Below are 115,343 nucleotides of genomic sequence, written 5' to 3' on the forward strand. Positions count from 1 at the left end.
ACCCAGAATATCGCTACCAGCAGCATGGTGATGAGCCCGAATTTGTACCACCTCGAGTCATACCACTCCGACATGTCGTAGTCCCGGCCGCTTGCTTTGGCGTGACCCGACGTTCCTAGTGTTGTTGCCATGTTGTTTCCTCCTGTTGCCTTGTTTCGTTGATCAAGTGCTGCGCGCTCTACCGGCTTATCCTGCCCCTTCCGTTCCTGAACTTACCTCTGTTCCTGAACTACTCTACGCCGGTGGAAGCTTCGATAATTTGTTGCTGTCCTTCAATCTGGTGTTGCTCGATACTTCAGGTGTTGCTTATGCTGCGGATGTTGCTCGATACGGCCCAACTTGTTTCATCTGTTTCTCTATGTCTGCGTTTCTGAATACGGTGTTACTAATACGTTACATACCCATAACCCCATAAAGACTATCCCCGAAGATGCCCTAAGTCAAGCAGTTTGTCGGGACTACAATAGAGCATCTTGTATAGCAATTTCCATGCCAAAAATGTTGGGGTTTTTCATAAAACTTTCGGTATGTAGCATCCCTCAGCCCGCCGTCGCTTGGAAAAAAGCGGTAAACAGTGATATGGTTCCATTTTTCCTGGCGGGTCCTAATGGAAGATATCCGGTTAGTGGCAAAATAAACCCAGATAATTCTGGAAGCGTATTATCACTGTTATCACATTTTCTTGTCGATTTTTTCGTCGATTTAATTACTCCCATCCTTGATACCCCAGATCGATTAAGTTGACCGGTGGCTAATAGTCTACCCATTTTTCCAGCCTATTGTGGGCGCTTTGCTCCATCTCCGACCGGACCGCTGCATTTCGGCTCTCTTGTCGCTGCCGTTGGCAGCTATCTTGAGGCAAAATCGCGCCAAGGCAAGTGGATGGTCAGGATCGAAAACCTGGATCCGACGCGCGAAATTGCCGGCGTATCGGGGAAAATCCTGAATACCCTGCAAGCGCTGGGAATGGAATGGGATGGTGAGATTGTCTATCAAAAGCAGCGGTACAAAACATATCAGGCAGCGCTCGCTGTACTTGAAAGACAACATTTGATTTATCCCTGCGTCTGTAGCCGCAAGGAAATTGCGGATTCCACGATCACGGGAATAGATGGCCCCATTTATCCTGGCACCTGCCGTGGACGCTCTCTTCATGACAAATGCCCAGGGGCACGGCGAATACGAACGGATGACAGACTGATCCAGTTCAAGGATTCGTTGCAAGGGCTGGTTCTACATCGATTGCACAGTGATATTGGGGATTTCGTGCTGCGCCGTGCCGATGGGGTTTTTGCTTATCAGTTGGCGGTGGTCATTGACGATGCCGAGCAAGGGGTCAGCCATGTGGTGCGTGGGAAAGATTTGCTGAATTCCACTTCTCGCCAGATATACCTGCAACAACTGCTGGGTTATCCGACTCCCTCCTATCTGCATCTTCCGGTAGTGGTTAACGCTCAAGGTGAGAAACTCAGTAAACAGACCTGCGCTACGCCTCTTGATGTTTCCGATCCGATGCCGCAATTAATGATGGCGCTACGTTTCCTGGGTCAAGCGCCGCCGGCAGAATTGATCGGAAGCGATATCAGTTCATTTTGGAAGTGGGCAACAGAAAACTGGAAGCCTGGGAGGATTCCTGAAAATAAGGAAACTTCCAGCAGAAATTGAATTCAGCCAAGATGACCCCTCAACAAGACATTCGTGCTACGCTGCTGCCCTGATTACGATAGAGGCTGAGTAATTGGGCGGCAACCTCATAACTCGTTAAAATGTTATACGAAATGAATGTAACTCTGCCGGGATCCCGGAGGGGGTACTGATGAATGAAATAACAGAACTGATTTGCATTGCAAAGGAGAGGTAGTGCCTTTTCTACCATTTTACATACCCAGGCATAAGCAACTCAAAATTGTAATAGTGGGTGGCGGTTATGCGGGAATTGCAGCGCTGGTAACTCTTCTGCGCCATATGCCCGAGGCCCGCATCACGATCATCGATCCCAGGCTTCATCACCTCAAGATTACGCATATACATGAAACGTTCCGGTATCCACTGGACGACTTCCTCGTATCGTTTTCCGATCTGGAAAATCGCTTTGGCTGCCGGCACGTTTGCACCCAGCTGATCCTGAACGACTGTGTTCTCCAGCAGTGCCAGAAAGATGGATTTATCGTCGTCAACGATGAAATACTGGCATTTGATTATCTTCTGGTGGCCTCAGGTTCACCCCTTGCGCAGTTGAGTAAATCAGATGATATTTTCGACCTGAATGATTTCATGATCACCGCCGGCTCCGACTTGCTGAACCGTCAACGCGATATACATGGGTCCGGCGAGAAAATCATTTCGGTAATAGGCGGAGGCGCCACAGGTATTCAATTTCTTTTCGAAATCGCCCATTTTCTTCGGCGCCGAAAATTCGAATGGAAGTTACGCTTGATTCACGGGGAGGATCGCGTACTTAACCAGTTTGGAGTAGGTTTTTCAGAATATACCCAGGCGCGCATGTCTGAACTGGATATTGATTTTTATCCTAATACGCGTTACCGCGGCCAGGCAGCAAATGAGATTTTGCTGGAAGAAAGCGATACAGGTCGCCAATTCAAGCTCCCATCCATCATTTCCCTCCTGTTTCTCGGCAAAAAACTTGACATACCACTTTTCGCCAATGCATTCGGGCAGGTTGTGATCGAGCAGAAACCGCTGGAGAATATTTTTACCGCCGGCGATTGTTCCATATATAACTCCGCCGGTTCCAATAGCATGACGGCGCAATCCGGTGTTCGCAAAGGAATGCTGGCGGCAAGAAATATTTTACGTCACTCAGGCTCATTGAAATTGCTGGAGCCATACTTTCATCGCAACTTAGGTTACGTCATCAGTCTCGGACCATCGGATGCCGTCGGCTGGCTGGCACTCGAAGGTAACGTGGTGGGCGGGATGCCGGCGTTGATGATCAAGGAGATGGTAGAGGCTCAATATGATTTATTGCTGACCGGAACCGATACGTATCTGGTTTAAGCTTAGGTGCCTAGTTTAACAATATCGTTTAACAATACCATATCCTTAAAAAAGGATAGTTGAGCCGGTAAAGTATTCGGTATCAACGATTCGCCAGGATAGACGATATAACCATACCCTGCTGAAACCATTTGCCGATCACATATTCATAGAACTCCTGATTTCGCTTGTTGCCGAAAACAGTCGCCAGCGCTTTCCCTTTTTCTGTCAGGAGAACGTAGCCAAGATCGAGCTGATTGTTCGCTTCCCCCACAAACTGGATCTTCGTAGCCTGGCCAAAATAAAACAGGCGGGTATGCTTACCGAACCATCTCTTCACATATCCAGCGGCCTCAAAGGATATCAGGTCGATCGACTCCAGATGTTTTAATACGCGCAAATTGATGCCCTGTTTTGTATAGACCGCATGCTCCGGATCATAAATTAAAGGCAGCGGCTCCCCTTGAATCCATACAAACTGGCAAAGAGACGTAAAAAGGGCGGTATCGTCTCCATTAAGATCAGGAGTATGGGTGTCTATCTCTTTTTTTGAAGACATTGCCGACGCAGTATCAATAAAGTTTTTTCTTTCTTGAAGGCTTGGCTGCGCCTGGGACATTTGGTAAAAACACCGAGATGAGGTAATGCGTTAAAATTGATGATTGCGACGGGAAAGCTCCTCATCAATTTTTCCCAGAAAACTTATATTTTTTTTCCGCTGTTTATCACCCTTATACCAGGTAAAACAAGCTAGAGTGCCAAGCAAGACCAGGAGAAGGTTGGTCGCGGTCGGGCCGCCGAAAAACATATCCATAAGCCCGGTCAGCAATGCAAACGCACCCGCTATACCATTCCAGTTCAAGAACTTGTTTCCCCACGTCGGGGCTTCACGTTGGAGACGCCACGCAAGAAGTTTCTCACGTATCGAAACAAGTTCCTCCACGGTCCAAGTCGTTAAATCCATCGGAATAGCCCCAGTTGAAATAAAAGATACATAACCGATCGAATGTCCATGCTAGCGATAGCTCAGACCAGTCTATGTTAGAAGCATACAAGAATTCTCCGGGCCAGACAATGGTTTATGCTTGGGCGGGGATAAAGCAGTTTTTGTGTCACGATGCTAAACCGCATCGGTTTATCAAAACCAATCAGGCATAAAGAAGCCGGGATAACCCGGCTTCTTTTTTTCCTATAGCCAGCGCTTACGTATCGGCTTTTCCAGTTGCAGTCGCGGTTAATTGCTCTGGTCGATCCAGCAATTCCACCAATGCCATCGGTGCATTGTCACCCTTGCGAAAACCGAATTTAAGAATACGCAAGTAACCGCCATTACGTGTTTGATACCGGGGACCCAGTTCACCAAATAACTTCCCGACCATGTCACGATCGCGCAAGCGATTGAAGGCCAGACGTCGATTCGCCAACGATGGTTTCTTGCCCAGCGTTATCATCGGCTCGATTACCCGACGCAACTCCTTGGCCTTAGGCAGCGTGGTTTTAATAACCTCATGCCGCAACAATGAATTGGTCATGTTACGTAGCATCGCCAACCGGTGGCTGCTCGTTCGATTTAGCTTTCGTAGCCCATTATGGTGCCGCATGACTTGTTTCCTTTTTTCCCTTATCAAGATTGGAAGGCGGCCAACTTTCCAGTTTCATGCCCAGCGTCAACCCGCGGGAAGCCAATACCTCCTTTATTTCATTGAGAGATTTTCTTCCCAAATTGGGGGTCTTCAGCAATTCCGTCTCTGTGCGCTGAATCAGGTCGCCTATATAATATATATTCTCCGCTTTCAGGCAATTGGCCGAGCGCACGGTAAGCTCCAGATCATCCACCGGTCGAAGTAATACCGGATCGATCTGGGGTAATTTTGGCTGCTCCACCGGTAGCGGCGTACCCTTCAGGTCGGCAAATATGGAGAGTTGTTCAACCAGTACTTTCGCCGCATAACGGATCGCCTCCTCCGGATCGACAACGCCGTTGGTTTCAATATCCATAACCAACTTGTCGAGGTCGGTGCGCTGCTCAACCCGAGCACTCTCCACCGCATAACTTACGCGCCGCACCGGACTGAAAGAAGCATCCAGCAAAATACTGCCGAGAGCACGCCCTTCACTTGTCAATTGCCGCACGGTTCCAGGTACATAACCGCGCCCAAGTTCAACCTTGATTTGCATATCCAGCTTCCCACCGGCAGTCAGATGCGCCACCACGTGATCCGGATTAATGATTTCTACATCATGTCCTGTCTCGATATCACCGGCAGTGACCGTACCTTCACCTTTCTTTTTAAGGATCAGAATAGCCTCGGTTCGGCTGTGTAGCTTTAGGACGATACCCTTGAGATTGAGCAAAATATCGACCACATCCTCTTGCACACCGTCCAGCGCGGAATACTCATGCACTACACCGCTAATCTGGACCTCGGTTGGCGCGAATCCCGGCATGGACGATAGCAAAATTCGACGTAATGCATTTCCCAACGTGTGTCCGTACCCACGTTCAAACGGTTCCATGATAATCTTGGCATGCAGCGGGGAAATATTCTGCACGTCAATAATGCGGGGCGTAAGAAAAGTGTTACTTGGCATAGCCTGATCCTTTTGCCGAAACCTGGGCGGTAATTACTTGGAATACAACTCAATGACTAGAGATTCATTGATGCTAGAAGGTAAATCAGAACGCTCCGGTTTAACTTTGAACGTTCCTTTCATCGCCTTGACATCCATCTCTATCCACTCTGGAAAATTACGGTGCTCCGCTGCTTCCACTGCAGCCTTGATGCGCAGATGGCCTTTAGCCTTCTCTGCAACTTCTATCACATCACCGGGCTTAACCTGGTAGGAAGGAATATTGGTCCGGCGTCCATTTACCAGGATGCCGTTATGACGCACAATCTGGCGCGCCTCTGACCGCGATGCACCAAATCCCATGCGGTATGAAACTGTATCCAAGCGACATTCCAGCAACTGCAGCAAATTCTCACCGGTAATACCGCGCTGCCTTTCCGCCAGCTCATAATTGTTATGAAACTGGCGTTCCAATATGCCATATATCCTGCGCAACTTCTGTTTCTCGCGCAACTGGACCCCATAATCAGACAATCGCGTACTTTTCTGACCGTGTTGACCGGGCGCATAGTTTCTGCGCTCGATTGCACATTTGTCGGTGAAACACTTCTCACCTTTCAGGAATAACTTCTCCCCTTCCCGGCGACATTGGCGACATTTAGGATCAAGATTTCTAGCCACAGACCACTCCTTAAATACGGCGTTTCTTCGGTGGACGGCAACCGTTATGCGGAACTGGCGTCACATCCGAAATACTGGTAATTTTAAAACCGGCTGCGTTCAAAGCCCGCACAGCGGATTCACGTCCTGGACCAGGACCTTTGATACGCACTTCCAAATTCTTTACTCCACATTCCTGAGCAACCTTACTTGCCTGTTCGGCCGCTACCTGAGCAGCGAATGGAGTACTTTTACGCGATCCCTTGAATCCGGCACCCCCGGAAGTTGCCCATGACAAAGCATTGCCCTGGCGGTCCGTGATAGTCACGATAGTGTTATTAAACGATGCATGAACGTGGGCAATACCCTCCGCTACATTTTTCTTGACCTTCTTGCGAACCCGTGTGGCTGCTTTTACCATATCGAATTATTCCTGTATGCTACCGTTCAGTTGGCTGAAATTTATCTTGCTGCCTTTGCGTTGGAAGCCCGAACTGCCTTGCGTGGCCCTTTACGCGTCCTTGCGTTCGTACGAGTACGCTGACCCCGTACCGGCAAACCACGACGGTGACGCAATCCACGATAACAGCCCAAATCCATCAAACGCTTGATATTCATTGAAATTTCACGCCGCAGGTCGCCTTCGACCGCAAATTTAGCGACGTTATCTCTCAGCTTATCCATTTGAGCATCGGTTACATCTTTGATCTTGGTGGAAGCACCGATGCCAACCGCAGCACAAATCTCCCGCGCTCTGGTGCGACCTATGCCGTAGATTGAAGTTAACGCAATTTCGGCATGCTGATGATTCGGGATATTTACTCCAGCGATACGGGCCATACAGGTTTCCCACAAAAATTTTGAATTATAACATCGAAAGTGATGCTTATTCGATTAACCTTGGCGTTGCTTATGCCTTGGATCTGAACAAATTACCCGAACTATCCGATTGCGTTTGATGATCTTGCAATTACGGCAGATTTTTTTTACAGAGGCTAATACTTTCATGATGCTCCTTCCCGGCTATTTGGCGCGAAATGTGATTCGCGCTCTGCTTAAATCGTAAGGCGTCAAATCCACCGTTACCTTATCCCCGGGTAAAATCCGAATGTAATGCATTCGCATTTTTCCGGAAATATGCCCCAGCACGATGTGCCCATTTTCCAGCTTGACACGGAAGGTCGCATTTGGCAACGTTTCCAGTATCTCGCCCTGCATTTGTATTGTTTCTTCTTTGGCCATCCTATCCTTAGATGTAACTATCTCGCCGGCAATCCGCCGCCGCCCTTGAAGTTGGTTTTCTTCAGCAGGCTTTCATACTGATGAGACATTATGTACGCCTGAACCTGCGCCATGAAGTCCATGGTTACCACCACGATAATGAGGAGAGACGTCCCTCCAAAGTAAAATGGCACGTTCCATTTCAAGATTAGGAATTCCGGCAGCAAACAGACGAGTGTTACGTAAATCGCTCCGGCCAGGGTAAGCCTCAGCATAATGCGCTCGATATACTTGGCAGTTTGCTCACCCGGACGAATTCCAGGGATGAAAGCCCCGCTTTTTTTCAGATTCTCGGCCGTTTCTCTCGGATTAAATACAAGCGCGGTATAAAAGAAACAGAAAAATATGATCATCGCTGCATACATGATCACGTAGATTGGCTGACCTGGCGATAGCGCGCCGCTCATATCCTTTAACCAGCTCATTGATTCGCCCGTCGCGAACCACCCTGCCAACGTAGCCGGAAATAAAATAATACTGGAAGCAAAGATCGGAGGAATGACACCCGACATATTCAGCTTCAGCGGCAAATGAGAACTTTGGCCGCCATACACCTTTCGTCCAACTTGGCGTTTCGCATAATTCACCAGTATCTTCCGCTGACCGCGCTCGACGAAAACCACGAAGGCTGTCACCGCCGTTGCCGCCACGAAGATCCCCAATGCCACCAGAAAATGCATCGCACCCGTTCTGACCAGTTCCAGCGTACCCCCGATTGCGCTGGGGAGCCCCGCTGCGATGCCGGCGAAAATAATGAGCGATATACCATTGCCGATGCCGCGTTCAGTAATCTGCTCGCCTAGCCACATCAGAAATATCGTGCCGGTAACCAACGTTATCACCGTTGTCAACAGGAACATCGGTCCGGGCTCAATCACCAATCCAGGCTGGGCTTGCAACGCGATCGATATGCCATACCCCTGCAGCAACGCCAATCCCAATGTACCGTATCGAGTGTATTGGGTAATTTTTCTGCGACCCGATTCACCTTCCTTCTTCAGCGCTTCGAGATAGGGAAACGCAACCGTGCCCAATTGCATGATGATCGAAGCCGAAATATATGGCATGATCCCAAGGGCAAAGATCGAAAAACGGGAAAGTGCGCCACCCGAAAACATGTTGAACATACCAAGGATACCCCCCTGCTGCGACTCGAATAAGTCTTTCAGCACCACGGGGTCGATACCTGGTACCGGAACATGCGCCCCGATACGATAGACAACCAATGCGAGCAACAGAAACCACAGTCGACGTTTCAAGTCGCCGAGCTTCCCGGAGAGTCCCCGCAGGGATTCGCTAGCGGCCAATCTGTCTCCTCTCGAGTTTATTCAACGCTGCCGCCAACGGCTTCAATGGCAGCTTTGGCGCCTTTTGTGACTGCAATGCCCTGCAACTTAAATGCGCGCTCTACCTTCCCGGAAAGTATTACCTTGGCGCTCAAGGCAGATCCGGGAATAACCCCTGCCTGCTTCAGGACCAGAATATCGATTTCATTTCCGGGTAACCTATCCAAGGCCGACAGTCGCACCTCAGCGGTATCACCCCGGGTAAGTGATACAAAACCGCGCTTGGGCAGGCGACGTTGAAGGGGCATCTGACCGCCTTCGAAACCCACCTTATGAAAGCCACCCGAGCGGGATTTTTGTCCTTTGTGACCTCGTCCGGCGGTTTTACCGAGACCGGAACCAATGCCACGCCCCAAACGCCGCCTTGCATGCTTGGCGCCACCGGCGGGCTTTATGGAATTCAGCTGCATCTACGCCTCACTCTTTACAAGGTAATAAATATTATTGATCATACCTCGCACGGCTGGAGTATCCTCCAGCTCAGCGCTGCTGTTTATTCCGCGTAACCCCAGTCCACGCGCAGTCGCACGATGCGATCGTTTCGTACCGATCAGGCTCCTGACTAAAGTTACTTTAATCTTTTTTTTATCAGTGGTCATTTCGCCAGGCCCATGATTTCTTCTACGCTCTTGCCCCTTTTGGCCGCGATTTCCGCCGGCGTATTCATCGCCTGCAATCCATGCAAGGTTGCTCGCACCACGTTATAAGGATTGGTAGAACCGATACATTTGGCGAGGATATTGTGAACACCCATCACTTCAAATATGGCACGCATCGGGCCTCCAGCAATAATACCGGTCCCTTCGGACGCCGGTTGCATATAGACCGTGGCGGCGCCATGCCTGCCGATGACCGGGTGGTGTAACGTACCATTCTTCAGGCTTACCTTGATCATCTTCCGGCGCGCTTCATCCATCGCCTTCTGTACGGCAACCGGCACTTCCCGGGATTTACCTTTACCCATGCCGACACCGCCATCGCCGTTTCCGACCACCGTCAGTGCGGCAAACCCGAGGATGCGACCTCCCTTGACCACCTTGGTGACGCGATTGATCGCCACCATCTTTTCCTTCAGGCCATCACCTCGATCATCACCCTGAGGTACTTTTCCTTGCATTCGTCCTTGCATTTTAGCCATTATCTTTCCTCAGTTAGAATTTGAGGCCATGTTCACGAGCAGCTTCGGCCAATGCCTTTACGCGCCCATGATATTTGAACCCCGACCGGTCGAATGAAACCGTCTCGATACCTAAACCCCTGGCTTTTTCCGCAACCCGCTTCCCCACTGCCGCCGCCGCATCAACGGTGCCACCGTTGGGCAACTCCTTGCGAACCTCCGGTTCCAAGGTGGATGCGCTGGTCAAGACCCTCCCGCCAGAGCCATCTATCAGCTGTGCATAGATATGACAATTGCTGCGATGCACCGCCAAACGCACCATCTTCAGCTCGGCGATCTTGGCGCGCGTCCGACGAGCACGGCGCAAACGGGATTTTGTTGGATTCGGCATATCTACCCCAATTATTTTTTCTTGGTTTCTTTCATGACGATGACTTCGTCGGAATAACGAACACCCTTGCCCTTATAAGGCTCCGGCTTACGGTAGGCACGTACATCAGCTGCCACCTGACCGACCTGCTGCTTGTCCATTCCCTTGATAATGACCTCTGTTTGAGTGGGCGTCTCAACTTTAATGCCCTCGGGCATCTTGTGAGCCACCGGATGCGAAAATCCCAAGGTCAGGTTAAGAACATCATTTGCCGCCTGTGCCCGATACCCCACCCCCACCAGCATCAATTTCTTCTGGAAACCGCTGGTTACCCCCTTGACCATATTGGCAAGCAGCGCGCGCGTCGTGCCAGACATTGCGTTAGCATGCTTCGATTCGTTCGTTGCTTTAACCAATAAACTATCGCCGTCACGCTCGACGGAGATGTCTGAAACCAGGTCGCGCGTCAACGCGCCCAGCGGCCCCTTTATCGATACTTCAGAGGCCGAAAGGATTACCTCAACACCTGCGGGAATCAGCACAGGATTTTTACCCACTCGAGACATTTTTTATATCCTTAAGCCACTATGCACAATACTTCACCGCCAACACCGTTGGCGCGCGCCTTTCGCTCCGTCATTACACCTTTTGAAGTGGAAACGATCGCCACACCCAGGCCGTTCATCACATTAGGAAGCTTGTCGCTGGCCTTGTAAATCCTCAAACCGGGACGGCTAACGCGTTCTATTTTCTCAATTACAGGACGTCCGGCGTAATATTTTAAACTGATATCCAACTGTGGTTTTCCGTCCGCCGGGTGAACCGCGAAATCCTCAACGTAACCTTCATCCTTCAACACCTGCGCAATCGCAGCTTTGAGCTTGGACGCGGGCATTACGACGGATGTTTTTTCGGAAAGCTGCGCGTTACGAATGCGCGTCAGCATATCGGCGATAGGGTCACTCATGCTCATCTAGGGATACCTCTAGAAATCCAGATTCCGTAACCGGAAAATATACAAATCTCTGAAATTATTAAATCGATCATATTGGGCTTGCCCTGTCTATATGGACCAAAGTCCCGTTTGCTTCGCCAGAATTCAAACATGCCTAAAACATCAGGCCGCTCGATCTACCAACTGGCCTTGATGATGCCGGGAATTTCACCACTCATGGCGATATCGCGGAGCTTGCTGCGGCCGAGACCGAACTTGCTGTATACACCACGTGGGCGGCCAGTCAGGGAACAGCGATTACGCAACCGCACCGGACTTGAGTTGCGCGGCAACATCTGAAGCTTGATCCTGGCAGAGTGACGATCCTCATCGCTCGAATTGGCATCGTTAATTATGGCCGACAATTCAGCACGCCGTGGCGCATATTTCTTTACGACTTCACGTCGTTTCAAGTCGCGGTTAATCACAGCTATTTTGGCCATACGATTCTCAGTTTTTAAATGGAAATTTAAATGCTGCCAGCAACGCCTTTGCCTCTGCATCCGTTTTCGCGGTGGTGGTGATGGTTATATTCATACCCCTTAGCGCGTCGATTTTGTCATATTCAATTTCGGGGAAAATGATTTGCTCTTTTACACCCATGTTGTAATTTCCCCGTCCATCGAATGCTCTGCCGGAAACCCCGCGAAAATCACGAATACGCGGTATGGCCACGCTAACCAACCGATCCAGGAACTCGTACATGCGAACACGACGCAATGTAACCATGCAACCAACCGGATATCCATCACGAACCTTAAACGTGGCGATGGATTTCTTTGCCTTCGTCACCACCGGTTTCTGCCCGGCGATTTTTTGCATATCGCTTACTGCGCTATCCATGACTTTTTTGTCAGCGACCGCCTCGCCCACACCCATATTGAGCGTGATTTTCTCGATGCGAGGCACTTCCATCACGGATTTGTAGCCAAATTGCTGCATCAATTGCTGAACCACGGTACTGCGGTAATACTCTTGTAGACGAGCCATAATCTTCCCTTAACCTATTCAGGCATCAAGCAGTTCACCGCTCGACTTGAAATAACGAACTTTACCCTTGCCTTCCTGAATTCTGAAACCAACACGGTCGGCTTTGCGAGTGAAGGGATTATAAATCGCTACATTCGAAACCTGAATTGGATTCTCAATCTCGACGATTCCACCCGTTGCCCCCTTATTCGGGTTGGGTCGCTGATGCTTCTTGACCTTATTGACGCCCTCGACCACCACCAAGTCGGCATTTACTGCGCGAAGCACCGTGCCACGCTTGCCCTTGTCCTTGCCGGTGATGACGACGACATCATCACCTTTCTTTATCTTTCGCATATTCGATCCTTACCGTGCTTACAAAACTTCTGGCGCAAGCGAAACAATTTTCATGAAGCGTGCGTTACGCAATTCCCGCGTTACCGGCCCAAAAATGCGCGTACCGATTGGCTCCAGCTTGGCGTTCAACAGCACGGCTGCGTTATTGTCAAATTTGATCAACGAACCGTCAGCACGACGCACTCCCTTCGAAGTACGAACCACCACCGCATTGTACACTTCGCCTTTCTTGACACGCCCACGTGGCGCAACATCCTTGATGCTGACTTTTATGATATCGCCAATACCAGCGTACCGTCGCCTGGATCCACCCAGCACTTTGATGCACATGATTGAACGAGCACCAGTATTATCCGCGACCTGCAGAATCGATTGCATTTGGATCATTTTTTACTCACTCTTTCCAACTTTTCCCGCCCCGGGATCGGGGCGTGGACAGTATTGGAACCCGTCCGGGTTATGAAATCACCAATCGGTGACTGCAAAAATTAAAGATCTGAAAAACGAAGAGGCCGAATTATAAGCTAATCTTGTCAGGAAAACAAGGAAAAACAAACATTCGCCTATCGGACCCGCCAATAAATTAACTGACTTGGCTGTCCTTCTCCATCAACTTAACTACGCGCCAGGCTTTTGTCTTAGAGAGAGGCCGGCATTCTTCGATGACTACCATATCACCCGGGTGAAACTCATTACTCTCGTCATGAACGTGGTATTTTTTTGAACGAACCATGATCTTTCCATAGAGCGGATGCTTGACCTTACGTTCGACCAAGACAGTAATGGTCTTATCCATCTTATCGCTCAATACTTTTCCACTGAGGGTGCGATTTAAATTAGCTTCACTCATGACTGCTTTGCCTTCTGGCTAAGTATGGTTTTCGCGCGCGCGATATCCCGGCGCACGTTACGTAATTGGTTGGTATTACTCAGTTGCTGTGTCGTATGCTGCATCCGCAGGCCAAACTGGGCCCGCAGAAGCTCTAACAACTCTTGCTGCAACTCTGCCGGATTCCGGGACCTGAGGTCTTTAGTTTTCGTTTTCATAATTAACCGCCTACCTGTCTTACAACAAATGTAGTCAGAATCGGCAACTTGGATGCGGCCAGACGAAATGCTTGTCGCGCCAGCGCTTCATCAACCCCGTCCATTTCATACAGCATTTTACCGGGTTGGATTTCCGCCACGAAGTACTCCGGATTTCCCTTGCCGTTACCCATCCGAACCTCAGCTGGCTTATGGGAAATCGGTTTATCAGGGAATATGCGGATCCAGATGCGCCCGCCGCGCTTGATGTGACGGCTCATCGCGCGCCGCGCAGCCTCGATCTGTCGCGCGGTTAACCGACCACGGCCAACTGCTTTGAGGCCATATTCCCCAAAACTGACTTTCGCACCGCGGGTTGCAACCCCGGTATTACGTCCTTTTTGCTGTTTGCGGTACTTCGTTCTAGCTGGCTGCTGCATCTTTTGCTCCTGGCTTTATAGTTGCAGACTTGGAGGAAGCTCCCTCAACCGTGTTTTCAGGTTTTCTGGCAATTTTCCTCTCGCTGGTTCTTGCGTCGGTCCTGGGTTCAGCCCTGCCGGCCGGTTTTCTCGCTGGACGTCTGGCTTCAGGTTCTCCCGCGGGAGTCGGTACCTGCGTTGCTGGTCCAATTGCGCCGGATTGGTCGTTACGTCCGATCACTTCGCCCTTGAATACCCAAACCTTGATTCCGATTACGCCGTATGTGGTCTTGGCCTCCGAAACACCGTAATCCAGATCAGCACGCAGGGTATGAAGCGGAACACGGCCTTCACGATACCATTCGGTGCGAGCAATTTCGATGCCGTTCAATCGACCGGCACTCATGATTTTGATGCCTTGAGCACCTAAACGCATGGCGTTCTGCATCGCACGTTTCATGGCACGACGAAACATGATTCGTTTCTCTAACTGCTGCGCAATATTGTCTGCAATCAGTTGCGCATCAATTTCCGGCTTCCGGATTTCTTCGATGTTTACGTGGACCGGAACACCCATGAGTTTTTGCAGCACACCGCGCAGAACTTCTATATCTTCGCCTTTCTTGCCGATTACGACGCCGGGGCGGGAACTGTAAATGGTGATGCGCGCATTCTTGGATGGCCGCTCGATGATTACGCGACCGACTGATGCATGCGCCAATTTCTTTTTAAGATATTCCCGAACCTTGATATCCTCGTTCAGCATCCCCGGGAAATTTTTTGTATTGGCATACCACTTCGACGACCAGTTTTTAAGTACGGAAAGGCGGAAACCCGTCGGATTTATTTTTTGTCCCATAATGTCCTGGTACGTCCTTATTTTTTGTTGCCGGCTTTGTCGCCAACAGTAAGAAGAATATGACAAGTTGGCTTGACGATGCGGTTGCCACGGCCTTTGGCGCGAGCACTGGTACGCATCATCGACGGTCCACGATCTACATATATCGTCGATACCTTTAATTCGTCTATATCCGCTCCATCGTTATGCTCAGCATTGGCGATAGCCGACTCAAGCAGTTTACGAATAATGACGGCGCCTTTTTTCGGACTGAAGGCAAGCAGATTAAGTGCTCGGTCCACCGGTAATCCACGAATCTGGTCCGCTACCAACCGGCCCTTCTGTTCGGATAACCTGACCCCACGCAATACGGCAGTTGTTTGCATAATTGATTATCCCTATCTCTTCGATCCAGCCGCGACTTTCCGGTCGCCTGAATGCCCCTTGAAAGTGCGGGTGTGAGAGAATTCTCCAAGCTTGTGTCCCACCATATTCTCGGTAACGTATACCGGGATATGCTGTTTACCATTATGTACGGCAATCGTTAAACCAATGAAATCCGGCAGAACGGTTGAACGACGCGACCAGGTCTTGATCGGGCGCTTGTCATTTGTTGCGCGCGCAGTCTCCACCTTGGCTATCAGATGCAAGTCAACAAATGGACCTTTTTTTACGGAACGTCCCATGATTCATTACCCTTTATTTGAATAACGGCGCCGCACAATCATACCATCGGTACGCTTATTGGCGCGAGTACGGAAACCTTTGGCAGGCGTTCCCCATGGGCTGACCGGATGGCGCCCCGCAGCGGTTTTACCTTCACCTCCACCATGGGGATGGTCTACAGGATTCATCACCACCCCGCGCACCGTTGGCCGGATGCCGCGCCAGCGCTGTGCACCTGCTTTACCGATCGATCGCAAATTGTGCTCCTCGTTACCGACCTCGCCGATGGTGGCGCGGCAGTTTACGTGCACCCTTCGGATTTCGCCGGAACGCAGGCGAAGCTGGGCGTAATCCCCCTCACGTGCCAGAAGCTGCACCGACGTACCCGCAGAGCGGGCCAGTTGCGCGCCTTTCCCCGGCATCATTTCCACGCAGTGAATTGTGCTGCCCACCGGAATATTGCGCAGTGGCAGCGCGTTACCGTTCTTGATCGGCGCATCCACCCCGCTCATCAATTGCATACCGGCAGCAATGCCGCTCGGTGCGACGATATAACGTCGCTCTCCATCGACATAGCAAAGCAATGCGAGATTTGCGCTGCGATTCGGGTCGTATTCCAGCCGCTCCACCTTGGCGGCGATACCATCCTTGTTACGGCGGAAATCCACGATACGATAATGCTGCTTGTGGCCGCCTCCCATGTGGCGGGTGGTAATGCGACCTTTATTGTTGCGCCCCGCAGTGTGATTCTGCTTCTCCAGGAGCCTGGCATAAGGTTCGCCTTTATGCAAACCCGGATTAACGACTTTGACAACCGCGCGACGGCCGGGAGAGGTTGGTTTGACTTTAACCAGTGCCATTACTTGACCTCCCCTTGAGCAATTTCAGAAAAATTTATTTCCTGACCAGTCTTGATGTTTACATAAGCTTTCTTCCAGTTGCGGCGGCGCCCCATGAAACGGCCAAAGCGCTTTTCCTTGCCTTTGACGTTTGCGACCTGCACGCTCTCCACCTCGATATTCTGGCCCTTCCACATCAGCTCCACCGCTGCTTTGATTTCGGGCTTCGTCGCATCCTGCGTCACGCGAAAAATCACCTGGTTATGCTTTTCCGCAATATAGGTGGCCTTTTCAGACACTTGCGGTGACAAAATGACATGCATCAGGCGTTCCGGATTGAATGTTTGCGTACTCATGCGAGCATTTCCTCCATTTTGGCTAATGCGCCGCGAGTTATCAGCACGTTGGCAAAACGCAAAAGGCTGACCGGGTCGACGTGACCCGCTTCCACCACCTTGACGAGTGGCAGATTCCGTGATGACAAATAGAGATTCTCATCCACGCTATCGGTAACGATCATGACCTCATTCAATTTCATATCTTTCAGTTTTCCGGCCAGGATTTTGGTTTTTGGCGTATCCAGGACGAAATTTTCCACCACTGACAATCGATTTTCACGAACGAGCTGGGATAGGATCGCTCCCATACCTGCCCGATACATTTTACGATTGACCTTGTGGCTGAAATTCTCTTCGGGGCTGTTGGGAAAGATTTTTCCTCCACCACGCCACAATGGGCTCGACGCCATACCGGCGCGTGCACGCCCTGTACCTTTTTGCCGCCAGGGTTTGCGGGTGGATTTGGCGACATCCGAACGCCCCTTTTGGGCGCGGTTGGCGCTACGCGCGTTGGCAAGATAAGCCGTCACCACCTGATGTACCAGGGCCTCGTTGTACTCCCGACCGAAAAGCGAATCAGGAACCGAAACACTGGCAGCCGACTGGCCATCATCGCCAATGAGCTTAAGTTCCATTATGCACCTCCCTTCTTGCCGGACTTCGTACCACTTTTTGCCGCCGCTTTTGCATCAAGCTTTGCAGCAGGCTTTATAACGATCCTGCTGATCTTTACGCTTGGATGCACCACCACGTCGCCGCCTCTCGATCCGGGTATCGCACCCTTGATGAGCAACAGGCCTCGCTCGGTATCGACCCGCAGCACTTCAAGATTCTGGGTGGTGCGTTTTACGCTACCTAGATGCCCGGACATGCGTTTTCCGGGAAAGACACGACCAGGGTCCTGCGCCATTCCGATGGAACCTGGAACGTTATGGGATCTGGAGTTGCCATGGCTGGCGCGATTCGAAGAAAAGCCGTGACGCTTGATTACACCAGCATAACCCTTTCCGATGGTGATACCGGTCACATCCACTTTTTGCCCAACCCGGAAAATCTCCGAACCTACGACTGCACCGGGCTTGAGACTATCAGTTACCTCCTGCCCCACGCGGAATTCCTTGAGCACATGACCAGCTTCCACTGCAGCCTTGGCGAAATGCCCCGCTGAAGGTTTATTGACGCGAATGGCGCGGCGCTTGCCGAAAGTGACCTGCACCGCGGAATAGCCGTCAGTGGCGGGCGTTTTGATTTGGGTGACACGATTGTTGGACACGTCAAGTACTGTGACCGGCTGGCTATCGCCATCGTCGGTGAAAATACGAGTCATGCCAACCTTGCGGCCGACGAGCCCTAAACTCATTTTAATTACCTTTTCAAAAAAGGTGCCGATTACAATTGACCGGCAGGTACATTTGTTTAAATCAGGGATTCAGATTATTCGTCAAAAAACGATTAACTAAAAATTAAATTCAAAAACTTACAACTTTATTTCCACATCCACCCCTGCGGGAAGGTCCAGCTTCATCAAGGCATCCACTGTTTTATCAGTAGGGTCCATAATGTCCATCAGGCGCAGATGAGTCCGAATCTCGAACTGATCGCGCGAGGTCTTGTTGACATGAGGGGATCGCAATACGTCGAAGCGCTCGATGCGCGTCGGCAGAGGCACAGGCCCCTTTACCACCGCCCCCGTCCGTTTGGCGGTCTCAACGATCTCCATCGCGGATTTATCGATCAATCGGTAATCAAACGCTTTCAGACGAATACGAATTTTTTGGCTTTGCATAAACGAACCTCAGGTTGAGGATTTGGATTTCGAATTGATGATTCGGCGCTGTGGCACTAAATCTTAAATCCTATCCTTGATCCTGTTATTACTCGATAATCTTTGCCACCACGCCGGCGCCAACGGTTCTGCCGCCCTCGCGAATGGCAAAACGCAGACCTTCTTCCATCGCTATCGGCGCGATCAGGTTGACCGTCACGGAGACGTTGTCCCCCGGCATGACCATCTCGGTGCCCGCAGGCAATTCAATCGCACCTGTTACGTCGGTGGTACGAAAGTAGAACTGGGGACGATAGCCCTGGAAAAACGGGGTGTGACGTCCACCTTCTTCTTTGCTCAGTACGTATATCTCGGCAGTGAACTTGGTGTGCGGGTTGATGCTGCCAGGCTTGGCCAACACCTGGCCGCGCTCGACGTCTTCCCGCTTGGTGCCTCGCAGCAATACGCCAACGTTGTCGCCGGCCTGCCCCTGGTCCAGCAGTTTCCTGAACATTTCCACGCCGGTACATACTGTCTTGATGGTGGGCTTGAGTCCTACTATCTCGATTTCCTCGCCCACTTTGACGATGCCGCGCTCTACGCGTCCGGTGACCACGGTGCCGCGCCCGGAGATGGAGAAAACGTCTTCCACCGGCATCAGGAAGGGGCCGTCTATGGCGCGAACGGGTTCGGGTATGTAGCTGTCCAGTGCATCGGCCAGCTTGAATATGGAGGGCTCGCCTATGTCGCTCTGGTCGCCTTCGAGTGCTTTCAGGGCAGAACCGATGACGATGGGGGTGTCGTCTCCCGGAAAGTTGTATTTGGACAGCAGTTCGCGCACTTCCATTTCCACCAGTTCCAGCAGTTCGTCGTCATCTACCATGTCCGCTTTGTTCATGTAGACGACTATGTAGGGCACCCCTACCTGACGCGCCAGAAGGATGTGTTCGCGGGTCTGCGGCATCGGCCCGTCCGCAGCCGATACTACCAGTATCGCGCCATCCATCTGCGCCGCACCGGTAATCATGTTCTTGACGTAGTCGGCGTGGCCCGGACAGTCAACGTGCGCATAGTGCCGCTTCACCGTCTCGTACTCGACGTGCGATGTGTTGATGGTGATGCCCCGTGCCTTCTCTTCCGGCGCCGAGTCTATCTGCGCGTAACTCTTCGCTTCACCACCAAACTTCTTCGTCAATACCATGGTGATCGCCGCCGTCAATGTGGTCTTGCCATGATCCACATGCCCTATCGTGCCAACGTTTACGTGCGGCTTCGTCCGCTCAAATTTACTCTTTGCCATGATCGTTCCTTTACTTGATTACCGTTATTTCTTATTAATAATTGCTTCAACCACACTTTTCGGCGCTTCGGAATACTGTTTGAATTCCATGGTATAAGTCGCACGTCCCTGGGTCGCGGATCGCAGCGAAGTGGAGTAGCCAAACATTTCCGCCAGCGGAACTTCCGCACGTATCACCTTGAGGCCGGGCAAGTCGTCCATACCCTGGATCATTCCGCGACGGGATGACAAATCGCCTACCACATTGCCCATGAAATCCGCCGGCGTTTCCACTTCCACCGCCATCATCGGCTCCAGCAACACTGGACTCGCCTTGCGCATCCCATCCTTGAACGCAATAGAAGCGGCCATTTTGAACGCGTTCTCGTTCGAATCAACGTCGTGATAAGAACCATCAAATAAAGTAACTTTGGCGTCCACCACTGGAAAGCCTGCCAGCACCCCATTCGGCAGCGTCTCCAGCAATCCTTTTTCTACCGCCGGAATGTATTCGCGCGGTACCGTTCCACCCTTGATGGCATCGACGAATTCAAATCCCTTACCCGCTTCATTCGGCTCCAGCTTGAGCCAGACGTGACCATATTGACCCCGTCCACCGGATTGCTTGATGAATTTACCTTCGATCTCCACCGACTTTTTGATGGCTTCACGATAAGCCACTTGCGGAGCACCCACGTTGGCTTCCACGCCAAATTCCCGCTTCATCCGCTCTACAATAATTTCGAGATGCAGTTCACCCATGCCGGAAATGATGGTTTGACCAGACTCTTCGTCGGTGCGAACGCGAAAGGACGGATCTTCCTGCGCCAGACGGTTCAATGCCATTCCCATCTTTTCCTGGTCAAGCTTGGTCTTCGGCTCCACTGCAACGTGAATCACAGGTTCCGGAAATATCATCCGTTCCAACGTGATCACTGCGGTGGGATCGCACAAGGTGTCACCGGTAACTGCCTCTTTCAAACCTACCGCGGCGGCGATGTCGCCAGCCCTCACTTCCTTGATTTCCTCTCGCTGATTGGCATGCATTTGCAGCAATCTTCCAATTCGTTCCTTCCGTCCTTTAAGGGGGTTATAGATGGTATCACCGGAAGACACCACGCCAGAGTAAACACGGAAAAAGATCAATTGGCCAACATAGGGGTCGGTGGCAATTTTGAATGCCAATCCGGAAAACGGCTCCGCGTCGTTCGCATGGCGTTCATCATGCCCGCCCTTCTCATCTTCTCCATTGATCGCGCTGATATCTACTGGTGAAGGCAAGTAGTCCAGGACGGCGTCCAGCATCGCCTGTACACCCTTGTTCTTGAATGCCGAACCACAAAGCATGGGAACGATCTCGTTACCGATCGTACGAATGCGCAGCCCTTTCTTGATGTCGGCGGGAGATAAATCACCCTCTTCAAGATATTTGTTCATCAACTCTTCATTCGCTTCGGCGGCGGTTTCCACCATTTTTTCACGCCACTGCTTGGCATTCTCCAGTAAATCGGCGGGTATATCGCGCTCCTCAAACTTAAGCCCCTGGCTCGCATCGTCCCAGTAGATGCCTTTCATCTTTATCAGATCAATAACACCCTCGAATTTATCTTCCGCACCGATAGGTAACTGTACGGGCACCGGATGCGCTTTCAGACGAGATTGAATCTGTTCATGAACGCGCATGAAATTGGCGCCAGCGCGATCCATTTTATTGACGAATGCGAGTCGCGGAACCTTGTATTTATTGGCTTGACGCCATACAGTTTCAGTCTGAGGCTGCACGCCGCCAACGGCGCAGAATACGGTGCAAGCCCCGTCGAGGACACGCAGCGATCGCTCCACTTCGATGGTGAAATCAACGTGACCCGGGGTGTCGATAATATTGATGCGATGATCGGGATAGTTCTTTTCCATCCCCTTCCAAAAGCAGGTGGTCGCCGCGGAAGTGATGGTGATGCCGCGCTCCTGCTCCTGCTCCATCCAATCCATCGTCGCCGCCCCGTCATGCACTTCGCCAATTTTGTGCGATACACCGGTATAGAACAATATGCGTTCCGTGGTCGTAGTCTTGCCGGCGTCGATATGCGCCATTACGCCGATATTCCGATAACGCTCGATAGGAGTTTTTCTTGCCACGATTCTTGAACCTTAAGGTTTTATTTGTCGGGAGCAAAGTGTCCCGACAAGTAATAAAATGAATTTTTTGTGGAAACAGGTCAGCCAGGAACCTGAATTTCGGTGATTGTTACCGTCACTGCCGCTAGAACCGATAATGTGCAAATGCCTTATTGGCTTCGGCCATACGGTGAACTTCCTCACGCTTCTTTACCGCGCCGCCTCGACCTTCGGCCGCTTCCGCCAATTCACCGGCAAGCCGCGCACCCATCGATTTTTCCGCTCGCTTCCGGGCAGCATCGCGCAACCAACGCATCGCCAGCGCATTACGCCGAATGGATCGCACCTCTACCGGGACCTGATAGTTGGCTCCGCCGACACGACGGCTTTTTACTTCCACCATGGGACGAACATTGGATAGCGCTTGCGTGAATACCTCTACCGGATCCTTGCCCGTTTTCTTCTGGATCTGATCCATTGCGCCATAAATAATGCGTTCCGCTACCGACTTCTTTCCCCGAGTCATCAGCACATTGACGAATTTCGCCACCTCGGTACTGTGGTACTTGGGGTCCGGCAAAATTTCTCGTTTGGGTACTTCTCTCCGTCTTGGCATTTTCTAACCTTGGGGGTAATTATTCAGCTTAAGGACAACGTGTTGAGTTCAATATATATCTGGCGCCCGGCGTTCAAACCGTTCTGAAGCCTATTTCGGCCTCTTGGCACCATATTTGGAACGACTCTGTTTACGATCTTTTACGCCGGCGGTATCCAGGCTACCCCTTACGGTGTGATAGCGAACGCCCGGCAAATCCTTGACGCGACCGCCACGAATCAGCACTACGGAGTGTTCCTGCAAGTTATGTCCCTCTCCGCCGATATAACTGGACACCTCGAAACCGTTAGTCAGGCGAACCCTCGCCACCTTGCGTAAAGCCGAGTTCGGTTTCTTTGGCGTAGTGGTATAGACGCGCGTGCATACTCCCCGTTTTTGGGGGCTGTTTCCCAGTGCTGGAACCTTGCTCTTCACACGTCTCGCCGCACGAGGCTTGCGTACTAACTGACTGATTGTCGGCATTTTATTCTCTACAAAATCGGGAAGGCGTTATAACCGTCCCGCTGGCAATATGAAATTTTTTTACCCTTTCGCGCCAGATATTTCTATCCAGGGACGGCTAAAAAACTGCGAATTCTAGGGGGTTTATCATGTGATGTCAAGCTAAAGTCTTTTTTGGTTTCTGATGAAAAGACAATTCTTCGGATCTTAAATACCTGTTCTCAAATGGCCTTTGGGGCGTCCCTCTTACTCTTATCCGGGTAAATGGCGTGCGCACGGCCGGAAGACTCTCTGGCAGGATGACGCATTATGGTATAGCTGCAACTGCATGATAGCGGCAGACCTGTGATCTGGATCGCCCTTATCGCTGCCCGGCAATAGCACCAAATAGTATTTATAAGGTACCTGCGGCAGACCGCGCCTACTTCAGCGGTCACCTCGCATTAGCCGGAAAGCCAGACTGGGAATCTGCTCGACTGGATTATTTAGGCGGAAACCGAACCTCGGCATATCCGGTATTTAATATCAGCTCGAGACAGCACGAACTTCGCGCCGCTTTGCGGTAAGTGCATGGCTGCCCAGCTTCTTCAATACCTCCCAGGCCGGTCCGGGAAACTTGTGCAATTTTATCATCACATCCTCAAGCGCTTCCAGGAACCAATCCACATCAGCTTCGCTGATATTCAAGGGTGGAAGAATTTTTACGATAGGCATGGCGTGCCCTGCTACCTGAGTCAAGATATGATGATCGTCCAGGAGAGGAAGAACGATCGCCTGGGCAAAAAGATTCTCATCCATCTTGTTGACCATAGCCCATGCCGCTCTGAGAGACATCGATTCCGGTTGGCCGAACTCGATGGCAATCATGAGGCCACGTTGACGCACTCCCTTCAGAAATTCGAAGCGGGGCACCATCGCCTCGATACCCTCACGAAAACGCGCACCCAACTCGATGGCGCGATCGGCAAGCTTCTCATCGTCCAGAACGGTGAGCGAGGCCAGACCCGCCGCCATTGCCATATTACCCATACCGAACGTCGAAGCATGAACGATCGCGCGATGCATGCCGTCGTAAACGCTATCATAAACTGCACGGCGCGTAATAGTCGCACCCAGCGGGATATAGCCACCCGAAATCGCTTTGGAGAGACAGATGATATCAGGGCGGAGTCCTTCAACCCATTGGCTCGCCAGAAACCGCCCCGTCCGCCCCATGCCCGATTGAACTTCGTCACAAATCATCAGCGTGCCATATTTCCGGCACAACTCTTGAGCACCGAGGATATACTCATCACTGGCGATATTGACACCCTTGCCCTGGATAGGCTCAAGGACAAAGGCAGCAACGTCGCCCTGAGCAAGGCGTGACTCGAGGCCGGCGAGATCGCCAAGTTTTACTTCCGAGCTACCGGGAAGCATTGGCTCGAAACCCCTCCGGAAACTCGCTTCCCCATTCAGTGATAGCGCCCCCATGGTCAGACCATGGAAGGCTTTGGCAAGATGCGCGGTGCAAGGCCGCCCCGTATACGCACGCGCGAATTTGATCGCAGCTTCGATCGCTTCGGTGCCGGAGTTGCTGAAATAAACGGTATCCAGACCGGGCGGCATGCGCTTCACGAGTTCGCGCGCCAGCGCAGCCGCGAGGGGTGGAGCGTCGAAACCGATCCATCCGGGAAAGTCGGAGTCCAGCACCTGCTGCAATGCGCCGCGAATGGTTGGATGGCGGCGTCCAAAATTAAAGACGCCCCAGTTGGTCAGGAAATCAAGATAGCGCGTGCCATGCTCATCCCAAAGATAAGGACCCTCGCCTCGCACCCACGTTCGATTGAAACCGAGCGTGCGTAGTACCTTGACGAACACCGGATTTATATAGTCTTCGTAAAGTTCGAAGTTTTTGCCACGTGTCTCGGCAATTATGGCTTCAATATCAATAGGCATGATTTAGTTTTCCACCAGACATTAATATGATGTTGGCGTTATCTCGCATGGCAGTTGCTGATCAATCTCTTTGTTCGTTAGACAGTATATCCGCTATTTCGCATTTCTCCCGCATCTTCCTCTCCCAGACCAGGCTTCTCACCTGCGTTTAACAACAGTTTCTGTTTTTTGCGCGTATTATGAAAAGCAAGACCCGTGCCGGCAGGAATAAGCCGACCGACGATGACATTTTCTTTCAAGCCTCGCAGATCATCCCGCTTGCCCATGATTGCCGCTTCAGTCAGCACGCGTGTGGTTTCCTGAAAGGAAGCTGCCGAAATGAATGAATCGGTGGAAAGCGACGCCTTGGTGATACCCAGGAGCATGAACTCATAGGTTGCCGGTTGCTTGTCCTCGGCCACCACGCTTTCGTTTTCCGACAACATGTCCGCACGTTCGACTTGCTCACCCGGAATAAAGCGTGTATCGCCCGCATCCACGATTTGTATGCGCCGCAACATCTGGCGCACGATTACTTCGATGTGCTTGTCATTGATCTTGACACCTTGCAGTCGATACACATCCTGAACCTCGTCAGTGATATAACGTGCAAGCGCTTCTACACCCAGCAAACGGAGAATATCGTGCGGATCGGCGGGCCCATCGACGATGCTCTCTCCTTTATTAACAACCTGGCCATCGTGGGCCGTGACGTGCTTTTCCTTGGGTATCAGATACTCATGAGAGATTCCGTCCAGATCGGTAATTACCAGGCGTTGCTTACCTTTCGTATCCTTGCCGAAGGATACGATACCGGTGACTTCCGCCAGTACGCCAGCATCCTTGGGAGAACGCGCTTCAAACAGTTCCGCGACACGAGGCAAACCGCCAGTGATATCGCGCGTTTTTGAACTTTCCTGGGGGATACGCGCCAGTACTTCGCCTACGCTGACCTGCTGCCCATCCCGGACCGTTATAACGGAACCGATTTGAAAGGTGATGCTGACCGATAAAACGCTCCCGGCGAGCCGCACTTCCTTGCCATCTTCATCCAGAAGCTTCACCATCGGACGCAAGCCCTTCGTCTGCACCACGCCACGCCGCTTCGGATCAATCACGACAAGCGTAGACAAGCCAGTGACTTCGTCTATCTGCTTAGCCACCGTCACGCCTTCCTCCACGTTCTCGAAGCGAACCTTGCCGGCGTACTCGGTAATGATGGGGCGAGTATGCGGATCCCACGCCGCCAGGATCTGCCCTGCTTTGACCACTTCACCGTCACGGATCAACAATGTCGCGCCATAAGGCGCTTTATGACGTTCGCGCTCGCGGCCGTTATCGTCATGTACTACCACTTCGCCGCTGCGGGAGATCGCAATCAGCTCATTGCGCGAATTGGTGACATACCGCATGGTCGGGGAATAACGCACGATACCGTTGGACTTGCTCTCGACCTGACTTGCTACAGCGGTTCTGGAAGCGGCGCCCCCGATGTGGAATGTGCGCATCGTGAGCTGGGTACCCGGTTCACCTATCGACTGGGCAGCAATCACCCCCACGGCTTCACCTACGTTTACCGGCGTGCCGCGTCCCAGGTCGCGCCCATAGCACTTGGCACATAAACCATAACGGGTTTCGCAGGTCAGCGGAGTACGTACTTTTACCTCATCTATACCCAACGCTTCAATGGTATCGACCGCGCTCTCATCCAGCAGGGCGCCGGCCGGATAAATCACGGTTTGCTGCTCCGGGTTGATGACGTCGTTCGCGACCACCCGTCCGAGTATGCGTTCTCTCAGTGCTTCTATGACCTCGCCACCTTCGACCAAGGCCTTCATTACGACGCCATTACTCGTGCCGCAGTCGTCCTGGGTCACCACAAGATCCTGTGTCACATCGACGAGGCGACGGGTAAGATAACCGGAGTTGGCAGTCTTCAATGCGGTATCGGCCAAGCCTTTGCGCGCACCATGCGTTGAAATAAAATACTGCAGCACGTTCAACCCTTCGCGGAAGTTCGCCGTGATGGGCGTCTCGATGATCGAACCATCAGGCTTGGCCATCAAGCCGCGCATACCCGCCAATTGGCGAATCTGGGCAGCAGAACCTCGCGCACCCGAATCCGCCATCATATAAATGGAATTGAAGGATTCTTGCGTCAGTGCCTTGCCTTTCTTGTCTTTTTTGACTTCTCCAGTTTCCAGATCGAGTATCGGCTCGACTCCCAGCTGGTCCATCATGGCTTTAGCCACCTGATCGCCAGCACGACCCCATATATCCACTACCTTGTTATAGCGCTCGCCTTGTGTCACCAGACCTGAGGTGTACTGAACCTCAATTTCCTGCACTTCCCTTTCTGAAGCACCGATGATGTCATTCTTCTGTACCGGCGTCAGCATGTCATCCAGACAGATCGATATCCCTGCGCGCGTAGCGTAGGTGAACCCCGCATACATCAATTTGTCCGCAAAAATGACCGTTTCGCGAAGTCCACAGCGCCGGAAGCTGGCATTGATGAGCTTGGAAATCTCCTTCTTCTTGAGCACCTTGTTCATCAGCGGAAAAGGCAGGCCGGCGGGGAGAATTTCGGACAGCAGCGCTCGCCCTACGGTGGTGTCATAACGCGTGGTTTTCTCATGACGTTCGCCATCGGCGTCTACGTCATACTCCTTGATTCTCACAGTAATTCTGGCATTCAGCTCGATTATGCGGCTTTCATAGGCGCGAGAAACTTCGCTGATGTTGGCGAACATCATGCCTTCGCCACGAGCGTTGATTTTTTCCCGTGTGGTGTAGTACAACCCCAGCACGATATCCTGAGACGGCACGATGACCGGTTCACCATTTGCCGGCGACAAGACATTATTGGTCGACATCATGAGCGTGCGGCATTCCATTTGCGCTTCCAGCGATAACGGCACGTGAACCGCCATCTGGTCGCCGTCGAAGTCGGCGTTGAATGCCGCGCACACCAATGGGTGCAACTGGATTGCCTTGCCTTCGATCAGTACCGGCTCGAATGCCTGAATTCCAAGCCGATGCAAAGTCGGAGCCCGGTTCAGCATTACCGGATGCTGGCGAATAACGTCCTCAAGAATATCCCAAACGATAGGGCTCTCGTTTTCCACCTCCCGCTTGGCCGCCTTTATGGTACTCGCGATACCCATTATTTCGAGTTTATTGAAGATAAACGGCTTGAACAATTCCAACGCCATTTTCTTCGGCAAGCCGCACTGGTGCAATTTGAGCTGCGGGCCGACCACGATGACCGACCGTCCGGAGTAATCCACACGTTTGCCCAGCAGATTCTGGCGGAACCGTCCGCCTTTTCCCTTGATCATGTCGGCAAGCGATTTTAACGGCCGCTTGTTGGCGCCGGTCATGGCTTTGCCGCGACGGCCGTTATCCAGCAACGAATCAACTGCCTCCTGCAGCATGCGCTTCTCGTTGCGCACGATAATTTCGGGGGCCTTCAACTCAAGCAAACGCTTCAATCGATTATTGCGGTTTATAACGCGACGATACAAGTCATTCAGATCGGAAGTGGCGAAGCGTCCACCATCCAGCGGCACCAACGGGCGCAACTCGGGCGGCAGCACAGGCAGGACCGCCAAAACCATCCACTCCGGTTTAATGCCGGATTTACAGAATGCCTCCAATACTTTCAGGCGCTTGGAGATTTTCTTCATCTTCGTTTCCGAGCCGGTTGTTCCCATCTCGCGCCGAAGATTATCAATCTCAACACGAATGTTGAGATTGCCCAATAAATCGCGCACACCTTCCGCGCCCATGCTCGCTCGAAAATCGTCGCCGTATTCTTCCGTTTTGGCACGATAGTCGTCATCCGTCAACAACTGACACCGCTGAAGAGGCGTCATGCCGGGATCCGTTACCACATAAGCTTCGAAATAGAGTACACGCTCGATATCACGCAAAGTCATATCCAGAACCATGCCCAGGCGGGATGGCAACGATTTCAGGAACCAGATGTGCGCTACCGGCGAAGCCAGTTCGATATGACCCATACGCTCACGCCGAACCTTCGACAGCGTAACTTCAACACCGCATTTCTCGCAGATCACGCCGCGATGTTTCAGACGTTTATATTTTCCGCACAGACACTCATAGTCTTTTACCGGGCCGAAGATCTTTGCGCAGAACAGGCCGTCCCGTTCCGGCTTGAATGTACGGTAATTGATGGTTTCCGGCTTCTTGACTTCACCATAGGACCAAGAGCGTATTTTCTCGGGAGAAGCCAGACCGATCTTGATCGAATCGAACTCTTCCTTCTGGGTAACCTGTTTGAATAAATCAAGCAGTGCTTTCATTTGTCACTCCTGTTGATCAGGGATCGATACATAAAATTTCCCGTGGAAAAGCGAGGAAAAAATAACCCTTCCATACCTCTACACAACATGGCTAATGCCGATCCAAATCAATATCCATTGCCAGCGAGCGGATTTCCTTCACCAGTACGTTGAATGATTCAGGCATGCCCGCGTCGATCTTGTGGTCGCCCTTGACAATGCTCTCGTACACCTTGGTGCGCCCATTCACATCGTCGGATTTGACCGTCAGCATTTCCTGCAGGGTATAGGCGGCGCCGTACGCTTCCAGTGCCCACACTTCCATTTCGCCAAAGCGCTGACCTCCGAACTGAGCCTTGCCACCAAGCGGTTGCTGGGTTACGAGGCTGTAAGGGCCGGTTGATCGCGCATGCATCTTATCGTCCACCAGGTGATGCAGCTTCAGCACATGCATATAGCCCACGGTAACAGGGCGATCGAACGCCTCACCGGTTCTGCCGTCGTGAAGCGTCACCTGACCGGACCTGGGGAGACCCGCAAGTTCCAGCATATCCTTGATTTCGTGCTCGGTAGCGCCGTCGAACACGGGGGTTGCAAAGGGCACGCCATCCGTCAGATTTGTCGCCAGATCCAGTATCTCCACATCCGTAAGCGAAGCAATGTCTTCTTGCTTACCACTCGTGTTATAGATCTTATCGAGAAAATCCCGGATCTCGGCAGTCTGGCCGCCGACGCGAAGCATATCGCCGATCTTGATTCCCAATCCCTTCGCTGCCCATCCGAGATGGGTTTCCAGGATCTGGCCCACGTTCATGCGCGACGGTACACCCAAGGGGTTCAGTACTACGTCCACGGGAGTACCATCCGCCATGTAAGGCATATCTTCTACCGGCACTATCTTGGAAATAACACCCTTATTACCATGACGCCCAGCCATTTTGTCTCCCGGCTGCAGCCGCCGCTTTACCGCGACATAAACCTTTACCATTTTCTGCACACCCGGCGGCAATTCATCGCCTTGGGTAAGTTTCTTTTTCTTCTCCTCGAAAGCGTCATCGAACGCCTTGCGTTTCTGCGCCAGACCTTCCTCGATCTGCTCGAGCTGCAAGCTCGCCTCTTCATCGGAAAGACGAATGTCGAACCAGTGATGCGGATCGATACTATCGAGATATTCCTTGGTGACCGGTGCGCCCTTGACGAGCTTTTTAGGCCCGCCAGTTGCAACCTTACCCTTGAGCAGGCGCTCGATACGAGCAAATGCGTCCCCTTCCACAATCCGCATCTGGTCAGCCAGATCCTTCTTGTATCGCTTCAGTTCATCATCGATGATCTGCTGGGCGCGTTTGTCACGTTCTATACCTTCCCGGGTAAAGACCTGCACGTCGATGACCGTACCGGAAATACCTGACGGCACTCGCAGCGATGTATCCTTGACGTCGGAAGCCTTCTCGCCAAAAATAGCGCGCAGAAGCTTTTCTTCAGGCGTCAATTGGGTTTCGCCTTTGGGCGTGACCTTTCCTACCAATACGTCACCGGCCTCTACTTCCGCACCGATATGAACGATACCGGAGGCATCCAGGCGTCCAAGCTGTACTTCCGACAGGTTGGAAATATCACCCGTAATCTCTTCCGTTCCCAGTTTTGTATCACGGCTCACCACCGACAGTTCTTCGATATGGATAGACGTGAAGCGATCGTTGGCAACGATACGCTCGGAGATGAGAATCGAATCCTCGAAGTTGTAGCCATTCCACGGCATAAATGCCACCAACATGTTCTGCCCCAGCGCCAGTTCACCTTTGTCCGTGGAGGCGCCGTCCGCCACCACGTCGCCGCGTGCAATTATGTCACCCACCTTCACCAGTGGCCGCTGGTTGATATTGGTGTTCTGGTTGGAGCGGGTGTATTTGATCAGGTTGTATATGTCTACACCCACTTCGCCCACGCGCGTTTCAATATCATGTACCCGCACCACGATACGGCTCGCATCCACATAATCCACGATACCGCCTCGCACCGCCTTTACCGCTGTTCCGGAATCCACCGCAACTACCCGTTCGATACCGGTGCCAACCAGAGGCTTCTCCGCACGCAGGCACGGGACCGCCTGCCGTTGCATGTTGGAGCCCATCAGCGCGCGGTTGGCGTCATCGTGTTCCAGAAAGGGAATCAACGACGCGGCTACCGACACGATCTGAGCGGGCGCGACATCCATGTACTCGATCCGATCCGGACTTGAAAGGGTAAATTCGTTCTTGTGACGACAGGAAACAATGTCGTTAGTAAAATTGCCATTGCTGTCCAGCTCTGCATTTGCCTGGGCAATCACAAATTGACCTTCTTCAATGGCCGACAGATAGTCGATCTCTTCGGTGACATGGCCGTTCTTCACTTTACTGTATGGGGTTTCCATGAAGCCATATTCATTGGTCCGGGCATACAGCGCCAATGAGTTTATCAGTCCGATGTTGGGGCCTTCCGGTGTTTCAATCGGACATACCCGGCCATAGTGAGTGGGGTGTACATCGCGCACCTCAAACCCTGCCCGCTCGCGCGTCAGCCCGCCCGGGCCCAACGCGGACACACGGCGTTTATGCGTGATTTCCGAAAGCGGATTGGTTTGATCCATGAATTGCGATAGCTGGCTGGAACCAAAAAACTCGCGCACCGCAGCCGATACCGGCTTCGCGTTGATCAAATCATGCGGCATCAGATTATCTGACTCAGCCTGGCTGAGCCGCTCTTTTACCGCTCTTTCGACCCGTACCAGGCCCGAACGAAACTGATTTTCCGCCAGTTCGCCGACCGAGCGCACGCGACGATTACCCAAGTGATCGATATCGTCGATTTCACCACGGCCATTACGCAATTCGACCAGAATCCTGATCACTGCGATAATGTCGTCATTGGACAGCGTTGTAGAACCATCCAGTTCGGTCTTGCCTATGCGGCGATTGAATTTCATCCGCCCCACCACTGAAAGATCATAGCGTTCGGGTGCGTAGAACAATCCGTTGAACAACGCCTTGACGGCGTCTTCGGTAGGCGGTTCACCGGGGCGCATCATCCGGTAGATGGCTACCTGCGCCGCCATCTGGTCCGCGGTCTCGTCTATTCTCAGTGTTTGCGATATATATGCGCCCTGATCGAGATCGTTTGTGTAAATGGTGTGGATCTCTTTTATATCCGCCTCGCGCAGTTTGGCGAGCAGCGTTTCCGTGATCTCATCGTTGGCAAGCGCCAGGACTTCGCCTGTTTCCATGTCCACCACGTTATGGCCCAGTATGCGGCCCAGCAGAAAATCTTCCGAAACCGCAAGTTTATCTATGCCGGCTTGCTGCATTTCACGAACGTGCTTGACGGTAATACGCTTGTCTTTCTGGACAATGACTTTGCCGCTTTTGGACACGATATCGAAACGGGCGGTATCACCACGCAAACGTTCCGGTATCAGTTCAAAGAGGATACCCTTCTGCGGCAGGTGGAAGGTATCAAATGAAAAGAAGCCCGCGAGAATTTGTTCCGGCGTATAGCCTATTGCTTTGAGCAAAACAGTAATCGGCATTTTACGACGACGATCGACGCGGAAGTAGAGGTAATCCTTGGGGTCAAACTCGAAATCCAGCCAGGAACCGCGGTAGGGAATAATGCGCGCAGAAAAGAGCAATTTACCGGACGAATGTGTCTTACCCCGATCATGCTCGAAAAACACCCCGGGTGAGCGGTGCAGTTGAGACACGATCACGCGCTCGGTTCCATTGATAACGAACGAACCCGTGTTGGTCATGAGCGGAATCTCGCCCATGTAGACTTCCTGCTCCTTTACCTCCTTCACGGTTGGCTTGGAAGCTTCCTTATCCATGATCGTCAAGCGGACTTTTGCCCGCAAGGGAGACGCATAGGTAAGGCCGCGCTGCTGACATTCCTTGACGTCAAACGGCGGCATGCCAAGCACGTAATTAACGAAGTCGAGACGGGCATTCTTGGAATGGCTCTCGATCGGAAAAATCGACATGAACGCGGCCTGCAATCCTTCGGTGGCGCGAAAATCAGGGTCGACTTGAGCTTGCAGAAAAGCTGCGTAAGACTCGATTTGAGTAGCGAGAAGAAAGGGAATCGGCAAAACGCTGGCACGCTTTGCGAAACTTTTACGGATACGTTTTTTCTCGGTAAACGAATAGCTCATGGAATCTCTCCGGGGGGTCAGAAGACAGATGGACAGAAAATTGGAGCAGAGTACCTTTTTTTAGCTACCGTGCTGAGTGTTCTGGCGCATAAAAATGCGGGAATCCGAACGTTAAAATAGCCAGTATCTGGCGGCGTCTTTCACGCCGCCAGCTGGTCTTATCGTTTTATCTTATTTGATCTCGGCAGTTGCGCCGGCTTCGGTCAGCTGTTTCTGGATGGCTTCCGCATCGGCTTTGGCGATACCTTCCTTGACGGCCTTCGGTGCACCGTCCACCAGATCTTTTGCTTCTTTCAAACCCAGTCCGGTAACCGCGCGCACTACTTTGATCACGTTTACTTTGCTATCGCCCACGGCGGTCAGCATTACGGTAAATTCCGTTTGCTCTTCCACAGCGGCGGCGGCACCACCGGCGGCGGGTGCAGCCGCCACGACGGTAGCAGCGGCAGCGGAAACGCCAAACTTCTCTTCCATTTCCTTAATCAGCTGAGAAAGCTCCAGCACGGTCATATTTGCAATCGATTCTAAAATTTCTGCTTTGGCTATCGCCATGGTTTTCTCCTGATTATTAACCTGATTGATTACGATCTCGAAATACTAAAACCGGACTAAGCGGCTTGTTTTTGGTCACGGACAGCTGCAACGCCGCGGACAAAACGGGTAGGCACTTCATTGAGTGTTCGAACGAAGTTGGCAATGGGCGCTTGCATCGTACCCAACAGTTTCGCAAGCAGCTCGTCACGGCTTGGGAGAGAAGCAAGGCTTGCGACGTCATTGCTGGACATCAGCAAATTAGCCATGGCTCCAGCTTTGATCACCAACTTATCATTGGTCCTGGAAAACTCGTACAACACCTTGGCCGCCGCAACGGGATCACTCCCGATACCATAGACAAGCGGACCGACCATATGCCCGGAAAGCTTCGAAAATGGTGTATCTGAAATTGCTCTACGCGCGAGCGAGTTTTTGACGACCCTGAAATATATTCCCGATTGACGCGCCTTCGCGCGCAATTGCGTCATATGTCCAACGGTAAGACCGCGGTACTCCGCGATAATGATTGCCTGCGCATTCGCCACCTGAGCGCTTACTTCAGCAATTACTGCCTTCTTTTCTTCTAAATTTAGACTCAAGGGCATTCTCCATCAGTTAAAAGCGACACCGAGCTCAGATTCTGGTATTGATTGATATGGGTAAACCCATAAAATTCAAAACCAAACCTGGCAATCTACTCAGCTATCGCGAACCGGCGACCTTAAATCAGGAGTTCAATCTGTTCCTGTTTTTGGGGCACGCCATCTGCGCTGGGCGCCTGAGATGGAGAAAAACAGAAGCGAGAGCGATATAAACACTACTCAGCCTCTCTCCCATCTCTACTTGCAATTAAGTTCCAAGCAATGGTTTGCATTCAATAAACTGCTTCACAGCTTATCGTTACGCTCTGCCATCGCTCAACAACCCCAACGGTCTTTGACAACCCGCCGAACAGGTACAACATGCCAGGTACGGCATGCCTCTCCGGCGGCCCAAAGTCTTACAAATAATTCCACTAAACTTAATGCATTTAAAGCTCAACGCATGCTGGCCTGATCCACACGGACGCCTGTTCCCATGGTGCTGGAGACCGAGATCTTCCTAAGATAAACACCTTTGGAGGCGGCGGGCTTGGATTTGTTGAGCGCATCCACCAGCGCCAGCATATTTTGTATCAGCGCGTCTACGGTAAACGATGCGCGACCGATAGTGCACTGAACGATGCCCGCTTTATCGGCGCGATATTGCACTTGACCTGCCTTGGCATTTTTTACCGCACCCACAACATCCGGCGTCACCGTACCCACCTTGGGATTGGGCATCAACCCACGCGGCCCCAGTATCTGTCCCAATTGTCCGACAATACGCATGGCATCAGGGCTTGCGATAGCCACATCAAAATCGATATTGCCTGCTTTGATCTGTTCCGCAAGATCCTCAAACCCGACAATATCCGCACCGGCTGCAAGCGCCTCTTTGGCCTTATCACCCTGGGCAAATACGGCGACACGCACTGTTTTGCCAATGCCTGCAGGCAGAACCACCGAGCCGCGAACAGCCTGGTCGGATTTTTTTGCATCAATACCTAAATTCACCGCCACGTCGATGGACTCGTCAAATTTTGCGGTGGCGGTTTCCTTGATGATCTTGAGAGCGTCCGGTAGGGGATAAAACTTGCTACGATCGACTTTTTCGATAATCGCCTTGAAACGTTTGGATACGTGTGCCATTTATATGCCCTCCACTTCGACGCCCATGCTGCGGGCACTGCCGGCAATCGTGCGCACTGCGGCATCCATGTCCGCCGCTGTCAAATCCGGTGTTTTTATTTTGGCGATTTCTTCTGCCTGTTTCCGTGTCAACCGGCCTATTTTATCGGAATGAGGCTTGGGACTGCCTTTGCTGACGCCCACCGCTTTCTTTATCAGAACGGTCGCCGGCGTGGTTTTCATGATGAAAGTGAAGCTCTTGTCGGCGTAAGCGGTAATGACAACCGGTACCGGCAGCCCGACTTCCATTTTCTGAGTCGCGGCGTTAAACGCCTTGCAAAACTCCATGATATTCAATCCTCGCTGGCCAAGCGCAGGACCTATCGGTGGGCTAGGATTGGCTTTGCCTGCCGCGACTTGCAATTTGATATAGCCGACTATCTTTTTTGCCACAATAATTCTCCTTTTGGGTACAAACGAACGTTACTACGCTCTCCCCGTTAACAACAAACAGGGCGGCATGCTCAATCCTGAGCGCCAACCCATTCCACTCTACACCTAGGCTTTTTCGACTTGACTGAAATCCAGCTCTACTGGCGTGGGCCGGCCGAAAATGGAAACCGAAACCCTGATCTTGCTCTTGTCATAATTGACATCTTCCACGTTACCGTGGAAATCGGTGAACGGCCCTTCCTTGACGCGAACTGCCTCACCCGTTTCAAAAAGAACCTTGGGCTTGGGTTTCTCCACTCCTTCCTGAATCTGATGGAGAATATTCTGCACTTCCTTGTCGCTGATGGGTGTCGGCTTCATGGCCGAACCGCCGATAAAACCCGTTACCTTAGCCGTATTCTTGACCAGATGCCATGTCTCGTCGGTCATCTCCATCTCGACCAGTACATAGCCCGGAAAAAATTTCCGTTCGCTGAGATTCTTCTGGCCTCCCTTCATCTCAATCACTTCTTCTACCGGAACAAGTATCTGTCCAAATTTTTCCTGCATTCCGGCACGGTTGATTCGTTCCTTCAACGCGCGCTGCACACCCTTTTCGAATCCGGAGTAGGCATGAACCACATACCACTTTTTATCCATCACCCCTCCTGTCCCATCAGATATTTCACCGCGATCAACAAGCCCGCGTCTACCATCCATAAAAACAGAGCCATTACCAGAACAAAACCAAAAACTATTCCGGTAGTTTGCATCGTCTCTTTACGGGTCGGCCATACAACTTTCCGGGTTTCTTCCGATGACTCTCTACTGAACGCATAGAACTGTTTGCCCTGGGTAGTAAACCAGACCACCACCGCCGCCAGAACGATACCGGCGAGCACGGAAATAACGCGTATTACCATGGCGCTATCGCTCAGGTAATAGAAACCGGCAATACCCGCGATCAACAGCAGAAGCGCGAATCCCAACTTGATCTTATCCACTACTCTATCCCACTCTGCCTGTAATGCTTATCAGTAAATGAAGCGGTGCAGGAGCTGATCATACGATTTGCAACCTCAGCTCTCCATGCAATATGTTGGTGGTATTATGAAGCTTTGCTTCCCTAGAAAAATATGCAGCAAGCTATGATGACTCTCAATAGCGTCTCTTAGGGTGGCAGGCCAGGAGGGCATCGAACCCCCAACCTTCGGTTTTGGAGACCGACGCTCTGCCAATTGAGCTACTGGCCTGTATTTCGGACATGAATACAAAGGTCTTCAATGTTTGGAATGAGCTTGGTGACGTCACTCGATAATCTTTGCCACCACGCCGGCGCCAACGGTTCTGCCGCCCTCGCGAATGGCAAAACGCAGACCTTCTTCCATCGCTATCGGCGCGATCAGGTTGACCGTCACGGAGACGTTGTCCCCCGGCATGACCATCTCGGTGCCCGCAGGCAATTCAATCGCACCTGTTACGTCGGTGGTGCGAAAGTAGAACTGGGGACGATAGCCCTGGAAAAACGGGGTGTGACGTCCACCTTCTTCTTTGCTCAGTACGTATATCTCGGCAGTGAACTTGGTGTGCGGGTTGATGCTGCCAGGCTTGGCCAACACCTGGCCGCGCTCGACGTCTTCCCGCTTGGTGCCTCGCAGCAATACGCCAACGTTGTCGCCGGCCTGCCCCTGGTCCAGCAGTTTCCTGAACATTTCCACGCCGGTACATACTGTCTTGATGGTGGGCTTGAGTCCTACTATCTCGATTTCCTCGCCCACTTTGACGATGCCGCGCTCTACGCGTCCGGTGACCACGGTGCCGCGCCCGGAGATGGAGAAAACGTCTTCCACCGGCATCAGGAAGGGGCCGTCTATGGCGCGAACGGGTTCGGGTATGTAGCTGTCCAGTGCATCGGCCAGCTTGAATATGGAGGGCTCGCCTATGTCGCTCTGGTCGCCTTCGAGTGCTTTCAGGGCAGAACCGATGACGATGGGGGTGTCGTCTCCCGGAAAGTTGTATTTGGACAGCAGTTCGCGCACTTCCATTTCCACCAGTTCCAGCAGTTCGTCGTCATCTACCATGTCCGCTTTGTTCATGTAGACGACTATGTAGGGCACCCCTACCTGACGCGCCAGAAGGATGTGTTCGCGGGTCTGCGGCATCGGCCCGTCCGCAGCCGATACTACCAGTATCGCGCCATCCATCTGCGCCGCACCGGTAATCATGTTCTTGACGTAGTCGGCGTGGCCCGGACAGTCAACGTGCGCATAGTGCCGCTTCACCGTCTCGTACTCGACGTGCGATGTGTTGATGGTGATGCCCCGTGCCTTCTCTTCCGGCGCCGAGTCTATCTGCGCGTAACTCTTCGCTTCACCACCAAACTTCTTCGTCAATACCATGGTGATCGCCGCCGTCAATGTGGTCTTGCCATGATCCACATGCCCTATCGTGCCAACGTTTACGTGCGGCTTCGTCCGCTCAAATTTACTCTTTGCCATGATCGTTCCTTTTTAAAGCACCTTTATATTCACGTCCTATGGAGCCCATGGCCAGGATTGAACTGGCGACCTCTCCCTTACCAAGGGAGTGCTCTGCCACTGAGCTACATGGGCAAGCGTCTTCTTGCCTAAAACCTGTCACTTACCTTCAGTATCCTGCAACAATTTGCCAACACTTTTCGGTTTTTCTCTGGCTCCGAACCTGGAGCGGGTGAAGGGAATCGAACCCTCGTCGTAAGCTTGGAAGGCTTCTGCTCTACCATTGAGCTACACCCGCATCTAGCCATCGATCTGGATTGAAGCGCCCAATCAACTTATCAGAGAAAAGGCGTCGCGCACCACCATGCGTCGCCCGCTATCTAAAACCGGGCTCATCAGGATTGCAGACGTTACCAGCGCCTTGCAGCCCTGCCATACCTCTGTATACACCACCTGATTTGGTGGAGGGGGAAGGATTCGAACCTTCGAAGGCAGAGCCGTCAGATTTACAGTCTGATCCCTTTAACCGCTCGGGAACCCCTCCAAACGAAACTGCCAATTGTGAATGCTTTAAGCTGATAAGTCAATGTGCATTTCAGGGTTTTTTGCTTGGCAACCGCGGACACTCACGATAATGAAATAGCCGGATTCAATCATCTGAATTAGTTATTTCGAGAAGATGGCAATATCTAATCGCCAAGAGAATCAGTGTGTAGATCCTTGGCGCAAACCTAACAGCTCAACCTCGAAAATCAGTGCTGCGTTCGGTGGAATGACCCCTTGCCCCGCCCCTCGCGCGCCATACGCCATATCGGCGGGAATGATCAAAGTCCGTTGCCCCCCCACCTTCATGCCGGCCACACCTCGATCCCAGCCTTTGATTACGCGGCCCGCACCCAGCAGAAACGAAAAAGGCGCGCCGCGATCACGCGAGCTATCAAATTTTGTTCCTTTTTTATCCGCCGCACTGGGATCGTAAAGCCAGCCGGTATAATGCACTTCAACCGCCTTACCGACCACTGCCTCTTCGCCGGTGCCTATCTTGGTATCTTCTTTTATAAGTTCGGTCACGTTGGACACTCCCTGCCTGGTTTCAGAAAATGCGGCCTGGGGCAATAAAACCATGCCCAGTAGTAGTATGCTCAAATTGATCAGTGTGTTTACCTTAGACATGATTGCCCCAAGATTGAATTAGTATTTTGCACGCCCTCAACGCTTTATTATACCGGCTAACCGCCCACGCTTGATAAAAGAGCGGTTAAATTTTTGAACTCGTCGATATTTCCATAAGCCCAAGCATATGCAAGAGCGTCTGAATGATGAGGTATGTCAGGAGCAGCAAGAGCCGCCTTCAATACGGCTGCACGATTCGCCTGTCATACGATATCTCTATCTGGCAGCGGGGTTCGCTGCGCTGATACTTGCCGTGGCAGGCATAGTGCTGCCAATATTGCCTACCACTCCCTTTATACTGCTGGCTGCGGCCTGCTTCGCGCGCAGTTCGAAACACTTCCATGACAGACTCCTGGCCAATCGCATTGCAGGTCCGATCATCCGCGAATGGATCGAACACCGCAGCATTCCACGGCGGGTCAAGCGCTGGGTTTACTTCCTGCTGGCGATATCATTCGGCAGTTCCATCCTGATGATGCCGTCTGTCTGGCATCAGGTGATGCTGGCTGTGCTGGGCATCATCCTGGTTGTGTTTATCTGGCGCATACCCGTCAGGGATTTGCCTACCGGTCCATGACGACGTGCACAGTCGATGACAACCCATGGCGGGCTGGTGCATTCAATTCGCTCCAATGAGCACGAGACGATGCAACCAGCCCCATTTTAACCACCCGTCGTTTATTGCGTCGCCGACGGTCTTACTCTGAAGCGGCTTGCGGCTCGGCCACAAAAATTTCAACACGACGGTTTTTAGCTCTGTTTGCGGGCGTATCGTTGGCGACGAGAGGCTCGCGGGAACCACGACCATCGATACTGATGCGATTCGAGGAAACGCCCCGGCTCACCAGATAATCCCGCGTACTGGCCGCACGGTTTATAGACAAGGGATTATTGATTGCATCGCTACCCGAGTTGTCGGTATGTCCAATGATCGTTACCTGGGAAGCAGTGTTATTGCTCAGGCTCGTCGCAAAACTATCCAGCACCGGTTTGAAATCATTTTTGATCTCCGCGCGACCGGTATCAAATGAAATATCGCTGGGGATATCCAGCTTCAGGCGGTTATCCGATGTCTTGACGACTTGTACACCCGTACCTGAGGTAGCTTGTTCCATTTCTTTTTTTTGCTGTTCCATTCTTCTGGACCACACATTCCCGGCAATGGCCCCAAGGCCGGCGCCCGCAGCGGCACCAATCGCCGCACCTGTCCCTTTACCTGCAAGAGCGCCAATTATTGCGCCTGTACCTGCACCGATCCCCGCGCCTATTGCCGTGTCTCGAGTTCTGTTCTGTGTTTCAGGCGTGCTGGCACAACCAGCCATCGTCAAGACCATCGCGATGGAAATAATTGATAATTGATTACGCATGATTTTCTCCTTATTTGTCGGTAAAGTTATGCAGAGCGGCGATTATTTCTTCATATCATCAGCTCGCTTAAACTAACTCTAGCAGAGGATGGATGAAAACGAATTTTTTTTACCTGGAGAAGTGCGGCTATTCTATTTGTATCTCTTCATCAGGATCATGATGGGTGAAAGAAGCTATCAATCACCCTCGTGGATGATGCAGGGCATGAATGCGCTTCAACCGTTCGCGCGCCACGTGAGTATAGATTTGCGTGGTGGAAATATCCGCATGGCCCAGCAGCAATTGCACAACGCGTAAATCAGCACCGTGATTGAGCAGATGCGTAGCAAAAGCATGTCGCAACGTGTGTGGCGACAACGGCTTGGCGATGCCGGCCTGGCGCGCATAACGTTTGATCAGATACCAGAAAGCCTGGCGTGTCATGGCCGAGCCACGGGTGGTAATGAACAGTGCGTTGCTCGATTTCCCCTTCAGCAACCCCGGTCTGGTCTCTCTAGTGTAACGGGCCACCCACTCCAGCGCGTCTTCGCCCAAGGGCGTCAACCGCTCTTTTCCGCCCTTGCCGATTACTCGTACGATACCCATGTTCAGGCTGATTTGCGGGCTTTCCAGACTGATCAGTTCAGATACGCGGAGTCCGCTCGCGTATAGCACTTCAAGCATGGTGCGATCACGCAATCCCAATGGGACCTTGACATCGGGCGCATCAAGCAAGGCTTCCACATCCGCCTCGGTGAGGCTCGCGGGCAAATTACGGGGCAGCTTGGGTGTATCGATATTGAGACTTGGATCAACCTGAATTCTTCCCTGGCGCAACAGGAAACGGTAGAACCGCTTTAAACTCGACAGTTCGCGGCTGGTAGTGCTCGCCTTCACCCTGGCGGAAACCTTACAGGCAAGAAACTCCAACAGATCCGGATGAGTCGCCGCTACCAGCAAGCTATCATTCTGTTTTCGCTCGCTCTGTTCAGCCAGCCATTGGCTGAATTGTTGCAGGTCGCTGCGGTAGCTTTCCAGCGTATTACGCGATAAGCCGTCTTCCAGCCACAAGGCATCCGAGAATTCGTCTAGCAAGAGTGAGTCAAGCTCAGGCCCCTTCATGGTGCAACAGCCAGCGTTTGATAGTAAGCGGAACGCCGTCGCTCGCATTCATAAACCCGCCCAGTCCGCCGTTCTTAGCGATAACGCGGTGACAGGGAATAATTATCGGAAGGCGGTTGGCTCCGCATGCCTGCCCCACCGCACGCGGGGCTGAATGCAGTTGTGCAGCAATATCGCCATAACTACGTGTAGTCCCGCTGGAGATATCCTGAATGGCACGCCATACCCTGCGCTGGTGAACCGTGCCGCCAATGTGCATCGATAGATCGAATATAAAGCCCGGATCAGCCAGATACGCCTGCAACTGCTCGCAGACTTCCTTGGCCAAAGCGGTGCGCGGTGCAAGTAAAGGCGTATCGGCGGGCAGGTACGCTATATCGGTCAGCCAGTCTTCCTCGATACGAAGACCGAGTACGGCAAATGGGGCAGCGAGCTTTGCCTGATAGTCATCTGCTGATTTTTCTTTATGGGCAACCTTAGGCTTCATCATCGCTTATTCATCGTACTTACCGTGCCGCCTGGGGCGGAGAATTCAGTCAGAGAGGCTTTTGAAAACAGTATACTGTCCGCTTTGACTTTATGCGGATAGTCCGGCGATAATCAACCATTATCCGGCCTGAGTAATCTGTCGACAAGACCCCTGATCGAGGAGCAAGTGGTGAAATTTAATATAAAAAGCGGAAACCCAGAGAAGCAGCGCAGCGCGTGTGTGGTGGTAGGCGTATTCGAGCCACGCAAATTGACCGCGGCGGCGGAAGCAATGGACAAGATCGCCGATGGATATATCAGCGGCCTATTGCGCAGCGGCGATATGGAGGGCAAGGCAGGTTCTGCATTGGTTCTGCACAACGTGCCCAACACCTTGTGCGAGCGAATACTACTGGTGGGACTCGGCAAGGAACAAGCGCTCAGCGATAAAGCATACTGCGATGTGGTGCGCGGCGCATTCAAGGCGCTGCACGGCACAGGCGCTACCGACGCCACCCTGTTTTTGAATGAGGTGCCGGTCAAAAATCGTGAAACCGCATGGAAAGTTACACAAACCGCCATTATCGCGATGGAAAGCAGGTATCGCTTCGATCGGCTCAAGAGCCAGGTTGAAGAAACCAAACCGCACCTTCGTAAAGTCACGCTTTGCACCATGAACGAGGGCAACCGCATAGAACTTGCCGCCAGCGAGGAAGCCCTGCAGCAGGGCCTTGCCATTGCCGATGGCATGAACCTGGCCAAAGATTTAGGCAATCTTGCACCCAACATCTGTACCCCGACCTACCTGGCGGAGCAGGCCATCGACGTGGCTAAGGCTTATAAACTCAAGGTTACCGTCCTGGAGCAGAAGGACATGGAGAAGCTCGGCATGGGCGCATTGCTGGCCGTTGCCCGTGGCAGCCATCAACCCGCCAAGCTGATCGCGCTGGAATACTGGGGACGGACGAAGAAGGAAAAACCGGTCGTACTGGTGGGCAAGGGCGTCACTTTTGATACCGGCGGCATTTCCTTGAAGCCCGCAGCGGAAATGGATGAAATGAAGTACGACATGTGCGGCGCGGCCAGCGTGCTCGGTACCATTACGGCGGTGGCGAAAATGCGGCTTCCCGTCAATGTGATCGGCATCATCCCCACCACCGAAAATATGCCGGGCGGCAATGCCACCAAGCCCGCCGACGTCGTTACCAGCATGTCCGGGCAAACCGTGGAAATTCTCAACACTGATGCTGAAGGACGACTGATCCTGTGCGATGCGCTGACTTATGCCGAGCGCTATGAGCCCGAGACCGTAATAGATATTGCCACCCTTACCGGTGCTTGTGTCATCGCGCTCGGCCATGTTGCGTCGGGATTGCTCAGCGCGGATGAAGAACTGGCGGAGGAATTGCTGCACGCTTCCGGGAAAGCGGCGGATCCCGCTTGGCGACTGCCCTTATGGGATGAGTACCAGGAGCAATTGAAAAGTAATTTTGCCGACATCGCCAACATTGGTGGCCGTGCCGCCGGAACCATTACCGCGGCCTGCTTTCTGTCGCGTTTCACGAAGAAATATCGATGGGCTCACCTGGACATAGCGGGTACTGCCTGGAAATCCGGCAAGGAAAAAGGAGCCACAGGCCGACCTGTGCCCCTGCTGACACAATTCCTGATCGGGCGAGCGGCGAAAAAAGGGCCTGTCGAACATAAATCGAAATAGACTGGCATGACCGAGATCGACTTCTACTCCGGCAGCGAGGATAAACTTCATACCGCTTGCCGTCTCGTCGCCAAAGCGTTGCAGAAAGGCTTCAAGGTAATGATTTATACGACCGATACAACAATGATGGAGCGGCTGGATAAACTTCTATGGACTTTTTCTTCAATCGATTTTATTCCTCACTGCCGTGCTGACGACAAGTTGGCCGATGTCACACCGGTAATACTCGGCTACGCCGCGAATCTTCCACACGATGATGTCCTGCTCAATCTGGATGCTGAAAATCCTTCGTTCTTCAGCCGCTTCCGGCGTTTGATCGAAATCGCCGGCATCGCGCCGGAAGATACGCAAGCGGCGCGAAAACGCTATCGCTTCTACCAGGATCGGGGATATGAAATTCGCCATCATAAGCTTGGAGCGGTATAGTTAAACCAGGTAGAGTTGCGAATATATCCTGCATCCGTCCCTCTCCCGGATATTCCTCTCCCCCACCCTCCCACCTATTCACGAATTCCGGCACTTCCATGACAGACAGCAGCGATGAAACGACGCCAGAAGCTGATTACAACGAAATTCTGAGCAAGCTCGAAGCGTTGCTGCGCAAGCACCAGGGCAACCCATCGGCTTCAGTCTCGGTTGGAGCGGATGGCAAAGCCGAGGCTTTTCATAGTGCTGCTCACGGAACCGCATCAGAGCAGAGACCGTTGATAGCGGTAGACGAGATACCAACACTCACTGAAATGGTATATCTGGCGCCTGAAACGCTGTCGCCTCAACCTGATATTACATCGCTGCTGGAGCAAATTCTGGATGCCGCACTCGGGGATGCGAAGGCTGACCTGCATGCCGATGCGAGAAAAATATTGGTTCAGTCGCTGGAATCCCGTTTATTCAGACTTTGAGCGGTTTCCGGCTTCCGGCTTCCGACCCTCAGCCGCGCATCCGCTTAGCCTCATTCCGGCCAGCCACCGCTTCAGGATAAACATCACCTGACGATAACCGTCGCTGTTTGCGTCCGCACCTTCCGTTATAATTCCCGGTTTCCCACCCATCAATATCCATGGAACTCGAAAAAAGCTTCAATCCCCGTACCATCGAAAACCGCTGGTATTCGCAATGGGAGTCCGCCGGCTATTTCAAATCCATGTCCGATGGAACACCTGCCGGAACAGGGGCGGTTCCCGCCTACTGTATTATGCTGCCCCCGCCCAACGTAACCGGCACACTGCACATGGGCCACGCTTTCCAGCATACCTTGATGGATGCGCTTTCGCGTTATCACCGCATGTGCGGGGAAAACACGCTATGGCAGCCGGGCACGGATCACGCCGGGATTGCAACGCAAATTGTGGTGGAACGCCAACTGGACCAGCAGAAGATCGATCGCCGCGACCTGGGGCGGGAAGAATTCATCGAGCGCGTATGGCAATGGAAAACGGAATCCGGCTCCACCATCAGTCGCCAGATGCGGCGGCTGGGCGCCTCCTGCGACTGGTCGCGCGAACGCTTCACCATGGACACAGGATTATCCCACGCCGTTACTGAAGCTTTCGTCCGGCTTTATCGCGATGGCCTCATCTATCGGGGCAAACGTCTGGTAAATTGGGATCCAGTGCTGCAGACTGCGGTTTCCGATCTGGAAGTGATATCCGTAGAGGAGGAAGGATCTCTCTGGCATATTCTCTATCCGCTCGAGAAGGACGGAGAAATAGATCTGGACGACGCAGAGCCGGCAAAAGTGATTGTCGCCACGACACGTCCCGAAACCATGCTGGGCGATATGGCGGTCGCCGTACATCCGGACGATCCCCGCTATCGCCACCTGATAGGTCGCCACGTGCGCCTTCCATTATGTGAGCGAAGTATTCCCATAATCGCCGACACGTATGTCGATCCGGAATTTGGTACCGGCTGCTTGAAAATTACCCCCGCGCATGATTTCAATGACTACCAGGTTGGGAAGCGGCACAAGCTCGTTCCGCTCGGTATCCTCACGCTGGATGGGAAAATCAATGAATTGGCGCCTGCGCAGTATCAGGGCATGGACCGTTCGGATGCTCGCAAAAAAATCATTTCCGATCTGGAAGAACAAGGTCTTCTGATCGAGACCAAGCCGCACAAACTGATGGTGCCCCGCGGAGACCGAACCCACGCGGTCATCGAGCCAATGCTCACCGACCAATGGTATGTGGCGATGGATAATCTGGCCAAAGCCGGGCTGAAAGTGGTAGCAAGCGGTGAGATCGGTTTTATTCCGGAAAACTGGAGTCATGTATACAACCAATGGCTCGAAAACATCCAGGACTGGTGTATTTCGCGTCAATTGTGGTGGGGACACCGAATTCCGGCCTGGTATGACGAGGATAACAACATCTTTGTCGCGCACAGCCTGGAGGAAGCGCAACGGTTGGCTGGCGAACGCAAGCTCATCCAGGACGAGGATGTGCTCGATACCTGGTTTTCATCGGCGCTATGGCCATTCTCCACCCTGGGCTGGCCTGCAGAAACACCCGAACTCCAGACTTTTCTGCCGACGTCGGTTCTGATCACGGGTTTCGACATCATTTTTTTCTGGGTGGCGCGCATGGTGATGATGTCGCTGTATTTCACCGGCAAAGTGCCGTTCCGGGAGGTGTATATAACCGGGCTGATACGCGATGCGGAAGGTCATAAGATGAGCAAGTCCAAGGGCAACGTGCTGGACCCGCTGGATCTCATCGACGGTATCGCGCTACCGGATCTGATCTCCAAGCGCACCACGGGTCTCATGAACCCCGCACAGGCGGAATCCATCGAAAAAATCACGCGCAAGCATTTCCCTGCAGGCATTCCCGCGTTCGGTACCGATGCGCTGCGTTTTACGTTTGCCAGTCTCGCGTCTCATGGCCGTGATATAAAATTCGATATGCAGCGCTGCGAGGGCTACCGGAATTTTTGTAACAAGTTGTGGAACGCCAGTCGCTACGTTTTAATGAATTGCGAGGGAAAAGATACGGGTTTAACGGCTGGTTTGACTTCAGGGCTCGATGAAGTGCCGGCATTGGCATATTCCGATGCCGACAAGTGGATCATCAGCCGTTTGCAATTGGCGGAAATCGCGGTCACTCAGGCTTATCGCGATTACCGCTTCGACATGGCGGCACGGGAAATCTATGAATTGGTCTGGGATGAGTATTGCGACTGGTATCTGGAGTTTGCCAAAGTACAGTTGAATGACGGCAGCGCAGCTGCACAGCGCGCCACCCGCCGCACGCTGGCGCGCGTGTTGGAGACAACATTACGGCTGGCGCATCCCATTATTCCCTTTATTACCGAAGAGTTGTGGCAGAACATCGCGCCGCTGGCCGGCAAGCAAGGCGCGAGCATCATGCTGCAGCCCTATCCGAAAGCCGATCCCGGGAAGATCAGCGAAGATGCAATCGGCCGGATAGCCGCGCTCAAGGAAATGATCAACGCCTGCCGGACTTTGCGCGGCGAAATGAATCTGTCTCCAGCATCGAGGGTTCCCCTGCTGGCTGCAGGAGATGAGCAAACGCTCACTGAATTTGTTCCTTACCTGATGGCGCTGGCTAAACTCTCAAGCGTCGAAATCGTGCACGGCGACTTGCCCCACGCCGATGCGCCGGTTGCAATCGTGGGCGAATTTCGATTGATGCTTAAAATCGAAGTGGATATAGTGGCGGAGCGCGAACGGCTGGCTCGGGAAATTGGCCGCATCGAAGCGGAAGTCGCCAAGGCAGAGAGCAAACTGGCCAATAACAGCTTCATCGAGCGTGCCCCCGCCAAGGTGGTGGAGCAGGAAAAAAACAGGCTTGGCAATTTTTGTGCAACGCTGATGAAGCTGAAAGAGCAGTTGCTGAAGCTGGATAGCTTGCCGATCCTGTGAGTGGATTCCAGATTTTGCCGGCGGCACGCCCGATGAAGCAGGAAGAATATATTGAAGCTTCTCGATTCATAAAATTGAAGCAAAAAGTTCGAGCCTCATGCTCGGCTGCGCTATACTTACCGGAAATAATGAAGAAATACCTCTAGCTCCACCTTATAAGGTGGAGATCATGGAAAGAGATAAGGGGAAATAATCATAATTGTTCTATTAGGCGGCCCCGGCGCGGGAAAAGGGACGCAGGCCAATTACATCAAGGAACATTTCGGCATTCCCCAGATATCCACGGGCGACATGCTCCGCGCGGCAGTCAGGGCGGGTACCGAACTCGGTATCATGGCCAAGAAAATCATGGATGAGGGTGGGCTGGTTTCCGATGACATTATTATCGGCCTGGTCAAAGCACGCATCGCACAGCCCGATTGCGTAAAAGGTTTCCTCTTCGACGGTTTTCCCCGCACCATTCCCCAGGCGGATGCAATGAAGGCCGCCGGCGTACCCATCAATTTTGTGATCGAAATTTACGTGCCTGACGAAGAGATCATCAGGCGCTTGTCGGGCCGGCGCATGCATCCCGCCTCGGGCCGTATTTATCACGTGATATTCAATCCACCCGCCAGGGATGAGAGAGACGATGTAACCGGCGAACCACTGATACAGCGCGACGACGATAAAGAGGGAACCGTGAGAAAGCGGCTGGAAACCTATCATGCCCAGACCGAGCCATTGGTGGAATACTATGCCAAATGGTCAGTCAGCGGCGGAAGGGGTGCCCCCAAGTACGTCAAGATAGCGGGGGTAGGATCGGTGGAAAATATCCGCGACGCCATTTTTGCTTCACTGAAATAAACCTCGATCAAGACTCTTGGCGGACTTGAGCTTTATGATATCACCGCCGTTTTAATCCGTGAACAACAACACAGCAGCAGCCTTAACAAGCTGCAGCCTGATGCATCGTTGCGCGGCCAGGACGGTAGCACTAATAGTCTGTCGGACTTGAAGAATCGCAGCGAAAAAAAGTGACTGGGTGAGGGCGGATTTGAAGATCAATATTCTATTGGTCGAAAAATCAGCGAAATATGAACCGCCCAGGCGCTCTTGCAGCCGATTTCCTTCAAGTCAGACAGGCTGCCAAGGCAGCAAACGCATCGGCGCAATGCGCAGCAGAAAAAATTTTAGAATAATCAGGGGAAAATCATGGTTGCAAAAAATGCTTTTTATGCTCAATCCGGCGGTGTCACCGCTGTCATCAACGCCTCGGCCGCTGGCCTTATCGAAGCCGCCCGCCAGCAACAAGGGAAGATAGGCACGGTTTATGCGGGCCGTAACGGCATCATCGGTGCCCTGACTGAAGATCTGATCGATACTAGCAAGGATTCCGCCTCGGCAATCAGCGCCCTGCGCCATACTCCCTCGGGAGCATTCGGCTCTTGCCGTTACAAATTGAAAAGCCTCGAACAAAACCGGCGTGAGTACGAACGATTAATCGAGGTATTCAAGGCGCATGACATCGGCTACTTTTTTTATAATGGCGGCGGTGATTCCGCCGACACCTGCCTCAAGGTTTCGCAACTCGCGGATACGCTGGGCTATCCCATCCAGGCCATTCATGTACCGAAAACGGTGGATAACGACCTTCCCATTACAGACTGCTGCCCCGGCTACGGCTCGGTGGCAAAATATATCGCCGTATCCACGCTCGAGGCCAGCTTTGATGTCGCCAGCATGTCAAAGACATCGACGAAGGTATTCGTGCTGGAAGTGATGGGGCGCCATGCCGGATGGATCGCAGCGGCGGGCGGCCTGGCATCCAGCGTCGACCGTGAAATCCCGGTTGTCATTCTCTTTCCCGAGATTCCCTTCGATAAAGCGAAATTTATCGCCAAGGTGGATAGCAATGTCAAAAAATTCGGCTACTGCTCGGTAGTGGTATCCGAGGGTGTAAAAGGGGAAGACGGCAAATTCCTTTCCGACCAGGGCATACGTGACGCTTTCGGTCACGCTCAACTGGGCGGTGTTGCCCCTGTTGTGGCAAATATTGTCAGGGAGGAGCTCGGCCTTAAATACCATTGGGCGGTAGCGGATTATCTGCAACGTGCCGCACGTCATATCGCCTCGAAGACCGATGTAGAGCAGGCTTACGCGATGGGCAAGGCAGCGGTGGAATTCGCCGTCAATGGACATAACGCCGTAATGCCTACCATAGAGCGTGTTTCCAACCAGCCCTATGAGTGGAAGGTGGGCATGGCGCAACTCTCCGAAGTTGCCAACGTCGAGAAAATGATGCCCGAGGATTTCATCAGCGAGGATGGCTTTGGCATCACTGACAAATGCAGGGAATATCTGGTGCCCCTTATCCAGGGAGAGGATTACCCCCCTTATAAGGATGGCCTACCGGACTACGTACGACTGAAGAATGTAGCAGTTGCAAAAAAGCTGGGTGACTTTACGATCTAAATCCTTCAAGTTTAACGGGGGATTGAGAACTCTGAGTGTTTTCAAGCAGTCCGACTTTAACTGGAGATTTAAATGGCTACTGGTTTAATCATCGCGATTGCTAGTGCGATGGCTGCGCTACTGTACGGAGTGGTTTCGATAAAGTGGATTGTCGCGTTGCCGACAGGCAACGAACGCATGCGGGAGATTGCCACTGCCATTCAAGAGGGCGCTTCCGCATACCTGAATCGGCAATACACGACCATAAGTATCGTTGGGGTGATTCTACTGGTAGCCATTTTTCTGGCATTGGGCTGGAAAACCGCAGTCGGGTTTTTCATCGGTGCTTTTTTGTCGGGTCTGACAGGCTATATCGGCATGAACGTTTCGGTGCGAGCCAATGTTCGTACCGCAGAAGCTGCAAGGGAGGGACTCAATGCGGCGCTGAACGTGGCGTTCAGAGGCGGCGCGATAACCGGCATGCTCGTGGTAGGTCTGGGCTTGATGGGCGTGGCAGGCTACTATGCCTTCCTTACCGCCGGCTTGGGCACCAATGAATCGGATGCGACTCACGCCTTGGTAGGTCTGGCTTTCGGTAGCTCGCTGATCTCCATCTTCGCCCGTCTCGGCGGCGGCATTTTCACTAAAGGCGCCGACGTAGGCGCCGATCTGGTGGGCAAGGTCGAAGCCGGCATTCCCGAGGACGATCCGCGCAACCCGGCAGTCATTGCCGACAACGTGGGCGACAATGTCGGCGACTGTGCGGGGATGGCAGCCGATCTGTTCGAGACATACGCCGTGACCATTATCGCCACCATGCTGTTGGGTGGGTTGCTGATCACGGATGCCGGTCCCAATGCGGTTCTCTACCCGCTGGTACTGGGCGGATTTTCCATTATCGCTTCCATCATCGGTTGCTACTTCGTCAAAGCACGCGAGGGCGGAAAGATCATGAACGCGCTTTATCGCGGCCTCTCGGTTGCCGGTGTGCTGGCTGCGGTCGCCTTTTATCCCATCACGACGACGATGCTGGGCGAAGGAGTGATGATAGACGGCAAGCTGGTCTCATCGATGAATCTCTACCTCGCCGGGCTCGTAGGTCTGGTACTGACTGCCGCCATGGTGTGGATCACCGAGTACTACACCTCTACTGAATATGGGCCAGTGCAACATATCGCGGAAGCCTCCAGCACCGGCCACGGCACTAACGTAATCGCCGGTCTGGGCGTGTCCATGAAATCGACTGCCGCTCCGGTACTTGCCGTCTGTGTCTCCATCTGGTGCGCCCAGGAGCTGGCGGGCCTTTATGGCATCGCCATCGCCGCCACCTCCATGCTGTCGATGGCAGGCATCATCGTGGCGCTCGACGCATACGGGCCGATTACCGACAATGCCGGCGGAATTGCGGAAATGGCTGGTTTGCCATCGGAGATACGCGATATCACCGACCCGCTGGATGCGGTAGGAAACACTACCAAGGCGGTCACGAAAGGCTACGCCATCGGTTCTGCCGGTTTGGCCGCGCTGGTACTGTTCGCCGATTACACTCACGCGCTTTCCACAGGCGGCAAGCTCGTGAGTTTTGATTTATCCGATCACATGGTAATCATCGGCTTGTTCCTTGGCGGCATGGTGCCATACCTGTTCGGCGCCATGGCGATGGAGGCTGTCGGTCGGGCTGCCGGTTCGGTGGTGGTGGAAGTACGCCGCCAGTTCAGGGAAATTCCTGGAATCATGGAAGGTACCGCGAAACCGGACTATTCCAGAGCAGTGGATATGGTAACGAAGGCTGCCATCAAGGAAATGATTATCCCCTCGTTGCTGCCCGTGGCGGTGCCCCTGCTCGTCGGCCTCCTGCTTGGTCCCGTCGCCCTGGGTGGTGTGCTGATCGGCGCCATCATCACAGGTATTTTTGTAGCGATTTCCATGACTGCCGGTGGCGGAGCCTGGGATAACGCCAAAAAATACATTGAAGACGGCCACTTTGGCGGTAAGGGTTCGGAAGCGCATAAAGCGGCCGTGACCGGCGATACTGTCGGCGACCCCTACAAAGACACCGCAGGGCCCGCGATCAACCCGCTCATCAAGATCATGAACATTGTTGCCTTACTGATTGTCCCGCTGTTATGAACCTTTTATTCGCAGACAAGGCACGCCGAGAAGTTATGGCGTGCTTTTTTTTGTGCACCGAAATCGCATACCGCTCTTTCAAGCTTTCCCGATTCCCGGATGTTATATATTCTGCGGGGAATATCATGTACTTCGTCACTTCAAGCCTGACCCGGAGTCCGATCCAGGCAGGCAATGACATATTCACAAAGTTACTTACCTACCGGATCAATAATCATGAATAATAAGATCGCCCTCACGCTCGATGACGCCAAAATCATTGCCGCCGCATCGGAAGCGGAGGCCAGACGCAATAACTGGCCGGTGGTGATTGCAATCGTTGATGACGGGGCTCACCTGGTTTACCTGCTGCGCCTCGACAACACCCAGTTCGGCAGCGTTGATGTCGCAATGCAGAAGGCCTGCGCCGCGATTGCATTTCGACGTCCCACCAAAGTGTGGGAAGAACACGTCAGGGACGGACGCCTGCGTTATCTCGGCCTGCCTGGAACCCTGCCGATCGAAGGTGGCTTACCCATCATAGTGGATGGCCAGTTCATCGGCGCAATAGGAGTGAGCGGTGTGAGATCTCATGAGGACGCGCAAATTGCACAGGCGGGATTGAATGCAACGCTAAAAAGCTGATATGTTGATCGTCGAACCCGGTAGCCCGATAATTAAACCGTCACCTGTCCACCTCATGGTCAATGCAAACAGAAGACGTTGTCATGAGTACATTCCACGCCTGTTATGAGCGCTTCAGTCTTTTGCTACCGGGCAGGTATTTAGCCAAACATTCCCACGCCATCCGTATGCCCGAAACGCTCTTCAGGGCACTTCCCGACGAGGCCACCAACCCGGCTATTGCCGTGTCCTGAACACAGGTTGACTGCACAAGCCTGGTCTCATTTTTTCAACACCACTATCTATCCTGGAGCTGGGTTAAGATACGATTCGGCCTGAAAATATGTTCTTTACCTGATCATCTGGATAATATGAATACTGTGGAACTCCAACAAAAAACTTTCCTGCTCCTACTGGTTTTTGTCACCGTGGCATTCGGGTGGATCCTTTTGCCTTTCTATGGCGCAGTATTTTGGGGCTCGGTTCTTGCCATCATCTTTACACCGTTTCATCGCCGATTGCTGGCCGTCATGAACCAGCGGCAGAATCTTGCCGCGCTCACCACCCTCCTGCTCTGCCTGATCATAGTGATTCTTCCGGTTACAATAATGACGATTTCGCTGCTGCAGGAAGGGGCCATCGTCTACCAGGGAATCCGGTCTGGAGAGCTTAATTTCGGTGCTTATTTTCAGCAGATCATGGGTGCTATGCCACCGTGGGTCACCAACGTTCTGGATCGGCTCGGGCTCACCAATATTTCCGAGCTGCAGGATATGCTATCGACCGGCGCTTTGCAGGGCAGCCAATTTATCGCAATGCACGCTCTCAGCATCGGTCAGAACGCCTTTGAATTCGTCATCAGCTTCGGCATTATGCTGTACCTGCTGTTTTTCCTGCTGCGCGACGGCGCCGCTCTTTCCATCAGGATCAAACAAGCGATGCCGCTCAGCATGGAGCACAAGCGGCATCTATTCAGCAAGTTCACTACCGTTATTCGCGCCACCGTAAAAGGCAACGTTGTTGTTGCCGCGGCGCAAGGCACGCTAGGGGGAATAATGTTTTCGTTCCTCGGCATTCAAGGGGCCTTGCTATGGGGCTTTGTGATGGCCTTCCTTTCCCTGTTGCCCGCAGTCGGAGCCGGACTGATCTGGGTGCCGGTAGCGGTCTATTTTCTGTTTACCGGAGCTATCTGGCAGGGCGTCACCCTCATCGCTTTCGGCGTGCTCGTGATCGGGCTCGTGGATAACATTTTGCGCCCCATACTCGTCGGCAGGGATACCAAAATACCCGATTATGTGATTCTTATCTCGACGCTGGGAGGCATGGTCCTTTTCGGTCTTAACGGCTTCGTTATCGGACCCGTAATTGCAGCGCTCTTCATCGCGGCATGGGACCTCTTTTCTTCATCGAAAGAAGCGCCGACGGACTGACGGCGCGAGCTGGCCGACAGCAATCAGCCTGTTGAAACGACATGCCAGAAAGCTACGCTATCAAATGGGCCGATAGTTCTGGTCTTCGAATCGTCAAGTCCATTATCGCCTGGAGAACCTCATCTGGAACCGGACCGTCCAGGCAAAGATGCGGCCACCCAGCAGCCACCTGGCTATTACCGAGATTCTGGAATCGAAGGGGAGTGCATGCCTTACCGGTGGAACCGAAGACGTGACGGCATCGAGCACCGCCTTAGCGATAATTTGCGGACCGGGCGCTCTGGGTTCGCCAACCAGAAGGTTATGCACGCCGTCGAGAAGTTTCTTGTAGGCTGGCGGATGCGCAACGGTCTTTAATAACCTTAGCTGGTTGGGAACAAACTCCGTCTTTATCAAGCCAGGCGCAATGAGCACAACTTTGATCCCGAATTCCATCACCTCGCCACGCAGGGCATCGGTTAGCGCTTCAATGGCATACTTGGTAGCCGCATACCAACCAAAACCGGGCACCGATATTCTGCTCAGTGCCGAAACGATATTGACTATCGATCCTGATCTCTGCTCCCGCATATGCGGGAGGACTGCTTGCATGAACCGTGCATAGCCGAAAACGTTAACTTCGAACTGCCGATGGGCAGCCTCCATCGAAACACATTCGATAGCGCCTAACTGACAGAGTGCCGCGTTGTTGACCAGCACATCGATACGCCCCTTGGTCGATATAATGTGACTCACGGCACGGTTAATGCCTTCTTCATCGGTCACGTCCAGTTCTACCGGCTCGATGCGGTCAGAACGAATCTCTTCCAGCCTGTACAGGCGCCGCGCCACGGCAAACACATAATAACCATTTTGAGCAAGAAGCTCGGCCGCAGCCCTTCCGATACCGCTGGATGCACCCGTTACCAATGCGATCCGCTGAGTCATGTCGTTCGCTCCTTTTATATTGCCATTCGTTTCACTTTTTATACATAATAAGGGAGCATGCAATTAAACGGCGGTGTCTCTTTACCTGGGATATTCGCTCTCCGATATTTCTTTATAGCACCAGGCAACGCAGAATTTTCCGGTAGACCGGCAAGCGCATGAGGAGAGAAATATGAAAACCGCATTAATCACAGGAGCCAACCGCGGGATCGGGCTGGAATTTTGCAGGCAGTATGCCGCAGAGGGCTGGCGCATTCTGGCTTGCACTCGTCATCCGGAAAGATCAGATGCGCTTGATACGCTGGCCGCCGGCTATCTTGGGCAGGTTACCGTACATACGCTCGATGTTGCCGATCATGCGCAAATCGAGGGATTGGCGCAATCGTCAACCGGTCAGCCGATCGATCTGCTTCTCAACAATGCGGGCATTTATACGGGCTCTCATGCAGGCGCTTTCGATAGTATCGATTATGAGGCCTGGGCCCATGAATTTCGTGTTAATACCATGGCAACGCTCAAGATGTCCCAGGCATTCAACTCGCATGTTGCCGGAAGCAGTCAGAAAATTATCGTGACCATCAGCAGCAAGATGGGCAGCATTGCGGAGAACGACAGCGGCGGCAGCTACCTGTACCGGTCCAGCAAGGCGGCCGTAAATATGGTTATTAAAAGCCTTGCCATTGACCTGAAAACAGCGGGAATCATTGCAGTGGTATTGCATCCCGGATGGGTGCAAACCGATATGGGCGGCAAGAATGCGCTCATCTCCACGGCAAAAAGCGTGTCCGGCATGCGGCATGTCATCAGCGGCCTCACGTTGACGGATTCAGGTAAATTCATCGCCTATGATGGCAAGCCTATTCCGTGGTAAGCACTCGCTCTCCGCAGCAGCAGCCGCTGTCATTCGATATGATCTTGTCAGTTCGGATGTTGACTGCGTGAACCCGCTTCCGCCTCTCGTCGATAGCGGCTTGATCAATTCGGAGAGAGTCGCTTTAGCAGCCCTTATTCAATGATTACCGCCGTCCCGCTAGCCGAAACCATCAGCATTCCATTTTCCTTGCCCATTATCTCGTAATCGATATCGATGCCGATTACCGCGTTTGCACCGAGATCCTGGGCGCGGCGCTGTAGCTCGTCAAGCGCGATTTCCCGCGCGCGCTGCAATTCTTTTTCATAGGTTGCGGAGCGCCCTCCCACGAGGTCACGGATTCCGGCAAAAAGGTCTTTAAACAAATTGGCGCCGAGGATCGCTTCGCCGGCGATGACCCCGCAGTATTTCGTAATGCGCTTTCCCTCAATGCTCGGGGTAGTGGTAAGTTGCATAAGCCTCCCATTGACGTTCTTCAATAAAATAAGTAATAAGCCATAGCGGGCTACCTGTACCGCTTATCCATGGCAAGACGCTGTTACTGCGGCGCGGCGGGTTTGGGTCTTTTACGAAGCTTCTTCAGAGGGCGCTTTCCTTGCGTACCGTCACGGGACTTGAACTGATCGGGTGTCGGCATCCCCTTGCGCCGCACGTTTCGCTCAGCAGAAGAGTTGCGCTCCGAGGCGTTTCGTTCCGAAGCGTTTCGCTCTGCGTTGTTCCGCTCCGAGGCGCTCCGCTCGGAAGTCATAGCGCGATTGGCAGGAGTAAGCGTAATCTCAAGCTCGTTGATCTCATCCCATTCGGCTTCGGTACGTTGTCTTTCCGGAATAGCAAGAAGCTCTTGCAGGCGAATATTAGGCGGACTCGGCTGTAGTTTATCCATAGTATATTTAATGCGATGCTCTACTGATAATTATTATCATTTATAATGGTATTTGGTTGATCTCACTGTTGATATCCGGAGTAGATAATAATGTTAAATACCTGGTTAAAAAAATATCCGAACAAGATTTGCATGCAGCGCTTGGCTGGTAGCTTTACCGGAAGAATCGCGAGGACAACAGGGCTCGCAACATACGCTTCTACGACAATGCCGCGGCCGGAAATCACAATACAGGGAGCGCCCGATTTTACCGACACAATGCATTATAGGTCGCCCTCGCGCCTTGGTGGGGAAACTCGGAGGCTTATTCCGCGAGTCCTCAATCAATATATTACTGCAATATTTTGTTTTGCCATTTTCTTTGGCGCCAGCGCATCTCACGCGGAGCAGGTAGTAGTCTATTCCGCTCGGATCGAACAGCTCATCAAACCAATGTTCGACGCTTTCACTAAAGATACCGGCATCAATGTAAAATTCGTCACTGACAAAGAAGGTCCATTGCTGGCGCGCCTCAAGGCGGAAGGGAAAAACACACCTGCCGACATGCTGATCACCTCGGATGCGGGCAATTTGTGGGAGGCCGCCCAGGAAGGACTGTTGAGGCCCGTCGAGTCAAAAATGCTCCAGGAAAATGTTCCCGCCTACCTCCATGATCCCCGGAATCAGTGGTTCGGCTTATCCGTGCGGGCCCGCACTATCATATATAACACACAGAAAGTAAAGCCTTCAGATCTTTCTACCTACGAAGCGCTGGCTGAACCTCAATGGAAAGGACGGTTGTGCCTGCGCACTTCCAAGAAAGTATACAACCAGTCGCTGGTCGCGATGATGATCGCTGAGCATGGCGCGGTCAGGACCGAAGAAATTATCAAAGGCTGGGTCGCCAATCTCGCTATCGACCCTCTGTCCGACGAAACCAAGGCAATGGAATTCGTCGCCGCAGGGCGATGCGATGTCACAATAGCCAACAGCTATTACTATGGCCGCCTGATGCAAAAAAATCCGGCATTGCCACTTGCGATTTTCTGGCCTAACCAGGAAGGCAGCGGCGTTCACGTCAATATCTCGGGGGCAGGGATTACAAAATACGCGCATAACGTACCGGCTGCAACCAGATTGCTCGAATTTCTGTCATCCGAAAAAGCCCAGAATCTCTTTGCCGACGTGAATATGGAATACCCGGTCAATCCTAGGGTAAAACCCGACCCGACTGTCGCTGCCTGGGGCACCTTCAAGCAGAATACGATAAACGTAACCACAGCCGGGGAATTGCAGGCGGAAGCGGTAAAACTGATGGATCGTGCGGGCTATCGATAAGGCGTCAAGGATGTGAGAGATGAAACGCTTAGCTCAGCGGAGACTGATTCAGGTACGAAAAATGGGTTTTTAAGCGCCTCAAGCTCCGCCTACCGGACCTCAAACGGCTGGCGTCTAATCCCTCTTCTGGTAGCCGCGGTGGTGCTCGTGCCGGTTGGTACGGTCATCTCGTCCTTGTTCGTGCCGGCGGGCGATGTCTGGCAACATCTGGTGGAAACGACGCTGGCCGGCCTGCTGGTCAATACGTTCTGGCTCGCAGTGGGCGTGGCCGCAGGTTCCGCGCTATTGGGGGTAAGCTTGGCCTGGTTTACTGCGGTGTGCGAGTTCCCCGGCCGTAAATTCTTTTCGTGGGCATTATTGCTGCCGCTTGCCATTCCCGCATATGTTACCGCGTTCGTGGCTTTGGGCCTGTTCGATTACATCGGCCCGGTGCAAACGGCGCTACGCACCTGGCTGGGGCCCGATCTATTCTGGTTTCCGGATATACGCAGCAGGTTGGGCGTTATCATTGTCATGGTTCTGGCGTTTTATCCTTACGTCTATTTGCTGGCGCGAAATGCGTTTCTTACTCAAGGGAAACGCTCGCTCGAGGTTGCCCAGTCGTTAGGCTTTAATCGCACACAAGGATTTTTCAAATTGGCGTTGCCGATGGCGCGCCCGTGGATTGCAGGCGGGACAATGCTGGCACTGATGGAAACGCTTGCCGATTTCGGGACAGTAGCAGTCTTCAATTACGATACGTTCACCACTGCTATTTATAAAGCCTGGTTTGCGATGTTTTCCCTGACCGCAGCTTCTCAACTCGCCTCACTGCTGATCGTTATCGTTTTTGCCGTGATAATCGTGGAGCAGCAATTTCGTTCACGCATGCGCTATGCCGAAACCAGGCAAAGTGCAAAGGCGATCCCCATCCCGCTCACCGGCTGGCGCGCATGGCTGATCTCAGGATTTGCATCAGGCACGCTTTTTTTTGCGTTCCTGTTACCCGTCATGCAACTGGGCATTTGGGCAGTGGGCGTTGTCGAACGTGATTTCGACCAGCGTTACCTGGAATTTCTCTGGCACTCGTTGCTATTATCCGCTTTTGCCGCCCTGCTCACCTGCACCGTTGCGCTGCTCATGGTCTACGCTGCACGACGCTGCCCGGACTCCGCCACGCGTGGCGCAGTGCGCATATCCACTATTGGATATGCTCTGCCCGGCGCCGTTCTCGCGGTTGGAATTTTCATCCCCATAGCCTGGCTGGATAGCTGGCTGAGCGAAATGGCCATGCAGCTATTTCATATAGAAACCGGCTTGCTCATCCAGGGCACCCTCGTCACGATGCTGATTGCCTATATGACGCGTTTTCTCGCGGTCAGCCACAGCCCCATAGACAGTGCCATGCAGCGTGTAACCGGCAGCATCGATGAGGCCGCCATGGGGCTTGGTTTAAGCGGATGGGCGACACTCCGCCGCGTGCACTTGCCCATTCTGAAGGGTGGCATATTCACCGCCGCCGCGCTGGTATTCGTGGATGTCATGAAAGAGATGCCCATCACGTTGATGACCCGGCCTTTCGGCTGGGATACCCTCTCGGTGCGGATTTTCGAAATGACGACGGAAGGCCAATGGGAACAGGCCGCGTTACCTGCCGTGACGCTGGTACTGGCGGGCCTGCTTCCCCTGATATTTTTTATGCGGCAAACCGAAAGTTGATTTGAGCGACTGCCATGAATACGCTGCTTGAGCTCAGAAATATCCGGCATGCCTATGGCCGGCAAACAGTGGTGAACGACTTATCGCTCGCACTAAAAAAAGGTGCCATCGGCTGCCTGCTGGGACCGAGCGGGTGCGGCAAGACAACGGTATTGCGATGTATCGCCGGGTTCGAGCCCATCTCGGCCGGCGAGATTGCGCTCAATGGCGTAGTGATAAGTAACGCGGATTTCAGCTTGCCGCCGGAACGGCGACACATCGGCATGGTGTTTCAGGACTATGCATTATTTCCTCACCTGACGGTTCAGGCCAATGTTGGCTTTGGCCTGCACCGCATGCAAAAAACGGAGCGTGCGGCACGCACCGCTGAAATGCTCAAAACCGTAGGTCTTGCTGATGTGGCGGACAAGTATCCACACCAGCTTTCGGGCGGCCAGCAGCAACGCGTCGCCCTGGCGAGGGCACTTGCGCCAAAGCCTGACTTACTGTTGCTGGATGAGCCTTTCTCTAATCTGGATGTGACGCTGCGTGGCCGCCTGAGCCTGGAGGTGCGCGACATTCTCAAGAGCCAGAATGCTACCGCCATTTTGGTAACGCATGACCAGGACGAGGCTTTTGCCATAGCGGATGAAATCGGCGTCATGCACCAGGGCGAAATCCAGCAATGGGATACCGGCTACAACCTCTATCACAGGCCCGCCAACCGGTTCGTTGCAAATTTCATCGGCCAGGGCGTTTTTCTCCCCGGCAAAATACTGGATCCACATCACGTGGAAATCGAGCTGGGGACCCTGGCGGGAGAGGTGCCGCATCAGTGCATGCCGGACTGCCAACTATGCCGCGAGGGAAATCCCGTGGATGTGCTCATACGGCCGGATGATATTGTGCACGATGACGCAAGCCCCCTTCAAGCCGCCGTGATGCACAAGGCTTTCCGTGGCGCCGACATCATGTATACGCTGCGTCTGCCCGGCGGTGGCACCGCCCTATCACTGGTACCGAGCCACCATAACCATGCAATAGGCGAAAAAATCGGTATCAAACTGGAGGCGGATCACGTTGTGGCATTCAGCCAACCTGCATCCAACTGAAGCCACAACGCAACCGCGTCAATCGCTTACCGGTTCCTGCAGCACTCAAGCGAAACGCGCATCATGTATACCCTGATTCAGCGCGTACCCCGCCTTCTTATGGGGATTGCCGAAACTTGAATCCAGGTAATCCATTAGGACGCGAGATGATGGCGAGGCAGGTTGCGAGACAGTTTTACCGGTTGAGAGAAGTCCATAGCCTAGTCTATGGACTCCGCGCAGGTAGCGAAAATGGTCGCAGACTGACCAACAGCACTCACGTAGACTCGCAGAGCCGCCTGATGAATTATCCGGGTTTAAATCTGCTCATTGGGATCAGATTCGACCTTGGCGTTGTTCTCGTGGTTTCGCTCCTGTCGTTTTTCCGCCGGGATAGTGGCGTGATCGCGCGGGGCAAGTTCTGACGCCATTTGCCGGTGAAAAGCGGCCAGCTTTATGTCTTCCTCGGCGGTTCGCTCATATTTGTGCAGCAAAGCCGAAGTATGCGATTGCTTATCTTGTGCCTGCCTACCATAAAGGTAGCTTTTTTCTTCATAATGCTGAAGCAATTTCTTTTGCTCCTCCGCTTTTCTCAGCATCTCTTTGGCGGTATTTTGATATTGCTTCGCCAGTTTTTCGTGATCAGCATAAGTTTTCGCACTCTTTCCAGCCCTGTTGATATTGTCATTCTGCGCTTCGAGAGGACTCATTTGAGCGCAGGAGGCCAACAAACCAAGTGCAGACAAGATCGCAACGAATGTTCCTGATTTTGTTTTCACGATGGGACCCGGATAGGATGAAAGTGGCTTCATGCTAACTCGGTTCACACTACTGAATATATTGGGGAAACCCTGTTTTTTTTATAAGGGAAACCTTTATGCAACTTTTATATGGCGGAAGTGGCTGATATGAATATCGATAGTACGATGCGGCTCTAAAGAAGACCGGGCGGAAAACATCCGGACAATCTGACGTAAAGCGCGAGGGCAATGGCTGCTATTGCGGTTCGGAAATCCAGTGGGTGGCATAACGTATCAAATCCGCGCCGTCTTTCAAGTTCAATTTGGTACGGATGTGGAAGCGATGCGTTTCGATAGTTTTGATACTGCGGCTAAGCAACCGGGCAATTTCCTGGCTGCTATGCCCGGATCCGATCAAGTGCAGCACCTCAAACTCGCTCGGGGTCAGACTGTTGACCAACGGTTCAGACTCCGAATTTCCGGTCACCACCCGATTCAACAGCCTGGCATACATGGGCTTGCTCAGATAAATATTTCCCTTTAACACCTCGCGGATAGCAGTGATCAGCACTTCACCCGGCTCCTGCTTCATCACGTAGCCACGTGCGCCTGCCCGCAAAGCGCGTTCCGCATACACGCCTTCGTCGTGCATGGAGACGACGAGTACGGGCAATGCCGGCATCGAAATATGTATGCTTTTTATGACCTCAAAACCGGAGAGGGTCTTGAGAGACACATCCATTAAAACGATATCGGCATGATGCCCCGCTTTGAGGGCGGCAAGCGCTTCTTCGCCGTCGCCCGCTTCACCCGATACCTCCATGTCCGGCTCGAGATTGATGAGCATTGCCATGCCATGCCGCAACATTGCGTGATCGTCCACCAGCATTACTCGTGCTTTCAAGGCTGACATATCAGGAAACTCCTACATCATTCGCATTGCGAGCCGCACTTCCATTCCTCCTTCGGGGTGCGACAGGAATTCCAACCTCGCGCCAAGCTGCCGGGCACGATATTGCATGATTTTAATGCCCATTCCCGGGGTTGCGCCGTATTTTTTTTTGGAATCGGCAAAACCACTGCCGTCATCGCGGATCGACAGGTGGAGCATTCCTTCCTCTGAAAACAGCAAAATTGTCACTTGCTGCGCGCGGCCGTGCCGTATCGCATTATTGGTAGCTTCCTGGGCAATCCGGTAAAGATTAAGTGCGAAATTCTTATCCTCGATAACGACTTCACTTTTGCATACGAAATCACATGTAATCTTATAGGTGATTGCGATTCTCGATGCAAATGCCCGCAATGCGCCCATGAGGCCATTTGTCTCCAGTTCAAATGGAAGCAGTCCCTGTGCAAGCTGCTTGCATTGCATTACGGCAACCTGCGCCTGGGTGGCAATGGAAGCAGCAATCGACGCCGCATCCCCACTTCCCGACACGGATATTCTTTTCTCCAATGCCTTGGCCTGATAACCTATCGCCGCAATCTGCTGCCCAAGATTATCGTGCAATTCCTGTCCGATCGAACGCTGGTGTTCTTCCGCTATGGAAACCAGTGTCTGTTCCAGACGTTTGCGCTCAAGCCATCTCTCCAGATCCGTCGCGACCGCATTGATGAGCCGCTGCTCTTCCGGCACCAGGAATGGTTTGTCTTCGGGATAGAAAACACGCAACTGGCCGCAGAGCTCGTTGTTAGCGTTAATCTCCGAGTGCAGTGCGTGCTTACGGCCCTGGCCGTGATTGTCAGAAGTGAAGCGCCTACCATCGAGTTCGATCATGGCGGTAGCGATTTCCGGAAATTGCATGGCGGGTATCAGGTGCTCAAAAATCTGCTGGCAGACGTTATCCATCGATAATTCCAGCCCCATACCTCGGCGAATCTCATAGAGACAGGTGATTTCCTTCAGGCGCTCGCTCAGCGCCTCATCGATCTGTTTCCGCTCAAACCACCTCTCCAGATCAGTCGCGACCGCGTCGATGAGCCGCTGCTCCTCCGGCACCAGGAATCGCGTGTCTTCCGGATAGAAAACACGCAGTTGGCCGCAGAGCTCGTTGTTGGCGTTAATCTTCGAGTGCAGTTCGTGCTTACGGCCCGGGCCGTGATTATCAGAAGCGAAGCGCCTGCCATCGAGTTCGATCACGGCGGTAGCGATTTCCGGGAATTGCATGGCGGGTATCAGGTGCTCAAAAATCTGCTGGCAGACGTTATCCACCGATAGTTCCGGCCCCATACCACGACGAATTTCGTAGAGACAGGTAATTTCTTTCAGACGCTCGCGCAGCGCCTGACCTGCATTTGCATGCTCATCAATGGGGTGCTGAGCCGCATCCACGTGTCTTTTATCCTGGCTGGTCATTAAAGGCTTTTATCATTCGATCAATTCAATCTACCGTTTCGCCCGTCCATGAAATAAACTTGAAATATTCCGCTTAGTTTATATCAGTCATACACTTCAGGTGAGTCCATCGCTATACCGCGAGAGGAATCCCGCGAATGTGCTCATGCGCTCGGATGACATCGCGCATGATGATGCCAGGCTCCTTCAAGCCTCATCATGCAAAAGACTTTCCACGACACCGACATCATGTACGTCCAGCACCGGCCCAGCGGGCACGGCGCTGCCGCTGATACCTAATTATCATAACCACGCAATAGGCAAAAAAATCGGTATCATGTCGGAGACGGATCGGTCGTGGCATTCGATCAACCTGCACCATGATTGCACAACCATAATCGCAGCGTGAATGTTCTGCATATTCAGAAAAGTAACTCTCAGATTAAAGTTACCTGTAATCGACATAATGTGTAAGGCAGCAATAAGCGTAGCGTATTGCGCCATACGAGTGGTCGGGATATAAAAATGGAAAAAGATTATTGGCTGGAGCGCTGGAAGCAGGAAGAAACCGGTTTTCACCAAAACGAGGTTAATCCGTATTTGCGCCAATACTGGCAGGCGTTGCATCTTGCCGCCGGCAGCGAGGTATTCGTGCCGCTGTGCGGCAAAAGCCGCGACATGTTATGGCTAAGTGAACAGGGATATGCGGTGCTAGGTGTGGAAACCAGCGCCGTCGCAGTGCAAGCATTCTTCGAGGAGAACGGCTACATCCCGAATCAAACAAACAGCGAAAATTTCGACCGCTACGATGCAAGCGGCGTCCGAATCCTGTGCGGGGATTTTTTTGACCTGAGCAAACACGATCTGGCAAAAACAAGCGCAGTGTACGATCGCGCATCGCTAATCGCGCTGCCGCCGGAAATGCGCGAACGTTATGCAGATCACCTGTTGAGCATCCTGCCGCCTGTAGCGCAAATCCTGCTGATCACTCTGGACTATCCCCAGCAGGAAATGGCGGGCCCACCGTTTGCGGTTTCTGCGAACGAAGTCGAAGCGCTCTACCACGAGCGGTTCACGATACGGCTACTGTCGCAATTGGACGTGCTTGCGCAAGAACCACGCTTTCAGGAACGTGGCTTGAGCCGATTACAGGAAAGCATCTTCCTTCTGGCATCGCATAGATAGCGAAACCGAGCGGCTGTTTATAAAAATGAAGTATCGTCCCTAATCGATTACAATAATTCAGACAGTATTTTCCCAGTGCGGAATGCCGGGATAACTACCGATATGGATGTGGTCAAAATCTTGCACAAGCAACTTCAATTAGAATTTCTTGCCGCACGAATCTCGTCAGCCAGTTGCAACACGCTCATGGCGTAATTCACGCTGCGGTTATAGCGAGTGATGACGTAGAAATTATTGAAGCCCAGCCAATGTTCGTTTCCGGTTTTATTTTCCAGTTCGATCAGCGTAGCCTGGCGGTCGACCGGTAGAGCGACTTGCGGCGCAATGCCCAATTTTCTCATTCTCTCCACGGTATATGCTGGTCTTTCCCCTGCGTATATTGCCTCACGGTAACTTTCTCCGTTGACGAGGGCGGACGCGACTATCGCTTGCTCCGTTTCCCAGCCGTAGCCCTTCAGATAATTGGCGACGCTGCCAATCGCATCCACGGTGCTGCCGGACAAATCGACCTTGCCATCATTATCGAAATCCACGGCATATCGCCGATAGCTGCTGGGCATGAACTGCGGGATGCCGATAGCCCCCGCATACGAGCCTTTGATGCTCAGCGGGTCTGAACGTTGTTCCCGCCCCAGCAGCAAATAATGTTCCAGTTCGTCGCGAAAGAAAGCAGAACGCTTCGGATAATCGAACGCCAGCGTAGTCAATGCATCCAGCACGCGATGCTTGCCGGTTTGTACGCCATAGTTTGTTTCGACACCGATTATGGCAATAATGATTTCTTCAGGAACACCAAACTCCTTGCGCGCCCGCTCCAAAGTCGAAGCATGGCTGTTCCAGAAGACAACGCCATCGGTGACACGCTGGGGGGTAACAAGCATTGGGCGGAATTCGTACCATGGCTTGGAAGTCGCCGGGCGCGAAATTGCATTGATGATGGAGGGCTGAAACTGGGCCAAACGGAAAATACTTTCAAGTTCAGCCTGGGTGAACCCATGCCGTTCCACCATCTGGCCGATGAAAGTTTCGAGCTCCGGCCGCAGAGGTGGTGGTGCCGCAGTTGCGCCGGTCGTACCCGTCGCACATCCAGCGAGCGTCAGTAATCCGAAAGCATAGAGTAACAGTCGCATGAATTCCCCCTAATTTGCAGATACAGAAAGCTGTTTATCTTTTCACTATTGATCGCACGATCGATAATTCTCGATCGGCTTTATCCTCTTCAGCAAACTCATCGCTTTTCGAAAAACGCTGAATTAACTCTCTTCTTCACAGGGACGCAACGGCGGCTTGCAGGATGGCTTGCTGGAAAAACACTTTACCGCGTATCGCCCCACTCCCGCCATCCCTTCAGCATCGGAAAATAAAGCCCTCGCCTCACCTGCTGGCCATCGACTGAGCGCATCAGTGCCGCGTAACGGTCGAGCTGGGCGCGATAGCGCTCCTGCTCGCTGTCGAGAAAGCCTTCCAGGTTCGAGCCTTCATGACTACTGGTCTTGTAGTCCACCACCCACCGCTGGCCGCTCTCATCACGAAAGGTACGATCGATGACGAGATCGATATACTCGCCTTCGGCTATCGTTGTCATGCGCAATTCGTTGCGGGCATCCCGCTGTGGGCCGAGCAACCATTGTCCACGCCGATCACTCACCGCTTGGGTAAGCGCGATTATTACCCGTTTGACAGCCGCATCGGTATCGCCCTCATTGCCGGCCATGCCGCAAGCCACGAACTGACGCTTGAAGATATCCCGTAACCCGGAAATTTTCGGCGCATTCCAGTTCCCCACCCCATCCTCGGCGATGCGCTGCAGCCAGCGGTGTACGATGTTTCCGATAGTGCGCGCCGTTTCCCCTGCCCATGAATATTCGATCTCGCCCTGAGTCGGCGATCCCTGCCGCTGAGCCTTCCACTGTACTGAGGGCGGCGCGACCGGCAGTGTCCACCCTGAGACAAGGCGCCGCAGAGACTGATCGATAGCGTATTCGCCCGCCGCGCGCTGCTCTTTATCATCAACGGCAAATAACACGCCTGAGGACATCGCTTGTGCTGCAGCTTCTGCATAAATATGCTCCACCATCGGCCAGATTTTACTCAGCAGTGTTTTTCCCGCTGGCGGCTTCAGCTCAAAAGGTTCAAAAGAGTCTTCCCCTTCGCGAATACCCGTGCTGCCCAGCAGATGCAGGCGCTGCCTGGCACGTGTCGCAGCCACGTAGAGCAAGCGCCCATCCTCCAGGCGTTCCTTTTCACCGTCGAGTTTCTCCAGCCATGAATATATGCGGTCGGCCTCCCCACCCGTTTCCTGAATCGGCGCGAGCAACAGGTCGTTACCTTCACATGGCTCTTCCGTGTTGAGCGCAGGCCGCAAATACTCCATCCACATGAATAGCTTCTTATCGTTGCCACGCGATGAACGACCAAGACCGGGTACGATCACATGATCGAATTCCAGGCCCTTGGCCTTGTGAATCGTCATGATTTGCAGGGTATCGTCGGCTTTTACGTCAGGTAGCGCGAAAAGCTTGATGAGCCCTTCCTCCAAGGCAGCGGCGGTGAGAACGCTACCTTCGTTTTCGTTTGCTTCGAGGTAATCGAGGTAGGCCGCGGCATCTTCAAAGTCTGTCGCATCTTCAATACAGGCGGGGCCTCCCAGCGCAAGCCATGCTGCCTCGACAGTGTTCCGCAACGATTGGCGGCAACGATTAGCCATGCATTCCGCCAACACTTCCCGCACGCGCAGAAGCCGGACATAGCCATCGGCGGAAACCGGCGCCATGCGGGCATCATCGTTGATCAATTCCCACACTGTACGATCAGGTGACTTCGCTCCGCCATCTCTTCTGTCTGCCTGGGCATCGCCAGCGACCACATCAGCAACATCGCCAGAAGCGGGTTCGGAACGCACCGATACGAGCGCGTGCATGTCCGCGAGCGTAAGGCCGCACCATGGCGCGCGCAGCAAAGCGAACCACGCCATTCGATCGGCGGGATGCGCCAGTGCGCGGGTCAACGCCAGCAGATCCTGAACGATGGGCCTGCGCGCCAGCCCTTCAATTTCTATCGCACGAAAGCGAATGCCGGCTTCCTTCAGCCGAGGTATGATTTCACCGAGATGACCACGGTTGCGCACCAGGATTGCCGTAGCGGAGCCTGGATCATCGCGCTGCGCTTGCGCGACAATCTCCACCACTTTTACCGCCTCGGCTGCGTGGTCATCATTGAAAAACGGATGTATGCTGACCCCTGTGCCTTCCAGCAAGCTGCGCGTTGCGATGGATTGTGCGTAAGATACCGCGCCAAGGGCGATATTCTCCCGCTCCGGCATCACCTGCGAGAACGTGGCGTTGACCCAGTCGACGATGCCGCGCTGCGATCGGAAATTAGCGGAAAGCGCGCTCGGCTGCAATGCCACATTGCCTATCCCCTCTGCACGGGCGCGGAGGAATAACCCAACCTCAGCCTCGCGGAATCGATAGATGGACTGCATGGGGTCGCCGACCGCCAGCACGCTGCGGCCATCCCCCGGTTCCCATCCGGCGGTCAATTTCACGACCAGATCATACTGGCTGATCGATGTATCCTGGAACTCATCTATCAATAAGTGCCGAATGCGATAGTCGAGCGCGAGTGCAAGATCGGTAGGCATCTCGGGTTCACCGAGCGCTCGCAGGGCGCCTTGCGCGACCTCGGTAAAGTCCACCTTGTTATGGATTTGAAACACGAGCCTGAGTTGCGCCACCGCACGCGGGAGCAATCGCATTATCGAGCTGAGCACTTGCCATTGCCGTTCGGTGTAAGCAGGGGGCGGAAGCTTTTCACGAATGTCATATAACGCCTGGCGAAGCGCGCTGTCGTCTTGCTCAGCCAGATGCGAAACCAACGCCCGCGCCCTGTCCTTCCATGAGTCCGCCGTGTCTTTCCTGGCCTTGGGCTCCGGGGGAAATCCCTCCTTTACCGTGTGTTGCTTGCGCCAGGCGCCTTCTTTTGCTTTTGTCAGCAACAGCTCGGCGATGGCATGCCAGCAGGGAATATCCCCCTCATCATCGCCAGGAAACGTGCTGAGTTCGCAAAGCTGTGCGTAGTCGACGATAAGCGAATCCCTGCCGCTATCTGCCAGATTGCGCGCAGCGTAGCGCATCAGCTCAACCAGTTCGTCCCGGCTAGCGACAGGAAATAGTGAACACAAGCGCCGGAGCGCATCACGGCGTGCGTTCTTCAACGCCCCTTCCAGCTCATCGCGGTCCTTGCCATGAATATGCCGCAGCCAGTGATCGCGTCGAGCCAGCATTCCGATGAGCAATATCTCGACGCGTGCCACGTCATTGTCGAGATGCTCCAGCAAATGCTCGACATCCTGCGCCACGGCATCATTGTTCTCGACAAGACCAACGGTAGCACGCGCTGCTTCGGCATATAAATCCGACGCGTCCTCGATGGTTTCCGGCTGAGAGCCGAACTCCGACAGCACAGGCATCTGCCGTGTCAGCGATGCGCACAGCGAATCGAATGTCCGGACACGCAATCGCGCTGGATTATCGAGAATATGCCAGCCAGCGCCGGCGTCCCGCTGCAAGACAGCGCCAGCCAGCTCTCGCGTCAGCCTTTCGTACTCGGTTTGAAACGTTTCAGACGGATAAGAGGACGTATCGCGTGCCCGCACAAGCGCCGCCATCAAGCGTTCACGCATCTCTGCAGCCGCTTTTCGCGTGAATGTAATCGCAACGATTTCTTCCGGCTCATCCACAAGCGTCAACAACTTGAGATAGCGCTGTATCAGAAGTCCGGTTTTGCCTGATCCGGCCGGTGCCTGAACGATAAAGGAATGGGCCGGATCAAGCGCACGGCGGCGCTCGGCAAAGTCCGGCGCTAGGCCGGGTCCTTGGTGCGGCGCGAGTTCCGGGGTAGAGAACATAGGCGATGTGCTGCTCATCCTTCCTCTTCCTGCTCGGTAAACTCCTTCCCTGCACGTTCATGAATACGGCAAACGGATCGCACGTCACAGTAGCGGCAAGTGTGCGGATAGGTCTTGGGATCGATTTTGGCATCTCCGCTGATGAAATCGGCCGCGATACGGGCAAGATCGGCGTGCCAGGCCGCAACCAGGTCTTCCCACGATCCGTACTGATCGGCCTGGCGTGATTCGTGCAGCGCTTTTCCACCTGGCAGCAGATTGCCATCACGCGCAAGTGTCGTGAACCGCATCTCTCCCGTTTTAACCTGCGCAAATGCGACCGCAACCGCGGTTGGTTCGGCAGTAACAAGATACAGGGGCAGTTGCGGTTCTTCCGGACGCTCTCCAAGCATGGCGTTTACCGATGGCGCCCGCGTTTTATAATCGATGATGATACGGCGTCCGTCGCTGAGCTCGTCGACACGATCGAGCCGCGTCGTCAGTTCGAGCCCACCGATTTCGATACTGCGCTTATCTTCGATAGCAACGACCACAAAGTCACTCCGCTTCTTGTCTTCGTTGAGCCATTCTTGTGCCAACCGCACTAGGCGCCGCTGCTCGATCACTGCAAAACGCCCTGAAAGCGTAGCTGGACGGTCGCGATGGATATGCGCGGTCGCGTCTTTCGCGGCCTGCATGAGCATCGCTTCCAGATCGTCATCACTCATGGCGTCAAGCGCATTTTTGGTTTTGAGCTGGCTCCAAACCTGGGCGAGCACATGATGCACCAGTATGCCGCGCTGCATTGCATCCAGCCCGGTGCCCGGCAATTTCGTTCCGGATGCGCCCAATCGATGGACAGCGAATGCCCGGAATGGGCAGGCGGCCTGATCTTTTATCACCGCCATGCCGCCACTGGCCATACCGTTAGCGCCATTGCCTGCACCTATTGCCGGTGCTTCGTCATTTTTTATGCATTCAAGCCAGCCTGCGCGATGGATCAGGTCGCGGTGACTTGCATAATCGGGTGGCTCAAGCTCGCAAATGGCAATATTCGCTATCATTGAACTGGGTGCGAGCGCCCGCCCATCGCGGCCATTGCCATGCCGTGGATGACTCAGGATGACTTCGCTCGCTGCCGACAACCATGCATCGGTAAATCGGGACGCAAGCGCCAGGGAAGCGCCGGCCGAACCCTGCGGCAATCCGGCGGCTTGCTGAAGTTCAATCGGCAGAAAAGGATTGGGACGTGGCTGCGGCGGCCAGGCTTCGTCAGACAAGCCCATTACCCAAAGATGATCGAACGTCATGCCGGCGGCTTCGAGAACGCCGAGTATCTGGATAGGAACATTCGGCGTCTCAGGCTGGAACGACACCTCGGCAGCCATATGGCGCAAACGCGATAGTGCTTTGCCGTAGCTGGCGTACGGCATGACGCCGCCGAGGGCGGCGAAGTCGGCGAGAACCTCATGCCATTTCTTCAATGTCTGATATTCCGCTGAATCCAGAGCGCGTTCGCCAGGAAAACCGACGATCCTCAAAACCTCGGAAATAACCCTGGCCAGCGCTGAGGGCGCTTGCGAACCGCGCAGCTTTACTTTGCGGAGCTCGGCATAGGCCGACAGAACCTCCGCTAGAACCGGGCAGCTTTCACCGCCATGTTCGCGCTCGATAAGCGCAAGCAGCCGCTCAAGTGTAATTGTGGGCTCGGTACGATTGCGCAGTTGAGCATCGAGGCTTGCGCGCTGCGACATTTCAGTTTCGCCGCCGCTGAGAAAGGGCGATCGAAGCAAGAGGCTCGCGCGCTCGAATCCGATTTCTCCCTCGCCGAGTTCGAGTATCAGGAAGGCGGCATTTATCAGAGGATACGAAACCAGAGCCTTGCCAAGCGATGCATTAAACGGCAATACGCGCTTGGCCGCACCCGGTAGCGATCGCAGGACATCGGGCTCCATCACCGAACTGAAGATGCGCAGGATGGCACTTCGGTGCTCTGAAAAGGCCGGAACGACGACGCCAATGCGAGCGGAGCCATTTGCTTCGATTCGTGCCCGTGCCCAAGCCGCCGCGCAATAAATCTCCTCACCGGCGTCGTCATATTGCACACGTCGCGAACCGGGATCTTGCGGCGACCGTTGCGGCTGCGGTTGCGCCAGCATTACTTCACAGCCCGCATCCTCAAGCTTGACCAGCAAGGCTGCCTGTTGCGGTGTAATGATATCGAAACCATAGCAGATCAAGCGCTTCGGCTTATTGATTTCAGGCCGCAGGCACAGCCCGGCTACGAGATCGCAAAGCCGTGCGCGATCGGTCTGCCGTGCGCGGCGGGTTGTTTCCTCGTAGTATCGCGACCAATCCCGAAATGCCTTACCATCTTCGTTCAGCGGGAAATCCCCGAGCCGCGGGATGAAGTGCCATGCATGGGCGAGCTGCCACGCCTCGCGAGCAAGCCGTGCGGCCTCAGCGACGGCAAGCAAAACCGTGCCCGTATCCGAACGGGCAATGGCATCTTCCCATAGAACCTGCTCCTGAGCGGGCCTGAGCAACGCGGGCAGATGAGAGGCTTGCGCGGAGTAAAGCGCCTCCTCGTAGATACGTTCGATGAATGTGGAGATCGGCAGGATATCCGCCGAATCCCAGGCAGAAATGCCTTCGGCTGACCGCGCTCCATCGAACTCGTGTTTCAGCGCGGCTGCGAGTCGCCGATTGGGCGTGACGATCGTGACGCCATCTACTAAGCCGACGTCACGGCTCGCAAAAATTTCCGTCAGAAGAACTTGGGGAAAATTCAGAATGGAGGACATGCGGCAAAAAACGACCGCTGCCGGATCAGCGTTCCAGCTTGTCCAGTTTCCCGGTTACCTTTGCCCAGTCATCGGCATCGGGGGGGGAATCTTTTTTCTCGATGATGGGTTTCCATGCTTTCGATAACTCGGCGTTGAGTGCGGTGAAATGCTGCTGATCCGTCGGCACGTCATCCTCGGCATAAATTGCATCCACTGGACATTCAGCTACACACAGGGTGCAATCAATACATTCATCCGGATCAATTACCAGAAAATTAGGCCCCTCGCGAAAGCAATCCACCGGGCACACATCTACACAATCAGTGTATTTGCACTTGATACAGCTTTCAGTTACTACATAGGTCATGACGGATCCTTGCTGGGCTCTTTGAGAATTCGCAATTTTACCAGAAATTTTACGAATGCCGCTATAACTCTACAACCCAGACCAGCCTGCCAGTATGGGTTTAAGGTGCGAAGCAAGCTGGGATACCGCTGCTGAAAGCAAAGCATGCCACACTGTATATAACAGCCCTACAGGATGAGTTGCCACCCGGCCGCCTTTTCTTTTTGCATGTTTGTACTTGAGCGTTTGTGTAATTCCCACCTGTCCGCCGCGGCTACGGAAGGTGTCCCCCCACGACGTTTTGTCTTGCATTGATCGCCAGCGAGACAACCAATGCACCAACCATCACCGGCCATTGCAATTTCAGTGTCACAGCCTGCATGATTTTTTCGAATCCCTCTTCCGACTGCGATACCGAATAATAAGGCTGTGCGTGCAATTCGGCTGGAACAGATACTTTCAGTTCGACACTTCCTCCCAGCACATCATCATCGAGCGTTATATCGGTCATGGCGGACAACTCGAGTAGTTGACCGAAACCACCCGGAATTTGTCCCCGGTAAATATAGCGCCCCCCCCAGCCATCGCAACTTGGCATTGCAAGGTTGATCTCGGTACAGAATACGCCCTCCGCTTCAGCGGCGAACAAATATGACACCTGCAACCAGTTGCCCGCAAGGGCGATACTTTTTTTTACGTATTGCGAATACACCTCCGTCTGGCAGGTTGAATCATCAGCACTGGATGGTTCATGCCGATAGGTTATGAAATCGCCATTCAGGCGATCCACGAACAACCCACGAGCGTGGTCGTCGGCCACCATATCCCCGGCAGTTATCTTATTCTTGAAGCTGAGCCGTTCATGCGCCGAGGCGATCCCGGCACCGCTGTGCCCATGCGGGTTATCTTCGCGTTGATGGATTTTTCGATAATAATGCTCAGCCTGGCGCCGCAACGTATCGCCAAAATTATGCATCAGCAGATAGGAATCCAGTTCGCAAATGATGCCTCCGTCATTCATCTTCAACACCGCCTGGATTTTACCGGTCTGCAGATACATTTCCTCGATCCCATCGAGATCGGTATCTTCCAGGAATCTTGTCGGGCGGGGGGCGCAGGCGTCGAGCATCGCTTCCAACTCGACGATGGCTTTAAATACCGCGCGCCTGAGATGAGGGAGATACAAGCCTCCAAACAAGCCATGCCAATATGCATCGTTAGCCTGAGACTCATATAGCTTATGCTTCATGGCGACGCTACGTTGCCGCTCCGGCAGCGAGGCCAGCCGCCGGGAAAGGCCCAGCATGCGTTTGTGCATCCAGTTGGATTCGGGATAGCGCGAAAAAAAATTTTTCCAGATACCACCGCGCAGGAACGCCTTGTTGCCGTCGTACCAACCCACTGCCTTGGCCTGCTGCACCAGGTCGGCATAAATATTGGCAGGCCCTGCAGGAAGTGTCCACTCGTTCATTTCCATATATGAAGTGGTTGGGAGATACACCACACCCCGGGTTTTCTCGGCAGCATGATAGTCCCGGTAGTGCTGGGGACGAATTATGGGCGACGCCAGTACCCCTTGGATAAAGTTATCCAGCCAGCCTTTTTCATATACCCACTGATAAGTTTCCGGCCAGATACCGAATTTTTCGATATCGTCAAAATAGATGGCGGCATTGCCATGGCCGGTTGTACTGTTTTCAGCCAGAGACTCTATGTACGCTACCGCTTCATCCGCCGGAGAAAACGGCAACCGGTAACGCAGCGCTTCGGAGATGGGAAACAGATCGAGTTTGCGCTCGTCCTCTTCGGTAGTGAAATAACCATCCAGTTCCGCCGCTGTTTTGCCAGCACAAAGAAAATGATAATCGTCCACGATCACGTAGCGGATGCCACAATCCGCTAACGCCGGAACTACCGTTGCTTCCCACACGCGCTCGGTCAGCCATGCACCTTGCGGGCGCCGCCCCAACTTCCTCTCCAGCTTATCGGAAAATGTCTGTATCTGCCCGATGCGATCGCGGTTCGGAATCGCAGCCAGGACCGGCTCTGTATCGCCCGCACCGAATAGCTCGACCTGACCGCGCATCACCATGTCCCGAAGCAGCGCCATGTCTTCTGGATAGTGATCAAACAGATAGTCCAGCAACCAGCCGGAAATATGCACCGCAAAACAAAAGCTGGGATATCGGTGAAGGACTTGCAGGAAAGGACGGTAACAGCGCAGGTGGGCATCAGCCAGCACCTCTGGAAAATTTCCGACCGGTTGGTGAGCATGAACGCCGAAAAGCAGGGAGACGGATCGGGACATCGAGTTCTCCTCAGAGAAAGCTTAGCCACTCGCTAGCGCCGCTACTTCCGGCCCAGGCTGGCGCTGGTCAGGTGAAATGCATCATGTTGCGTTATGTGGCCTGGAAAACCAACTTGGCTTTTCCTGGTCGAAATATCGCTCTCGGGCTTGCGCCGGCAATAGTGCGCTGCAGGCTTTCTTCAAGAGGCGCGCCGCATTGTGCCCGAATCTTGAGCCACAACGCCGCCGCCGTGGCTGATAGGCTGATGTACGGATACGGGCACCGGCAATTTCAGTAAAGAATAGAGATTAGCCAGATTGTCCCGGAATAATTGATCAAAGCTCGACACTACGCTCGGCGGATTGTAATCACCCAGCCACCAGAACCAGTCGGAGCTTTCGCAGGAAGCGAGTTGACGTTCGGCTTTAGCTCTTTCCTCGTCGGTCAAGCGTTTGCTTTGCATCACCAGGTCATAACTGTGCTTGGCCGCACAGAGCAAATCCCAGGCACGGTTTTTGTCCTGATCGCCGATCCATGTGGAAAACGTTCCGTACACCCAGCTCCCTGCCGTCAATACCGGCAAGCGGGCGACATCAGCCTGCTGGATGCTTCCCAGATAATCCTTATAAGTAGTCACCTCGATTGCGGGGTGATTTTCAAGAATTCCGTAGAGATCATTGAGAAAGTAATAGCCGTTGTAAGGATAGTATTCCCACGCATTTTCGCCATCGAGAATAATACTTACCACTGGATTTTCCCCGGATAATGCGTTGCGGCCGATATCTTCGAGAGAGTGCACCAAATGCTCGGCGGCATCTCGCCCAAACCACTTCGAGTACTCGAAGCCGATCATGTCGGATAGTTTTTCGTCGCGGAAGAAGCACGTGACGCTATTGGCCTTGCCTTCCACATGATAGGGCTTGTAGAGGTAGCGGCCTCGCTCCGGCAAGGGTCTGCCCCCATACGATTTGCGCAGGCTATTCGCCAGCACGTTTTCGCCGCTGGCGCTCCATTGACAATCGTGGTCCGCAAGAATCTCGAGCATGGCCGCTGATATCGCACCTTCCGCGGGCCATACGCCGCAGGGCGTTATCCCGAAGCGACGCGCATGACTCTCGATAGCTGATGTCAACTGAAACGCGACACGGCCTTTCCCTCCGGGATAACAGCTTTCCACCGGCAGGTGCACGTCGGGCATGTTATCGCGCGCGGAAGAAAAGTCTATCAATAGCGGAGCCAGGGGGTGGTAATGGGGCGTGGTGGACAATTCGATCTGGCCGGACTCAGCCAGCTTGCGATAGCGAGGAATCAATCCCTGTATCAAGTCCCCGATCACATTGAGCAAGTCTAGCCGGTCGGCATGGCTGAAGCCTCTGTCCTGTGTCATCAATCGCACTACCACCTCATTGGTCCTGCGTACGCTCTCTCCTGTCCATGCCAGGTGATACCACATGATCAGGTCCGCCAGATACTGACCCGAAAGATAGGACAGTTCCGCCTCGCCGCGAGCCCGCAATGTTTCGTGCATATCATGCAACCGCTTGTAGGTCGGGTACGGTTGCATCATGGTGACATGATTGCTGCGAAAACAACTGTCGAACGCCCGTATGCGATCTCGCGCGGAAACCTGTTCCAGATCGGGCGTCGCCAGCAAGCGCAAGAGCGGGTCCCGAAACTGACCCGACGCGAACTGTGCCGCATAATCCTCCAGTTGATCCAGCAGTACCGGCACGAAATTCACCACCGCTTTTATGGACGGATGCGCTTCAAGGTGGGACACCATGTCGCTGTAGTCCTTGATGGCGTGCAGATACACCCATGGCAACGTAAATTCGCCAGTTTCGTAATTGCGATAATCCGGCTGGTGCATATGCCACAGCAAGACTAAATGTATTGGTTGCATTTCTATCTGACCCGATGGAAGAAGGCGTCTGGACAAGCCCTGCGTTCGGCGCGGAACCTGTTCGATCGCCACAAATTGTTCGCTTTATGCGCTCACTGTCTTATTTCATCCTGCTTATCATCTGACATAATGTATTTTTTGCCCCAGCATTTCCGGAGTAATAAGCGTAACGCCATTTTCGGTGACATAAAAGCGCTCGCGGTCCTGCTCCGGGTCAAAACCAGCCATCAACCCAGGAGGAATTATACAATTCTTGTCGACAACGACGCGTCTCAGTCGCACATTGCGACCGATATCCACGTTGGGCAATATCACTGAATCCTCGATACTGCTGTAGCTGCGTACCTGTACATTTGAAAATAACAGCGAGCGGCGCACGGTTGACCCACTGATGATGCACCCTCCAGAAACCATTGTATCCAGTGCCTGCCCGCGCCGGTCATCGTCGTCGAAAATAAACTTGGCGGGCGGCAGTTGTTCCTGGTGAGTCCAGATCGGCCAATCCTTGTCATATAGATTGAGGTCCGGCGTAATACGGGTGAGATCCAGGTTCGCCTCCCAATAGGCGTCTATGGTGCCGACGTCGCGCCAATACGGCACACCCGACGCCATATTGACACAACTGTGGACGAAACGGTGGGCAAATACCCTTCCACGCGGCACCAGGTACGGGATCATGTCCTTGCCGAAATCATGGGACGAATTCTCGTCGTCATGGTCATGAATCAATTGTTCGAAAAGAAATGCAGCATTGAACACGTAGATACCCATGCTCGCCAGCGCATGCCCGGGCTGGCCGGGCATCGCGGTGGGCACTGAAGGCTTTTCTTCGAAACCGTTGACGCGCCATTCGTCATCGACGCTCATGATCCCAAGTCCGCTTGCCGTCTCCAAGGGCACGTCGTGGCAGGCTATTGTCATCTCGGCGGCCCTTTCGACATGGTCGGCGAGCAGCTTGCCATAGTCCATTTTATAAACGTGATCACCGCCCAGAATCAGCACGTAATCCGGATTATAAACTCGAAGTATATCGATATTCTGATAGACCGCATCGGCGGTTCCCTGATACCAGGTTTCTTCGATGCGCTGTTGAGCTGGCAATAACTCGACAAATTCATCGAATCGCCCATCGAGAAATCCCCAGCCGTGCTGGATATGGCTGATCAGGCTCTGCGCTTTGTACTGTGTTGCGATCCCGATACGGCGAATGCCGGAATTAACGCAATTGGAGAGAGGAAAATCGATAATGCGGAATTTGCCGCCAAACGGCATGGCAGGCTTGGCACGCCAGTCTGTAAGCTGTCGCAAGCGGCTACCGCGCCCGCCAGCCAGTATCATCGCTACCGAATTACGCGTAATCTGGCTGATATAACGCAAATCAGCTCCTTTTGTCTAGAGAATCTCACCTCTGAAGAAGTTCGCGGTGACGCACTCATCAATGGCTGAACCACACCATTCAAATTGAGCCGCCTGCTGTGCAGGCTAGAAACCGAAAAGAACCGCCCCCAGAAGCGTCGTGGCAAGAAGCCCTCGTACACGGGGCGCCATTTGCGGGCTCTTACGTCTCAGGAAAATCCCTTCTCTGTAAAAGCCCGAAGCTGCCTCGCATCCATTCGGATGCTTATCCAGAGACTCCCTGTGGCTGAACTTCTTCCCAGGTTCCATCAAGTTTGATATAGAACAGTTTTGGCTCGAACCCAAGCGAACGGGCAGTATCCCCCGCCTTGTAAAGGTCCTCCTTTACCGCACCGGCACCACAGTCCTCGTGAACGGAGAGCACAGCCACGTGGCTATCATGCAGCCTCTTCGACAACTCCAGATGCGTTTCAAGTTGTTCCGTATTTGCCGCGCCGCCGGCGCATATCACCCGATCAAACGTTCCCTCTTTGACATTCAGGTGCTCAAGTAATTTTTCAATTGTGCCCTGAATCCGAAAGTCCATACATCCAAACACAGCGTGAGAACATGTATGCATTTGTTTTTCCTTATTTTATTTATCCCCAGGATACTGAGGCGAATCAATGAAGGGAAGCAGATTGTGCCCCTCTCCATATTCCCCGTCAAGTAGTCCGTTTCCGTTTGTAAAGAACAAATAAAGTGTCCGGGTCTGTAGCAAATGATCTGTCCGATTTTATGCTATCGCGAAGGAGAGGAGCATGAAACGGACAAGATGGCTGCAGGAGATTCGGGAGATGCGATTGCCTGCATTGAATTTCAATTCACGACCATACTCCGCCGTATCGCCGTATCCTTGCGCGAGCTATAATCGGTTTATGCAATCCGATCCGACACATCATGGCATAACGGTCAAAGTCAACCCGTCCCTGGAAGCGCTGCTGGCAGCTCGACTTCATGATCCTTTCAGTTATCTCGGTGCTCGCATGGAGCATGGCCATGGCTTGATTCGGGTATTTTATCCGTATGCGATAAATGTATGGATCAATATAGAAGGCAGCTTCGAGGCGATGACGCGGGTACATCCTGCTGGGGTTTTCGAATGGCGCGGCGTCGAATTGCCGTCCATGCCATATCTATTGCGCGTCGAAGACGGTAACGCATGGCCGGAAGCATGCTTGTACGAAACTTATGACGCGTATGCCTTCCAGCCGCAAATTTCCGATTATGACGTCTATTTGTTCAATGAAGGCCGGTTACGGCAAGCTTATCGAACACTGGGTTCGCATATTGCGGAAAGAGGGGGCATCGCTGGCGTACTTTTTTCGGTATGGGCGCCTAATGCCGAGCGCGTGAGTGTGGTAGGCGGCTTTAACCGGTGGGATGGCCGAGTACATCCGATGGCGGTTCATGGTTTCAGTGGCGTTTGGGAGCTCTTTATACCCAACCTCCCCCCCGATTCACTCTACAAATATGAAATACGCAACCGCGACAGCGGCGCAATCCTTCTTAAAACAGATCCTTATGCCAGGCGCTATGAATTGCGCCCCAACAATGCGGCGCGCACGCCGGTGATCGGCGAAACAGCATGGGATGATGCCGAATGGATGATAAACCGTGCAACGTGGGATTGGTTGCACGCACCGCTGAATATTTACGAAATTCACGCCGGGTCCTGGAAGCGACATCCTGATGGCCGTTTTTACTCTTACCGTGAACTCGCCCGGCATCTGATTCCTTACGTGCTTGAAATGGGCTACACCCATATTGAGTTGATGCCAATTTCAGAGCATCCGCTCGATGAATCCTGGGGTTATCAGACAACCGGCTATTTCGCACCCACCAGTCGTTTTGGCTCACCGGACGACCTGAAATATTTCATCAATGCCTGTCATCTGGAGGGTATTGGCGTAATGCTCGACTGGGTGCCGGCGCATTTTCCTCAAGATGCATTTGCGTTGTCCCGATTTGATGGTAGCGCATTATATGAGCACGAGGATCCGCGTATTGGACTACATCAGGACTGGGGAACGCATATCTTCAATTTTGGGCGCAACGAAGTAAAATCGTTTCTATTGTCCAGCGCCCATTTCTGGTTAGCGGAATTTCATCTTGATGGGTTGCGCGTGGATGCTGTTGCATCCATGCTCTATCTCGACTATTCACGCAAGCCGGGTGAATGGCTACCCAACAAATATGGCGGCAGGGAAAATCTGGAAGCTATAAATTTCCTGCGCGAACTGAACATTATGGTACATGAGGAATTTCCGGGTGCGTTGACGCTGGCGGAAGAATCCACTTCATGGCCGGCGGTATCTCGTCCCGCCTATACTGGCGGTCTGGGATTTTCCATGAAATGGAATATGGGCTGGATGAACGATACGCTATCCTACATGCGTAATAATCCGGTTTATCGGCGCTTCCATCAGGACCAGCTTACTTTCGGTCAGTTGTATGCGTATACGGAGAATTTCGTCCTGCCGCTTTCACATGACGAAGTAGTGCATGGCAAAGGATCTCTGCTGGGCAAAATGCCGGGCGATGCCTGGCAGCAATTTGCAAACGTACGCCTGTTATTTACTTATCAGATGACTTATCCCGGTAAAAAGCTCAATTTCATGGGCAGCGACTTCGCCCAGGGACGTGAATGGAACTCGGGATGGGAACTGGACTGGGGTCAATTACGCGACGAACAGCACCGCGGCGTCAAGGCTGCGCTGCGCGACCTCAACCATTTGTATGGCAGTATTGCCGCATTACACCAACTCGATTTCTTGCCTGATGGTTTCGCGTGGGTAGACTGCCATGATGCCGACAACTCCGTCATCAGCTATCTGCGCCGCGCATACGATGGTTCATTCGTCCTGATCGTTCTCAATTTCACGCCTGTGCCACGCACACGTTATCGCATCGGCGTCCCTGCGAAAGGCATGTACCATGAATTATTCAATAGCGATTCCTTGCACTACGGCGGCAGTAATCTGGGCAACATGGGTCGCATCGATACGACCGGCGAACCCTGGATGGGGCGGCCCGACTCGATCGTCATCAGCCTCCCGCCACTTGCAGGGATCATTCTTTCGCTTGAATAATGCTCTCCCGGCGTGATATGAATGGATGAGGCGGAGGTTGCCGTACGGCCCATCGCGCTTCTCATCGATAATCGCCCGACAAATGCTTGACTCGGTTCCGGGAAGATACGTTCATTTAACGAGGCACCACCGGCCGTCCGCCGTGCCGACACGGCTGTAGCAAAGCGTACCGAGCAATCGAGTTCATTTGGCACAGCAACCGCGAGGGATAACTTGCAGTGGGTTGCGCCCGCTTATTCCTTTTCTGATGAATAGCGGCATCAAGACGATGCGCTTTACTCGACCGACCGGTGTCGGATGGAAGTCAGTGAAATTCGGAGTGATCCTCATTCCTCACGCTTTCCAAGAAATCTTAATGAGTGGACCGCAATGCCACACGCTTTATCAAATTCCAGTCCCGGTGTTCTGTTTATCACGCCGGAAATTTACCCTCTGAATAAAACCGGGGGTCTCGCGGATGTCAGCGCGGCGTTACCGCTGGCGTTGCGTCAATTGAAGATCGACGTACGTGTACTCATCCCGGGCTATCCGCAAGTGCTGTCGGGTCTCAAAAAAAAGCAAAAGATAGCCGAATTCAGAGATCAATCTCCATTTCCGCCGTCGACGCTGCTATCCGCAAAGCTGCCGTTGGGCGCATCCGCATCTCTTCCCATTTTCATCATTGATTGCCCCGTACTGTACCAGCGGGAAGGGGGGCCATACGTGGATAATGCCGGGCGCGACTGGCCGGATAATGCCTTGCGTTTCGGACTCCTCTCGAAAATTGGCGCAATTCTGGCGAGTGATGCGAGCCCGCTCGTCTGGCGCCCAAGCGTTGTTCATTGCAACGATTGGCAAAGCGGCCTGGTGCCGGCTTATCTGCATTTCCATAGAGGGAAAAAGGCGGCATCGTTGATGACCATACACAATCTCGCTTTTCAGGGCATATTTCCGCCCGATACGGTGGCTCAACTGGGTTTGCCTGCCGAAAGTTTCGATATAAATGGCATGGAATATTATGGCAATATGTCGTTTCTCAAGGCGGGGCTCCATTATTCCGACCATATCGCTACCGTGAGCCCGACATATGCGGAAGAAATTCAGACGACACCGCTGGGCTTCGGCATGGAAGGTCTGCTGGCTGCGCGGCGCGGGCACATCAGTGGGATCATCAATGGCATCTCTTCAGAATGGAACCCTGCTACTGATCGCTATATTACACAAAATTACGCTATTACCAATCTTGCAGCCAAAGCGCACAACAAAACCGCATTACAACAATTGCTGGGGCTGGCTGCCGATCCGCATATTCCGTTATTCGGCGCCGTCGGCCGTTTCACCTATCAGAAAGGTTACGATCTTTTATTGCAAGTTGCAGCGCGGTTGACCGAAATACCTGCCCAGCTTGTGATTCTGGGCAGCGGCGAAACCGCGCTGGAGCAGGCGTTCGCCAGACTGGAGAAAAATTATCCGGGGAAAATGGCGGTCCATATCGGCTTCGACGAAAAACTTGCCCACTTGATAGAGGCAGGCGCGGATAGCTTCCTGATGCCTTCCCGCTTCGAACCGTGTGGCTTGAACCAGATGTATAGCCAGCGCTACGGTACGCCTCCGCTGGTTCACGCGACCGGCGGCTTGCGCGACACCGTAGTCGATTGCACGCCCGCAACGCTGGCCGATAAAAGCGCCAGTGGTTTTTTGTTCCACGACATGACCGCCGACAGTTTTCTTAACGCGATTCGGCGGGTTGTCGCTGCCTATCACGATAAATCAGTATGGTGCCGCTTGAAGAAAAATGGCATGACAAAAGATTTCAGCTGGCATTCCAGCGCTGCTGCATACCGGCAAATCTACTTATCGCTTTTCTCCTGAGCTCCCGGTCGAGATCGAGTCATTGCGGGGAAAGACTGGAGACTGATTCAGCATTTTGGGTCACAGGAAGGTTTTTTCGTCAGTGACCGGATCGGACCGCCGAAGTCATGGAGCTGGCGGACTCTTGGACCAAATTGAAAAAAAGAAAAATTACACCCACACCATCATGCCCATTTCAAATGGATGCGTCAGCAAAGGTTGATATGGATAAACGCGTATGTAATAGTCCAGCTTTCCGCATAAATCCGGAGTGAGGCTCAATGAATACAGATGCTCGCCCGATTCTTCGATGCCACTGAATTCAAACCTGATATGATTGAACTCGCGCAGCGTGGCCTTATTGCGCTGACGGCAAATCAACATTTCCACTATCACGTCCTCAGGCTGTAAACCATTCAACCTTACCGCGACATCAAACTGCGCGGCATCACCGAAACTGATACGCTTGCGTGGCGTATTCAATCGACGAATCGCTACGCCTTCCCATGTTTTCCGCACGAAAGCTTTCCAAGCCGCGACTTTCTTCGCACCGCTGAAGTCATCGGCGGCATAGAGCGCCCCCTGCTTGCTTGCCGGTACATAAAACTTCTGGGTGTACTCGCTTACCATGCGCGCGGCCGTGTAACGCGGCAGCAACGACATCATCGAGTCCTTCGCCATTTTTACCCAACCCGAGGAATAACCCAATTTATCGCGGGTATAATAGAGCGGCACCACGTGGTCCTGCAGCGTTTCGTAAAGATCCCTGCTCTCCTCCTTGTCGCGCCGCGCCAGATCCATATTTTCCGGCCCGGGCTTGATCGCCCAGCCATTCCTGCCGTTATAGCCCTCGCCCCACCAGCCATCGAGTACGCTCAGGTTGAGCGTACCATTTATACCTGCTTTCATGCCTGAGGTCCCACTTGCTTCCAGCGGATATACCGGGTTGTTGAGCCACACATCGACCCCTGCCACCAACCGCCGGGCGAGACGCAAATCGTAATCCTCGACCAATAGAAGTTGTCCTTGAAATTCCGGCATCTGGGCAACCTGATTGATGTGACGAATCAGGTCCTGTCCCGGAACATCGGCAGGATGTGCCTTGCCTGCAAAAATTATGATAACTGGGCGGTCCTGATCGAGCATGATCCTGCGCAACCAGTCGAGATTGTCAAATAGCAGCGTCGCGCGTTTGTACGTGGCAAAACGGCGGGCGAAGCCAAGTGTCAGAATGTTCGGGTTTATAGGATCAGTAAATCTCAGCAAGCGGTCGAGATGCGCTTCAGAACCATGATTACGGGATATTTGGACAGCTAGACGAGCACGTATGCTATATAGCATCTGCGATTTCAGTGTTTGCCGCACGCTCCAGAACAGATGATCGGGAATGGCATTGATACGCGACCAGTAATCGGTATCACACATATGGTTACGCCATTCATAGCCGAGATAACGGTCGAATAAATCCGGCCATTCCTGAGCCAGGAAGGTCGGCACATGCACGCCGTTCGTGATATGTCCCATCGGATTTTCTTCCGGCTCGATCTGTGGCCACAAATCCCTGCAGATTCGCGCGGAAACGTTGCCATGTATCTTGCTCACGCCGTTCTGAAAGCGCGAGCCATGAATGGCAAGATTTGTCATGTTGAAATCGTGACTGCCGCGAACGCGACCCAGTGCCATGAATTCTTCCCGGGTAATTTCAAGATCACGGTAAAACCCTTCGAAATAAGTAGCCATCATGTCATCGCCGAAGTGGTCATGTCCCGCCGGTACCGAGGTATGGGTTGTGAACACCGTGCTTGCCGCCACTGCCTCCAGCGAACTCGGGAAATCCAGCCCCTGCTGCACCAGATTACGCATACGTTCCAGCATCATGAACGCAGCATGCCCTTCATTGATATGCCATATCGTCGGCTTGATTCCCACCTCCCTCAACGCCCGGACACCGCCAATGCCAAGCAGGATCTCCTGCTTGATGCGCAGGTTCCGGTCGCCGCCGTAGAGTTGGTGCGTGATATCACGGTCATCCGGCGAATTTTCAGCTAAATTCGTATCGAGCAGGTAAAGTCTAACGTGACCGATCTTCGCCTGCCAGACCTTGACGACGACCTTGCGTTGCGGCATTTCCACTTCGATTCGTATTTCCAAACCATTGCTGCCCAACACGGGCGCTACGGGCAAATCCTCAAAATCGGAATCAGTATAGATAACTCGTTGATTACCCAAATTATCGATGGTCTGGAAGAAATATCCCTGACGGTAGAGCAAACCCACGCCGACCAATGGCAAGCGCAAATCGCTCGCTGCCTTGCAATGATCGCCTGCCAGGATACCGAGGCCACCCGAATAGATTGGAAAGCTCTCATGGAAACCGAACTCGAAACAAAAATATGCCACCTGATCATCAGGGTGTAAACCTGTCGTTGCGCCGTTTCGCACCGGTTCCGAATGATATGAATCGTAAGCCGAAAGAATGCTGTTGTAATTGGCGAGAAATACCTGGTCCTCGGCGGCTCTCAGCAGCAGCGACTCATCCACGCGCTTGAGAAAATCTTTGGGGTTGTGCCCCACTGTCGCCCAAAGACTGGGATCCAGTCGGGAAAATAGCGAGCGCGTAGCACGATCCCAGCTATACCAGAGATCATTAGCCAATTCCTCGAGCCGCGCCAGACGGGGAGGTATTTTTGGATTGACAGCAATAGTAAATACGGTGCCGGACATGGCTAATTCTCGATAAGTGAAGAGTTGCCTCAACCCGAAAGCCGAGGGGGGAATCGCGTAGCCGGATTTAACCTGAATCCGGTAGTTGGCCGCTCATTTAATAGATCAGTGTTATGATTAATAACAATATTTCATATTATTTGACGCTCACCTCCCGGGCGAGGGCGCTACGGGGTGAATTGCACGGTTTTTGCGGCACAGGGCTGCGTTGCAACTTCCTGGAATGGAACACTTTCCCCCGATCCAACTACCGGATTCAGGTTTATTTAGCGCTATGCTCGGAGAAAGTGCTCGCGATAGTATCTCATCTCGGCAATGGAGTCGTAAATATCCGCCAGCGCCTCGTGCTTGCATTGCTTTGTCAAGCCTGCCGAGATTTCCGGTTTCCAACGTTTTACCAATTCCTTCAGGCTGCTTACGTCCAGATTACGATAGTGAAAATAGGACTCCAGCTGCGGCATCCAGCGCGCCAGAAAACGCCGATCCTGGCATATCGAGTTGCCGCACATAGGAGAGACTCCCGTGGCAACATATTCTTGCAGAAACGTGATCATGGACGCCTCTACCTCAGCTTCGTTCAGGCTGGAAGATCTCACCTTGTCCACGAGGCCGGATTTTGCGTGCGTAGACTTATTCCAGTTGTCCATGCCGTCGAGCACTGCGTCGGGCTGGGATAGAACCAGCACCGGCGCTTCCGCCACCAGGTTCAATTGAGAATCCGTTATCACGAGAGCGACCTCGAGGATATGATCATCCTGCGGACTAAGCCCGCTCATTTCCATATCTATCCAGATGAGGTTGTTGTTGTCTTGTGCCATAATTAGATCACTTTGCTGAATTTTCAACGTGTAATTGTGTCATATCGGTACTGACCCGTCACCTTTCATTGCGTTGCCACTTCGGCCATCCATAGACTATGCAAACGTTCACGATCCTCTTTCTTTGCGCCCTGACGCTCACTTTTTTAGCGCGTATATGGCTGGCAACACGGCACATCCATCATGTTCTCGCCCATCGCGATCATGTGCCTGACGATTTCTCTTCGCGAATTACTTTAGCGTCACATCAAAAAGCGGCTGACTACACCTGCGCCAAAACGCGGTTGGGATATATCAGCATAACGCTCGATACGTTGCTTTTGCTGATACTTACCCTTGGTGGCGGATTAAATGCCTTGGCGGATTTCTGGTCAAACTGGTTTAGCGACCCGTTGATACACGGCATAGCACTCATTGTCAGCGCGGTGCTACTGATGAGCGTAGCAGGAATTCCGGTAGGTTATTATCGAACTTTTGTTATCGAACAAAAATTTGGTTTCAACAAGATGAGTCCCCGCATGTTTTTCCTCGACCTGATCAAGCGCGCGCTACTGGGAGGACTGCTGGGCTTCCCGCTGCTGCTCGGTATTTTATGGTTAATGCAGAAAATGGGGCCAAGCTGGTGGTTTTATGCCTGGCTTGCATGGATGGGCTTCAACGTGGTGCTTCTCGCCATCTTCCCGACCTGGATCGCGCCGCTTTTCAATAAGTTTACCCCGCTTGAGGATGCTCCGCTCAAGGCACGTATTGAACAATTGATGCGTCGATGCGGCTTTAAATCCAGCGGTCTTTTCGTAATGGATGGTTCGCGCCGCAGCAACCACGGCAACGCTTATTTTACCGGCTTCGGCAGGACGAAGCGGATCGTTTTTTTCGATACGTTGCTTTCTCGTCTGGATACGCCCGAGATCGAGGCGGTGCTAGCGCATGAATTGGGACATTTCAAACGACGCCACGTTATCAAACGTATCGTATGGACGTTTGCCATGAGCCTTATATTTTTATGGGCGCTGGGCTACTTGATGCAGCAGGACTGGTTTTACGCGGGATTAGGCGTTTCCGTTTCACACGTGTCTTCCTCCGCCACGGCGCTGCTGCTGTTCTTTTTAGTGATGCCCACGTTCACTTTTCTGTTCCAGCCGGTGGCAAGTCTATACTCGCGCAAGCATGAATTCGAGGCTGACGAGTATGCTGCAGGTAACGCATCGGCCACCGACCTCATACGCGCACTGATAAAACTCTATCAGGATAACGCTGCGACGCTGACTCCAGACCCCTTGCATTCGGCATTTTATGATTCCCATCCGCCCGCTGCGATGAGAATAGCGCGTCTGCAAAACCTGGCGCATAATTGAATTTTTGGAGTATTGGCCCGGATGTTTCATAAATTGACGCGCGCCCTTGCTGGTCTTTTGTTTTGTATGAAAATTTCGTTCAGTCGGGCGTATGAATAACTACGCCACTCTTTCACAAAATCTCCCTACAAAACAAAATCCTGCGCAATCATCACGCGAATTTATGAAACATCCAGGCTAGCTATTTTTCACACTGACCAGCAGGAGTACCAATGAACGCCACTGCCAACGATCTCATCAGAAAGCAATGCAAACCCTGCGAGGGCAACATGCCCCCGCTTTCTCCCAATGAAATAACGACGCTGATGCAGCAGCTCGAGGGGTGGGAGTTTTTCGATAAAATAATTAAAAAAAGCTATAATTTCAAGAACTACTATCAGACCATGGCTTTTGTTAACGCCGTTGCCTGGATTTCCCATCGCGAAGATCATCACCCGGACATCATGGTTGGCTACAATAAATGCAAGGTCGAATATACCACCCATGCGATCAATGGGTTGTCCGAGAATGACTTCATTTGCGCAGCGAAAATCGATACCCTATTCAACATTTGAGAACAATTCGGCAGGTTCCAACCGCGTCGCCGATTACCGGGCAGATAGTCGCTGCATTCGGCAGATCTTTTCTCGTTAAGACCGTAAGCGGCGCAGCACTGTCGTGTGTAATGCGTGGAAAAAAAGGTGGCGTGGCATGCGGCGATGTGGTGGAGATTCAGCCGACTGAATCGGGGCAAGGCGTCATTGAAAACATAATGCCTCGCAGCGCCCTATTGTATCGTAGCGATGCTTTCCGCGAAAAACTCATCGCCGCCAATATCACACAGGTTATTATCGTGGTGGCTGCGGTGCCAAGTTTTAGCGAAGAATTGATCAATCGCTGCATTGCTGCCGCTGAGAACCAGCACATAAAAGTACTGATCGTACTTAACAAGGCAGACCTGATCCAGCCCACAAACACTGCTTCCAACATCCTTTCCCTCTATCGGGAACTTGGCTATTCGTCGCTGCAACTCAGCGCAAAGACAAATATCGAACCGCTATTACCCCATCTGCACGGTCATCTCAGTGTCCTGGTTGGCCAGTCCGGAATGGGCAAATCTACTCTTATCAATGCGCTCATCCCCGCGGCGGAGCGCGCCACCTCCGGTATTTCCGTTGCGCTCGATACCGGACGACATACTACTACCCATGCGCGACTCTACCACCTCGACGACAATAGCCGGATAATCGATTCTCCCGGCATGCAGGAATTCGGCCTTCATCATATCGGCAGGGATGCGTTGGCGTGGGGGTTTGTTGAATTTCGCCAGTATATGGGGCTATGCAGGTTCAATAATTGCCGCCACGCGAATGAACCTGGCTGCGCGCTTGTGCAGGCTGTTCAGGAAGGCAAAATCAGCGCTCGACGCCTTGCTTTTTATCAAAAGCTGGCTAAATAGCTCACTCTATATAGCTTCATCCCATATCGTGAACAGGATGGGTCCGGTGAGCATGATGGGCTTAACTGGTGCGACATCGATCTAAATAAAAAGACCAGGTGTTTTGAAAAAACAACGGGAGGTACTTTAACAAGTACCTCCCGCAGAATTAATGTTCCCGAAACGCAAACCGCTTTCGTCTTAGACCTCGTTGACCGCCGCCCGACGCACATCCGTATCGACCTCGAATCGCGCTAGAGGCAAATCACCGTACAACAGCGCTTCTCTCTCGGCGCAACGCTCTACGTTGGCATCGCCTTGCGCTTCAAATATCCGCAGCCATTCGATGTACTCGCTCGGCAGGTCATGCTCGATGGCGCCCAGGATAACCATCGCTTTATGCCAGTGGTAAGGCCGGAGGACCGCCTCTTTGTAGCTCCCGGCAAAAGTCAATGCGGTGTGTGTGCCGGTTGACGTAACGACCGGTATATTCAGTTCGCTATAGCCTGTTCCAAGGCCTTCCGCCTGATTCAGGCTTTCTCTATCCTTTACGTTGATCTTATAGAGAACGCCATAAACCCGGTTTCTCTGATTACCGGTTGCTTCGATATTGCTTTTCCCGGAACCGTCACGGCTGACCTTTCCAAAGGTAAACCTGCGTCCTTCAATAAAGCCAATGTCTACCGCTACCGCTGATGGCGCGATATTCGAGGCGTTTATCCTGCGAGAGAACATGTTCGCGCCGTATGCGAAATAAAGAAATGTATTAGTCGATGTTAGCATGATGGATGCCTATAAATAGGTTAGCTGGTTAAATAGTAAAACGCCCAAGTTCTGCATGTGTAACTCGTCACTCAATGACAATGTGTTACTGACCGTATGACAACCAGGGTAAGAATTACGCTTTCATGCCGATCTTTTACACCGAGATGAACATCTGCTTCGTCCATCTAATAAAGAAGCTCGACCACCAAATCGCACTTCCCTGACATTTTTTCCCTCTTGAACCGCTTGTTGACACATTTTTAAGCGGACTAAGGGTATTTAACTACTTCACAAATACTTAACATGAAGTATACACATTCTTCACAAATTCACAACTATTTTATGTATTCACCACAGATTCTTCACATCTCGGATAAAATTTTTTCTGCCTTGCGGGATCGCCCTAGTGGGGACGAACCAGCAAAATTGAAATTTCGACAGTTTTTACCAATTGCTCTGCCACAGAACCGGTGACCAAACGCTCCAGACCCCGACGGCCTTCCGTACCCACAACGACCAGATCTGCCCCCCATTCCGTGACGGCAGCGGCGATGGCCTCCATGATAGCAGTCCGGCCGTATCTTTCTTCCGCATCCAGTAAACGGGTTTCCACTATTGGCGTCGCGTCGGTAGTGGCCGTAGTCCTGGCGCGTTCCAGCAGCGCCGCTCCAGCTTTTCGGTTATCAGCCTCGTCATCGTCGATTCCTTTCATCCCTTTCGTCACGGTATGGACGATGCACAGTACGGCTCCATCGGTAGCTGCGATATACTGGGCCTCTTCCAATGCGCTGCGGGAAATTTCATCGTCGGCGATAGCTACCATGATCTTCTTGTACATTAGAACTCCTCTTATAGTGATTCATGAAAAGAGGCGGGCATCACGTGCCCGCCTCGATTAGGATTGCATCCCCGGGTCAACTAGTCAGCGGTGCCGCCTGTCGAAAATTTCTCGAAATATTTTTTGATGATGACCTTGCTCGGTATCTTGCCGGCCTGTTGAAAAACCAGGTAGTTGATAAGCCCATGAACTGCCAATGCGACCAGCATGCCTTCGAAGATGCCTATCTTGAAGACCAGCAAGGCGGTAAGAACTGAAAGCATCAACGCATATTGTCCGTAGTTTGCGACGTGCCACAATCCCATGACCATTTTCCAGCCGGAGAAAATCATGATTGCGGCCAGCGAGAACTTCGGCAGATATTCAAGATAGTGCGAATTGAAGAAGAAGAAGAGAACGACCGTACCGACGACAATATTCGAAAACTTGGTATATGCCCCAGCCAGTTTGTTGGTGGTGCTTTTAGCCAATCCGTCCAGGTTGGTCATGCCGCCAAAAAAACTCGCGCCCATATTGCTTATCCAGATGGACCACAAGCTGTTATTGGTGTTGCATTTGCGCCCCAGTGGATCTATTTTCTCGATCGCGGCGTTGCTCATTACCTGCTCTATCACATCGATCGTGGCGAGCATTGCGGCGAATCCCACGATGTACACCCACATCATTGCGCTCTCGATATGCGGCACCGGGAGGGAAAGCGTAAACGGAACATCCTCCACAAATAGCATAGACATCGGCATGTATTGAGCGAGCACGATACTTGCGATTATCAGCAGGAAATAAGGAATTGCGGGTTTCGTATCCTTGAATTTTGAAAACAGGTATACGAAGCCGGCGAAACCGACTATCGATATCAGTACAATCTGGATGCGCGCCTCATTCCAGAATACATCGGCCGTTTCCAGGTCTGCCGGTATCTCATAGCAAAATGTAGCGAATTTGAGGCCTATCTTCAGACCCACTCCCGCCAACAATCCTTCTACGAGATAAACCGGTACCGCCTGCAAAATATACCGTTGCCAATTGTACTTCCATACGACCGCTTGCATTGTGGCTGTCAGGAAAATGACAAACGCCATATTTTCAATACCGAAGGTGTGAACACCCATCGCCAGGGCAGGGGCGAGACCGGCCGCCACCCCCGGCACGCCGATATAATTTCCTGGCTTGAGAAAGGCATTGATCCATCCGATGAAACAGGCAAAAACGACCGTCGCCAGTGCTACTTTGATAGGATACTCCGACATCATGGCAATGCCGATCGATAGCGGGACCGCCATGGTTCCAGTTATAATTCCAGCCTGAATGTCACGAGCGAGATACTTGGCCTGAAACCCCGCCGATCCTGGCGCGACAACTTGTTCCGCAGTGGCGCCGGGTGCATGATCATCAGTTGACAGTGGCTTATCTAAAGTAGATGAACTCATGGTACCTATCCTTCCTTTTTAAAAAATTTAAACATAACTTCAAACGAAGAAGAAACCGGGAGGGTGATCTGCTTTCCGATGGTTGTTCGACGTCTGCTCAATTTCGTCATAAGTTAAAAAACAGCTGATCTGGAAGTAACCTCAAGTCCTTGACTGGCTCGCCCACAATCAGATGCTGAAGCATTTGCTCAACCGGCTTTAGCAACCGCTTTCACAGCGGATTCAACATTCAAATCTCTACAAATTCATTAAGGCATTAAAAGCAACGCTAACATAGCATTAGCCATGTGAAGAATATGTATGTTAAATGTCAAGAAATTGTGAAGTTTTTAATATCTACTTCACATCATGCCAAAGCAGGCATGTTCAGGTGTAGGCTGCTCCGCATGTAATTCATGTATAAACAATGTCTTAGATAATAAAAACCTATGAATATGGCGAGCAGCAGATCGGTGCATTAGTGACATATGTCAATTTTATGTAGGTAAGTTGGAACGCTTGTATGGGGAATTAATCACCTGCTTAAGTCAATTGATTCGGGAGGTGTGTGTCAACCGATGAGAAACCGGGATGGGAATCAGGCCTAAGCCGGACATCCTTCACTACCAATGCCAGGCACGGCGATTTGCGCCGCCGACAGCGCTGTGGAACAGCTTGAAAATCATCCGGATTCTGGAAAAGCTGGCGATAGTCACGCGAACCATATTTCCCGTTCACGACGACATGGAGGGTGACCCATTTAAACTGAATGAGACGGTTGACCACCCACTTTTCAACCAGGCGCCATAGCCGAAAAGGGGGTTTTTCGCCTCGACCAACTGCCTGATCCAGGTTTAAGAGAGGACTTGCTCTGTAGCGGATACCGCCCGTTCTTTGCTTTGCTGTTCCTTGTTGAGCCGAACCGCATTTCCCCTGCCAGCTCGAAGGCGTGCGGAGACAAGGTCAGGCATGGATCTGGATGAATGCAGGTAGACGAGGAGCAACGGCAGTATCGAAGGACGGCGTTACCCAGGAGGAGCAGGTACCCGGAACGCAACCATGGCGTTTCGATAGCACGATCGGACTTTACGTTTCCGGATTATTTTTCTTCTGACCCGTTCTTTGCGATGGGTGCATGGCCGTTGCATCCGTTTTTACGTGATGCACCAGCTTTGACCATCCGTGGCGGCGAAGCAACTGATATACCGTCGATGTCGACACCGATCCGCCTACGCGTCTTTCAAGCTCGGCTTTCAGCTGGTGTATCGGCAGAATACCCGTGGCCTGGGCATGGGTAACGAATGGAGTCAGGAACTGTACTTCTTCATCGAGACTCATCCGTGCATGATTGCGAAGGCCCTTTTTTGTTTTGACCTGTTCAGCGCCGGCCTCAATGCGCTGAAACCGCGTTCGCAGTTTTCCCGTTCTACTTTTAGATAAACCGATGATGACGGCCGTCTGTTCCAATGACATGCCAAATTCCAGCGGAAGGAGCAATGCCTGAGCAGCACGCAACGCCTCAACTGTCTTGGCTGAGGCGATTTTTTCCTTCGCCGCTTCCACAAATTCCCGTCCTGTCGCAGGTCTCGCCATTTGTATTCTCAGCTCGGGTTTATACCGAATCGTTCGGTTAATTTCAGCCACGATTCGGTTTCGTCAGCAGATTGATCGTTAGTTGGAGCGTTGGACTCGAGTCAGAAGCTACAGTCAGCTTTTGAATCGAGCTGGCCTCAATCGCCAGCTTCCGATTCAGGCCACCCAAGGCCAACTTCACCGGAAATGCAGCCTTGCCGTCTTTCATATTCTTGTAATTGAAGTGCGAAATCCATAAATCCGTTCCCCGTGTTGAGATGGGACGGATCAGTTCCCCGGCTATTGTGTTTGGCAAAAGCCGGGGAACTCAAATGAAACTCTCTCAATAATAGTTGCTGTCATTAATAAACAGGACGACGGTAGCGGCGCAAAGCCAACCAGCAACGTCTTTTCGGGAAATTGATGTTGCGACATGATCAACTCCTTAGGTTATTAGAAACAGGCACTATTTAAAAACTCAAAAAATTGCGTTCTTTTTCTTTATTACTTCACATACCTGAAACCATGCCGGCTGATGGATCAGTAGGAAGCCGCAGGCCCTATGATCCACTTGCAGTCCGAAATCAGGCACATTCCACCATATTCTTTCAATTTTGGGCGGATCGCCATCACCAGTCTCTCAGCCTGTTTTTCTTCACAAGCCACAATCACTACAGCATTTCTTTCCTCAAGAGCAATGTCATCCGGGCGCCGCTCCCCGCGCGACCCAAGGCCGCCGCCGTGCCTAAAGAACGTATAGCCGCGCACACCGGCTGTTCGTAACAGGGTAATCAGATCACTGAGCTTCTCGTCATCGATGACGATCTCGATACGTATCATCGAAATTAAAACATCTGCTCTATTAAACATGGTTTCTCTCCCCAGAATTATTTACGCGTTGATAGTCGGATTTGAATACTTCAGTTGGGCCGGAATGTATCTCGAAAAGATTCCGGTGAATTGATGAATCATCCCGAGATACCAGTGACATCCGCTTCGCTATACGCCCGCCAGATACTGGGCAGCGCCGTAGTAAATAGGAATGCCGACCACAACATTGAATGGAAAGGTGACTCCAAGCGACAAGGTCAGGTAAAAAGACGGGTTGGCTTCCGGGACAGCCAGGCGCATCGCCGGGGGTACCGCGATATAGGAACAGCTCGCTGCGAGCACCGTGACCAGCGTCACTCCGCCCACCGAGTAGCCAAGCCAGAAGTGGCCGACCATCAGGCCGCAAATCGCACCGATCAGAGGCATCGCAACACCAAAACAGACGAGGAAGATACCCACTGCTTTGAATTCCGACAGCCTTTTCCCGGCTTCCATGCCCATATCGCACAGGAACAGGCACAAGGCGCCCATGAATATGGTTTCGAAGAACGGCTCGATCTTGTGATAGCTTGGCTCCGAGACCACTGCGCCGATTCCCATGGAGACAAACAGCAGCAGAATACTGCCATTGGTGAAGGCTTCGCGCAGCAGGTGCATATACATTCCCTTCTCACCTTTGGTAGCCCCTCCCATTATTTTGCGCGAATAGCCGGCCAGCACCAGGCCGATCATGATGGCGGGAGACTCCATGATTGCCAGCATGATGACTGGATAAGCTTCAAAGGTCACACCGATGCCGCCCAGGAAAGCCACCGCCGTCATGTAAGTGCCGGCACTCACCGAGCCGTAATGCGCCGCGATTGCCGCGGCATTGAGCGGGTCGATCTTTCCGAGGCCCCGCAAAATAACGTATGCAACGATAGGCAAGCCAATACCAAACAGAAAAGCCGCTCCCACGGCAGGCAGGGCATCAGCCATCGATCCCTGGGTCAGGGCCTTGCCGCCATGCAACCCGATACCTATCAGCAGATAGATAACGATCATCTTGTGCATATCGGGCGGAAACTTGAGATCCGATTTGATCACCTGCGCGAACATACCGAGCGCGAAAAACAGTATCGCCGGTACGAGAAGACTGGAAATTGACATGGTAAACCCTCCTTATGTAGTTATTAACTTACCTACGATTACGATCACCCGGCCTTCAGGACCAGCCGGGATGAGCGCACTCGAGCCATTGGCTCGTATGTTCGAGCGGCCAGGAGCTCGATGGAGAGTACTTCACCGACTGGCGGGAGAGCAGCCGCGCCCGCAAGCGTGTGGAAGTTTCCGCCAATGAAGATCTCCGATCCGATCTCCGCAATATTTCCACAGTGGCGGGGTTCGCACTTTTCGCGGGCCTGTTCTCAGCACGGGACTCTTTTACATCTCTCAAGTATATGACTGTCATATAGCCCTCCGAATGTGAATGAAGGTTTCTGGAACGATGACGGAACCGGTAACGATTCCTTGCTGGATTCGCATTGGTTTGTCCTTGTTTGTAAAATTGGTTTATCCTTACTTGTAAATCGAAAATGTATAGAATGTCGAAAGCTGCAACGGTAACAATAGTTTTTTTAATATCAGTGAAATCATGGAACAACTCGCTGCTTTATGGCTACGAAACAAACGTTATAGTTGTGCTGCCATGAAACACAGATTGCCACAACCCATGTGAAGAACCTGTCGCGGGGTTGTGATTAATTTGTGAAAGGCAAAAAAAGAACGATCACGAAGCGTGACGTTTTTGGAAACCGCAAATGCAGGGGGAATTACGGAAAGGTGATGTGGAAAGTTGCGCCTTTTCCCGGCGTGCTGTCGACCTCTATAATCCAGCCATAGTGGTCGCAGATACGCTTGACAATCGCAAGGCCGATTCCCAGGCCTTCGCCTTTCGTCGACCCGCGGAAGAAGCGCTCATAAAGGAGGGGCAGATAAGAAGGTTCGATACCGATGCCGGAATCGGAGATTGAAAGACGCTTCCGGCTGAAATTCACGCGAATGAAACCGCGCTCTGTATATTGCACCGCATTGCGAAGCAGATTCACAAGAGCCGTGTGCAATGCTTGCCGGTTTAGCGTGAGAACGGCATTCGGCTCTACTGCAACCTCGAACATGAGGCGCTTTCGATATATTTCAGTGCATACAGGCTCCACTGCATCGTAAACACACTCGGCGATTGCGACCGGTTCCATGATACCCAGCGCCTGTTCGCGAGCAAGGAATAACAATGCCTGCAATTGTTCTCCCATGCGAGTTGCCGCAACCTCGATCATTCCGATGCGCGCCCGCGCCCTCTCGGAGAAGCCCGGTTCCGTAACGAGCAGTTCGCAACTCGTCAGGATGGTGGTGATCGGGGTACGCAACTCGTGACTTATGTTGGCGGTGAACTCCTGCTCGCGCCGCAGCATGCGCGTGATGCGGTTCTGATAGTCGTCCAGTGCACGGGCGAGTTGCGCCACTTCCTCGTCCTGGCCGGGCTGGATCATTGTTGCGTCCTGTCCCGCACCGGGCGCCAGATGCCTTACTCGCTCCGCAAGATCGGTAACTTGCCTGACGAGTACGCCCGCAAGCAGATATCCCACCAGTAACGCAACTCCGACCACCGAAAGGAGCGATAAAATGATAAGAAGCCTGAGTTCCTGTTGCCGCTGATCATGGAGCCCGATTTCATAGGCAACAAGAAACTTGACGCCATCGACATGGCGTACCGCGACCCGAATCTCCTCCGGGCCCCTGAAAACCTTGTGGCGCCTGTAGTTGAGCCCTTGCAAGTATGGGGGGAGCCTGGATTCCTCGGCGGGATCATGGATGATGTACTTTTCGAGATTTGAGCCCACCTGGGGGACGAAATCGCTACTCTGGCGATAACGCTCGAGCAGATAGTCCATCTCGGTTTCCATGATCTGCTCGATATGCGCCTCTTCGATATCGTCAGAAGCGATATACAAGCTGATACCGAGTGTTCCGACGACGACTATGCAGAATACCGCAAAGGCCAGCGCAACGCGTCGGCGTAGGCCACGTTTAATCCCTGGCACGGGAAATGAGGCGGTACCCAAGTCCATGAATTGTCTCGATCGGATCGTAGCCGCCCGCGCGGCTCAAGGAACGGCGTAGTTCGTGCATGTGGCTGCGCAATGTATCGCTGGTTCCCTGCGTGTCTCCCCAGACTTCCGATTCAAGTTCCCTGCGGCTGAACACGCGGCCGGGCTCGCTCATCATGAGCGCGAGCAGCCGGATACATTTGGGGGGCAACTTGACCGCCGTGCCGGCAAAAAGCACTGATAGCGTTTTGGGATCGAATGACAGATCGCCGGTTTCCAGCATGCGGCTGGTCACTTTGCCGCCATGCCGTTTATGCATCGCAACGAGGCGGGCTTCGACCTCTTTCAGCGCGAACGGCTTGATCATGTAATCGTCGGCGCCGTGATCGAACCCTTTGAGTTTATCTTCCAGCGTATCCCGCGCTGTCAGCATCAGCACCGGTGTGTCGAGGTCCGCTTCCTGGCGAAGTTTCCGGCATAACGTAATGCCATCCATGGCTGGAAGACCAAGATCAAGCAGAATCCCATCAAATTTCTGCGTTACCGCGAGATGCAGGCCGGTGATGCCGTCAGCGGCGGCATCGACACTGTGACCGCGGGCCTCGAGAAAATCGTAGAGGTTTGTGGCGATAGCCGGATCATCTTCAATAATAAGTATATGCACGGGAAGGCTTACTAAAAAATTATAAGATAAAACGGCTTATCGGTTTTAACAACACCTAGAGAATATGCCCGATTTGAAAAATGTAGCTGATTCCGGTAGAAATAAATCAACGTCGATCCAGGTCGCTACTCGCGTTTGGTCGACCTGAGGCTTTGTTGAGAATCTAGCACAGTTCGATATGTTTTGTTGGTATTTAGTGCCTTTTTTATTTATAAAATTGGGTGCTAGCGATATTTGCGGCTGAGGGCATGAACCGCTTCCACCAGTGTGAGGGCATTCTCCGGTGGAGTAAACTGCGAAATGCCATGACCAAGATTGAAAACGTGGCCGTTGCCTTTTCCGTAACCGGAAAGAATTTTTTCCACTTCAGCAGCAATCACTTCCGGTGTCGAGAATAGCACCGCGGGGTCGAGATTTCCTTGCAAGGCAACCTTGTGCCCAACCCGCCGGCGCGCCTCGGCGATATCCACGGTCCAGTCGAGCCCAACCGCATCACAACCGCTATCCGCAATGCTCTCCAGCCATAGTCCGCCACCCTTGGTAAAAACGATGTTAGGCACGCGCTCACCGCCATGCTCGCGCTTTAGTCCTGCTAATATCTGACTGATATAGCGCAAGGAAAATTCCCGATAGGCTGCGTGGGACAAGGCGCCGCCCCAGGTATCGAAAATCATCACAGCCTGGGCGCCGGATTCGATTTGTGCATTCAGATAAGCAATTGCCGCCTGCGCGGTAATATCGAGAATGTGATGCAACAGATCCGGCCGCTGGTACAACATGGTTTTGATCTGACGGAAATCGGTACCGCCGCAACCCTCGACCATATAACAGGCAAGCGTGAAAGGACTGCCGGAAAAGCCGATCAGCGGAACCCGGTTGTCCAGCGTCCTTCGGATTTGTGAAACCGCATCCATCACGTAACGCAGGTGTACCCCGGGATCAGGTACCGTCAGTGCACGAATCTCCCATTCTTCACGTAAAGGCCGCTCGAACTTGGGCCCCTCACCATCCGAGAAGTAGAGCCCCAGCCCCATTGCATCGGGGATAGTCAGAATATCCGAAAATAATATCGCGGCATCCAGCGGGAACCGCGCCAGGGGCTGCATCGTAACTTCAGTCGCGAAATCCGGGTTTTTGCACAGAGCGAGAAAGTTGCCGGCACGCGCGCGCGTCTGGTTGTACTCGGGTAAATATCGCCCAGCCTGACGCATCATCCACACCGGGGTGTATTCAGTAGGTTGTCGCAGGAGAGCCCGCAGCAGGGTATCGTTCTTCAATCTTGTCATCGACTCCAGTTTAATCGTACAAACTCAGCAAGAAACAGCATCGTTTATGCGCCAGTTCCCGGGTAACAGCTTGTGTCCCGGATCATACCTGTTGAACTCATCTTCCTGTGGACAGGTTGTTCATGAGCTTAACCTGCTAATGTTATCAGCTATTGGCTTCCGGGTACATGCTCACGGCCAGTGGCGATTGTGGTGGAGCTTTATCCTTGCCGGCGCCGGCCGGTACGGTGATCACGAATATGAATAAGGTGAAGGTTCAGCAGCAGCAAAGGCATAGCAGAAGCGTCAGCTCTCCTCGATGGCAAATAACCGCCGATATTCCCGAATTGCATAGCGATCGGTCATGCCGGCAATATAATCGGCAACTGCCTGATGTTTATCGTGATGATACTTTGACTGAAATACCGGGGGAAGCAACCGGATATCCGAGCAAAACGCCTTGAAAAGTGCTTCGATCGTGTGTCGCGCCTTGGCACTCATGCGCGCCACCTTGTAGTGCCGGTACAGATAGTCCCGCAGAAATTTTTTCAGTTCCTGCTGCTCCTGCCAGATTTCCTCGCTGAAACCAACGAGGTATGGGGCCGCCCGCACAGCTTCAAGACTATCCGGGCGGCTATGCGCGATATTGGCGGCGCTTTGCCCGATCAGATCCCCCACCAGCGTATTGATCATGCGCCGGACGGTTTCATGAATCAAACGCCGCCCAGAGATCTCGGGGTAATGACTTTTTGCCATCGACAAATGCCGAGCGAATATTTTGACCTCCGCAAGTTGCTCCAGCGTAATCAGGCCGGAGCGCAAGCCATCGTCTACGTCGTGGTTGTTGTAGGCGATTTCATCGGCAAGATTGGCCAGTTGTGCTTCCAGTGACGGCCGCTTATCCGAAAGGAAACGCTCGCCCACATCTCCAAGCTTTACGGCATTCTTTCTGGCGCAGTGCTTGAGGATGCCTTCACGCGTTTCAAAGCACAAATTCAAGCCGTCAAATGCGCCATAACGTTCTTCCAGCACATCTACCACACGTAGAGACTGCAAGTTGTGCTCGAAGCCACCGTAATCTTTCATGCAGTCGTTCAGCGCTTCCTGCCCGGCATGACCAAATGGCGTATGGCCGAGGTCATGCGCCAAGGCAATGGCTTCAACCAGATCTTCGTTGAGATGCAGATTGCGCGCAACCGAGCGGCCGATTTGCGCTACCTCCAGGCTATGCGTTAAGCGCGTGCGAAACAGGTCGCCTTCGTGATTTACAAAAACCTGAGTTTTGTATACAAGCCTGCGAAATGCGGTGGAATGAATGATGCGATCGCGATCACGCTGGAAGGCGGTACGCCCCGGTGCTGATTCTTCCGCGATGCGGCGGCCGCGCGAACTGGCCGAAGTTACTGCATAAGGCGCCAGCTCATGCATCGGCAGTACATTCCATAAGCGTTTCAGCCAATATCTCTGCCGGCACGTCGGAATGGAGCACGGCCTCACCTATATGCCGGAGTAAAATGAAACGCATATTCCCTCCCTCTACCTTCTTGTCCAGCCCCATCAGGGATAGGTATTTTTCCGGGCCGAGATTGGGCGCCACGGCAGAAAGCCCTGCTTGCGCATAAATTTTCCGGATTCGCTCCACCTCGGCCTCGCCGATCATCCCCATGCGCTTCGATAGTTCCGCAGCCAGCATCGTACCGGCTGCAACTGCTTCGCCATGCAACCAGACACCGTAACCCATCGCATTTTCGATAGCGTGACCAAAGGTATGCCCGAGGTTGAGTAATGCCCGAACACCACTTTCGCGTTCATCGGCTTGCACAACCTCCGCCTTGTTTACGCAACTTCGGCGTATCGCCTCGACCAGTATATCGGCGTCGCGGATAAGGAGCTTGGCCATATTCCGTTCTAACCACTCCAGGAAGCCGAGATCCCGGATCAGACCATATTTGATGATCTCGGCAATGCCTGCCCGCAACTCCCTTTCCGGCAATGTATCGAGCGTTGCCGTGTCTGCCAGTACGACCCGAGGCTGATAAAAAGCGCCGATCATGTTTTTGCCAAGCGGATGATTGATACCCGTCTTACCGCCGACCGAAGAATCGACCTGTGCCAGAAGCGTCGTTGGAATTTGAATGAACGGCACTCCCCGCAAATAGGTCGCGGCGGCAAACCCGGCCAAATCACCGACGACGCCGCCGCCAAGGGCGATGATGGGCGTGCTCCGTTCACAGCGGTGACGAAGAAGCGCATCGAATATGAAGTTCAGCGTCTGCCAATTCTTGTGCGCTTCCCCGTCAGGGAGAACGATGGGAACGGTCGCCACGCCTTGGCCTTCCAGCACGCTACGCAGCCTTTCCATATAAAGGGGCGCTACCGTAGTGTTTGTGACGATTGCGGCGCGCTTTCGCGGCAATTGGTCCAGGATAATTTCGGAATGGCTCAGAATCCCACTGCCGATATGTATCGGGTAACTACGCTCACTTGGCGTAGAGGCAAAATCTACCGTGATTGTTTGCATGGTTTAGTGGTATACGATCGAGATTCTTGTCTACCTGATGATCAACAGGTTTTTGTTCGGTGGAACTCATGATGAGATAGCAAGCGATCTTTCAAAACGGCTTTACCACAACCAGGATCACCACCGCAATCAGGATCACCACCGGAAATTCATTAAACCACCGGTAATAAACATGACTGCGCCGATTGCGATCATACTTGAAATCGGCGAGCAGTTTTCCACAGTAGAAATGGTACGCGATCAGCACGATGACTAATGCAAGTTTTGCATGCAACCAGCCGCCAGAAATTCCATAACCCAGCCAGAGCCAAAGCCCGAAGAGAATTGTCAGCACCGCGCCGGGCGTCATGATTCCATAATAGAGTTTACGCTCCATCACCTTGAAGCGCTCGATGCCTGGCGCGTCATCGCTCATCGTGTGATAGACAAACAGACGCGGCAAATAAAACAATCCCGCGAACCAGGTCACCATGAAAATGATGTGTAGCGATTTTATCCAGAGCATCTGTGATTCTTCTTAACCTGAACCAGGCATCTATATGAGGTCAGGGGTGATTATGGTGCAGACAGTGAGCAGGCATCTGCCACGAGAACCGGGCGACCCACCCTGCAAGAACCGCAAAAACAGTGAAAACACAGCAGCCGATTATTTCATCGGGTGCCTGTAAGCCAGCACCTTGCAGAAATCGAGCATACTATAGCCGATCACACCGGGATGGGAAAAGGAATATCATCGGGAACGTATCTTGGCGCAGCAGGAAGCCGGGGAAGAACCCACATGCCATAAAAAGCACATGAAACCCGGTTGTTATAGCGCGACAACCTCGATATCGGGTTCTATCGATCTCAGCATATTCTGAATACCTCGCAGCGTGCCTGAGATTGAACTCGGGCACGTGCCGCAAGCACCTTGATAATGAACGCTGAGCTTGTTGCCCTCCAGCCCGAGCACATGCAGATCGCCGCCGTCACTTTGGAGATAAGGACGAACCTCCTCGTCGAGCATGATATTGATGGTATCGAGCCGCTGCTGGTCCTCCGGGCTTAACCCGGCAATTGCACTGGTTGCCGCGGCGACTGTTGCAGCCGATTGCGCATCGGCCGCGGGCGCGGCGCGGATCGGATCGGCCACTTCGCGCGCAAGGTCTTGCCAATCGGCACCGCCGTCTTGCGTTACCGTGATCCAGCGATCGACATAAAAGACGTTAGTCACATGATCGATGTCGAACAACGCAGCGGCAAGCGGATCGTCTTTCGCCTGCTCGGCATTGTCATATGAGCATGTCATCCCCCAGGTCAATGGCTCCTTCAGGATGAATTTCAGCGCGTTTCGATTCGGGGTACCTTCTATTTCCGCTATTTTTGGCATTTCCTGTTCCTTTCAAGCATCCCCTATTGGAGCATGCATCGGATCATCCTCGGACTCGGTCGAGGTGGTGGTAACGGCATTGAGCGCAGCATGCAGCGTGTGCCACGGCAAAATAGCACATTTTACTCGCGTTGGCAGATCACGCACACCCGCAAATACCGTGAGCCGCCCCAGGTGATGCTGGCCCTCGAGATCGAGCGTGCCGGTCGCCATATCACGAAACTCCTTGATCAGTGTCTCTGCATCCGCGCGCGTTTTGCCTTTCACGACGGTGGTCATCATCGAGGCCGATGCCTTGCAGATCGCGCATGATTCACCGTGGAACGCGATGCCGTCAATGCGCTCTCCATCGAGGTTTAGCGCAATATCGAGGTGATCGCCGCATAATGGGTTATGGCCAACCGCGTGGTGGCTTGCTTTATCCAGCGTGCCATAATTGCGGGGCTTCTTGTTGTGGTCGAGAATAACTTCTTGATAGAGCGATTTCGTGATCATCACATGAAAATTTTTTGCACGGTGCGAACGCCTGCGATAAATGCATCCACCTCGGCCATCGTATTGTAAAAAGCAAACGAAGCACGCGTCGTCGCCGGTACCTTGAGGCGCAGCATTACCGGCTGCACGCAATGGTGGCCGGTCCGTACCGCAACCCCTTCCTGATTCAGGAGCGTGCCGATATCGTGCGGATGCACGCCCTCGACCTCAAACGACAGTACCGCGGTCTTCGTTGCAGCCGTACCGATAATACGCACGCCCGGCATGTGGCTCATCTGTTCAGTCGCGTAGTTGAGAAGATCGAGCTCGTACGCGGCGATTGCATCCAAACCGATCGAGGATAAATAATCAACCGCGGTGCCGAGCCCGATCGCAGCCGCGATCGGCGGTGTACCTGCTTCAAATTTGTGCGGTATGGAATTGTAGGTGGTTTTTTCGAAAGTCACCGACAAAATCATGTCTCCGCCGCCCTTGAATGGCTGCATACGTTCAAGTAGCTCAGCCTTGCCATAGAGCACGCCTATGCCTGTCGGGCCGCACAGCTTGTGGCCGGAAAAAGCGTAGAAGTCGCAGTCGAGATCTTGCACGTCCACTGTCATGTGCGGCACGGCCTGCGCGCCATCGATCAGCACCGGTACATTGCGCGCATGCGCGAACGCAATCATTTCCTTGACGGGATTAACGGTACCCAGTGCATTCGACACATGCAACACACCTACGAATTTGGTTCGCTCGGTAAACAGTTTTTCGTATTCATCGATGAGGAGCTCCCCGGCATCATTGATGGGCGCAACACGGATCTTCGCGCCCTTCTCTTCCGCGAGCATCTGCCAGGGCACGATGTTGGAATGATGCTCAAGTGTAGTCAGAATGATCTCGTCGCCGGCACCGATGAATTTTCGGCCGTAACCATGCATTACGAGATTGATCGCATCGGTAGTGCCACTGGTGAAAATGACTTCCCTGTCTTCGCGCGCGTTGATGAAACGTTGCAACCTGCGGCGCGACCCCTCGTATTCCGCGGTAGCCAATTCGGATAAATAGTGCACGCCGCGATTGATATTGGCGTGCTGGGTCGTCTGGTAGCGTACCAGGCGGTCGATTACCGGTTGCGGCATCTGGCTGGACGCCGCATTGTCGAGATAGACCAGTGGTTTGCCCTCAACCTGGAGCTCGAGGATCGGAAAATCAGCGCGAACGCGATCAATATCGAACGTCGAAGCGAATTGCGGCTTTAAAGTGGAATCTATGATCTTCATGGTCAATTTCGTTGAGTCCGCTCAAGTACCGTTCGCTCAAGCCGGTGCTTGAGGGATGCAATGGAAATGCGGTCGATAATTTCGGCACCATACGCGTAAGTCAGCAGATTGCGCGCCATTACCTCGGATAGCCCACGGCTCTTGAGATAAAACAGCTCCTCACTGGCGAGTTGACCAACGGTTGCGCCGTGCGCGCATTTTACGTCATCCGCGAAGATTTCAAGCTGTGGCTTGGTGTCGATACGCGCCTTCGCACTCAGCAGCAAGTTGCGGCTCGATTGCGTGGAATCAGTACGCTGCGCCCCTGGGCGTACTGTTATCTTACCGTTGAACACGGCGTGCGCAGCGCCATCGACGATGCATTTATGCAACTGGCGGCTTGTGCAATTCGGTACCGCATGATCAATGCAGGAATGGGTATCGGCAAGCTGGCGTTCCGTAATCAAGGCCAGCCCATCGATCGCGCACTCGGCCCCCTCCGCCGCAAGCAGCACATTCAAATCATATCGTGAAATACGCGCACCAAGCGCGACGCTGACAGATCGATAGCGGCTTGCATGCGCTAACGATACCGCACAGTTTGCGATATGAAACGCGTGGATGCTGTCACGCTGCACCCGGATGTGATTAACCTCGGCATTATCTCCCAACGCAATTTCCGCCACCGCATTGGTGACATAGGTGCCTTCATGAAGCGCAATATAATCCTCGACCAGCGTGACTGAACTACCCGGTTCGGCAATCAGAAGGCAACGCGGATGACTTGCCGCCTCTGGCTGTGTTGCAATGAACAACACATGCACCGGTTCCCCCGCTGCCGTATCACGCGGTACCACGACCAGCGCCCCGTCATGAAGAAACGCGGTATTCAGTGCGGTGAACAAATTATGCTCAAACCCGGCATGTCGTCCGAGATGCGGCTCTATCGCCACGCCATGCGTGGATATCGCCGTTGACAGATCCGTGACTACCAGACCAAGCTCTCCGGCCCTGTTCGGCGATGTGGAAAACTGCGGCATGTACGTGCCATCGACGAACACGAGCCTGACCGCCGCCTCGTCCAGATAGAAACGTTCCACGTCGGCTGCTTTCACCGTCGATGCACCCCGCAGCGGCTGGAAGGACAGCTTGGCAAGCGGTGAAATATCGGTAAAGCGCCACTCTTCGTCGCGAGTCGTCGGCACCTTTAATCTACCGGCACAATCAACCGCATTTGCTCTCAACTGATTAAACCATGCGAGAGGGCTGGGCGGCAGTTGTGGCTGGCCCTGAAGCAGGCTTTCGAGATAGCTGTTGCCGGCAACCATGTTCATGCTCATGCCCCGACCGCAGCACGTTGCTCGGCGCCAACCCAGTCATACCCACGGTTTTCGAGATCGAGCGCAAGCTCTTTGCCGCCTGTCTTGATGATGCGACCCGACTCCATTACATGCACGTAGTCCGGCACGATGTAATTAAGAAGGCGTTGATAGTGCGTGACCAATATGATCGCATTATCCTTGTTGGCAAGCTGGTTCACGCCCTTGGTGACGATCCTCAGCGCATCTATGTCGAGTCCGGAGTCGGTTTCGTCGAGAATTGCCAGCCGTGGCTCGAGCAGCGCCATTTGCAATATCTCGTTCCGCTTTTTCTCACCGCCGGAAAAACCTTCATTGACGCCACGATCGAGAAAATCGGGGTTCATGTCCAGCAATTTCATTTTTTCACGCACCAGGTCATCAAATTCGAGCGGATCAAGCTCGTCCTTGCCGCGTTGTGCCTGTACTGTATTGTAGGCGAGGCGCAAGAAATGGCTATTGGCAACGCCGGGGATCTCGACCGGGTACTGAAAGGCGAGAAATACGCCAGCGCGCGCACGTTCCTCCGGTTTCAGATCAAACAGATCATTTCCTTCAAACGCTACCGAACCGCCGGTTACCTGGTATGCGTCGTGGCCGGCCAGCACCTTTGCAAGGGTGCTTTTACCCGAGCCGTTTGTTCCCATGATTGCGTGCACTTCACCGAATCTAACCGTAAGGTCGATACCCTTGAGGATTTCGATACCGTTGACAGTCGCCCGCAGCCCACGTATTTCAAGTAACGTTTTGCTATCCTGATAAATCATCCGACGCTCCCTTCGAGCTTGAACCCGAGCAGCTTGGTCGCTTCGACCGCGAACTCCATCGGCAACTGTTGAAAAACATCCTTGCAGAATCCATTAATGATCATCGATACCGCTTCCTCGCTGCCGATGCCACGCTGGGCAAAGTAAAATAGTTGGTCTTCACCGATCTTTGATGTTGATGCTTCATGCTCGACTTTGGCTTCCTGGTTGCGAACCTGTATGTAAGGAAAGGTATGGGCTCCGCATTTGTCGCCGATCAGCATTGAATCGCACTGCGAATAATTGCGCGCCCCAGTAGCGGTAGGCGCGATTCTAACCAATCCGCGGTAACTGTTATTGGAATGGCCGGCGGAGATACCCTTGCTGACTATGGTGCTACGCGTATTTTTTCCAATGTGAATCATTTTGGTGCCGGTGTCTGCCTGCTGATAGTTATTGGTCACAGCCACCGAGTAAAATTCTCCTACCGAGTTTTCGCCCTGAAGAATACAGGAAGGATACTTCCAGGTAATAGCCGAGCCGGTTTCAACCTGAGTCCACGAAATGCGCGAATTAACGCCCTTGGCCAAGCCACGCTTGGTAACAAAGTTATAAATGCCGCCCATGCCGTTTTCATCGCCCGCATACCAGTTTTGCACCGTCGAGTACTTGATGTCGGCGTTGTCCATCGCGACCAGCTCAACCACTGCGGCATGTAACTGGTTAGTATCGAATTTGGGCGCGGTACAACCCTCGAGATAGGAGACCGACGAACCCTCCGCGCCGATAATCAGAGTGCGCTCGAACTGTCCCGATTCCTCTGTGTTGATTCGGAAGTACGTAGCCAGGTCCATGGGGCATTTTACGCCTTTGGGAATAAAGCAGAATGTCCCATCCGTGAAAACGGCCGAGTTGAGCGCCGCGTAGTAATTGTCGCCTACCGGTACCACCGTGCCAAGATACTGCCTCACCAGGTCGGGATGCTCATGAACGGCTTCCGAGATCGAGCAGAAAATTATGCCCACCTCGGCAAGCTTCTGCTTGTAGGTCGTCGCAACCGACACGCTGTCGAAAATTACGTCCACCGCTACGCCGGCGAGCGCTGCCCGCTCGTGCATCGGCACCCCGAGCTTCTCGAAAGTGCGCAGCAATTCGGGATCGACCTCGTCCATGCTGTTCAGCTTCTTTTTCTGCTTCGGCGCCGCGTAGTAGCTGATTGACTGAAAATCAATCTTCGGATACTTGACATTAGGCCACCGTGGCTCTTCCATCTTGAGCCATTGCTCATATGCCTTCAGCCGAAACTCAAGCAGCCATTCGGGCTCCTCTTTCTTTGACGAAATAAGGCGGATGATGTCTTCGTTAAGTCCTTTTGGTGCGATATCGGACTCGATTTCGGTAACAAAGCCGTGCTTATAAGGCTGATTGACCAGTTTTTGTAATACTGCACTCATGTCGATTGCTCCAATGTCGTTTGCCTCGATGATACATCGAGGCGCCTGCCGCTCCGTATACGGCTCTTTTTTTTACTTCCGAGATCTTTGACACAATTAAACTTTGGCTGGTTCTTTTAAACTGAAGCTTTCACCGCAGCCGCATGTATTGTCGACGTTGGGATTTTCAAATTTGAACGAATCATTGAGCCCTTCCCTGACAAAATCCACGCGGGAACCATCAAGGAAGGGCAGGCTGTTGGCATCAACCACTACGTGAGCGTTATAAGACTCGAACATTTGATCGCCAACAAGAATTTCGTCAGCATAGTCGAACGTATAAGCAAACCCGGAGCAGCCCACCTTTTTCAAACCGATGCGCAGCGCCAATCCCTTGCCGCGCTTTGCAAGCTGCTTCCGGATCTGTTTTGCCGCGTTTTCGGTTAATGTGACTGCCATGCTATTCTCCAATTACCATTCGCAAAATAGAGTGACTAGAGTGACCAGAACAAAGGTGGATATCCGTAATCGGTATCACGCCGAAAATGCGGCATGTCCAAGCTCAGGCACAACCTTTTCTGACGGAATCACGTTTCGCATATCGAGTATTTGCATAACGCCACTCTCTCTCGCCTTGTGCGCATCACTTCTTGCTTTCTGGTCATCAACCAATTGCTTCAATGTCACCGCGCCAAGGTGATCGAAAATAAGCTCATTGAGCTTCACCCATAAGTCGTGAGTCATACACTTTTTATCGTTGTGACAATTTTCCTTTCCGTTGCATTGCGTCGAGTCGATCGGCTCGTCGACAGCGAGGATAATCTCCGCTATCGACACGTGTGCCATATCCTTCGCCAGGCAATAACCGCCTCCGGGCCCTCGCACACTATCGACAAGCCTGCGCTGGCGCAGTTTGGCAAACAATTGCTCAAGATAGGATAGCGAGATTTGCTGACGCTGACTAATTTCGGCGAGCGTCACGGGGTGAGTGCTATGTTGCATTGCAAGATCCAAGAGTGCTGTTACCGCAAACCGTCCTTTGGTTGTTAGCCGCATGATAAACTCCTCTTTACTCTTGTGATTCAATCAAATAGGGATATTGATCATAAACCGGTTCAGTCACTGCCAATACATGACTGATTTAGTCAACTATAAGATACTTGATCGATTTAGTCAACTATAACAAAACATCTCCTGCAGAAGGGTCAATATCTGCCGCAAGAAGACCGAGGGGGATGTAAATGAGGTTTTCCGGCAGGCTCCCTTCAGGAACGACGGATGCGCGCAGCGCGCCAATTACAACTTGCCTTAACCTGAATCCAGCAGTTGTAGCGAGCTCACCAAAAGATGAAGCTCACGGGTACGATCAGCCGGATTCAAGGTTTAGCCCGGATGTTTCATAAATTCGCGTGATGATTGCGCAGGATTTTGTTTTGTAGGGAGATTTCGTGAAAGAGTGGCGTAGTTATTCATACGCCCGACTGAACGAAATTTTCATACGAAACAAAAGACCAGCAAGGGCGCGCGTCAATTTATGAAACATCCGGGTTAGGAATGATTCTGATAAAAGAAGACCGAAGATTTGATACAGGCGGGAAAAGTTGACTCGGGAATCCAGCTAACTGGAGGGTTGCATCAAGGTACTCTTGCGGCGACGGAGGCTCATATGTGATTTTACCAACTCGATCGCCTGATGGCGAAACTGCTTGCCATCCGTATCTTTTACCCACATATGCAACAGGCCGATAAAGAATAGATGCGTATCCATCGCCAACTGAGCGGGGTCGCGCAATGGATACAGTTGCTCCTAAGCTTCCGCCCGCTCGTAAATCAGCCGTAATTTTTCCTCGATGCTGGAACAATTACATAGAATCTGTTGCAAAACAGTAGCGAACTCGTCTACATATTCGCACTTGATCATCAGGATCTCGTAAACCTGGCGCGTTTCAGCGCTGTCAACCAATGATTGAATGGTTCCGCATAAAAAATTTTCTATACAAGTAAGCGCATCTTCACAACCTTCGATCAGCAGAGTATCGTCCATGCGATCGATCAATGGCAGCAGTACTTGCTCACGCATTGCCTGAAACAAATCGACTTTATTACTGAAGTGCCAATAAATCGCACCCCGCGTGACCCCGGCCTGGACGGCGATATGCTCCATCGTTGTGCGGCTGACACCGCGCGTCAAAAATACCTGGCGCGCCGCCTCGATCAGGCGTTGCCGGGTTAATTCAGAATTTTCCTTTGTTTTCCGGACCATGGTTCCAGTTGCTTTTCCAGTCAATTAATTTATTTACATTGCTGCTCTTCTTTTGTATATAATTTACATACATACACGAATGTATGCAAGATGTTTCTTTTTTTCTTTTTGACTGTTTTCGTTTACCGCCATGGGGTTAAAGATGCCAGCTGCCAGATATTATAAAAATGATAAAAACAGACTTGGCAATCTGATGGCGACTTTGCATTCGAAAGCCACCATCGCACTTGTCATTGGCATTGCCATGAACATTGCATTGGCCGCCTGTGGCAAAAATGACCAGGCAGCCAATCAACCACCTGCTGGAATGGCGCTGCCGGTAAGCGTGATCGAAGTACAACCCACCAGCGTGCCGATCAGTGCCGAAGCGGTCGCACAAACCGAAGGCGCCAAGGAAGTGGAGATACGGCCTCGCGTCGGGGGTATTTTGCTCAAACGCCTGTACGAAGAGGGGGCGGCGGTAAAACTGGGTCAACCCATGTTTCTGATCGATCCTGTACCCTATATAAACGCTCTGGCGCAAGCAAAAGCGCAACTTGCTGAACAGAAAGCCCGCATTGCGCAGACAGAGCGCGAAGAAAAGCGCTTGCACGATCTTCTTGAAATGCAGGCCGTCAGCCAGCGCGAGTACGATAATGCCGTCTCCGATAACGCAATCGCAAACGCCTCCCTGGAGCAGGCGGAAGTTCGCGTGCGCGACGCCGAGCTGAATCTCTCTTATACCTCCGTGCCGGCCCCGGTGACCGGAGTATCCGGCCGCTTCCAATTTTCCGAGGGGACGCTGGTTGAGGCCAACACCAGTCTTCTGACGACGATAGTCCAATTATCACCCATCTGGGTACGCTTCAGTTTATCGGATAACGAACTGGCGCAGATCGGCGGTCCGCTGCATGAACAAAACGTGCAGCAGGTAACCTTGATACTGCCGGATGGCTCGGAATACGGTAAAAAGGGCAAACTGAATTTTGCAGCCAGCGAAATTGATCCGGCGCTGGGTACACAGCAATTGCGCGCAACATTCGAGAACGCGGATCAGCGGCTTTTGCCGGGGCAGTTTGTGCGTGCACGTGTCACCACAGGCGAACGTGATGGCGTTTTTCTTGTACCCCAGGTTGCGGTGCAGACGTCCGATCTGGGAAATATCGTGTATATCGTCAATGACAAAAATGAAGCAACCGTACAACCGGTTGTAACAGGCCATTGGTTGGGCAAGGAGTGGGTCATCCTGGGCGGTCTCAAAGCGGGTGATAAAGTCATAGTCGACAATATCATCAAGCTTCGCCCCGGGGCCGCTGTGGCGCCTAACCCGCTTCGTTCAGAGATACCCGTGGCGACCCATGCTCCGGAATCCGGAATCACCGCCTGCTGAGACTCCTGCTCGGCCCGACCCAGAGAAACAGACTTAGGCGGAAATCATCATGACAAGATTCTTCATCACGCGACCTATTTTTGCGTCCGTAGTATCCATTATCATCGTGCTTGCCGGGTTGGCAGCCGCGATGCAATTGCCTATCGCACAGTATCCGCAAATTGCGCCGCCGACCGTGCTGATCACGGCGACCTTCCCAGGCGCCAGCGCCGATACCTTGGCTAAAACGGTCGCGGCGCCGATTGAAGAGCAGTTGAGCGGTGTCGAGAATCTATTGTATTTCAACTCCAGCGCCGATTCGAGCGGTACGCTGACAATAACCGTGACCTTTGAAGTCGGTACGGATGTCGATCAGGCAACTTTCAATGTAAGCAACCAGGTAAATATTGCTCTGCCGCGCTTACCGGAGGAAGTCCGCCGCACCGGTCTGATAATACAAAAGCGTTCCAACGATATTCTTCTGGTTTTTATGCTCGTCTCCAAGGAGAAGGGCAAGTTTGACCCGTTGTACCTGAGCAATTATGCGACGCTTAACGTGCTGGACGAGCTAAAGCGCACCAAGGGGGTTGGTGACGCGATAGTTTTCGGGGGACAGGATTATTCCATGCGTATCTGGCTGCGCCCTGACCGCATGGCTCAATTAGGCGTTACTACCACGGATATTGCTGCAGCCATTCGATCTCAAAATGCGCAATATGCTGCCGGCAAGATAGGACAGGAACCTGCACCTGCGGATCAGCAGCTGATTTATACCGTTAACGCCAAAGGCCGCCTGCTGGAACCTGAGCAATTCGGTAATATTATCTTGCGCGCCGATGGGCCGCGTGGTGCACTTTATCTCAAGGATGTCGCCCGTATCGAACTGGGCGCGCAAAGCTACGATGTGCGCACCGCGCTCAACGGTCAACCTGGCGCGGGCATCCCCATCTTCTTGCAGCCCGGTGCAAATGCGCTGGAGACGAAAGAAGCCCTCGTCGCCAAGATGGAGGAATTGAAGACTCATTTCCCTGAAGGAATGGACTATGTAGTGCCTTACGATACCAGCCTGTTCGTTACTGCCTCGATCTGGGAAGTCGTTAAAACGCTGGGCGAAGCGATGATACTGGTGATATTGGTTGTGTACCTTTTCCTGCAAAGCTGGCGCGCCACGCTGATTCCCCTTGTTGCGGTACCGATCTCTCTCATTGGCTCGTTTGCAGGACTATGGTTGTTCGGCTTCTCGATCAACACGCTTACGCTGTTTGCGATGGTGCTATCTATCGGCATTGTGGTGGACGATGCGATAGTCGTGCTGGAAAATATCGAGCGCTTGATGGACGAGGAACAACTATCACCGATGAAAGCTGCCATCAAGTCCATGGAACAGGTTTCACGAGCCGTT

112 protein-coding genes, 4 tRNA genes and 1 pseudogene (1 of these 117 running past the window's edge) are annotated in these 115,343 nt (G+C 52.8%); 27 read left to right on the forward strand and 90 right to left on the reverse strand.

Annotation, left to right across the window (positions count from 1 at the left end; genetic code table 11):
* Nucleotides 1-489: 489 nt before the first annotated feature.
* From BLP78_RS15155 to BLP78_RS04315, 3 genes are all read left to right on the forward strand, one after another.
* Nucleotides 490-744, forward strand: a complete 255-nt coding sequence (locus BLP78_RS15155) for a hypothetical protein (RefSeq protein WP_143002889.1) — start codon at nt 490-492, stop codon at nt 742-744.
* A gap of 3 nt (nt 745-747) precedes the next feature.
* Entirely contained in the window at nt 748-1,665 is a 918-nt protein-coding gene (gluQRS, locus tag BLP78_RS04310) for a tRNA glutamyl-Q(34) synthetase GluQRS (RefSeq protein WP_090456898.1), read from the forward strand.
* Between the two features lie 195 nt (nt 1,666-1,860).
* Nucleotides 1,861-3,018, forward strand: a complete 1,158-nt coding sequence (locus BLP78_RS04315; protein WP_090456900.1) for an NAD(P)/FAD-dependent oxidoreductase — start codon at nt 1,861-1,863, stop codon at nt 3,016-3,018.
* An 82-nt stretch (nt 3,019-3,100) separates the two neighbouring features.
* On the opposite strand, the gene BLP78_RS04320 is transcribed toward BLP78_RS04315, so the two are convergent.
* The 50 genes from BLP78_RS04320 to BLP78_RS04565 all read right to left on the reverse strand — a co-directional run bounded on the left by BLP78_RS04320 (nt 3,101) and on the right by BLP78_RS04565 (nt 39,739).
* Entirely contained in the window at nt 3,101-3,616 is a 516-nt protein-coding gene (locus BLP78_RS04320) for a DUF2806 domain-containing protein (RefSeq protein ID WP_256330050.1), read from the reverse strand.
* A 30-nt stretch (nt 3,617-3,646) separates the two neighbouring features.
* Nucleotides 3,647-3,961 (reverse strand): hypothetical protein, encoded by a 315-nt coding sequence (locus BLP78_RS04325; RefSeq protein WP_090456902.1) that lies wholly within the window; start codon nt 3,959-3,961, stop codon nt 3,647-3,649.
* A gap of 238 nt (nt 3,962-4,199) precedes the next feature.
* On the reverse strand, nt 4,200-4,598 hold the full coding sequence (rplQ, locus tag BLP78_RS04330; protein ID WP_090456904.1) for a 50S ribosomal protein L17: 399 nt from the start codon (nt 4,596-4,598) through the stop codon (nt 4,200-4,202).
* The gene (gene rpoA, locus BLP78_RS04335; protein ID WP_090456906.1) at nt 4,585-5,589 is read right to left on the reverse strand and encodes a DNA-directed RNA polymerase subunit alpha; all 1,005 of its coding nucleotides are present in this window, start codon (nt 5,587-5,589) and stop codon (nt 4,585-4,587) included. The genes rplQ and rpoA overlap by 14 nt, the downstream gene beginning before the upstream one ends.
* Nucleotides 5,590-5,622: 33 nt before the next feature.
* Nucleotides 5,623-6,249, reverse strand: a complete 627-nt coding sequence (gene rpsD, locus BLP78_RS04340; RefSeq protein WP_090456908.1) for a 30S ribosomal protein S4 — start codon at nt 6,247-6,249, stop codon at nt 5,623-5,625.
* Between the two features lie 10 nt (nt 6,250-6,259).
* Entirely contained in the window at nt 6,260-6,649 is a 390-nt protein-coding gene (rpsK, locus tag BLP78_RS04345; RefSeq protein WP_004181016.1) for a 30S ribosomal protein S11, read from the reverse strand.
* A 41-nt stretch (nt 6,650-6,690) separates the two neighbouring features.
* Nucleotides 6,691-7,068: a 30S ribosomal protein S13 gene (gene rpsM / locus BLP78_RS04350; protein WP_025042187.1), complete on the reverse strand. Its 378-nt coding sequence runs from the start codon at nt 7,066-7,068 to the stop codon at nt 6,691-6,693.
* A gap of 54 nt (nt 7,069-7,122) precedes the next feature.
* Nucleotides 7,123-7,236, reverse strand: a complete 114-nt coding sequence (gene rpmJ, locus BLP78_RS04355; RefSeq protein WP_072767110.1) for a 50S ribosomal protein L36 — start codon at nt 7,234-7,236, stop codon at nt 7,123-7,125.
* 15 nt (nt 7,237-7,251) lie between these two features.
* Nucleotides 7,252-7,470, reverse strand: coding sequence for a translation initiation factor IF-1 (gene infA / locus BLP78_RS04360; protein ID WP_011380144.1), 219 nt, complete (start codon nt 7,468-7,470; stop codon nt 7,252-7,254).
* A 17-nt stretch (nt 7,471-7,487) separates the two neighbouring features.
* Nucleotides 7,488-8,816, reverse strand: a complete 1,329-nt coding sequence (gene secY / locus BLP78_RS04365; protein ID WP_090456910.1) for a preprotein translocase subunit SecY — start codon at nt 8,814-8,816, stop codon at nt 7,488-7,490.
* A gap of 17 nt (nt 8,817-8,833) precedes the next feature.
* The gene (gene rplO / locus BLP78_RS04370; RefSeq protein WP_090456912.1) at nt 8,834-9,265 is read right to left on the reverse strand and encodes a 50S ribosomal protein L15; all 432 of its coding nucleotides are present in this window, start codon (nt 9,263-9,265) and stop codon (nt 8,834-8,836) included.
* Nucleotides 9,266-9,454 (reverse strand): 50S ribosomal protein L30, encoded by a 189-nt coding sequence (gene rpmD / locus BLP78_RS04375; RefSeq protein WP_090456914.1) that lies wholly within the window; start codon nt 9,452-9,454, stop codon nt 9,266-9,268.
* Nucleotides 9,451-9,993, reverse strand: coding sequence for a 30S ribosomal protein S5 (gene rpsE / locus BLP78_RS04380; protein WP_036576846.1), 543 nt, complete (start codon nt 9,991-9,993; stop codon nt 9,451-9,453). The genes rpmD and rpsE overlap by 4 nt, the downstream gene beginning before the upstream one ends.
* A gap of 13 nt (nt 9,994-10,006) precedes the next feature.
* The gene (rplR, locus tag BLP78_RS04385) at nt 10,007-10,363 is read right to left on the reverse strand and encodes a 50S ribosomal protein L18 (protein WP_090456916.1); all 357 of its coding nucleotides are present in this window, start codon (nt 10,361-10,363) and stop codon (nt 10,007-10,009) included.
* An 11-nt stretch (nt 10,364-10,374) separates the two neighbouring features.
* Nucleotides 10,375-10,908: a 50S ribosomal protein L6 gene (gene rplF / locus BLP78_RS04390; RefSeq protein WP_090456918.1), complete on the reverse strand. Its 534-nt coding sequence runs from the start codon at nt 10,906-10,908 to the stop codon at nt 10,375-10,377.
* A gap of 11 nt (nt 10,909-10,919) precedes the next feature.
* Nucleotides 10,920-11,315, reverse strand: a complete 396-nt coding sequence (rpsH, locus tag BLP78_RS04395; RefSeq protein ID WP_090456921.1) for a 30S ribosomal protein S8 — start codon at nt 11,313-11,315, stop codon at nt 10,920-10,922.
* Nucleotides 11,316-11,473: 158 nt separating this feature from the next.
* Nucleotides 11,474-11,779 (reverse strand): 30S ribosomal protein S14, encoded by a 306-nt coding sequence (gene rpsN, locus BLP78_RS04400; protein ID WP_090456923.1) that lies wholly within the window; start codon nt 11,777-11,779, stop codon nt 11,474-11,476.
* A 7-nt stretch (nt 11,780-11,786) separates the two neighbouring features.
* The gene (rplE, locus tag BLP78_RS04405) at nt 11,787-12,326 is read right to left on the reverse strand and encodes a 50S ribosomal protein L5 (RefSeq protein WP_090456925.1); all 540 of its coding nucleotides are present in this window, start codon (nt 12,324-12,326) and stop codon (nt 11,787-11,789) included.
* Between the two features lie 18 nt (nt 12,327-12,344).
* Complete coding sequence (rplX, locus tag BLP78_RS04410; RefSeq protein WP_090456927.1) at nt 12,345-12,662, reverse strand: 50S ribosomal protein L24; 318 nt, start codon at nt 12,660-12,662, stop codon at nt 12,345-12,347.
* An 18-nt stretch (nt 12,663-12,680) separates the two neighbouring features.
* Complete coding sequence (rplN, locus tag BLP78_RS04415) at nt 12,681-13,049, reverse strand: 50S ribosomal protein L14 (RefSeq protein ID WP_090456929.1); 369 nt, start codon at nt 13,047-13,049, stop codon at nt 12,681-12,683.
* 196 nt (nt 13,050-13,245) lie between these two features.
* Nucleotides 13,246-13,512: a 30S ribosomal protein S17 gene (rpsQ, locus tag BLP78_RS04420; RefSeq protein WP_090456931.1), complete on the reverse strand. Its 267-nt coding sequence runs from the start codon at nt 13,510-13,512 to the stop codon at nt 13,246-13,248.
* Entirely contained in the window at nt 13,509-13,709 is a 201-nt protein-coding gene (rpmC, locus tag BLP78_RS04425) for a 50S ribosomal protein L29 (RefSeq protein WP_025042200.1), read from the reverse strand. Before rpmC ends, rpsQ begins: the two co-directional genes overlap by 4 nt.
* A 2-nt stretch (nt 13,710-13,711) precedes the next feature.
* Nucleotides 13,712-14,128 carry a 50S ribosomal protein L16 gene (gene rplP / locus BLP78_RS04430; RefSeq protein ID WP_025042201.1) on the reverse strand — a complete coding sequence of 139 codons (417 nt, stop codon included), beginning with the start codon at nt 14,126-14,128 and terminating at the stop codon, nt 13,712-13,714.
* Nucleotides 14,112-14,966: a 30S ribosomal protein S3 gene (rpsC, locus tag BLP78_RS04435; protein ID WP_090456934.1), complete on the reverse strand. Its 855-nt coding sequence runs from the start codon at nt 14,964-14,966 to the stop codon at nt 14,112-14,114. Before rpsC ends, rplP begins: the two co-directional genes overlap by 17 nt.
* A gap of 17 nt (nt 14,967-14,983) precedes the next feature.
* Nucleotides 14,984-15,331, reverse strand: coding sequence for a 50S ribosomal protein L22 (rplV, locus tag BLP78_RS04440; protein ID WP_025042203.1), 348 nt, complete (start codon nt 15,329-15,331; stop codon nt 14,984-14,986).
* 12 nt (nt 15,332-15,343) lie between these two features.
* The gene (rpsS, locus tag BLP78_RS04445) at nt 15,344-15,631 is read right to left on the reverse strand and encodes a 30S ribosomal protein S19 (RefSeq protein ID WP_025042204.1); all 288 of its coding nucleotides are present in this window, start codon (nt 15,629-15,631) and stop codon (nt 15,344-15,346) included.
* Between the two features lie 6 nt (nt 15,632-15,637).
* Nucleotides 15,638-16,471 (reverse strand): 50S ribosomal protein L2, encoded by an 834-nt coding sequence (rplB, locus tag BLP78_RS04450; RefSeq protein WP_025042205.1) that lies wholly within the window; start codon nt 16,469-16,471, stop codon nt 15,638-15,640.
* Nucleotides 16,471-16,806 carry a 50S ribosomal protein L23 gene (gene rplW, locus BLP78_RS04455; RefSeq protein WP_090456936.1) on the reverse strand — a complete coding sequence of 112 codons (336 nt, stop codon included), beginning with the start codon at nt 16,804-16,806 and terminating at the stop codon, nt 16,471-16,473. The genes rplB and rplW overlap by 1 nt, the downstream gene beginning before the upstream one ends.
* Nucleotides 16,803-17,423, reverse strand: a complete 621-nt coding sequence (rplD, locus tag BLP78_RS04460) for a 50S ribosomal protein L4 (RefSeq protein WP_090456938.1) — start codon at nt 17,421-17,423, stop codon at nt 16,803-16,805. The genes rplW and rplD overlap by 4 nt, the downstream gene beginning before the upstream one ends.
* Nucleotides 17,423-18,148 (reverse strand): 50S ribosomal protein L3, encoded by a 726-nt coding sequence (gene rplC / locus BLP78_RS04465; RefSeq protein ID WP_090456941.1) that lies wholly within the window; start codon nt 18,146-18,148, stop codon nt 17,423-17,425. The genes rplD and rplC overlap by 1 nt, the downstream gene beginning before the upstream one ends.
* A gap of 117 nt (nt 18,149-18,265) precedes the next feature.
* Complete coding sequence (rpsJ, locus tag BLP78_RS04470; protein WP_004180980.1) at nt 18,266-18,574, reverse strand: 30S ribosomal protein S10; 309 nt, start codon at nt 18,572-18,574, stop codon at nt 18,266-18,268.
* Nucleotides 18,575-18,662: 88 nt separating this feature from the next.
* On the reverse strand, nt 18,663-19,853 hold the full coding sequence (gene tuf / locus BLP78_RS04475) for an elongation factor Tu (protein WP_025040225.1): 1,191 nt from the start codon (nt 19,851-19,853) through the stop codon (nt 18,663-18,665).
* A gap of 24 nt (nt 19,854-19,877) precedes the next feature.
* The gene (gene fusA, locus BLP78_RS04480) at nt 19,878-21,968 is read right to left on the reverse strand and encodes an elongation factor G (RefSeq protein ID WP_090456943.1); all 2,091 of its coding nucleotides are present in this window, start codon (nt 21,966-21,968) and stop codon (nt 19,878-19,880) included.
* 124 nt (nt 21,969-22,092) lie between these two features.
* Nucleotides 22,093-22,563: a 30S ribosomal protein S7 gene (gene rpsG, locus BLP78_RS04485; RefSeq protein ID WP_025042219.1), complete on the reverse strand. Its 471-nt coding sequence runs from the start codon at nt 22,561-22,563 to the stop codon at nt 22,093-22,095.
* Between the two features lie 90 nt (nt 22,564-22,653).
* Nucleotides 22,654-23,025, reverse strand: coding sequence for a 30S ribosomal protein S12 (gene rpsL / locus BLP78_RS04490; RefSeq protein ID WP_025042218.1), 372 nt, complete (start codon nt 23,023-23,025; stop codon nt 22,654-22,656).
* A gap of 504 nt (nt 23,026-23,529) precedes the next feature.
* On the reverse strand, nt 23,530-24,942 hold the full coding sequence (locus tag BLP78_RS04495; RefSeq protein WP_090456946.1) for an aspartate aminotransferase family protein: 1,413 nt from the start codon (nt 24,940-24,942) through the stop codon (nt 23,530-23,532).
* 77 nt (nt 24,943-25,019) lie between these two features.
* Nucleotides 25,020-29,249 (reverse strand): DNA-directed RNA polymerase subunit beta', encoded by a 4,230-nt coding sequence (gene rpoC / locus BLP78_RS04500; RefSeq protein ID WP_090456948.1) that lies wholly within the window; start codon nt 29,247-29,249, stop codon nt 25,020-25,022.
* 91 nt (nt 29,250-29,340) lie between these two features.
* Nucleotides 29,341-33,414, reverse strand: a complete 4,074-nt coding sequence (rpoB, locus tag BLP78_RS04505; RefSeq protein ID WP_090456950.1) for a DNA-directed RNA polymerase subunit beta — start codon at nt 33,412-33,414, stop codon at nt 29,341-29,343.
* A gap of 171 nt (nt 33,415-33,585) precedes the next feature.
* A complete protein-coding gene (gene rplL, locus BLP78_RS04510) occupies nt 33,586-33,966 on the reverse strand; it encodes a 50S ribosomal protein L7/L12 (RefSeq protein WP_090456952.1) in 381 nt (126 codons plus the stop codon).
* Nucleotides 33,967-34,022: 56 nt separating this feature from the next.
* Nucleotides 34,023-34,547: a 50S ribosomal protein L10 gene (gene rplJ, locus BLP78_RS04515; protein ID WP_025042213.1), complete on the reverse strand. Its 525-nt coding sequence runs from the start codon at nt 34,545-34,547 to the stop codon at nt 34,023-34,025.
* Between the two features lie 438 nt (nt 34,548-34,985).
* Entirely contained in the window at nt 34,986-35,678 is a 693-nt protein-coding gene (rplA, locus tag BLP78_RS04520) for a 50S ribosomal protein L1 (protein WP_090456954.1), read from the reverse strand.
* Nucleotides 35,679-36,110, reverse strand: a complete 432-nt coding sequence (gene rplK, locus BLP78_RS04525) for a 50S ribosomal protein L11 (protein WP_025042211.1) — start codon at nt 36,108-36,110, stop codon at nt 35,679-35,681.
* Between the two features lie 105 nt (nt 36,111-36,215).
* Nucleotides 36,216-36,749, reverse strand: a complete 534-nt coding sequence (nusG, locus tag BLP78_RS04530) for a transcription termination/antitermination protein NusG (RefSeq protein WP_025042210.1) — start codon at nt 36,747-36,749, stop codon at nt 36,216-36,218.
* Nucleotides 36,749-37,093: a preprotein translocase subunit SecE gene (secE, locus tag BLP78_RS04535; protein WP_090456957.1), complete on the reverse strand. Its 345-nt coding sequence runs from the start codon at nt 37,091-37,093 to the stop codon at nt 36,749-36,751. Before secE ends, nusG begins: the two co-directional genes overlap by 1 nt.
* Nucleotides 37,094-37,266: 173 nt before the next feature.
* Nucleotides 37,267-37,342: transfer RNA gene (locus BLP78_RS04540), tRNA-Trp, on the reverse strand.
* Between the two features lie 54 nt (nt 37,343-37,396).
* Nucleotides 37,397-38,587 carry an elongation factor Tu gene (tuf, locus tag BLP78_RS04545; protein WP_025040225.1) on the reverse strand — a complete coding sequence of 397 codons (1,191 nt, stop codon included), beginning with the start codon at nt 38,585-38,587 and terminating at the stop codon, nt 37,397-37,399.
* Nucleotides 38,588-38,626: 39 nt separating this feature from the next.
* A tRNA-Thr gene (locus BLP78_RS04550) sits at nt 38,627-38,701 on the reverse strand.
* Nucleotides 38,702-38,790: 89 nt separating this feature from the next.
* Nucleotides 38,791-38,864: transfer RNA gene (locus BLP78_RS04555), tRNA-Gly, on the reverse strand.
* A gap of 161 nt (nt 38,865-39,025) precedes the next feature.
* Nucleotides 39,026-39,110: transfer RNA gene (locus BLP78_RS04560), tRNA-Tyr, on the reverse strand.
* 161 nt (nt 39,111-39,271) lie between these two features.
* Nucleotides 39,272-39,739 carry an FKBP-type peptidyl-prolyl cis-trans isomerase gene (locus BLP78_RS04565; protein WP_090456959.1) on the reverse strand — a complete coding sequence of 156 codons (468 nt, stop codon included), beginning with the start codon at nt 39,737-39,739 and terminating at the stop codon, nt 39,272-39,274.
* A gap of 127 nt (nt 39,740-39,866) precedes the next feature.
* Between BLP78_RS04565 and BLP78_RS04570 the strand changes: the two genes are divergently transcribed.
* The gene (locus BLP78_RS04570; RefSeq protein WP_090456961.1) at nt 39,867-40,316 is read left to right on the forward strand and encodes a YbaN family protein; all 450 of its coding nucleotides are present in this window, start codon (nt 39,867-39,869) and stop codon (nt 40,314-40,316) included.
* Between the two features lie 121 nt (nt 40,317-40,437).
* On the opposite strand, the gene BLP78_RS04575 is transcribed toward BLP78_RS04570, so the two are convergent.
* The 3 genes from BLP78_RS04575 to BLP78_RS04585 all read right to left on the reverse strand — a co-directional run bounded on the left by BLP78_RS04575 (nt 40,438) and on the right by BLP78_RS04585 (nt 42,698).
* Entirely contained in the window at nt 40,438-41,106 is a 669-nt protein-coding gene (locus BLP78_RS04575) for a YiaD family glycine zipper/OmpA-like lipoprotein (RefSeq protein ID WP_090456964.1), read from the reverse strand.
* A gap of 181 nt (nt 41,107-41,287) precedes the next feature.
* Nucleotides 41,288-42,208 carry a site-specific tyrosine recombinase XerD gene (xerD, locus tag BLP78_RS04580; protein WP_090456966.1) on the reverse strand — a complete coding sequence of 307 codons (921 nt, stop codon included), beginning with the start codon at nt 42,206-42,208 and terminating at the stop codon, nt 41,288-41,290.
* The gene (locus BLP78_RS04585) at nt 42,195-42,698 is read right to left on the reverse strand and encodes a methylated-DNA--[protein]-cysteine S-methyltransferase (RefSeq protein ID WP_090456968.1); all 504 of its coding nucleotides are present in this window, start codon (nt 42,696-42,698) and stop codon (nt 42,195-42,197) included. The genes xerD and BLP78_RS04585 overlap by 14 nt, the downstream gene beginning before the upstream one ends.
* A gap of 168 nt (nt 42,699-42,866) precedes the next feature.
* On the opposite strand from BLP78_RS04585, the gene BLP78_RS04590 reads away from it, so the two are divergent.
* The 10 genes from BLP78_RS04590 (at nt 42,867) to BLP78_RS04635 (ending at nt 54,875) form a co-directional block, all read left to right on the forward strand.
* Nucleotides 42,867-44,393, forward strand: a complete 1,527-nt coding sequence (locus BLP78_RS04590; RefSeq protein ID WP_090456970.1) for a leucyl aminopeptidase — start codon at nt 42,867-42,869, stop codon at nt 44,391-44,393.
* Nucleotides 44,394-44,399: 6 nt separating this feature from the next.
* Entirely contained in the window at nt 44,400-44,819 is a 420-nt protein-coding gene (locus BLP78_RS04595) for a DNA polymerase III subunit chi (protein ID WP_090456973.1), read from the forward strand.
* A gap of 98 nt (nt 44,820-44,917) precedes the next feature.
* Complete coding sequence (locus tag BLP78_RS04600) at nt 44,918-45,295, forward strand: hypothetical protein (RefSeq protein ID WP_090456975.1); 378 nt, start codon at nt 44,918-44,920, stop codon at nt 45,293-45,295.
* 158 nt (nt 45,296-45,453) lie between these two features.
* Entirely contained in the window at nt 45,454-48,279 is a 2,826-nt protein-coding gene (locus BLP78_RS04605) for a valine--tRNA ligase (RefSeq protein WP_090456978.1), read from the forward strand.
* 192 nt (nt 48,280-48,471) lie between these two features.
* Nucleotides 48,472-49,125: an adenylate kinase gene (adk, locus tag BLP78_RS04610; RefSeq protein ID WP_090456980.1), complete on the forward strand. Its 654-nt coding sequence runs from the start codon at nt 48,472-48,474 to the stop codon at nt 49,123-49,125.
* A 348-nt stretch (nt 49,126-49,473) separates the two neighbouring features.
* Nucleotides 49,474-50,733, forward strand: a complete 1,260-nt coding sequence (locus tag BLP78_RS04615) for a 6-phosphofructokinase (protein WP_090456982.1) — start codon at nt 49,474-49,476, stop codon at nt 50,731-50,733.
* Nucleotides 50,734-50,805: 72 nt separating this feature from the next.
* Nucleotides 50,806-52,842, forward strand: coding sequence for a sodium-translocating pyrophosphatase (locus BLP78_RS04620; RefSeq protein ID WP_090456984.1), 2,037 nt, complete (start codon nt 50,806-50,808; stop codon nt 52,840-52,842).
* 216 nt (nt 52,843-53,058) lie between these two features.
* On the forward strand, nt 53,059-53,466 hold the full coding sequence (locus BLP78_RS04630; RefSeq protein WP_090456988.1) for a GlcG/HbpS family heme-binding protein: 408 nt from the start codon (nt 53,059-53,061) through the stop codon (nt 53,464-53,466).
* Between the two features lie 83 nt (nt 53,467-53,549).
* A complete protein-coding gene (locus BLP78_RS15505; RefSeq protein ID WP_176752779.1) occupies nt 53,550-53,699 on the forward strand; it encodes a hypothetical protein in 150 nt (49 codons plus the stop codon).
* Nucleotides 53,700-53,816: 117 nt separating this feature from the next.
* Nucleotides 53,817-54,875 carry an AI-2E family transporter gene (locus BLP78_RS04635; RefSeq protein WP_090456991.1) on the forward strand — a complete coding sequence of 353 codons (1,059 nt, stop codon included), beginning with the start codon at nt 53,817-53,819 and terminating at the stop codon, nt 54,873-54,875.
* A 102-nt stretch (nt 54,876-54,977) separates the two neighbouring features.
* On the opposite strand, the gene BLP78_RS04640 is transcribed toward BLP78_RS04635, so the two are convergent.
* Entirely contained in the window at nt 54,978-55,802 is an 825-nt protein-coding gene (locus BLP78_RS04640) for an SDR family NAD(P)-dependent oxidoreductase (RefSeq protein WP_090456993.1), read from the reverse strand.
* 172 nt (nt 55,803-55,974) lie between these two features.
* Here BLP78_RS04640 and BLP78_RS04645 point away from each other — a divergent pair, with 172 nt between their 5' ends.
* Complete coding sequence (locus BLP78_RS04645) at nt 55,975-56,673, forward strand: SDR family oxidoreductase (protein ID WP_090456996.1); 699 nt, start codon at nt 55,975-55,977, stop codon at nt 56,671-56,673.
* A 134-nt stretch (nt 56,674-56,807) separates the two neighbouring features.
* Here the strand turns inward: BLP78_RS04645 and BLP78_RS04650 are convergent, their stop codons facing one another.
* Complete coding sequence (locus BLP78_RS04650) at nt 56,808-57,128, reverse strand: heavy metal-binding domain-containing protein (protein WP_090456999.1); 321 nt, start codon at nt 57,126-57,128, stop codon at nt 56,808-56,810.
* An 83-nt stretch (nt 57,129-57,211) separates the two neighbouring features.
* Entirely contained in the window at nt 57,212-57,556 is a 345-nt protein-coding gene (locus BLP78_RS04655; protein ID WP_090457001.1) for a hypothetical protein, read from the reverse strand.
* Nucleotides 57,557-57,814: 258 nt separating this feature from the next.
* On the opposite strand from BLP78_RS04655, the gene BLP78_RS04660 reads away from it, so the two are divergent.
* From BLP78_RS04660 to BLP78_RS04670, 3 genes are all read left to right on the forward strand, one after another.
* The gene (locus BLP78_RS04660; protein WP_090457186.1) at nt 57,815-58,873 is read left to right on the forward strand and encodes a Fe(3+) ABC transporter substrate-binding protein; all 1,059 of its coding nucleotides are present in this window, start codon (nt 57,815-57,817) and stop codon (nt 58,871-58,873) included.
* Between the two features lie 138 nt (nt 58,874-59,011).
* On the forward strand, nt 59,012-60,571 hold the full coding sequence (locus tag BLP78_RS04665) for an ABC transporter permease (RefSeq protein WP_256330078.1): 1,560 nt from the start codon (nt 59,012-59,014) through the stop codon (nt 60,569-60,571).
* Nucleotides 60,572-60,585: 14 nt separating this feature from the next.
* Nucleotides 60,586-61,662 carry an ABC transporter ATP-binding protein gene (locus BLP78_RS04670; RefSeq protein ID WP_090457005.1) on the forward strand — a complete coding sequence of 359 codons (1,077 nt, stop codon included), beginning with the start codon at nt 60,586-60,588 and terminating at the stop codon, nt 61,660-61,662.
* Between the two features lie 296 nt (nt 61,663-61,958).
* On the opposite strand, the gene BLP78_RS04675 is transcribed toward BLP78_RS04670, so the two are convergent.
* From BLP78_RS04675 to BLP78_RS04685, 3 genes are all read right to left on the reverse strand, one after another.
* The gene (locus BLP78_RS04675) at nt 61,959-62,420 is read right to left on the reverse strand and encodes a hypothetical protein (protein WP_090457188.1); all 462 of its coding nucleotides are present in this window, start codon (nt 62,418-62,420) and stop codon (nt 61,959-61,961) included.
* Between the two features lie 217 nt (nt 62,421-62,637).
* Nucleotides 62,638-63,294, reverse strand: coding sequence for a response regulator transcription factor (locus BLP78_RS04680; RefSeq protein WP_090457007.1), 657 nt, complete (start codon nt 63,292-63,294; stop codon nt 62,638-62,640).
* 12 nt (nt 63,295-63,306) lie between these two features.
* Nucleotides 63,307-64,737, reverse strand: a complete 1,431-nt coding sequence (locus BLP78_RS04685; RefSeq protein ID WP_090457009.1) for a sensor histidine kinase — start codon at nt 64,735-64,737, stop codon at nt 63,307-63,309.
* A 504-nt stretch (nt 64,738-65,241) separates the two neighbouring features.
* Here BLP78_RS04685 and BLP78_RS04695 point away from each other — a divergent pair.
* Complete coding sequence (locus BLP78_RS04695) at nt 65,242-65,901, forward strand: thiopurine S-methyltransferase (protein WP_090457014.1); 660 nt, start codon at nt 65,242-65,244, stop codon at nt 65,899-65,901.
* A gap of 134 nt (nt 65,902-66,035) precedes the next feature.
* Here BLP78_RS04695 and mltB read toward each other — a convergent pair whose 3' ends face one another.
* The 8 genes from mltB to BLP78_RS04735 form a co-directional block, all read right to left on the reverse strand.
* Nucleotides 66,036-67,031: a lytic murein transglycosylase B gene (gene mltB / locus BLP78_RS04700; protein ID WP_090457016.1), complete on the reverse strand. Its 996-nt coding sequence runs from the start codon at nt 67,029-67,031 to the stop codon at nt 66,036-66,038.
* 185 nt (nt 67,032-67,216) lie between these two features.
* Complete coding sequence (locus tag BLP78_RS04705) at nt 67,217-70,828, reverse strand: UvrD-helicase domain-containing protein (RefSeq protein ID WP_256330054.1); 3,612 nt, start codon at nt 70,826-70,828, stop codon at nt 67,217-67,219.
* Nucleotides 70,825-73,593 carry a PD-(D/E)XK nuclease family protein gene (locus BLP78_RS04710; RefSeq protein WP_090457018.1) on the reverse strand — a complete coding sequence of 923 codons (2,769 nt, stop codon included), beginning with the start codon at nt 73,591-73,593 and terminating at the stop codon, nt 70,825-70,827. Before BLP78_RS04710 ends, BLP78_RS04705 begins: the two co-directional genes overlap by 4 nt.
* Before the next feature lie 25 nt (nt 73,594-73,618).
* On the reverse strand, nt 73,619-73,942 hold the full coding sequence (gene fdxA / locus BLP78_RS04715; protein ID WP_025040257.1) for a ferredoxin FdxA: 324 nt from the start codon (nt 73,940-73,942) through the stop codon (nt 73,619-73,621).
* A gap of 253 nt (nt 73,943-74,195) precedes the next feature.
* On the reverse strand, nt 74,196-76,229 hold the full coding sequence (locus BLP78_RS04720) for an alpha-amylase/4-alpha-glucanotransferase domain-containing protein (RefSeq protein WP_090457020.1): 2,034 nt from the start codon (nt 76,227-76,229) through the stop codon (nt 74,196-74,198).
* A gap of 179 nt (nt 76,230-76,408) precedes the next feature.
* Nucleotides 76,409-78,112, reverse strand: coding sequence for a glycoside hydrolase family 57 protein (locus tag BLP78_RS04725; RefSeq protein WP_090457193.1), 1,704 nt, complete (start codon nt 78,110-78,112; stop codon nt 76,409-76,411).
* Nucleotides 78,113-78,229: 117 nt separating this feature from the next.
* Complete coding sequence (glgC, locus tag BLP78_RS04730) at nt 78,230-79,489, reverse strand: glucose-1-phosphate adenylyltransferase (RefSeq protein ID WP_256330055.1); 1,260 nt, start codon at nt 79,487-79,489, stop codon at nt 78,230-78,232.
* A gap of 244 nt (nt 79,490-79,733) precedes the next feature.
* Complete coding sequence (locus tag BLP78_RS04735) at nt 79,734-80,054, reverse strand: hypothetical protein (protein WP_143002890.1); 321 nt, start codon at nt 80,052-80,054, stop codon at nt 79,734-79,736.
* Between the two features lie 331 nt (nt 80,055-80,385).
* Here BLP78_RS04735 and glgB point away from each other — a divergent pair, with 331 nt between their 5' ends.
* Nucleotides 80,386-82,599, forward strand: coding sequence for a 1,4-alpha-glucan branching protein GlgB (glgB, locus tag BLP78_RS04740; protein ID WP_090457197.1), 2,214 nt, complete (start codon nt 80,386-80,388; stop codon nt 82,597-82,599).
* 369 nt (nt 82,600-82,968) lie between these two features.
* Nucleotides 82,969-84,450, forward strand: coding sequence for a glycogen synthase GlgA (glgA, locus tag BLP78_RS04745; RefSeq protein WP_090457023.1), 1,482 nt, complete (start codon nt 82,969-82,971; stop codon nt 84,448-84,450).
* A gap of 150 nt (nt 84,451-84,600) precedes the next feature.
* Here glgA and glgP read toward each other — a convergent pair whose 3' ends face one another.
* Together glgP and orn are read right to left on the reverse strand one after the other, a co-directional pair.
* A complete protein-coding gene (glgP, locus tag BLP78_RS04750) occupies nt 84,601-87,153 on the reverse strand; it encodes an alpha-glucan family phosphorylase (RefSeq protein ID WP_090457025.1) in 2,553 nt (850 codons plus the stop codon).
* 272 nt (nt 87,154-87,425) lie between these two features.
* On the reverse strand, nt 87,426-87,971 hold the full coding sequence (gene orn / locus BLP78_RS04755; protein WP_090457027.1) for an oligoribonuclease: 546 nt from the start codon (nt 87,969-87,971) through the stop codon (nt 87,426-87,428).
* 98 nt (nt 87,972-88,069) lie between these two features.
* Between orn and BLP78_RS04760 the strand changes: the two genes are divergently transcribed.
* The 3 genes from BLP78_RS04760 (at nt 88,070) to rsgA (ending at nt 90,764) form a co-directional block, all read left to right on the forward strand.
* On the forward strand, nt 88,070-89,326 hold the full coding sequence (locus BLP78_RS04760; RefSeq protein ID WP_090457029.1) for a M48 family metallopeptidase: 1,257 nt from the start codon (nt 88,070-88,072) through the stop codon (nt 89,324-89,326).
* Nucleotides 89,327-89,538: 212 nt separating this feature from the next.
* A complete protein-coding gene (locus tag BLP78_RS04765) occupies nt 89,539-89,880 on the forward strand; it encodes a 4a-hydroxytetrahydrobiopterin dehydratase (protein WP_090457031.1) in 342 nt (113 codons plus the stop codon).
* Entirely contained in the window at nt 89,877-90,764 is an 888-nt protein-coding gene (gene rsgA / locus BLP78_RS04770; protein ID WP_256330056.1) for a ribosome small subunit-dependent GTPase A, read from the forward strand. Before BLP78_RS04765 ends, rsgA begins: the two co-directional genes overlap by 4 nt.
* Nucleotides 90,765-90,944: 180 nt before the next feature.
* Here the strand turns inward: rsgA and BLP78_RS04775 are convergent, their stop codons facing one another.
* The 3 genes from BLP78_RS04775 to BLP78_RS04785 form a co-directional block, all read right to left on the reverse strand.
* On the reverse strand, nt 90,945-91,526 hold the full coding sequence (locus tag BLP78_RS04775) for a gamma-glutamylcyclotransferase (protein ID WP_025040268.1): 582 nt from the start codon (nt 91,524-91,526) through the stop codon (nt 90,945-90,947).
* Nucleotides 91,527-91,911: 385 nt separating this feature from the next.
* Complete coding sequence (locus BLP78_RS04780) at nt 91,912-92,346, reverse strand: universal stress protein (protein ID WP_090457035.1); 435 nt, start codon at nt 92,344-92,346, stop codon at nt 91,912-91,914.
* An 80-nt stretch (nt 92,347-92,426) separates the two neighbouring features.
* Complete coding sequence (locus tag BLP78_RS04785; protein WP_090457037.1) at nt 92,427-93,773, reverse strand: SulP family inorganic anion transporter; 1,347 nt, start codon at nt 93,771-93,773, stop codon at nt 92,427-92,429.
* Between the two features lie 570 nt (nt 93,774-94,343).
* Between BLP78_RS04785 and BLP78_RS04790 the strand changes: the two genes are divergently transcribed.
* Nucleotides 94,344-94,562, forward strand: a complete 219-nt coding sequence (locus BLP78_RS04790) for a hypothetical protein (RefSeq protein WP_090457039.1) — start codon at nt 94,344-94,346, stop codon at nt 94,560-94,562.
* Nucleotides 94,563-94,838: 276 nt separating this feature from the next.
* Here the strand turns inward: BLP78_RS04790 and BLP78_RS04795 are convergent, their stop codons facing one another.
* From BLP78_RS04795 to BLP78_RS04880, 18 genes and pseudogenes are all read right to left on the reverse strand, one after another.
* The gene (locus BLP78_RS04795) at nt 94,839-95,345 is read right to left on the reverse strand and encodes a COG3415 family protein (protein ID WP_090457041.1); all 507 of its coding nucleotides are present in this window, start codon (nt 95,343-95,345) and stop codon (nt 94,839-94,841) included.
* A 519-nt stretch (nt 95,346-95,864) separates the two neighbouring features.
* On the reverse strand, nt 95,865-96,194 hold the full coding sequence (locus BLP78_RS04800; protein ID WP_256330059.1) for a P-II family nitrogen regulator: 330 nt from the start codon (nt 96,192-96,194) through the stop codon (nt 95,865-95,867).
* A gap of 129 nt (nt 96,195-96,323) precedes the next feature.
* The gene (locus BLP78_RS04805) at nt 96,324-97,304 is read right to left on the reverse strand and encodes a sodium-dependent bicarbonate transport family permease (RefSeq protein WP_090457043.1); all 981 of its coding nucleotides are present in this window, start codon (nt 97,302-97,304) and stop codon (nt 96,324-96,326) included.
* Nucleotides 97,305-97,966: 662 nt separating this feature from the next.
* Complete coding sequence (locus BLP78_RS04810) at nt 97,967-99,262, reverse strand: sensor histidine kinase (protein WP_036575112.1); 1,296 nt, start codon at nt 99,260-99,262, stop codon at nt 97,967-97,969.
* Nucleotides 99,222-99,905: a response regulator transcription factor gene (locus tag BLP78_RS04815; protein ID WP_090457045.1), complete on the reverse strand. Its 684-nt coding sequence runs from the start codon at nt 99,903-99,905 to the stop codon at nt 99,222-99,224. The genes BLP78_RS04810 and BLP78_RS04815 overlap by 41 nt, the downstream gene beginning before the upstream one ends.
* A 224-nt stretch (nt 99,906-100,129) precedes the next feature.
* The gene (gene hemE, locus BLP78_RS04820; protein WP_090457047.1) at nt 100,130-101,191 is read right to left on the reverse strand and encodes a uroporphyrinogen decarboxylase; all 1,062 of its coding nucleotides are present in this window, start codon (nt 101,189-101,191) and stop codon (nt 100,130-100,132) included.
* 285 nt (nt 101,192-101,476) lie between these two features.
* The gene (locus BLP78_RS04825; RefSeq protein ID WP_090457049.1) at nt 101,477-102,598 is read right to left on the reverse strand and encodes a deoxyguanosinetriphosphate triphosphohydrolase; all 1,122 of its coding nucleotides are present in this window, start codon (nt 102,596-102,598) and stop codon (nt 101,477-101,479) included.
* Complete coding sequence (gene aroB / locus BLP78_RS04830) at nt 102,591-103,691, reverse strand: 3-dehydroquinate synthase (RefSeq protein ID WP_090457051.1); 1,101 nt, start codon at nt 103,689-103,691, stop codon at nt 102,591-102,593. The genes BLP78_RS04825 and aroB overlap by 8 nt, the downstream gene beginning before the upstream one ends.
* Nucleotides 103,692-103,782: 91 nt before the next feature.
* Entirely contained in the window at nt 103,783-104,196 is a 414-nt protein-coding gene (gene hemJ / locus BLP78_RS04835) for a protoporphyrinogen oxidase HemJ (protein ID WP_090457053.1), read from the reverse strand.
* Nucleotides 104,197-104,499: 303 nt separating this feature from the next.
* Nucleotides 104,500-105,060, reverse strand: a complete 561-nt coding sequence (locus BLP78_RS04840) for a NifU family protein (protein ID WP_090457056.1) — start codon at nt 105,058-105,060, stop codon at nt 104,500-104,502.
* 12 nt (nt 105,061-105,072) lie between these two features.
* A complete protein-coding gene (sufU, locus tag BLP78_RS04845; protein ID WP_025040282.1) occupies nt 105,073-105,555 on the reverse strand; it encodes a Fe-S cluster assembly sulfur transfer protein SufU in 483 nt (160 codons plus the stop codon).
* Nucleotides 105,555-106,814 carry a cysteine desulfurase gene (locus tag BLP78_RS04850; protein ID WP_090457058.1) on the reverse strand — a complete coding sequence of 420 codons (1,260 nt, stop codon included), beginning with the start codon at nt 106,812-106,814 and terminating at the stop codon, nt 105,555-105,557. Before BLP78_RS04850 ends, sufU begins: the two co-directional genes overlap by 1 nt.
* Before the next feature lie 2 nt (nt 106,815-106,816).
* Nucleotides 106,817-108,127 (reverse strand): Fe-S cluster assembly protein SufD, encoded by a 1,311-nt coding sequence (gene sufD, locus BLP78_RS04855; protein ID WP_371128854.1) that lies wholly within the window; start codon nt 108,125-108,127, stop codon nt 106,817-106,819.
* 2 nt (nt 108,128-108,129) lie between these two features.
* Nucleotides 108,130-108,918 (reverse strand): Fe-S cluster assembly ATPase SufC, encoded by a 789-nt coding sequence (gene sufC / locus BLP78_RS04860; protein ID WP_036575118.1) that lies wholly within the window; start codon nt 108,916-108,918, stop codon nt 108,130-108,132.
* Entirely contained in the window at nt 108,915-110,351 is a 1,437-nt protein-coding gene (gene sufB, locus BLP78_RS04865; protein WP_090457060.1) for a Fe-S cluster assembly protein SufB, read from the reverse strand. The genes sufC and sufB overlap by 4 nt, the downstream gene beginning before the upstream one ends.
* A gap of 96 nt (nt 110,352-110,447) precedes the next feature.
* Nucleotides 110,448-110,789 carry a HesB/IscA family protein gene (locus BLP78_RS04870; protein ID WP_090457062.1) on the reverse strand — a complete coding sequence of 114 codons (342 nt, stop codon included), beginning with the start codon at nt 110,787-110,789 and terminating at the stop codon, nt 110,448-110,450.
* Nucleotides 110,790-110,864: 75 nt separating this feature from the next.
* On the reverse strand, nt 110,865-111,386 hold the full coding sequence (locus BLP78_RS04875; RefSeq protein WP_090457064.1) for an Rrf2 family transcriptional regulator: 522 nt from the start codon (nt 111,384-111,386) through the stop codon (nt 110,865-110,867).
* 562 nt (nt 111,387-111,948) lie between these two features.
* A pseudogene (locus BLP78_RS04880) lies at nt 111,949-112,593 on the reverse strand (TetR family transcriptional regulator).
* 193 nt (nt 112,594-112,786) lie between these two features.
* Between BLP78_RS04880 and BLP78_RS04885 the strand changes: the two are divergent.
* Both BLP78_RS04885 and BLP78_RS04890 read left to right on the forward strand, forming a co-directional pair.
* Nucleotides 112,787-113,962, forward strand: coding sequence for an efflux RND transporter periplasmic adaptor subunit (locus tag BLP78_RS04885; protein WP_256330064.1), 1,176 nt, complete (start codon nt 112,787-112,789; stop codon nt 113,960-113,962).
* 49 nt (nt 113,963-114,011) lie between these two features.
* On the forward strand, nt 114,012-115,343 hold the beginning of the coding sequence (locus BLP78_RS04890; protein WP_090457068.1) for an efflux RND transporter permease subunit. The gene runs 1,791 nt beyond the window's last position; only the first 1,332 of its 3,123 coding nucleotides appear in the window; the start codon lies at nt 114,012-114,014; its stop codon lies off the right edge, out of view.

Source organism: Nitrosospira sp. Nsp1 (assembly GCF_900100985.1).
Lineage (GTDB): Bacteria > Pseudomonadota > Gammaproteobacteria > Burkholderiales > Nitrosomonadaceae > Nitrosospira.

What these genes read in the sequence shown, in the direction of transcription:
- BLP78_RS15155 (WP_143002889.1), top strand. Translation starts at nt 490, where the DNA reads ATGCCAAAAATGTTGGGGTTTTTCATAAAACTTTCGGTATGTAGCATC.
- BLP78_RS04320 (WP_256330050.1), bottom strand. Translation starts at nt 3,616, where the DNA reads ATGTCCCAGGCGCAGCCAAGCCTTCAAGAAAGAAAAAACTTTATTGAT.
- BLP78_RS04325 (WP_090456902.1), bottom strand. Translation starts at nt 3,961, where the DNA reads ATGGATTTAACGACTTGGACCGTGGAGGAACTTGTTTCGATACGTGAG.
- rplQ (WP_090456904.1), bottom strand. Translation starts at nt 4,598, where the DNA reads ATGCGGCACCATAATGGGCTACGAAAGCTAAATCGAACGAGCAGCCAC.
- rpoA (WP_090456906.1), bottom strand. Translation starts at nt 5,589, where the DNA reads ATGCCAAGTAACACTTTTCTTACGCCCCGCATTATTGACGTGCAGAAT.
- rpsK (WP_004181016.1), bottom strand. Translation starts at nt 6,649, where the DNA reads ATGGTAAAAGCAGCCACACGGGTTCGCAAGAAGGTCAAGAAAAATGTA.
- rpsM (WP_025042187.1), bottom strand. Translation starts at nt 7,068, where the DNA reads ATGGCCCGTATCGCTGGAGTAAATATCCCGAATCATCAGCATGCCGAA.
- rpmJ (WP_072767110.1), bottom strand. Translation starts at nt 7,236, where the DNA reads ATGAAAGTATTAGCCTCTGTAAAAAAAATCTGCCGTAATTGCAAGATC.
- infA (WP_011380144.1), bottom strand. Translation starts at nt 7,470, where the DNA reads ATGGCCAAAGAAGAAACAATACAAATGCAGGGCGAGATACTGGAAACG.
- rplO (WP_090456912.1), bottom strand. Translation starts at nt 9,265, where the DNA reads ATGCAGCTGAATTCCATAAAGCCCGCCGGTGGCGCCAAGCATGCAAGG.
- rpmD (WP_090456914.1), bottom strand. Translation starts at nt 9,454, where the DNA reads ATGACCACTGATAAAAAAAAGATTAAAGTAACTTTAGTCAGGAGCCTG.
- rpsE (WP_036576846.1), bottom strand. Translation starts at nt 9,993, where the DNA reads ATGGCTAAAATGCAAGGACGAATGCAAGGAAAAGTACCTCAGGGTGAT.
- rplR (WP_090456916.1), bottom strand. Translation starts at nt 10,363, where the DNA reads ATGCCGAATCCAACAAAATCCCGTTTGCGCCGTGCTCGTCGGACGCGC.
- rplF (WP_090456918.1), bottom strand. Translation starts at nt 10,908, where the DNA reads ATGTCTCGAGTGGGTAAAAATCCTGTGCTGATTCCCGCAGGTGTTGAG.
- rpsH (WP_090456921.1), bottom strand. Translation starts at nt 11,315, where the DNA reads ATGAGCATGAGTGACCCTATCGCCGATATGCTGACGCGCATTCGTAAC.
- rpsN (WP_090456923.1), bottom strand. Translation starts at nt 11,779, where the DNA reads ATGGCCAAAATAGCTGTGATTAACCGCGACTTGAAACGACGTGAAGTC.
- rplE (WP_090456925.1), bottom strand. Translation starts at nt 12,326, where the DNA reads ATGGCTCGTCTACAAGAGTATTACCGCAGTACCGTGGTTCAGCAATTG.
- rplX (WP_090456927.1), bottom strand. Translation starts at nt 12,662, where the DNA reads ATGCGAAAGATAAAGAAAGGTGATGATGTCGTCGTCATCACCGGCAAG.
- rplN (WP_090456929.1), bottom strand. Translation starts at nt 13,049, where the DNA reads ATGATCCAAATGCAATCGATTCTGCAGGTCGCGGATAATACTGGTGCT.
- rpsQ (WP_090456931.1), bottom strand. Translation starts at nt 13,512, where the DNA reads ATGAGTGAAGCTAATTTAAATCGCACCCTCAGTGGAAAAGTATTGAGC.
- rpmC (WP_025042200.1), bottom strand. Translation starts at nt 13,709, where the DNA reads ATGAAAACGAAAACTAAAGACCTCAGGTCCCGGAATCCGGCAGAGTTG.
- rplP (WP_025042201.1), bottom strand. Translation starts at nt 14,128, where the DNA reads ATGCAGCAGCCAGCTAGAACGAAGTACCGCAAACAGCAAAAAGGACGT.
- rpsC (WP_090456934.1), bottom strand. Translation starts at nt 14,966, where the DNA reads ATGGGACAAAAAATAAATCCGACGGGTTTCCGCCTTTCCGTACTTAAA.
- rplV (WP_025042203.1), bottom strand. Translation starts at nt 15,331, where the DNA reads ATGCAAACAACTGCCGTATTGCGTGGGGTCAGGTTATCCGAACAGAAG.
- rpsS (WP_025042204.1), bottom strand. Translation starts at nt 15,631, where the DNA reads ATGGGACGTTCCGTAAAAAAAGGTCCATTTGTTGACTTGCATCTGATA.
- rplB (WP_025042205.1), bottom strand. Translation starts at nt 16,471, where the DNA reads ATGGCACTGGTTAAAGTCAAACCAACCTCTCCCGGCCGTCGCGCGGTT.
- rplW (WP_090456936.1), bottom strand. Translation starts at nt 16,806, where the DNA reads ATGAGTACGCAAACATTCAATCCGGAACGCCTGATGCATGTCATTTTG.
- rplD (WP_090456938.1), bottom strand. Translation starts at nt 17,423, where the DNA reads ATGGAACTTAAGCTCATTGGCGATGATGGCCAGTCGGCTGCCAGTGTT.
- rplC (WP_090456941.1), bottom strand. Translation starts at nt 18,148, where the DNA reads ATGAGTTTAGGGCTCGTCGGCCGCAAGGTTGGCATGACTCGTATTTTC.
- rpsJ (WP_004180980.1), bottom strand. Translation starts at nt 18,574, where the DNA reads ATGCAAAGCCAAAAAATTCGTATTCGTCTGAAAGCGTTTGATTACCGA.
- tuf (WP_025040225.1), bottom strand. Translation starts at nt 19,853, where the DNA reads ATGGCAAAGAGTAAATTTGAGCGGACGAAGCCGCACGTAAACGTTGGC.
- rpsG (WP_025042219.1), bottom strand. Translation starts at nt 22,563, where the DNA reads ATGCCAAGACGGAGAGAAGTACCCAAACGAGAAATTTTGCCGGACCCC.
- rpsL (WP_025042218.1), bottom strand. Translation starts at nt 23,025, where the DNA reads ATGCCGACAATCAGTCAGTTAGTACGCAAGCCTCGTGCGGCGAGACGT.
- BLP78_RS04495 (WP_090456946.1), bottom strand. Translation starts at nt 24,942, where the DNA reads ATGCCTATTGATATTGAAGCCATAATTGCCGAGACACGTGGCAAAAAC.
- rpoC (WP_090456948.1), bottom strand. Translation starts at nt 29,249, where the DNA reads ATGAAAGCACTGCTTGATTTATTCAAACAGGTTACCCAGAAGGAAGAG.
- rpoB (WP_090456950.1), bottom strand. Translation starts at nt 33,414, where the DNA reads ATGAGCTATTCGTTTACCGAGAAAAAACGTATCCGTAAAAGTTTCGCA.
- rplL (WP_090456952.1), bottom strand. Translation starts at nt 33,966, where the DNA reads ATGGCGATAGCCAAAGCAGAAATTTTAGAATCGATTGCAAATATGACC.
- rplA (WP_090456954.1), bottom strand. Translation starts at nt 35,678, where the DNA reads ATGGCACACGTATCCAAACGTTTCAAGGCGATTATCGAAAAAGTCGAT.
- nusG (WP_025042210.1), bottom strand. Translation starts at nt 36,749, where the DNA reads ATGGATAAAAAGTGGTATGTGGTTCATGCCTACTCCGGATTCGAAAAG.
- tuf (WP_025040225.1), bottom strand. Translation starts at nt 38,587, where the DNA reads ATGGCAAAGAGTAAATTTGAGCGGACGAAGCCGCACGTAAACGTTGGC.
- BLP78_RS04565 (WP_090456959.1), bottom strand. Translation starts at nt 39,739, where the DNA reads ATGTCTAAGGTAAACACACTGATCAATTTGAGCATACTACTACTGGGC.
- BLP78_RS04570 (WP_090456961.1), top strand. Translation starts at nt 39,867, where the DNA reads ATGCAAGAGCGTCTGAATGATGAGGTATGTCAGGAGCAGCAAGAGCCG.
- BLP78_RS04575 (WP_090456964.1), bottom strand. Translation starts at nt 41,106, where the DNA reads ATGCGTAATCAATTATCAATTATTTCCATCGCGATGGTCTTGACGATG.
- xerD (WP_090456966.1), bottom strand. Translation starts at nt 42,208, where the DNA reads ATGAAGGGGCCTGAGCTTGACTCACTCTTGCTAGACGAATTCTCGGAT.
- BLP78_RS04585 (WP_090456968.1), bottom strand. Translation starts at nt 42,698, where the DNA reads ATGATGAAGCCTAAGGTTGCCCATAAAGAAAAATCAGCAGATGACTAT.
- BLP78_RS04595 (WP_090456973.1), top strand. Translation starts at nt 44,400, where the DNA reads ATGACCGAGATCGACTTCTACTCCGGCAGCGAGGATAAACTTCATACC.
- BLP78_RS04600 (WP_090456975.1), top strand. Translation starts at nt 44,918, where the DNA reads ATGACAGACAGCAGCGATGAAACGACGCCAGAAGCTGATTACAACGAA.
- BLP78_RS04605 (WP_090456978.1), top strand. Translation starts at nt 45,454, where the DNA reads ATGGAACTCGAAAAAAGCTTCAATCCCCGTACCATCGAAAACCGCTGG.
- BLP78_RS04615 (WP_090456982.1), top strand. Translation starts at nt 49,474, where the DNA reads ATGGTTGCAAAAAATGCTTTTTATGCTCAATCCGGCGGTGTCACCGCT.
- BLP78_RS04620 (WP_090456984.1), top strand. Translation starts at nt 50,806, where the DNA reads ATGGCTACTGGTTTAATCATCGCGATTGCTAGTGCGATGGCTGCGCTA.
- BLP78_RS04630 (WP_090456988.1), top strand. Translation starts at nt 53,059, where the DNA reads ATGAATAATAAGATCGCCCTCACGCTCGATGACGCCAAAATCATTGCC.
- BLP78_RS15505 (WP_176752779.1), top strand. Translation starts at nt 53,550, where the DNA reads ATGAGTACATTCCACGCCTGTTATGAGCGCTTCAGTCTTTTGCTACCG.
- BLP78_RS04635 (WP_090456991.1), top strand. Translation starts at nt 53,817, where the DNA reads ATGAATACTGTGGAACTCCAACAAAAAACTTTCCTGCTCCTACTGGTT.
- BLP78_RS04640 (WP_090456993.1), bottom strand. Translation starts at nt 55,802, where the DNA reads ATGACTCAGCGGATCGCATTGGTAACGGGTGCATCCAGCGGTATCGGA.
- BLP78_RS04645 (WP_090456996.1), top strand. Translation starts at nt 55,975, where the DNA reads ATGAAAACCGCATTAATCACAGGAGCCAACCGCGGGATCGGGCTGGAA.
- BLP78_RS04650 (WP_090456999.1), bottom strand. Translation starts at nt 57,128, where the DNA reads ATGCAACTTACCACTACCCCGAGCATTGAGGGAAAGCGCATTACGAAA.
- BLP78_RS04655 (WP_090457001.1), bottom strand. Translation starts at nt 57,556, where the DNA reads ATGGATAAACTACAGCCGAGTCCGCCTAATATTCGCCTGCAAGAGCTT.
- BLP78_RS04660 (WP_090457186.1), top strand. Translation starts at nt 57,815, where the DNA reads ATGCATTATAGGTCGCCCTCGCGCCTTGGTGGGGAAACTCGGAGGCTT.
- BLP78_RS04670 (WP_090457005.1), top strand. Translation starts at nt 60,586, where the DNA reads ATGAATACGCTGCTTGAGCTCAGAAATATCCGGCATGCCTATGGCCGG.
- BLP78_RS04680 (WP_090457007.1), bottom strand. Translation starts at nt 63,294, where the DNA reads ATGTCAGCCTTGAAAGCACGAGTAATGCTGGTGGACGATCACGCAATG.
- BLP78_RS04685 (WP_090457009.1), bottom strand. Translation starts at nt 64,737, where the DNA reads ATGACCAGCCAGGATAAAAGACACGTGGATGCGGCTCAGCACCCCATT.
- BLP78_RS04695 (WP_090457014.1), top strand. Translation starts at nt 65,242, where the DNA reads ATGGAAAAAGATTATTGGCTGGAGCGCTGGAAGCAGGAAGAAACCGGT.
- mltB (WP_090457016.1), bottom strand. Translation starts at nt 67,031, where the DNA reads ATGCGACTGTTACTCTATGCTTTCGGATTACTGACGCTCGCTGGATGT.
- BLP78_RS04705 (WP_256330054.1), bottom strand. Translation starts at nt 70,828, where the DNA reads ATGAGCAGCACATCGCCTATGTTCTCTACCCCGGAACTCGCGCCGCAC.
- BLP78_RS04710 (WP_090457018.1), bottom strand. Translation starts at nt 73,593, where the DNA reads ATGTCCTCCATTCTGAATTTTCCCCAAGTTCTTCTGACGGAAATTTTT.
- fdxA (WP_025040257.1), bottom strand. Translation starts at nt 73,942, where the DNA reads ATGACCTATGTAGTAACTGAAAGCTGTATCAAGTGCAAATACACTGAT.
- BLP78_RS04720 (WP_090457020.1), bottom strand. Translation starts at nt 76,229, where the DNA reads ATGTCCCGATCCGTCTCCCTGCTTTTCGGCGTTCATGCTCACCAACCG.
- BLP78_RS04725 (WP_090457193.1), bottom strand. Translation starts at nt 78,112, where the DNA reads ATGCAACCAATACATTTAGTCTTGCTGTGGCATATGCACCAGCCGGAT.
- BLP78_RS04735 (WP_143002890.1), bottom strand. Translation starts at nt 80,054, where the DNA reads ATGGACTTTCGGATTCAGGGCACAATTGAAAAATTACTTGAGCACCTG.
- glgB (WP_090457197.1), top strand. Translation starts at nt 80,386, where the DNA reads ATGCAATCCGATCCGACACATCATGGCATAACGGTCAAAGTCAACCCG.
- glgA (WP_090457023.1), top strand. Translation starts at nt 82,969, where the DNA reads ATGCCACACGCTTTATCAAATTCCAGTCCCGGTGTTCTGTTTATCACG.
- glgP (WP_090457025.1), bottom strand. Translation starts at nt 87,153, where the DNA reads ATGTCCGGCACCGTATTTACTATTGCTGTCAATCCAAAAATACCTCCC.
- orn (WP_090457027.1), bottom strand. Translation starts at nt 87,971, where the DNA reads ATGGCACAAGACAACAACAACCTCATCTGGATAGATATGGAAATGAGC.
- BLP78_RS04760 (WP_090457029.1), top strand. Translation starts at nt 88,070, where the DNA reads ATGCAAACGTTCACGATCCTCTTTCTTTGCGCCCTGACGCTCACTTTT.
- BLP78_RS04765 (WP_090457031.1), top strand. Translation starts at nt 89,539, where the DNA reads ATGAACGCCACTGCCAACGATCTCATCAGAAAGCAATGCAAACCCTGC.
- BLP78_RS04775 (WP_025040268.1), bottom strand. Translation starts at nt 91,526, where the DNA reads ATGCTAACATCGACTAATACATTTCTTTATTTCGCATACGGCGCGAAC.
- BLP78_RS04780 (WP_090457035.1), bottom strand. Translation starts at nt 92,346, where the DNA reads ATGTACAAGAAGATCATGGTAGCTATCGCCGACGATGAAATTTCCCGC.
- BLP78_RS04785 (WP_090457037.1), bottom strand. Translation starts at nt 93,773, where the DNA reads ATGAGTTCATCTACTTTAGATAAGCCACTGTCAACTGATGATCATGCA.
- BLP78_RS04790 (WP_090457039.1), top strand. Translation starts at nt 94,344, where the DNA reads ATGGGAATCAGGCCTAAGCCGGACATCCTTCACTACCAATGCCAGGCA.
- BLP78_RS04795 (WP_090457041.1), bottom strand. Translation starts at nt 95,345, where the DNA reads ATGGCGAGACCTGCGACAGGACGGGAATTTGTGGAAGCGGCGAAGGAA.
- BLP78_RS04800 (WP_256330059.1), bottom strand. Translation starts at nt 96,194, where the DNA reads ATGTTTAATAGAGCAGATGTTTTAATTTCGATGATACGTATCGAGATC.
- BLP78_RS04805 (WP_090457043.1), bottom strand. Translation starts at nt 97,304, where the DNA reads ATGTCAATTTCCAGTCTTCTCGTACCGGCGATACTGTTTTTCGCGCTC.
- BLP78_RS04810 (WP_036575112.1), bottom strand. Translation starts at nt 99,262, where the DNA reads ATGGACTTGGGTACCGCCTCATTTCCCGTGCCAGGGATTAAACGTGGC.
- hemE (WP_090457047.1), bottom strand. Translation starts at nt 101,191, where the DNA reads ATGACAAGATTGAAGAACGATACCCTGCTGCGGGCTCTCCTGCGACAA.
- BLP78_RS04825 (WP_090457049.1), bottom strand. Translation starts at nt 102,598, where the DNA reads ATGCATGAGCTGGCGCCTTATGCAGTAACTTCGGCCAGTTCGCGCGGC.
- aroB (WP_090457051.1), bottom strand. Translation starts at nt 103,691, where the DNA reads ATGCAAACAATCACGGTAGATTTTGCCTCTACGCCAAGTGAGCGTAGT.
- hemJ (WP_090457053.1), bottom strand. Translation starts at nt 104,196, where the DNA reads ATGCTCTGGATAAAATCGCTACACATCATTTTCATGGTGACCTGGTTC.
- BLP78_RS04840 (WP_090457056.1), bottom strand. Translation starts at nt 105,060, where the DNA reads ATGCCAAAAATAGCGGAAATAGAAGGTACCCCGAATCGAAACGCGCTG.
- sufU (WP_025040282.1), bottom strand. Translation starts at nt 105,555, where the DNA reads ATGATCACGAAATCGCTCTATCAAGAAGTTATTCTCGACCACAACAAG.
- BLP78_RS04850 (WP_090457058.1), bottom strand. Translation starts at nt 106,814, where the DNA reads ATGAAGATCATAGATTCCACTTTAAAGCCGCAATTCGCTTCGACGTTC.
- sufD (WP_371128854.1), bottom strand. Translation starts at nt 108,127, where the DNA reads ATGAACATGGTTGCCGGCAACAGCTATCTCGAAAGCCTGCTTCAGGGC.
- sufC (WP_036575118.1), bottom strand. Translation starts at nt 108,918, where the DNA reads ATGATTTATCAGGATAGCAAAACGTTACTTGAAATACGTGGGCTGCGG.
- sufB (WP_090457060.1), bottom strand. Translation starts at nt 110,351, where the DNA reads ATGAGTGCAGTATTACAAAAACTGGTCAATCAGCCTTATAAGCACGGC.
- BLP78_RS04870 (WP_090457062.1), bottom strand. Translation starts at nt 110,789, where the DNA reads ATGGCAGTCACATTAACCGAAAACGCGGCAAAACAGATCCGGAAGCAG.
- BLP78_RS04875 (WP_090457064.1), bottom strand. Translation starts at nt 111,386, where the DNA reads ATGCGGCTAACAACCAAAGGACGGTTTGCGGTAACAGCACTCTTGGAT.
- BLP78_RS04885 (WP_256330064.1), top strand. Translation starts at nt 112,787, where the DNA reads ATGGCGACTTTGCATTCGAAAGCCACCATCGCACTTGTCATTGGCATT.